Genomic DNA, 112,158 nt, shown 5'->3' on the forward strand with positions numbered 1-112,158 from the left:
CGGTCGGTCCCTCCCCCCGCCGCGGCCTCGGACGACGCCCGCCGGGCGGTTAGGGTGACGGGCATGGCGAAGAACAGGGAGACCCCGGTCGTACTGTCCCGGATCTATACCCGCACCGGCGACGATGGCACCACGGCGCTCGGCGACGCGTCCCGGACCAGCAAGACCGACCCCCGGCTGGCCGCGTACGCCGACGTCGAGGAGGCCAACGCCGCCATCGGCACCGCGATCGCCTTCGGGTCCCTGCCCGAGCCGCTCGTCCGGCTCCTGACCCGCGTGCAGAACGAGATGTTCGACGTCGGCGCCGACCTGTGCGCCCCGGTGGTGCCCGACCCCGAGTACCCGCCGCTGCGGGTCGACCCGGCCTACATCGACCGTCTGGAGGCCGAGTGCGACGAGCACAACGCCGACCTGGGGAAGCTGCGCAGCTTCATCCTGCCCGGCGGCTCGCCCGGCGCGGCGCTCCTGCACGTCGCCCGCACGGTGACCCGCCGCGCCGAGCGGTCCGCCTGGGCCGCGATCGAGGCCCACGGCGACGCGGTCAACGCGCTCACCGCCCGCTACCTCAACCGGCTGTCCGACCTGATGTTCATCCTCTGCCGGGTCGCCAACGCCGAGCACGGCGACACCCTCTGGAAGCCCGGCGGCGAGCGCTGAACGCGCCCTGACGGGACCCCGACGGGCGCCGCGCGGCACGGGGGTGGGGCTATCCCCACCCCCGTTGCACGGGGCCGCCTCCTGGCGCCCGCCCCGCCGCCACGGCCAGGCTGGGTTGCCTACGGGGATGCCGGCCGAGGGCGGGAGAGACGACGTGCGGAAGCTGAAGGGGACGGCTGTCCCGGCCGGGGCGGTGGCCGTCTCGGCGGTGGCCGCCGCGGCGCTGCTGGCCGGGTGCGGGCTGAACGTCGGAACGCGCCATGAGGACCGGTCCTACAACGCGCCCGCGGGCATCACCGCCCTCAAGGTCGGCTCCGGCACCGGACGGATCGAGATCGTGGCCTCCGACTCCCCCGCCATCAAGGTCCGCGAACGGCTGAGCTGGTCCAACGACGGCAACAAGCCCGTCCCGCAGCACGTCACCCGGGGCGACGCCCTGTCCCTGTCGGCCACGTGCGCCCGCACGGTGCTCGGCGACGCCCGCTGCGGGATCTCCTACCGCGTCCAGGTGCCGCGCGCCACGTCCGTCCAGGTCGAGGGCCATGACGGCCCGGTCTCGGTCGCCGGGCTCACCGGCACCGTGCGGATCTCCACCGACGACGGGCCGATCACCGCCGGCGACCTGCGCACCACGTCCCTGATCGCCAGCTCGGGCGATGGCGCGATCGAGATCAGCGGCCGGGCCGGCACCGCCGACGTGCGCACCGACGCCGGCCCGATCACCGCGACCGGCCTGACCGCCGACCGGCTCACCGCCCGGACGGGCGACGGGGCGATCCGGCTCACGGGCCGCGCGACCACCGCCGACCTGCACACCGACACCGGGCCGATCACCGCGAGCGGCCTCACCGCCGACCGGCTCACCGCCCGGACGGGCGACGGGGCCGTCCGGCTCGGCCTGGCCTCGGCACCGGGCACGGTCGACGTCAAGACCGACATCGGCAGGGTGCGGCTGTTCCTGCCCGGCGGGCAGGGCTACCTGATCGATCTGACCAGCGACACCGGGGCCAAGCGCGTCGACCCCGCCGTGCACCAGGACTCGCGGTCCCCGCGGCACGTCACGGTCACCACCGGCGACGGGGCGATCACCGTCTCCCCCGCGTAGCCGACCCCCTCACCAACCACACGGAGCAGAGCATGAAGAGGCTGGCAGGGACGATCGCGCTGACGATCGGGGCGGCGGTCGCGCTGAGCGGCTGCGAGCTGGGGTTCGGCGGCAGCACCCGCGACGTGGACCACTCCTACCAGGTCACCGGCCAGGTCAACCGGGTGAAGGTGGCCAGCCGCGGCGGTGACGTGGAGATCGTGGGCGCCGACGTCACGGCGGTCGAGGTGCGCGAACGGCTCAACTACAGCACGCACCGCCGCCCCGCCACCACGCACGCGCTGGCCCGCGGCGAACTGTCCCTCGGCTACACCTGCCCCGAGGCGCACGGCATCGGCACCAGCAACTGCAACGTGGGCTACCTGGTGCGGGTCCCGCGCGCCACCGCGGTCGAGCTGCGCGTCCACGCCGGCGACATCCGGCTCAAGGACCTGCGCTCATCGGTGAGCGCGCTGGCCGACCTCGGCGACGTGACCGGCACCGGCCTGCGCGGCACGCCGGACGGCTCGGTGTCGGCCACCGCCGACGCGGGCGACGTCCGGCTGACCTTCGCCTCCCCGCCCGGCTCGATCGTGACGCGCGCCGACAGCGGCGCCACCGAGATCAAAGTCCCGCGCGCCGGCCGCTACGCGGTCGACGCGAAGAGCACCTACGGGCACCGGACGGTCGGGACGTCCGGCGACCCCACCGCCAAGATCACGATCAATGCCCGGTCCGACAGCGGCGACATCAGCGTCGTCCCCTACTGACCGGCCGGCTACCGGACGAGCAGGCCGCCGCGCCACTCGGCCCCCGCACCCGCCCCCGCACCGGCGCGGACCCCCGCGCGCCGCGCCGCCTCGTTCGCCCCCGCGCCGTTCACCACCAGCGTGCTCCCGGCGAGCCGCTGGACGGCGTGCGCGACACCGTCGGCACCGGTGTCCAGCAGCCTGAAGTCGACGTTCTTCAAGGTGTCGCACCTGCTGTGGTAGCAGGGGTCGAACGCCTTGCCCGCGGTGCCGCCGAACCGCTTGGCCAGCGCGGCGGTCTTGATCCCGTCGGCACCGGTGTCCATCCCGCCGGCCGGGATCCCGTGCTCGATGAACGGCCCGTAGTCGGAGCGGCCGTTGAACTCGCTGTCGACGGTCGGCAGCCCGCGCCGGGCGTAGTAGTCGCGGAAGATCTTCTCGATCGCCCCCGACCCGGGCGGCGGCGTGCTGCCGCCCTTGACCGAGTGGTCGCCGTCGTACACGCCGCGGACCCCGTTCACCGAGCCGAGCATGTCGAAGTTGAGGTTCAGCGCGATCCTGGCGCGGTCCGCCGCGCTCAGCGCCCCGACGTAGTGGGACGAGCCGCGCAGCCCCTCCTCCTCGGCGCCCCACCAGGCGAACCGCACCTTGTTGCGCAGGCCGGCCCGACCCAGCGCGGCGATCTTCCCCGCGACGGCGAGCAGGGCCGCCGCGCCGGTGCCGTTGTCGTTGATCCCCGGCCCCGCGGGCACGCTGTCCAGGTGCGCGCCGGCCAGCACCACGTTGTCGGCCCGCCCCGCCCCGGTCTCGGCGATCACGTTGGCCGTGCGCTTGCGGGACGTCCTGGTGTCGGTCCTGACCCGCAGCCGCAGGCCGCCGCGCCGCGCCGCCGCGACCAGCGCGAGTCCGAGCCTGTGCGTGGGCGCGACCGCGGGCAGCTCGAACGGGGTGTTCAGCGTGCCCGCCACCGGGCCCTTCTCGCCCGGCCTGTTGTAGATCACCACGGCCCGCGCGCCGGCCGCCTTCGCCCGGTCGGCCTTGGCCTCGAACGTGCAGGTGCCGCGCTGCATCAGCGCGACGGCGCCCTTGGGGAAGCGGGCGAAGTCGGACGCCTCGCAGCCGCTGGTGCCCGCACCGCGCGCCGGGACGTCCACCGCGACCGCGCGGGCGGTCACGTCGCCCGCGGCGGAGAACGTCAGCGTGCTGAAGTCCTTGCTCGCCCGGTAGGCCCTCCGGCCGGGCGCCGTCCGCGCGAGGACGGGCTTGGACCGCTCCGTCCAGGCGTCGAACGCGAACCGCTGCACGCGCGGCGTGAACCCGGCGGCCTTGAGCCGCGCGACCACGTACTTCACCGTCACCGCGTCGCCCGGCTCCCCCGCGGCCCGGTCGCCGCCGTTGTAGCGGGCGATCTCCTCGAACGCGGCCAGGTGCGCGCGGATGTCCTTGAGCGTCACCAGCCGCGGCAGGTCGACCGGCGCCGGCCGGGACGGGCCGGGGACCGCGAACGCGGTCCCCGTGATCGGCCAGGCACTCACGGTGACGGCGGCGACGATGGCGAGGCTGCGCACATGCACTCCAGGGAAGGGGCCCTACTCCGGCTGATGCAGGTCTACCGGAAAACCGGGCGGCGCCGCCTCAAGCCACGCCAGGAACCCGGTGAGCGCGGACGCGCCCATCGCCAGCTCGACGGTGCGGTCGCCGTCGCGGACCTCGATGACGCCGACGCCGGGGAGCAGTCCTTCGGCCTCGTCCGGGCCGGGACGGCGGCGGTTGGACACGACGAGGCCCCGGCGGTGAATCACCTGCCGGGGCCTGCTGCGAAAACCGAACACGCGATGCCAGTGCAGCTCATCGCCTTTGTAGCGGCCGATGCCGAGGCGCCACGCCCCGGGAGAGCCGTTCCCGGCGATCAGGCGCAGGCTGCACTCCACCGTTCCGCCGCGCCGGACGAACAGCCAGCGGCGCGCGGACAGCAGCACGAAGACCAGCGCCACCAGCAGGACGAGGGCGGCGAGCAGCGCGCCCGCGTCCACTGCCAGCTGACCGCCCAAGTCCCCCGCCCGCCGTTCCGACTCCCGATCGCCGAGTCTAGGCGTCCACGCCCGCCGCGCGCAGCCGAGCGCGCGCACGCCGTTCCGCCGTCGCGATCTCCTCCGGGTTGTCGCCGCTCTCGGAGAGCGCGTCCTGGAGCCGCTGCCGGGCCTCGGACACGTCGATCTCGGTGCCCAGCTCGGCCTGCTCGGCCAGCACCGACACCTCGTCGGCCGCGATCGAGAAGAAGCCGCTGCCGACCATGGCCGAGATCGCCTCGCCGCCGTCGGCCGGCTCGATCTTCACCACGCTGCCGTCGAGGAGGACGCCCAGCACCGGGGCGTGCCCCGGCAGGATGCCGAGCTGGCCCTCGATGGTCTGCGCGACCACCATCTTGGCCTCGCCGGACCAGATCTCGCGCTCCGGCGAGACCAGCCCGACCTTCAGGGTTGCCACGTGTCTGTCCTCCGAATAGCAGAGCTGTCGCGGCGGGGCCGGGACCGGGACCGGTGAACGGGCCGGTCCCGGCCCCGCCGCGGCGGGCTACTTCTCCAGCTCCCTGGCCTTCTTCTCGACATCCTCGATGCCGCCGCACATGAAGAACGCCTGCTCGGGCAGGTGGTCGTACTTGCCCTGGGCGATGGCCTTGAACGAGGCGACCGTCTCGTCCTTGGGCACCGTGACACCGGGCTGGCCGGTGAACTGCTCGGCCACGTACATCGGGTGCGACAGGAAGCGCTCGATGCGCCGCGCCCGCTGGACGGTGACCTTGTCCTCCTCCGACAGCTCGTCGATGCCGAGGATGGCGATGATGTCCTGGAGCTCCTTGTACTTCTGGAGGATCCGCACCACCTCCTGCGCGACGTCGTAGTGCTCGCGCCCGAGCACCTGCGGGTCCATGATCCGCGAGCTGGAGTCGAGCGGGTCCACCGCCGGGAAGATGCCCTTCGCCGAGATGTCCCGGGAGAGGTTGGTGGTCGCGTCGAGGTGCGCGAACACCGTGTGCGGCGCCGGGTCGGTGATGTCGTCCGCGGGCACGTAGATCGCCTGCATCGAGGTGATCGAGTGGCCGCGGGTCGAGGTGATCCGCTCCTGGAGCACGCCCATCTCGTCGGCCAGGGTGGGCTGGTAGCCCACCGCGGACGGCATCCGGCCGAGCAGGGTGGAGACCTCCGAGCCGGCCTGGGTGAACCGGAAGATGTTGTCGATGAACAACATCACGTCCTGGCCCTGCTCGTCGCGGAAGTACTCCGCCATCGTCAGGCCCGACAGCGCGACCCGGAGCCGGGTGCCCGGGGGCTCGTCCATCTGGCCGAAGACCAGGGCGGTGTCCTTGAGGACGTCCGCCTCGTCCATCTCGACCCACAGGTCGTTGCCCTCACGGGTGCGCTCGCCGACGCCGGCGAACACCGAGGTGCCGCCGAAGTTGCGCGCGACACGCCGGATCATCTCCTGGATGAGCACGGTCTTGCCCACGCCCGCGCCGCCGAACAGGCCGATCTTGCCGCCCTTGACGTACGGGCTGAGCAGGTCGATGACCTTGATGCCGGTCTCCAGCATCTCGGTGCGCGACTCGAGCTGGTCGAACGCCGGAGCGGTGCGGTGGATGCCCCAGCGCTCGGTGATCTTGAGCGAGGCCTCCGGCACGTCCAGTGGCTTCCCGAGGGCGTTCCACACGTGGCCCTTGGTGACGTCGCCGACGGGCACCGAGATCTGCTCGCCCGTGTCGACCACCGGAGCGCCGCGCACCATGCCGTCGGTCGGCTGCATGGAGATCGCCCGGACCATGTTGTCACCGAGGTCCTGCGCGACCTCGAGCGTGAGCTCCTTGGTCTCGCCGGCCAGTTCCACGTCCACGTGCAGGGCGTTGTAGATGCCCGGGATCGCGTCGGCGGGGAACTCCACGTCGACGACCGGGCCGATGACCCGGACGACCCGCCCGGTGGCGGTCGCCGTTTCTACCTGAGCAGTCATTCTCACTCCCCGCCAGAATCGGCGAGCGCGTCAGCGCCACCGACGATCTCGCTGATTTCCTGGGTGATCGCGGCCTGCCGCGCCTGGTTCATCTGGCGCGTGTAGACCCCGAGCAGTTCGTTGGCATTGTCGGTGGCCGACTTCATGGCCCGCCGGACCGACGCCTGGAAGGACGCGGCCGACTGAAGCAGCATGTGGAAGATGCGGCTCTCGACATAGTTGGGCAAAAGCAGGTCGAGCGCGGCCTCCGCGGACGGCTCGAACTCGTACGCGGGCAGCGCCCGCGATCCGCCGTCCCCCTCGGTCCGCTCCTCGATCTCCAGCGGCATCAGCCGCCGGACCTGAACCTGCTGGGTCAGCATCGAGACGAACTCGGTGTAGACGACGTGGATCTCCCCGACCCCGCCCTCGGCGTCGGTCTTGAGGAAGTCCGCGGCCAGCCTGCGGCCGATCGTCTCGGCGTCGGCGAACGCGGGGCGGTCGCTGAACCCGTTCCAGGTCTGCTCGACCTCGCGGTCGCGGAACCGGTACCAGGTGATGCCCTTGTTGCCGACCACGTACGGGACGGGATCGCGGCCCTGCTCGCGCAGCGCCTTGATGAGGGACTCGGCCTCGCGGATCACGTTGGCGTTGTAGGCGCCGCAGAAGCCGCGGTCGCTGGTGATGATCAGCACCGCGCTGCGGGTGTCCGCCGGCTGCTCCTGGAGCAGCGGGTGGGCGATCCCGACGTGGTGGCTGACCAGCGCGCTCAGCGCCTGGGTGATCTGGTCGGCGTACGGCTTGGAGGCCGCCACCGCCTGCTGGGCCTTGACGATCCGGGAGGTGGCGATCATCTCCTGGGCGCGCGTGATCTTGGCGGTCGACTTGACCGACTTGATCTGCTGCCGGAGTTCACGTACCTGGGCCATCCCCGATCAGTCCTTCTTGACGCGGGTGATCGTCTCCTGCTCGACCGACTCCTCGTCGATCGCCTCGATCGACGCGTCCTCGCCGAGCAGCGCGCCGGCGCTGGTCTCGAAGCCCTGCTTGAACTCCGTGATGGCGTTCTTGAGGCTGGTGAGACCGTCGTCGGACAGCTGGCCGGTCTCGCGGATGCCGGTCAGCAGACCGGTCTCCTCGCGGCCGAGGTGGTCGAGGAACTCCCGCTCGAAGCGGCGGATGTCCTCGACCGGGACGTCGTCGAGCTCGCCGGAGGTGCCGGCCCACACCGACACGACCTCCTGCTCCACCGGGAACGGGCTGCCCTGCGGCTGCTTGAGCAGCTCGACCAGGCGGGCGCCGCGCTCGAGCTGGGCGCGCGAGGCGGCGTCGAGGTCGGACGCGAAGGCGGCGAACGCCTCCAGGTCGCGGAACTGCGACAGCGCCAGCCGCAGCGTGCCGGCGACCTTCCGCATCGCCTTGACCTGCGCCGAGCCGCCGACCCGGGAGACCGAGATACCGACGTTGATCGCCGGCCGGACGCCCTGGTTGAACAGGTCGGTCTCCAAGAAGCACTGGCCGTCGGTGATGGAGATGACGTTGGTCGGGATGTAGGCCGAGACGTCGTTGCCCTTGGTCTCGATGATCGGCAGGCCCGTCATCGAACCGGCGCCGAGGTCGTCGGACAGCTTCGCGCAGCGCTCCAGCAGCCGGGAGTGCAGGTAGAAGACGTCACCCGGGTAGGCCTCGCGGCCCGGCGGGCGGCGCAGCAGCAGCGACACCGCGCGGTAGGCCTCGGCCTGCTTGGACAGGTCGTCGAAGACGATCAGGACGTGCTTGCCCTGGTACATCCAGTGCTGGCCGATCGCCGACCCGGTGTAGGGGGCGATGTACTTGTAGCCCGCGGGCTCGGAGGCCGGCGCCGCCACGATCGTGGTGTACTCCAGCGCGCCCGACTCCTCGAGCTGCCGGCGCACGTTGGCGATCGTGGAGCCCTTCTGGCCCACCGCGACGTAGATGCAGCGGACCTGCCGCTTCTCGTCGCCGGAGTCCCAGGCCTCCTTCTGGTTGATGATCGTGTCGACCGCGACCGTGGTCTTACCGGTCTGCCGGTCGCCGATGATCAGCTGCCGCTGGCCGCGGCCGATCGGCGTCATCGCGTCGATCGCCTTGATGCCGGTCTGGAGCGGCTCGCTCACAGACTGGCGCTGCACGACCGTGGGGGCCTGCAACTCGAGCACGCGACGCTCGTCGGACTCGATGGCGCCCTTGCCGTCCAGCGGGTTGCCCAGCGAGTCGACGACGCGGCCGAGGAAGCCGTCACCGACCGGGACCGAGAGGACCTCGCCGGTCCGGCGGACCTTCTGACCCTCCTCGATCTTGCTGAAGTCACCCAGGACAACGGCGCCGATCTCACGCACGTCCAGGTTCAGAGCCAGGCCACGGGTGCCGTCCTCGAACTCCAGGAGTTCGTTCGCCATCGCGGAGGGCAGGCCCTCGACGTGGGCGATGCCGTCGCCGGAATCGACAACGGTGCCGACCTCTTCGCGCGCGGCGGCCTCAGGCTCGTACGACTGGACGAAGCGCTCCAGCGCGTTCCGGATCTCATCCGGACGGATCGTCAGCTCCGCCATGATTCCTCTCTTGCTCCCTATGGGGTCAGCTCAGCCAAACATCTGGGGGAGTCCCCCAGACCCCGCGGCGGCCGGCGGAGCTCCTCGCTCCGCCCCGCCCCGCCGCGGGTCCCGCCGGCCTCAGCCGGCGAGCCGCCGGCGGACCTCGTCCAGCCGCCCGGCGATCGTGCCGTCGATGATCTCGTCCCCGAGCTGGACGGACAGGCCGCCCACCGCACCCGGGTCGAGCTCGATGTTCAGGTGTACCTCGTGGCCGTAGGCCGCTGCCAGCACCGCGGCGAGCCGCGTGCGCTGGGCCTCGGACAGCTCGACCGGGGTGCGCACCAGCGCGACCAGCCGCTCCCGCCGCTGGGCGACGAGCTTGCCGTACTCGGCGAGACCGCCCTCCAGGCTACGTCCCCGGGGCCGCAGCACCAGTTCGGTGACCAGGACCAGGGTGGACGGCGTGACCTTGTCCTCCAGCAGCGCGTTCAGCACGCCCTGCTTGCGGTCGGCCGGCAGTCCCGCCCCGCCGAGCGCGCCGCGCAGCGCGGGCTCGCCCTCGACGACCCGGGAGAACCGGAACAGCTCGTCCTCCAGGTCGTCGATCCGGCCGTCGGCCTCGGCGCGGGCGGCCTCGGCGGTGACCGCGAGGGTCTCCACCCCGTCCGACAGCTCCGAGGGCTTGGACCAGCGCATCCGGACCACGTCGGCGACCAGCTCGAGAGCGGCCTGCGAGACCTTGCCCTCGAGCAGCCCCTGGAACAGGCGCGCCTTGTCGGCGCCGTCCCGCGCCGGGTCGGACACCGCCCGGCGCAGGCCGTGCTCGCGGTCGACCAGGTTGAGCACCGCGAACAGCTCGGTGCCCAGCGAGGCCAGGCCGGCGGGCTCGCCCGGACGGTCGAGCACCGCCTCCAGCCGCTCTTTCGACTCGGCCAGCGATGCCCTGCTGACCGCTCCCGTGATGGTCATGATGTGATCTGCTCCTGGCTACGCGCGCGGCCTTCGAGCTCCTCAAGGAAGCGGTCGACCACGCGGCTCTGCCGGGCGCTGTCCTCCAGGGACTCGCCCACCACGCGACCGGCCAGCTCGACCGACAGGGTGCCGATCTCGCTGCGCAGCGAGGCCAGGGCCTGCTGACGCTCCGCCTCGATCTGGGCCTGTGCGGCCTCGACGATGCGGCGCGCCTCGGCCTGGGCCTGCTCGCGCATCTCCGCGATGATCGCGGCGCCCTGGTCCTCGGCCTTCTTGCGAAGCTTGGACGCTTCGAGCTGGCCCGCCTTGAGCTGGGCCTGGTAGCGCTCGAGCGCCTCCTTGGCCTCTTCCTGTACCGTCTCGGCCCGCTTGAGCCCGCCCTCGATCGCGTCGGTGCGCTCGTTGAGGGTCTGCTGGATCCGCGGAACGAGGATCCGGCCGACCACCAGGAGCACGACCGCGAACGAGAAGATTCCGACGATCAGCTCATACGGGTGCGGAATGAGAGGGTTGTTCTCTTCCGCCGCCAGAACGGAAGCTGCTGTGATCATGATGCAGCCCTTCCTTCGGTCTACCCGTTACTTGAGGCTCTGGAAGAGGAACGGCGCGACAAGCCCGATCAGGGCGAGGGCCTCGGTGAGCACGAAGCCCAGCATCATGTTGGTACGGATCACACCGGTCAGCTCCGGCTGGCGGGCGATCGCGTTGACACCCTGGCCGAAGATGATGCCGACGCCGATGCCCGGACCGATCGCGGCAAGGCCGTAGCCGATCGCCGTCACGTTGCCGCTGACCGCAGCGAGGACTTCTCCCGTCATGGGTCTTTCCTTTTCTGTCGGCCGGTGGAGGTTTCCACCGGTCTGGCTTTATCGGGGTGGTCGGTAGTAGAGCCGCAGACCTGGGACGTCGCGCCTAGTGGTCCGCGTGCAGCCCGCTGTTGATGTACATGGCAGCGAGCATCGTGAACAGGAACGCCTGTAGGAACTGGATGAACATCTCGAAGGCGGTCATCAGGATGGTCATCACCACACCGATGATCCCCACCCCGAACCCGAGCGCGGTCGGCTTCTCGAAGAGGAACCAGAAGCCCACGAGGCTGAAGAACGCCAGGATCATGTGCCCCGCGAACATGTTCGCGAAGAGCCGCACCGCGTGCGTGAACGGGGCCAGGATGAAGGTGGAGAGATACTCGATCGGGACGAGCAGGATGTAGATCGGCTTGGGCAGGCCCTTGGGGATCAGGTTCGTGAAGTACTTGACCGGACCCTGGTTCTTGATGCCCAGGTAGACCTTGATGAAGTAGACGGCCACGGCCAGCACGATCGGGAAGGCGATGTGCGAGGCGATGGGGAACTGGATGACCGGGATCACCGCGAAGATGTTCCAGACCCAGATCAGGAAGAACAGCGACATCAGCAGCGGCATCCAGCGCTCGGTGTCGCGCCCGAGGAACGGCTTGCCGATCTGGTCGCGGACGAACACGTAGCCCATCTCGCCGATGTTCTGGATGCCGCGCGGTACCAGCTTCGGCTTGGCGAACGCGCTCCAGCAGAAGACGCACACGACCAGCGCGCCGAAGACCGCGAAGACGGTCGGCTTGGTCAGCCAGGCCGGACCGCCGTCGAAGAGGGGCCGAAAGTTGAAGAGTTCCGGCCCCGGGGCCTGGAACTCCTCTCCGCCGGAGGAGGCGAGGACCGTCAGCGCGTTCACGCGGCGTTCCCTTCTTCAATGTGGTGGTGGATCACGAAGGCTTCCTCGGCGGCGGGGCCGCTCAGAGGGGGTGGCGACCGTACTTCACGTAGATCAGGTAGATGGAGAGCACGACACCGATGATCAGGCCGATCGGGATAAACCCGCTCCAACCAGTCCATTTGGCGAGCAACCAGCCCGACCCGCCCCAGATCGCCATCCCGGACAGGAGATAGCTGGGGGCCGACCAAGCGGCGTCGGCGAACTCGCGCTGGCCGTCTTCCGGCCGACGTCCCTGCTCGCTCATCGCGCTCCGGACGATAGCAGGCCACCCCGCGGGTGGTCATATTGGAGTAGTCCAAACGTGCCAGAACTACTCCGGGCCGCGACATCAGGGACTCCGGTCCGCGGCGGTCTCGGGCTCGTCAATGTAGGGCCTTCCCGACTGAAGGGCGACGCGGAACTCGGCCGCGATCCAGGTCAGCGCCATGGCGACGACGCTCCAGCCGAACACCTTGGTGTTCCACAGGGAGACCCCGTCCATGGCGGTCACCAGCACCATCACCGCGAGGATCTTGACCGCGTAGCTGGCCAGCGCGGCGAGCATCATCGTCTGAGACGAGAACTTCGCCGCCCAGGCCACGGCCAGCGCGCTGACCGAGAAGAATGCGATCACCACGACCGCCGCCAGCGCGGCGGCGAGGCCGCCCTTGGGACCCGCGATCAGCAGGCCGATCACCACCGCGACCAGCCCCACCAGGGAGGTCGGTATCGCGGCACCCCGGACTGGATGGCCGTCGGAAGACTGCATGAGGGCTCCGGCTGGTCACGGTCAGTGGTCGTATCTGGTTCGTGAAAGGTATCACAAGCGTCCGATATGTCCACAATTACCCCGGTGGTAAAGACCGGGGGACGCCATCGGCACGCGCGACTTCCACGGACTTTAGCCCAGCTCAGCACCTTGGCCGCCGCAACGGCGCCGGTTTCGCCGATCTTCCGGGACGGGCCGGCGGCCGGGCGCCGCCGGGCACCGCACCACCTCCCGCAAGGCGAGACGGCGATCTCACTCTGTGGATGCACCGGCCGGCCCGCCGAGCACCCGACGAAGCGGCCGGACGGACTAGTCATTCCGCCGGGGCGATCGACCGGAAAGGTCCTCCCATTACTCGCGCGCGATCATCTTGTTCCGCCCGCCGGGAGGAATACGATTCCGGCGATCGTGACCCGCCGCCGCCGAATGGTCGCGCTTCGAGAACAGCGCGGCAGGCGGGCGCGGGAATCGCCCCGACCCGCCCGCCACATCGTCCGGGCGGGCGCGCGAGGGCGCGACCCGACGAACCGTGCCCAGGCCACGGCGCACCGGCGCAGCCGGGCGCACCCGTCCCGCGCGTCCCGCCGGGACCGTCTCGCCGAAGGAAGAGGCGGCGTTCACGCCGATCACCGAGAGCGACGCCCCGGGTGGAATGCGCACACTTCCCGGCCACCGGGAATAGCCGGACGGTGACGTCTCACCACGTTCCGGGAAGGTCTCCCTCACCCGGCGGCATTCCGCGAATTCGGGTCCCTATACGGGTTCGTGCGGGCGCGCGGCCGGCTGATCGTCGGGCCGGCCGCCGGCCAGGCCGGCCGCCTCCCGCCGGGCGTCGCGGCGGCGGCGGCGCCGCGGCCCGGCGATCATCAGCACCACGCCGGCGACCGCGATCAGTGCGGTCGCGCCGGCCACCATCAGCGTCGAGTCGCTCAGCGCGAGCCCCACCACGCCCGAGGCCATCAGCCCGACCCAGAAGTACATGATCAGCACCGCGCGGCGGGTCGAGTGACCGAGCTCCAGGAGCCGGTGGTGCAGGTGCTGCTTGTCCGGCGCGAACGGCGAACGGCCCTGGTTGGTGCGCCGCCAGACCGCCAGCAGCATGTCGATGAACGGCACCGCGGCCACCGCCGGGAGCAGCAGGATCGGCACATAGAAGGGGAACAGCCCGTAGGTGCCCAGGACCGCGGTGTCGAACTGCCCGGTCAGCATGATCGTGCCTGCGCTGAGCAGCAGCCCGATCAGCATCGAACCGGTGTCGCCCATGAAGATCCGGGCCGGGTTGAAGTTGTGCGGCAGGAAGCCCGCGCAGATCCCGACCAGCACCGCCGCGGTCAGCGTCGCCCCGCTCAGCGTGGTGACCCCGACCGACTTCGACAGCAGGTAGGCATAGGAGAACAGCGCCGTCGCGGCGATCCCGACCACTCCGGCCGCCAGCCCGTCGAGGCCGTCGATGAAGTTCACCGCGTTGATGGTGGCGACCACCATCAGCACGGTCAGCGGCACCCCGTAGGTGGGCGGCAGCGACAGCGTCTCGCCCGTGGGCAGCGGGATCACGTAGACCTGGATGCCCTGCATGATGAAGATGCCGGCCGCCGCGACCTGCCCGGCGAACTTGGTCAGCGCGTCGACGCCCCAGCGGTCGTCGGCGATCCCGACCAGCACGATCAGCCCGCCCGACAGCAGCAGCGCCCTGGCCACGCTGACGTCGCCGTTCTCCAGGACCTTGCGCATCTCGGGCAGCCCGGTCGCCACCACCAGCGCCGCGACCATGCCGCCGAACATCGCCAGACCGCCCAGCCGGGGCGTCGGGATGACGTGCACGTCGCGGTCGCGGGGCGCGGCCATGGCGCCGAACCAGACGGCGAACCGGCGCACGGCGGGAGTCACCAGGTACACGACGAGGGCGGCGACCAGAATGATGAGCAGGTACTCCCGCACTCGGCCGCGCCTCCCCTCGCTGATCGCCGCTGATCGCCCACTGATCATCCGGCGGCTGGACGGCACCCGCCGGGGAACGATGCGTTCGGCCGGGCGGCGTGCCCGGACAACTCTATTCCTCCCACCGCGCGCCCGCTCCGTCTTGGGGCGTCCGAAAGCTCCGGTCGTGGTCCGGCCCGTGGCGGTGCGCGGCGAGCACGCCCGCCCCCGCGATGATCAATGCGAGCCCGGCGAGCACGAGATCGCCGAGCGCGAAGTCCCACAGCCCCCGCGCCAGCACGTCATCGGCCGCGTCGGCCGCCAGCAGCAGCGTGCCCGCCCCGACCAGCCGGACTCCCGCGCTCCGCCGCGCCGGACGGCGCGCGGTCAGCGCCAGCGACCCGAGCGCCAGCGCGAGCACCGCCGTGCCCGGCCAGGTCCCCGCCCAGCGCGGCGGCGCGTAGCGGGGCCGCTGCACAGTGATCGCCCCCTTGGGCAGCCTGACCCGCACCGTCATGCCCTCGCGGGGACGCAGCCCCCGCTGGGTGAAATCGACGGCGTACGGCCCGTCCCGATCCCGCAGGCACGGGGTCGTCTCGTGCCGGCGCCCGGCGCGGCAGCTCACCTTCCGCAGCGGCACCGGCGCCTCGACCCGTACCGCGGCCTCGCCGATCGGCACCTCCCAGCCGGTGCCGACGGCGTCCCAGACCAGCTCGTCGCGCCCTTGCAGCGGGGTGAACGCGCCGCCCACGTCGTACTCGATCACATAGGCCTGCCGGCCGTGCACCGCCCGGTTCCGGTCGCCCACGCTGATCTGCACCTCGTGCAGCAGCTTCAACGTCCTCGCGCGCGCGGGCGCGCCCGTGGACGAACTCGTCCGGATGTCGCTGATCCCGTACAGCCGGTCCCCGTGCCGGTACCGCACCCGCCGGACGAGGCCGTGCCCGCCGCCGGGGGCGAAGTCGTAGGTGATCGTCTCGCGGACCCGCAGCGTCCCGTCCGGGCTGATCGTCAGCACCACGTCCAGGGCCGGGACGCGCTCCTCGGAGGCGGCGGCCGACGGGCCCGGCAGCCCGAGGACGGCGATCAGCGCGAGCGCTGCGACCATCCGCCCGCGGGCCCATGCATGCACGTCAGGCATGGTTTCACCGTTGATGCCCGTCTGTCGGCGTAACGAAGCGACTACCCTGTGGCGTTCCCTGTCTCTCCCGCTCAGGTTAGGTGCCGTGCCGGCGTGCGCCGGGTGCGGCCCGGCCCGGCGTGATCCGCCCTCGGCACTGCCGATCCCCCGGACCGGCCATACTGTCGTTCCGTGTGAGGGGATCGGGGGCGGAGCACGGAAATGAGCGGGGGCTCGCGGGCCGGGGGGCCTGACAGGACGCCGGGAACCGGTGCGGCGGCGGATCGGACGGGCGGGGCGCGCTGGCCGAGCGTGGCGGACTTCGCCGTGCCGGGAGCGCTGGCCTGCGCGCAGCTCTTCGGTACCTGGCTGCTGACCACGGGCGTGGACCGTCCGCTCGGGCACGGCCAGTGGACGGCGGTCGCGGTCTCGGTGATCGGGTCCTGCCTCGCGCTGATCTGGCGGCGGGTCGCGCCCGTGCCGGTGCTGGCGGCGGCGGTGCTGCTCAACGGCGCGGGCCTGCTCGCGGTGCAGAGCACCGAGACCCTGGTGGCCGGGCTGAGCGACGGCGTCGCGCTGTACTCCGTGGCAGTGCAGCGCGGACGGCGGGTCGCGATGGCCGGATGCCTGGCCACGTTCACGGTGGCGTTCGCGGTCGCGCTGCCGGTCGAGCAGACGGCGTCTGACCTGGCGTTGAACGAGGCGCTCAACGTCCTCTACTACATCGTGGTCACCGCGCTCGGCCAGCTCCGCCGCGAGCACCGGGAGCGGCGGGACCGGCTGGCGGAGCGGCTCGCCGGGGCCGATCGGGAGCGGAGCGCCGCGGCCGGCTCCGAACGCGAACGGCTCGCCCGCGACCTGCACGACGTCGCCGGCCACCATCTCAGCGCGGTCGTGGTGCACAGCGGCGCCGTCGCCCGCCGGTCCGACCCCGAGCTGACCGCGGCGGCGCTGTCGGCCGCGGCCGAGACCGGCCGTGACGTCCTCAAGGCGCTCAGCCGGCTGGTCGACGTCATGGGCACCGAGTCCGAGGACGGCGAGCTGGACGCCATGCTCCCCGCGCTGTGCCAGGGGCTGATCCGGGTGGGCGTCCCGGTGTCGCTCGTCGTCGAGGGCGCGCCCTCGGCCTCGCGAGGCCCGCTCCTCGCCACCCTGCGGCGGGCGCGCGCCCTGCGGGGCGCCGCCGAGGAGCCGCGCGCGAGCGGCCTGCGGCCGGAGGTCGGCACCGCCGCGTACCGGATCGTCCAGGAGTCGCTCACCAACGCCCTGCGGTACGCGCCGGGCGCGTCTGTGGCCGTCGAGGTCCGCCACCTGCCGGACGCGGTGGAGGTGGCGGTCGTCAACGAGGCTCCCAGCGAGGGCGGGTCCGTCCCCGCGCTCGGCACGGGACGCGGGATCGCCGGGATGCGCGGCCGGGCCAAGGCGCTCGGCGGCACGCTCGCCGCGGGCCCGGACGAGTCCGGCGGGTGGTCGGTGCGCGCCGTGCTCCCCACCTCGCCCGCCGCGCCCGCCGGGACGCGGCGCGGGCCCGGCTGGCCCGAGGTGCTGGACGCGGCCGTGGTGGTGTTCTGCGCGATCCTGCCGCCCCTCCTGGCGTTCCTGCCCCCGGACCCGGCCCTCGGCGGATGGTCCGCGGACGGGTCGGTGCTCGTGGTGATCGCGCTGGTGGCCCGTGCCGTGCCACTGTGGTGGCGGCGCCGCGCTCCGTACCTCACGCTGGGCGCGCTGATCCTGATCGATGTGGGGTGGGCGCTGACGGCGGGCGCGCGGTCGGTCGGCCTGCTCGGCGTGCTGGTGCTGGGCTGCACGGCGGAGATGATCGCGGTGTACTCGGTCGCCGGCCACGCGCGTCCGGGCCGTCCGACCTGGCCCGCGCCGTTCGCGGCCACGCTCCCCTGGGCCGTCGCCTGGACGGTCCTGCTGGTGACCGCGCCGGACGCGCGTCCCGGACCCTGGACGATCCCGTTCGGGCTGGCCGGCGGCGTGCTGTTCGGGGCGCTGGTGCTGCTCCCGTTCTGGGCCTGGGGCCGGACGGTCACCGGGCGCGGCCAGCGCTGGGAGACGACCGCGCGGGAGACCGTGGCGACCCGGACCGGCGAGGCCGTGCAGGCCGAACGGCACCGGGTCGCGCTCGGGCTGAGCGGCACCGTGCTGGAGCACACCGCCCGCCTGGTCCGCATCGCCGAGGCCGGGGCGGCCGGGACACCGCAGGACGCGCGCGAGGCGCTGGACGGGGTGGTCGAGCAGGCGCGCGCCGCACTGATCGACATGCGGGCACTGCTGGACGCTTTGGATGAGGAATGACCAGTTTGTGATCTTTGTCATACCATCACCCTGGACCCCGGTGCAGGCCCGGCGGGTTGCGGACGCCAACGCCGTGTATTTCGGTCCTTCAGTCTGCCCCTGTGACGTCGGGACAGCCGCCTCCCTGACCCTTGGACGGTGAAGGCACGGAAAAGGTTCGCCCCCCGCCCGACCTCGGCCGCACCAGGTCACGATCTAAGCTCGCCATAAAAACGATCTTGGGGACACTGCTAGGTTTGCGGAGCTATTTCGCGAAACCTGAATTGTGGAGGGACTTATGCGGCGTATCGCTGCCGTTGCCCTGGCCGCCGGAACCCTGATGGCCGGCATGGCCGCCGTGGGCGCTCCCGCCGAGGCCGCCGTCACCAAGAAGTGGGCCCCGTACAACAAGTACAGCAACCTGGCCTCGTGGGGGACCTACACCCGCTCGGGCGGCAGCGTCTACGTGAGCGGCTACCTCCAGGACAGCAAGAAGAACGGCTGGACCGCGTGCGTGCGCTTCAAGTTCACGGAAGGCGGCAAGGCGTACTGGTCGCGTCACAAGATCGTCACCAGCTCCGGCGCCAACTTCGACAACAAGGGCACCGTCTCGATCAAGGTCAGCTCGTCGTACAGCAGCCACCTGTACGTCCAGGAGTGCGGTCGCAGCAAGAAGAGCGGCCAGTACGTCTACGGCCCGGGCAAGACCCTTTTCTGAGCCGAACCGTGACCGGCTCTCTGAGCCGGTGACACCGAGGGCCCCGTCGCGCGCGCGGCGGGGCCTTTCGCATGCCTGACCCGGATCCTCGCGCGCCGCGAGGCGCACCGGCCGCCAAGGGCACCGGCGGGCCCCGGCGGGGCTCTGGCGAGCTCTGGCCGGACGGCTCAGCCGGCCGTGGGCTCGTCCTTGCTGAGGGACGGCTTGTCGGCCGACGCGGCCCCCTTCACCAGCGAGGGCTTCACGGCGTCCTGCCCCTCGCCCTCGCTCTCACCCTCCGCCTCGGCCTGCGGCTCCGCCTTGACGGGCTCAGCGGGCTCGACGGGGGGCGTGGCGGGCGTGGCCGCGAGCTCCCCGGCACCGTCCTCGTCCCCGGCCTTGTCCTCGGCCTCGATCTCGTCCTCGTCGGTGAGCAGCACCCCGACGACGGAGCGGATCTTGTCCTCCGGGATGGCGCCCGCGCGCAGCAGCCGCGGGACGGCGCCGGTCAGGTCGACGATCGTGGACGGGTCGCCGTGCGCCGACCGCCCGCCGTTCAGGTACACCGAGACCGAGTCGCCCAGCATCGACTCGGCGTCCGCCGCCGAGCGCGCGGCGGGCCGGCCGCTGAGGTTGGCGCTGCTGACCGCGAGGGGCCCGGTCTCCTTGAGCAGCTCGACCGTCAGCTCGTGCATCGGCATCCGGATCGCCACGGTGCCCTTGGTCTCGCCCAGGTCCCATAGCAGGCTCTGGTTGGCCCGGCACACCAGCGTCAGCGCGCCCGGCCAGAACTCGTCGATCAGGTCCTGCCCGTAGGTGCCGAGGTCCTCGACCAGCGCGGTCGCGGCCCGCACCGAGCCGACCAGCACCGGCGGAGGCATCTCGCGGCCCCGCCCCTTGGCGTCCAGCAGCGCGGTCACCGCGGGCGGGGTGAACGCGTCCGCGCCGACTCCGTACACCGTGTCGGTCGGCAGCACGATGAGCTCACCGCGCCTTACGGCGGAGACCGCGTCCGCGATCCCCCGGGTACGCTCCATCGGCTCGGAGCAGTCATAACGTCGGCTCACGGTCGCCCGTCTTCCCATCTGCGCGGAGCTGGTGCTCCCTGGCACGCCCCAGGATATCCACGCTCCGGCGGGGCCGAGGCGTCAGTCGGTGCCGTACCGCGCTGTGACGAAGCGGTCGCGGTTGGTCAGATCGCGGCGGTTGCGGACGTCGCGCCAGCCGTTCTCCTCGGCGAAGATCCAGTAGACCCCGTTGCCCTGGAGATCGCTGTGCTCGACCGCCACGTGGCCGCCCGGCCGCAGCAGCCGGCGCGCCGCCGACTCCACCCGGCGGATCGCGTCGAGCCCGTCGTCGCCCCCGCCCCACAGCGCGTCGGCGGGGTCGTGGTCGCGGACGTCGCGCGGCACGTACTCCCACTCGCTCATCGGGATGTACGGCGGGTTGCTGACGACCAGGTCGACGGTGCCGTTCAGCTCGGTGAGGGCGGTCGCGAAGTCGTCCAGGTGCAGCCGCACCCGGCCCCGCTCGTCCAGCTCCTCGACGTTGCGGGTGGCGTGCACGAACGCCGTGGGGTCCTTCTCGACCGCGTGGACCCGGGCGCGCGGCGCCTCCAGCGCGATGGACAGCGCGATCGCGCCGGAACCGGTGCCGAGGTCGACCACCAGGGGGTCGCGCACGTCCATGTCGCGCAGCGTCTCCAGCACCCAGCCGGCCATCACCTCGGTCTCGGGCCGGGGCACGAACACCCCCGGGCCGACCTTCAGCTCCAGGTAGCGGAAGTACGCGCGGCCGGTGATGTGCTGCAACGGCTCGCCCGCCTCGCGGCGCGCCACGTACTCCCAGAACAGGGCGTCGAACGCGTTGTCCGGCACGCTGTGCAGCTCGGAGCGGTTGACCCGGTGCACGGCCGCGGCGAGCTCCTCGGCGTCGGCACGGGGCGAGGCGGCCCCGGCGTCGGCCAGCCGCGCGGTCGCCCTGGCGATCTCGTCGAGCAGCAGGTTCATGATCCTTGGGCTTCGGCCAGGCGTCGTTCCATGTCGGCGTCGACCAGCGCCTGCGTCACATTGTGCAGATCGCCGTCGAGCACCTGGTCGAGGTTGTAGGCCTTGTAGCCGACGCGGTGGTCGGAGATCCGGTTCTCCGGATAGTTGTAGGTGCGCACCCGCTCGGACCGGTCGACGGTGCGGACCTGGCTCTTGCGCTCGGCCGAGGCCGCGGCGTCGGCCTGCTCCTGCGCGATCGCCAGCATCCGGGACCGCAGGATGCGCAGCGCCTGCTCCTTGTTCTGGAGCTGGCTCTTCTCGTTCTGGCAGGACACCACGACGCCCGTCGGGAGGTGCGTGATGCGGACCGCCGAGTCGGTGGTGTTGACGCTCTGCCCGCCCGGCCCGGACGACCGGTACACGTCGATCCGCAGGTCGTTGGCGTCGATCTGGACGTCGACGTCCTCGGCCTCGGGGCTGACCAGCACGCCCGCCGCGCTGGTGTGGATGCGGCCCTGCGACTCGGTGACCGGCACCCGCTGCACCCGGTGCACGCCGCCCTCGTACTTCAGCCGCGTCCAGGCGCCGCCGTCCTGCCCGCGCGCCTTCACCGCGACCGTGACGTCCTTGTAGCCGCCCAGGTCGGACGGGTGCGCGTCGAGGACCTCGGTCTTCCAGCCGACCCGCTCGGCGTACCGCAGGTACATCCGCAGCAGGTCGCCGGCGAACAGCGCCGACTCCTCGCCGCCCTCACCGGCCTTGACCTCCAGAATGACGTCCTTGTCGTCATTGGGGTCGCGGGGCACCAGCAGCCGGCGCAGCCGCTCCTCCAGCTCCTCGCGGCGCTTGTCGAGCTCGACGGCCTCGGCGGCGAACGTCTCGTCCTCGCCGGCCAGCTCGCGCGCGGCGGCCAGATCGTCCTCGGTGGCGGTCAGCTCGCGGTAGGTCTCGACGATCGGGCGCAGCTCCGCGTAGCGCTTGCCCAGCCGCCGTGCGAGGTTCTGCTCCGCGTGCACCGAGGGGTCGGCGAGCCGCCCCTCGATGTCGGTGTACTCGCTGATGAGATCGTCGAGATTCACGGTATGTCCTGGCCCGTTCCGGCCGCGTGGCCTCCGAGTGCCCACTTCGAACGGCCCGGGGACCTGGAGAGTCCCCGGGCCGCCCCTGGTCGCCGCCGTGCGGCGATGGTCGCTCTACTTGTCGGCCTTCTTGCCCTTGCCGAAGCGCTGCTCGAAGCGCGCCACCCGGCCGCCGGTGTCGAGGATCTTCTGCTTGCCCGTGTAGAACGGGTGGCAGTCGGAGCAGATGTCGGCGCGCATCTCACCGCTCGCGGCGGTGCTGCGGGTCTCGAAGGTGTTCCCGCACGTACACGTCACGGTCGTGACGACGTAGTTCGGGTGGATGTCGGGCTTCATGAGATCTCCTCGCCTGGAGCGGTCGCCGGGCGCCCCCGGCCCGCACGGCGATGCCGTGGGAGATGTGGGAAGCGTGAACCGGTACCGCAGCGGTTGCACTCCAAGTGTGCCAGATACCCGAACGTGCCGAGGTCATCGGGCATTCCCGATCTTGCCCGGACGCTCCCTTGGTGCGGCCCGGACGTCCTGGCGCGGCTCTGACCTCCTGGTTCGGCCTCCCGGCCCGGCCCCAGCCCGGCCCCCAGTCCGGCTCAGACCTCGGAGCGGCCCAGGTAGGCCAGCACCGCCATGACGCGGCGGTGCCCGCCCTGCGCGGGTTGCAGGTCCAGCTTCATGAAGATGTTGGAGATGTGCTTCTCCACCGCGCCCTCGGTGACGACCAGGTCCCGCGCGATCGCCCCGTTGGCCTTGCCCTGGGCCATCTGCCCGAGCACCTCCTGCTCGCGCGGGGTGAGCGTCTGGAGCGGGTCGCCGGTGCGCCGCCGGCCGAGGAGCTGGCCGATCACCTCCGGGTCGATCACGGTGCCCCCGGCGGCGATGCGGCGGACCGCGTCGATGAACTCGGCGATGTCGGAGACCCGCTCCTTGAGCAGGTAGCCGACGCCCTCGGCCCCGCCGCCGATCAGATCGGTGGCGTACCGCTCCTCCACGTACTGCGACAGCACCAGGATCGGCGTGCCCGGCCGCCGCGCCCGCACCTCCAGCGCGGCCCGCAGGCCCTCGTCGGTGAACGAGGGCGGCATCCGCACGTCCACGATGGCCAGGTCGGGCTCGTGCCGCTCGACGATGCCGAGCAGCCCCGGCCCGTCCCCGACCGTCGCCGCGGTCTCGATCCCGGCGTCGCCGAGCAGCCGGACGAGCCCTTCGCGCAACAGCACCGAGTCCTCGGCGATCACAACCCGCATCCCCCCATTATCGGGCCTGCCGGCCGCCCCCGGACCTCTCCCACCGCCCGGGCCGGGACGATCACCAGGTGCAGGGCAGGTCCGCGCGGACGACCGTGGGCCCCCCGGGCGGGCTGTCGACGGTCAGTATCCCGTCGATGGTCGCGGCCCGGTCGGCCAGGCCCGCGAGCCCGCCGCCGGCCCCGGCCACCGCGCCGCCGACCCCGTTGTCGGCGATCTCGACGACCACCCAGGAGTCCTCCCGGGCGACGCGGACCGTCGCCCGGGTCGCGCGGGCGTACTTGGCGATGTTGGTCAGCGCCTCGGCGACGACGAAGTACGCGATGCTCTCGACCGCCGCGGGGGGACGCTCGGGCAGGTCGACCGCCACCTCGACCGGCACCGGCGCCCGCCCGGCCAGCCCGGACAGCGCCGGGTCCAGGCCGCGGTCGGTGAGGATCGCCGGGTAGATCCCGCGGGCCAGGTCGCGCAGCTCGGTGATCGCCTCCCTGGTGCCCGCGTGGGCCTGCTCGATCAGCGCCCGCGCGCCCTCGGGGTCGTCGTCGAGCTTGGCGCGGGCCCGGCCGATGTCCATCGCCACCGCCAGCAGCCGCTGCTGCGCCCCGTCGTGCAGGTCGCGCTCGATGCGGCGCCGCTCGAACTCGGCGGCGTCCACCCCGCGGGCGCGGCTGGCCCGCAGGTGCGCGGTGCGCCGCCGCAGCTCCAGGTTCTCCCGCTGCGAGCCGCTCGGGCCGAGGAGCAGCCGGGCGTACAGGACGTGCCCGATCGCCATCACCCGCGTCGCGTACATCGCCACGAGCAGCACCGCCAGCCCCACCACCGACACGGGCAGGGCCTCCACCGGGTTGCCCGCCCAGTACGAGACGTCGGCGACGTTGACCTCCATGCCGCCGCCCAGCGCCACGGCCACCGGCAGGAACACCAGGGTCGCGGCCGACCCCCACAGGAGCACCGCCACGATGAGCTCGGCGCACGCGACCGGAAGGTGCAGCCCGAGGTAGACCAGGTCCTTCCAGGTGGCCGGGTCGGACGCCATGTGCTTCAGCCTCACCACCGGGTTGCGGCCCTGCTGCGGAGTCCGGTACGGATTGGGGATCCGGACACCGAACGCCGCCAGGATCAGCCGCCGCTCCAGCATCGCGCCGAGCCGCCACGCGATCATCAGCATGGCCAGCAGCAGCACCCCGACCCAGATGATCGCGGTGGCCAGCGAGAACAGCAGCCCGACGGCCAGGACCATGAACCAGGCCAGCGCGGGCGCCACGCTCACCGCGAAGTACAGGGCCGACCGCCAGGTCACCGAGGATCTGGCCATGGCCAGCGGGGTCCACGGCCCGTAGGCGAGCGAGCCCGCGCGCCCGGCCGCCCGCGCGGCGCTCGCGCCCCCGGCCGGCTCCGCCGCGGCCCCGTCCGCCCCTCTGCTCAGCTCGCCCACATCGTCCCTCCGTGCCCGTTCCAGCGTACGGTCCCAGCCTGCGGCCCGGACCACGCCCGGACCATGCGGCACCCCGCCGGATCCGTGGTGGGGCTAACCCCACCACCGGGCCCGGGGCACGCGGACGCGACGGCGCCCCCGTCCGGATCAGGGCGGGGGCGCCGTCGCGCTACGGGAACCGTGCGCCTCGGGCGCGCGGCCGGTCGTCAGCGGTCGTCGGAGACCGTGGTCTTCTGGACCTGGAGCAGGAATTCGGCGTTGGACTTGGTCTCCCGCATCTTCTCCAGGAGGAGTTCCAGCGCCTGCTGGGTGTCGAGCGCGTGCAGCACGCGGCGGAGCTGCCAGACGACCCGCAGCTCCTCCGGCGCCATGAGGATCTCCTCCTTGCGGGTGCTGGACGCGTCGACGTCCACCGCGGGGAAGATGCGCTTGTCGGCCAGGCTCCGGTTGAGCTTGAGCTCCATGTTGCCGGTGCCCTTGAACTCCTCGAAGATGACCTCGTCCATCCGGGACCCGGTCTCCACCAGCGCGGTGGCGAGGATGGTCAGCGAGCCGCCGTTCTCGATGTTGCGGGCCGCGCCGAAGAACCGCTTGGGCGGGTACAGCGCGGTCGAGTCGACACCACCGGACAGGATGCGCCCGGACGCCGGGGCGGCCAGGTTGTACGCGCGGCCGAGCCGGGTGATCGAGTCGAGCAGTACGACCACGTCGTGGCCCAGCTCGACCAGCCGCTTGGCGCGCTCGATGGCCAGCTCGGCGACCGTGGTGTGGTCCTCGGCCGGACGGTCGAAGGTCGAGTGGATGACCTCGCCCTTCACCGTCCGCTGCATGTCGGTGACCTCTTCGGGACGCTCGTCGACCAGGACGACCATCAGGTGGCACTCGGGGTTGTTCTTGGTGATCGCGTTGGCGATCGACTGGAGCACCATCGTCTTGCCGGCCTTGGGCGGCGACACGATCAACCCGCGCTGGCCCTTGCCGATCGGCGAGACCAGGTCGATGATCCGGGTGGTCAGGATCCCCGGGTCCGACTCCAGCCGCAGCCGGTCCTGCGGGTACAGCGGGGTCAGCTTGCTGAAGTCGACCCGGCCCTTGGCCTGGTCGGGCTCCATCCCGTTGACGGTGTCGAGGCGGACCAGCGCGTTGAACTTCTCGCGCCGCTCGCCGTCGCGCGCCTGCCGGACCGCGCCGGTGATGACGTCGCCCTTGCGCAGGCCGTTCTTGCGGACCTGGGCCAGCGACACGTACACGTCGTTCGGGCCGGGCAGGTAGCCGGTGGTCCGCACGAACGCGTAGTTGTCGAGGATGTCGAGGATCCCGGCGACCGGGATCAGGACGTCGTCGTCGCTGAGCACCGGCTCCTCGTAGCGCTCGCCGCGACCGCCGCGACCGCGGTTGCGCTCACGGAACCGGCGCCCGCGCCGGCCCCTGCCGCTGCCGTCGTCATCGTCGTGCTGGCCGCCGCCGGAGTTCTGGCCGCCGCGCTGACGGCCGCCCTGCTCGCCCCGCTCACCACGCTCACCGCGGTCGCCCCGCTCACCACGGTCACCGCGGTCGTTGCGGTCGCCCCGGTCTCCACGCTCGCCGCGGTCGCCCCGCTCGCCGCGTTCCCGGCCCTCACCGCGCTCACCGCGCTCGCGGCCCTCGCCACGCTCACGGCCACCGCGTCCGCGCTGCCGGCCGCCCTCGCGTCCGTCGCGGTTCTCACGTCCGTCACGGCCGCCGCCGTCCCGTCCGCCCTGCTGCTGCTCGCCGTCGTCGGAGCCGCTCTCGGAGCGGGTCCGCTCGCCGGACTCGCGGTTCTGCCGGCCCTCGGAGCCGCCCTTGTCGGACTGCTTCTCGGCGGACCGGCCGCCCTGCCGGCCGGCCTTCTCGGGCCGCTCGCTCCGCTCCGTCTTCTCCGTCTTCTCCGCCTTCTCGGCCTTCTCGGCCTTCTTCTCGGCCGGAGCCTGCTGCTCGTCGGCGACCGCGGGTGCCGCCTCGGCGATGGCGGTCTGCTCGGCCGGCGCCTCGCGCTTGGCGGCGGTACGGCTACGGCGCGGGCGCTCGGTCTTCTCCGTCGCAGCGGCTCCCTGCTCGCCTCCCGCCGAGCCCTGCCCCTGGCCGCCCTGCTTCTCCTGGATGGCGGCGATGAGCTGGCTCTTGCGCATCCCGGTGGTACCGGTGATGCCGAGGCTGGACGCGAGCGCCTTGAGTTCGGGCAGCACCATGGCCGACAGCCCGGTGCCGGTCCGGCGGCGCCGGGGGGTGGCACGCTCGGCGCCGGCCTCTTCGGCCGGGGCGGCGGGTGCCGTGCTCGATGCGTCCGTAAGGAGTTCGCTGGATTCGCTCACTAAGGGTCCTTCCCAGGGAGCGGGCGTTGGCCGGCGTTCGGCCAGTCAACCCGGTGGTGCGGCCCGGCGGGGGCGCCGAGTCGGGCTCCGCTGATCACGATGGGGCCGCGATCTGCGATTTCTGGGCACAGCCAGATGGTGGACGGGACGGATGGCTCGTGCGTGTCCCCTGTTCCGCGCCGTCCGAAGTTTCGCTGGAATGCCTGACAACGGGATGTCACGGTGTCGGGGAGCCTAGTACGCGCGACCGACACGGCCGAAAGGCCGGACAGCTGACGCGCGGCAGACGAGCACACGGGCCCGAACGGGGCATCTGGTGCGGCATTCAGCCTAACATCACCAGGGCGCACTGCTATTCCCCAGAGGTCGATGTCTCGCATTTTACCTGGCTGGATCACGGCACCTGGCTGGAGCGGATCCCGGCGCCTGGCCGGAGCGCTGCACCATCCCCGCCCCAGCGCGAACGTCAGGGCCGGATCGACGGACGACCGGCCCGGACGTGGGCACCGCGGGGGGCAACGTCCAACGGGCGTATGTGCCACCCATTACCCAGTTCTGAAGCTATCGAATCAACTTGTGATGCGGTGGTGAAGGCCAGGACAGTGGGACCCGCCCCGGAAATCACGGCGGGCACACCCGCCCCGCGCAGCCGCGCGACAAGCCCGGCCGATTCCGGCATGGCGGGGGCACGGAAATCCTGATGCAACCGGTCTTCGGTCGCGTCCAGCAGCACGCCCGGGTCGAGCCCGGCGGTGAGCGCCGCGACGAGCAGCGCGGCGCGCCCCGCGTTGGCCGCCGCGTCGCCGTGCGGGACGGTCTCGGGGAGCAGCCCGCGGGCCCGCTCGGTGGCCAGGCGCTGCTCCGGGACGAACGCGACGACCCGTTCGACCGCCGGATCGAGCCGGACCAGCCTGGGCCCGTCCGGCGTCGTCCAGGCGACCGTCAGGCCGCCGGCCAGGCACGGCGCGACGTTGTCGGGGTGCCCCTCGATCTCGGTGGCCAGGCGCAGCGCCGCCTCGTCGTCCAGCAGCCGCCCGCGCGGATGCAGGTGCCGCGCCGCGACGAGCCCGGCGACGGTCGCCGCCGACGACGAGCCGAGCCCGCGGCTGTGCGGGATCCGGTTCACGCAGCGCAGCCGCAGCCCGGCGGGCTGGCCGAGCGCGGTCGCGCCGCCCGCTTCCGCCAGCTCATCGATCAGGTCGAACGCGCGGCGCAGCACCCTGACGATGAGATGCCGCTCGCCGCGGCCCTCGACCTCGCCGCCCTCGCCGGCCACCTCGATGACCAGGCCGCCGCCGGTCACCTCGACCTCGACGTCGTCGTGCAGCTCCAGCGCCAGGCCCAGCGAGTCGAACCCCGGGCCGAGATTGGCGCTGGTCGCCGGCGTCCGGACCAGCACGGACTCGTTCGGCCAGCTCATCGCCCGCCCCCTCGGTACAGGTACATCGGTGGAAGTCGCAGGCCCGCCGGGCGCCGCGCGCGGCGCCCGGCGGGGCCGGTGGCGGGAGGTCAGGCGAGGCCGAGCGCGGACGCCGCGGCGTGCGCGTCCACCTTGACGGTCGTCGGCGCGGGCGCCCCGGAGATCGCCCAGTCGGGGTCCTTGAGGCCGTTGCCGGTCACCGTGCAGACGACCTTGGTGCCGGGCCGCACGACGCCCTGCTCGCACGCCTGGAGCAGCCCGGCGACGCTCGCCGCGGAGGCGGGCTCGACGAACACGCCCTCCTCGCTGGCCAGCAGCCGGTAGGCGGCCAGGATCTGCCGGTCGGTGACCGAGTCGATCGCGCCGCCGGAGTCGTCGCGGGCGGCGATGGCCAGATCCCAGGAGGCGGGGTTGCCGATCCGGATCGCGGTGGCGATGGTCTGCGGCTTGAGCACCGGCTCGCCCTTGACGAACGGCGCGGCGCCGCTGGCCTGGAAGCCGAGCATCCGGGGGGTGCGGGACGCGGGCCCGTCGGCCGCGTACTCCTGGTAGCCCATCCAGTAGGCGGAGATGTTCCCGGCGTTCCCGACCGGCAGGCAGTGCACCTCGGGGGCGTCGCCGAGCGCGTCGACGATCTCGAACGCGGCGGTCTTCTGCCCCTGGAGGCGGTACTTGTTGACCGAGTTGACCAGGGCCACCGGGTAGTCGACCGACAGCTTGCGGGCCAGCTCCAGGCAGTCGTCGAAATTGCCGTCGACCTGGAGCAGCCGGGCGCCGTGCACCAGCGCCTGCGCCAGCTTGCCCATCGCGATCTTGCCCTGCGGGACGAGCACCGCGCAGGTCATCCCGGCCCGCACCGCGTAGGCGGCGGCCGACGCCGAGGTGTTGCCGGTGGACGCGCAGATCACGGCCTTGGCGCCGTCCTCGGCCGCCTTGCTGATCGCCATCGTCATCCCGCGGTCCTTGAACGAACCGGTCGGGTTGGCGCCCTCGACCTTGAGATGGACCTCGCAGCCGGTGAGCTGGGAGACCCGGACCGCCGGGAGCAGCGGCGTACCGCCCTCCAGCAGCGTGACGACCGGCGTTCTCTCCGTCACCGGGAGCCGGTCTCGGTACTCCTGGATAAGGCCACGCCACACGCGAGCGGTCGCGTTCACGTCGATCTCCTCAGCTGACCAGTTCTCTGGGGAACGCCCCAGACCCCGCCGCGCGGCCGGGGCGATCACCGCCCTGACCGGCACTGTTGTGCGAATTGTAAGGCCCGGAACGGCGGTTTCGGGCTATTCCTCGCCCTCGACCCGCATGACGCTCGCCACCTCGCGGACGATGTCGAGCCGCTGCAGCCCCTGCACGGTCGCGCTCAGCGCCGCGTCCGGGGCCCGGTGCGTCACCACGACGAGCTGCGCGTCCTCGCTCAGCCCCTCCTGCCGCACCGCCTGGATCGACACCCCGTTCCGGGCGAACTCCTCGGCGACCGTGGCGAGCACGCCGGAGCGGTCGGCCACGTCGAGCTGGACGTAGTACCGCGTGATCGTCTCGCCCATCGGCAGCACCGGCAGCCTGGCGTAGGTGACCTCCACCGGTCCCGGCGTGCCGCGCGCGAGGTTGCGGGCCACCGCGACCAGGTCGCCGAGGACGGCCGACGCGGTCGGGGCGCCGCCCGCTCCGGCGCCGTAGAACATCAGCGACCCGGCCGACTCGGCCTCGACGAACACCGCGTTGTAGGCCTCGCGCACGCTGGCCAGCGGATGCGTCCTGGGGATCATCGCCGGGTAGACGCGGACCGAGACGCCGCGGCCGTTGCGCCCGCCGGCCTCCGGCACCCGCTCGCAGATGGCCAGCAGCTTGACGACGCAGTCCATCTCCTTGGCGCCGGCCACGTCGGCGGGGCTGACCTCGGTGATGCCCTCGCGGTGCACGTCCGCCGCGGTCACCGGCGTGTGGAACGCGAGCTGCGCGAGGATCGCGGCCTTGGCGGCGGCGTCGAAGCCCTCCACGTCCGCGGTCGGGTCGGCCTCGGCGTAGCCGAGGGCCTGCGCCCCCTCCAGCGCCTCGTTGAACCCGGCGCCGTGCGCGTCCATCTGGTCGAGGATGTAGTTGGTCGTGCCGTTGACGATGCCCAGCACGCGCTGCACGTGGTCGCCGACCAGCGACTCGCGCAACGGCCGCAGCAGCGGGATCGCGCCCGCCACCGACGCCTCGTAGTAGAGGTCGGTGCCGTACTCGCGGGCCGCCGCGAACAGCGTCGCGCCGTCCTCGGCCAGCAGCGCCTTGTTGGCGGAGATGACCGACTTCCCGGACTTCATCGCCTCCAGCATCAGCGTGCGGGCCGGCTCGATGCCGCCGATCACCTCGATGACGATGTCGACGTCATCGCGCGTGACCAGGGCCCGCGCGTCGGTGGTCAGCAGTGCGCGGTCGACGCCCGCGCGGACCCGGTCGGGACGCCGCACGGCGACCCCGGCCAGCTCCAGCGGGACACCGACGCGCGCGGCCAGGTCGTCGGCCTGCTCGCGCAGCAGCCGGACGACCTCGGTGCCGACGACGCCGCACCCCAGCAGCGCCACCCGCAAAGGTTTCACGCTTTGACCTCCGCATCGAGCCGCAGCAGGTCGTCGCCGGTCTCCCGGCGGACGATGACCCGCGACCTGCCGTCCCGGACCGCCACCACGGCGGGCTTGGGGACGAAGTTGTAGTTACTGGCCATTGATCGACAGTACGCACCGGTCGCAGCGACCGCCACCAGGTCACCCGCCGCAAGATCTGCGGGCAACCACACGTCACGGACGACGATATCCCCGCTCTCGCAGTGCTTGCCGACAAGCCTCCCGAGCATCGGCTCGGCGTCGGACCCGCGGCTGGCCAGCACGCACGTGTACTCGGCGCCGTACAGCGCGGTCCGCAGGTTGTCGCTCATGCCGCCGTCGACCGACACGTACGTGCGCAGCCCCTCGACGTCCTTGACGGTGCCGACCTCGTACAGCGTGACCCCGCCGGACCCGACGATCGCCCGGCCCGGCTCCACCGTCAGCCGCGGCATCTGCAGCTCGTACGACCGGCACTCGCGCCCGACGATGTCGCGCAGGCTGTCGGCCATCGCCTTGGGGTCGATCGGCTCGTCCCCCGACGTGTAGGCGATGCCGTAGCCGCCGCCGAGGTCGAGCTCGGGCAGCTCCAGCCCGTGCTCGTCCCGGATCGCGACCAGCAGCTCGGCCAGCCGGTGCGCCGCGACCTCGAACCCGTCCGCGTCGAAGATCTGCGACCCGATGTGCGAGTGCAGCCCGACCAGCTCCAACTGCTTGAGCTCCAGCACCCGCCGGACCGCCTCCAGCGCCGCCCCGGAGTTGCGCGAGAACCCGAACTTCTGGTCGTCGTGCGCGGTCGCGATGAACTCGTGCGTGTGCGCCTCGACCCCGGTCGTCACCCGCACCATGACCTTGGGCCGGACGCCCGCCCGGTCGGCCAGGTAGCCGAGCCGCGCGATCTCCTCGTACGAGTCGAGCACGATCCGCCCGACCCCGACCTCCAGGGCCCGCTCCAGCTCGGCGACCGACTTGTTGTTCCCGTGCAGGGTGATGCGCTCGGTGGGGAACCCCGCGGCCAGCGCCACGGCCAGCTCTCCCCCGCTGCACACGTCCAGCCCCAGGCCCTCCTCGTGCACCCACCGCGCCACGGCGACGCACAGGAACGCCTTGCCCGCGTAATGCACGTCCCCGTCATGGAACGCCGCCGCGTACTCCCGCGCGCGCGCCCGGACGTCGTCCTCGTCGTACACGTACAGCGGCGTGCCGTACTCCTCGGCCAGATCCCGCACGTCGACGCCGGCGATGCTCAACACGCCGTCGCGCCTGGCGCCCCGGGGCCACACCAGCGGTTCCAGGGCGTTCAGGTCCTCGGCCGGCGGCAGCGGGTGGTCTTCGGGCAGGACGTCGGCGTGCCGGGGTCCTGCCGGGTGAACGCGGCTCATACTCGCTCTCTAGGGGTCTCACCGATCATCTTCAGGCCGTTTCCCAAGGCGGTGCGCGCGGCCCCGGCCAGACCGACCCTCGCCGCGTGCACCGCCCCGGGTTTCTCATCGCCCTTGGGCAGCGCCGGACACCGCTCGTGCACGTCGTGATAGGCGCCCGCCAGCCGTTCCAGATGCCCCGCCAGCGGCCTGGCGTCGCACTCCCGCTCGGCCTGCGCCGCCCTGCCGGGCAGTTCGCCCAGCGCCTTCAGCAACTCCAGCTCCTCGCCCAGGTATCCCACCGGGGCCCCGGCCCGCACGCCCAGGCCCTCGGCCCACCGCCCGACCCATCCGGCCCGCGCATAGGCATAACGCACGGCGAATCCCGGATTGTCGAACGTCCGAGGCCATTCGGCCCAGCCGCCCGGGGGCACCGCGGCCATCCCGTACGCGTCATCGACGCGCCCGACCAGCGCCCCGGGCTCGACCCTCACCCGGACGAACCCGCGCGAGGTCACCTCACCGCCCACCCGCCCGGCGATCATCCGCGGATCGATCCCCAGCCGCAGCGCGACCGGACTCTCGTAGACCCCCGCGCCGGTACAGCTCACCGCCACGTCCGCGGGCACCGGCACGTCGGCCTCGCCGCGCGCCACGGCGTCCCGCACCGCGGCCACGAGAGCGGCGCCCACCTCGGCTGGAGTCACCCTCGCGAGACTAGCTGACCACTATCTGGACACCGTCGCGAGCTTGCGCACCGTCTGGATCAGCTGGTTCGGATCGAACGGCTTGGTCACATAGGCGTCGACGCCGATCTCATGCCCCCGCCGCACATCGTGCTCCTGGGCCCGCGCCGTGATCATGACCACCCGGATGTGCCGCGTCCCCGGATCCTCCCGGAGCCGGCTCGCGGTCACCCACCCGTCCAGCCGCGGCATCATCACGTCCAGCGTGATCACGTCCGGCCCCACCTCGCCCACCCGGTCCAGGCAGTCCCGCCCGTCCACCGCGGTGAACACCTCGAACCCCTCAAGCTGGAGGTTCACGGCGATGAGCTGCCGGATCACCTCGTCATCATCGACGACCAGCACGCGTCCCAGTGGCTCGGTCACGGCCACGAAGTTAGCCGACTCCCCCCACCCGCGCACGCGGAACGCCCAGGTGCACGCAACCCCCGCAACCCTGGTAACCTTCATCTCGCGCCGAAACACCGGCGCGGGCCCCCTTAGCTCAGGGGATAGAGCAACGGCCTCCGGAGCCGTGTGCGCAGGTTCGAATCCTGCAGGGGGCACCACACAGACCCGCGCATGATCCCCATCATGTGCGGGTTTTTCGTTTGTCAGGGTGCCCGCAGCCGCCTTTCGTTGCGCCGTTAGGACATCCGGCGTAATGGTCACCTGGCAATGGACCTTATTGGCCTCACGGTCGTAACGCATTTCCAGGCGGAACGCGTCGAACAACCGGCGGAGCGCGGCCTCGGGCACCTGCGCAAAGTCGATGCTCCCGGTGGGCAACCGGTCGAGAAGGTCAGGGCACTGCCGGGCCGGACGAGTCCGCTCCAACTCGACGAGGCGGGTCTTCTTCTCCTCGCGCTCGGCGCTGAGCTTGGCCGCTCGGATGTTGACGTCGCGGGTGAACTCTGGGTCCGGCGTTTCGAGATGCTCCAGGCTGCTGATCAAGCGCTCCCGCCGCGCGGCGATGTCGTCGATGGACTTGCGGACCGCTTCCACGGCCGCCCGATGCTCGATGACGGCGTGTTCGTCGGAGTCCGCGAGCAGGGTGGACAGACGGGAGCGGCGAGCCCGTCCGAACACCTCACTGTTGAAGAACTCCGACAACCCCTTGAGCAACAGGTCCTCGCGAACCCAGTAGCTGCGCGGATGGCCCTCGGGGACGTACCCCTTGGGCGGACGGCAGATGTAGTACTCGGTGCCCACCCGATTGTTGCGGCCGAAAAGGCGACGACCGCAGCCCACGCATACGAGGTAGGAGCGCAGAACGTACGAACGCCGAGTGCCCGGACACACGTTGCGCCCCGGCGCGCTTCGCGAGCGTTCGCGGCGGCGGGCGACCTGCTGTGCGGCGGTGAAGACCTCCACCGGCACCAGAGGCTCGTGGGTGGGCACCGGCGACCAGACCCACGCCTCGGGCGGATTGTGCTTGCCGCCGTCTCTCTTGGTAGCTCTGCGGTTCCACACCATGTAGCCGGTGTGCTTCGGATTGACCAGAATCTCGCGGACCGCAGAATGCGTCCACCGGCCGACCGCCCGTTCAGGGTCGACCGGCTGCGGCGGCGGGTAGCGGTCCAGGTCGGTGTTGAGACGGTCGGCGATCGCCTGATAGCCCAGGCACTCGCCGACCCGCCATCCGTAGATCGTCGTGACGACCGGCCCGCGCACCGGGTCAGGAGTCAGGGTGTGCTTGGACGCCCCCTCGGCCCGCCTGGCCGGAACCGGATGAGGGATCTTCTTGGCGAGATGGCCGTACGGCGGTTTTCCGATGTTGTAGCCCTGCTCGGTGTGGGTCTCGAACCCACCCCAGGACTTCTCCAGCAACTCCAGCACGTACCACTCGGCGACGCCCTGCTTGACCCGCCGCGTGAGGATCTGCGAGGCGCGCTTGCCATCCAGGACGATGGGCTCGTCCGCTGCCAGAAGCAGCACGCCCGCCTCTTCGAGTTTGTTCTCGATGAGAGTGCCGATGTAGGTACGGCGGGCGATGCGGTCGATCGATTCGCAGATCACCGCATCGAAGCGCCGGTCTGATCGCTCGGCCTCTTCCAGCAGGTCGGTGATGCCGCCCTCGCGGGGAACGGGAATCGCGAATCGCTCATGTCCCCGCCCTCGGCCGCGTGCGGCCAGGTCTTTGCGGCCGGACTCGATGTCGTAGAAATGCGCGACGATCACGGCCTGGTCCGGCAGGACCGCCCGGCAACTGCTGAGTTGCCGGGGAATGGACAACGTCGGGTCCTGCTGGTCCTCGGTGGAGGTTCGTCCCACGAACGCCAGCCGCAACGGCCCCGGCGCGCGACGACCGCCGCCCGGACCGGTCAGTCTTCCCCGGCGGGTTCCCCGAGATCCTGTCCCGAGGAGTTCGAGCGGTATGGGTGCTCCTGATCCGTGGCCCACAGCAGTACCTCCCTGATCGCGCGTGCCTGCGCACGTCGCAGATGTTCGGCCGACGCGTCGTCGGCGGTGATGACCGTCCACTCGAACCGTGGACCGGAACCGCTGACCGGACGCACGTCCGCCGCCCCCGTCCCTGGCACGGCGGGCGCGCAACATGCACGCTCGGCTCCGTCGCCGCAGTCAAGGTCCGTACTCGCGCTGGCACTCATGGCCCTTCTCTTGCAGGGCCGGCGGACGGCATGCCTGGTGGGGCCTTCACAGGCCGGTTCGTCCGCGGGCGCGTTCACCAGGCGTCCTCCATGCCAACCCTCGGCTCGTTGACCACCGGGGCGGGTGGATGGACGGCCGGAAGTTGCGCGAGCCGTAGTCGCTTGTTGTAGGCCCAGCCAGAGGACTCGCCTGCGGACAAGTGGGCGAAGGTCTCCAGGGGAAGCCACAGGGGACCGGCGGGGTCACCGTTCCTCTCCCTGTCTCCTGCCTCATCGCCGGGGAACACACCTGTGGCGATCGGAAGCTGGATCTGCCCGTAACGGGCGGAGACGCTCGCGGTCTCGTTCAGCGCGCGCCGTGCTCCTGGTTCACGGCCATGCCGTGTGAACACGAACACCAACCAGGGCAGCCTGTCGTCCTGATCGAGGGCGAACCATTCAGCGGCCTTCTGGTATCCGGTGAGCTTGGACGCAAGCTGGTTCAGGTTCTCGGTCCCGGTGTCGTACTCCACGAAGAAGTCGACCGCTCCGCCCGCGTGACTGCCCCAGACTTCTTGTGCCTGTTCGATCTGGGACTCGTCTTCGAGGCGCTCTTCGCGCCAGCGGCCGTAACCGTCCGGACGGACCAGGTCACCGATCTTCCTCGCGACCTGCTGCGCCGACCACCACCGTTCCAGATGGCCTTGCCACAGCGCTCCCCTCGTCCCCGCCGTGACCGCGCTCTGCGTCGTACGGGCGGACAGCGTCAGGGCGGTGAAGAAGCCGTTGCAGCCGACCAAGTGCGCCAGGCGAGGACTGGACGCGATCGCCAGCGATTTGTCTCGACGGACCCGTACGCGGTCCAGGTCGGTGTCGTCTTCAGCAGCCAGCACTGCCGCCCCCAACACGTCCAGGACGTAGTGCCACGGCGCCGAGCCCCGGTCCAGACGTGGACGGAACCTTGCCAGCACACCCAGACCGGCCAGCACCGCCAGCCGGTGCCGCGTGCTGACCTCACTGGTGAACGCCAGATCGCAGATCTGCCCGGTTGTCAGCACGCGATGATCGGCCACCGCGCGGATCACCTCCCGGTCCCGGTCAGTCAGCCGACCCGCAAGTTCCAGCAGGGCCAACTCCATCCGCCGAGAGCGCAGTGCCGAGTTTCCCCTCGTCTTCCCGTTCGCCGACTGTGCCCGACGAGACGGAGCCCGATCTCCATCCCAGATCACCTATAACGCCCCCCTTGAACGGTCGCTGCTCCATCACCCGGCTCCGCCTCCCCACGAGGCTCCGAGTTTCCCCCTCACCTCTAAAGGACCGCTCAGAGGCCCAAATTGGATTTCGAGCTTTCAGTTTTTGCCAACTTTTGGCGGCCCAGGACCCGGCCTGGCGAGCTCTGTTCGTGGCGGGGAAACATCGGTGGCGGCGGCGCGATCGCGGCTCAGCCTGAAGGTTCTGCCTGGTCACAGCGGATTCTGACACCGTGGACGCTGGCTATGTCCCAGCCTCCGAGGTCCTCTGGGCCTCATGAACGACAGGCGCCAGGACTGGCCGTCCATGACTTGGGGTCAGTACCGCCCATCCCGCCTCGGCGAGGACGGCCAGCTCGTCAACGGCAACCTTGCCGGGCAGCCCAGCCGCGTCCACGGTCACCACGACCCGGGATTGGCCGCTAACGCGCCCCACATGGCCACTGTCGCCGCGTTCGGGTGTTCCCCGCCCCGCAGCATCGTCCATGCGGACGGGGCCGTCAGCGAACGTGTCAGCGGCGAACGCCGTCGTTGAGACAGAGATGGATCGCAACTTCGAAACGACTATGCGAAATATTCATACTATGACGCCTTTTCGAGCAGCTTTCAGCCTCACCGCCTTCACTCCGGTATGCCCTCTAATGCGCCATCCGCTCGCACTCGCAGCCTCGTTCGTGGTCACCAGTCGATCTGGCGGAAAGCGAGCCCGTTCGTTCATGACTCTCGAATGGGTCATCAGAAGAATAGAGATGGAGCGACCTGAGCACTGACGTCTACACATCAACACACACGCATCATCTGTGTCCTCTCAAGGGCAACCTGGGCCATCAACACCCGACCCAAAAGGGCGCCTACCTGCGAGAACGGGGAGCTCAGGGGCGGCAACTCAAGTCGTCCGCCGCATTGGCCGCCCGATCTGCCGCCCGATCCGCACACCTGAAGATTCTCAGGAGGTCACCCGCTGACCGCCACACCCGCACCCGCTCCCGTCAAGCCGGAAGGCCCTGCCCGCCGCCCCGTGGGGGCTCGCGGGCAGGGCCGACGCGCCAGGCCTCATCTATCCTGGCCTCGGGACCAGCCTGCTAACTCCAGGCTGGTCCCTTCTACATTCCCAGGACTATCGCCAGGTCGGGCCGGGCCTCGGGTCGGGCCTTGAGGTCCAGATCGGCCCAGACCGTATGACCAACGTCGCGATTCCCGTGGGTGCCCACTGCGACAGCGAGTTCGGAGACCGTGAGCAAGCCCCGGCCGTGCTCGCACCGTTCGCCTCCGGGCTGCTCGACCACGACGGTGGGGAATCCTCGGCCGCCCTGGTCCGTGACCGCGAGATAGGCGAGATCCGCCAGTGTCAGTTCCAGGCCGAACCAACCGCCGTGCTCCCCAGACCGGGTGTGCCGGACGGCGTTACTCGTCAACTCGGTCACGATGAACGCGACCTCGTCCTCGTATCCGGTGCCCGCGAACAACGCCACAGCGAACTGCCGCGCCACCGGAATCTGGTCAAGCCTTCCGGCATAGGTGCGCCGCCAGGCCATCGGCTCCGAAAGCCGCAGCCAGTCGGCCGGGGAGCTGCAGCCCCATTTCCTCTTGGACATCTCTTCGATCACCTCTCTGCATCGCCGCCCACCGCCGCAATTGCAGCCGGAAATGACGTGGGCGGCCGGAATGCAATGAGGCAACAACTCGGCAGAGGTGGTCAAGCCTTTCACGCCGATACACGACTCCAGACCCAGACCTCTACCGCCTCAGGAAGCCCGACCTCGAAAGCGCGATTCCATCGATGCCCATAAGGATCACCCTCATCCGCCACCGGAATCTCGTCAGTACTTCGCCTCCGCCCGATACTTCTCTTTGATGAGCGCATCCCGTAGCTTCTCCGCGGTGGAGCGGATCACCGTGGGGTCCATACCGGCTGCGGGGTCGTGCAACGTCGCACACCAGTCCCCCAGCAAGCCGTTCCCCCTGACCGACCGCCAGATCCGATGCCCTGGGTAGTCGGCGCGGAGTCGTGCGAGCGCCTGATCGTCTTGGTGAACCGAGCCTTGAGCTTCCGGCACAGACGGAAAGCCCGAGATGTCCGCTGCACGGAACTGCTTGGACGCCACAACGCCTCCATTGGGTAGCGAGAAAACTGCGCCGAGTGACACAGTTGGAGCTTCAAGGAACACCGTCGGCACCCGTATCCGGAGGAGCCAGCACACGGCCAACCCGTGGGCCAGCAGATGGCCCACCCGCCCAACAGGGAACGGCTCTGACCATGAACCCCCATCGCCGCGAGCAGATCGGGCCGATGCTGCGTCGTCTTCGCCAGGCCGCCGGGTGGTCCCAGGCGAAGGCAGCCGATGAACTGTGCCGGGTCAGCGGCCGTGCGACCATCACCAAGCACGAATGGTCACGCTGGGAGACCGGTCGCCGTTCTCCGACCGAGTACCTGGCGGATCTCGCGGACCTGTTCGACACTCCGCTCGCCGGCCTCCGAGCGGCCATCGAAACCACCGAGATCGCCCGGCGGTTCCCCAACCTCGCAGCGGACGCACCCGATCACACCGAAGACCTCCGGCGACGGTTCACCGCGGCGTTCACCGCCGGGGTTGCCACGGCAGCCCTCGACGACTGGGAGGCCACCGTCCAACGCTACGGAAGGGCCACCCGCGACCGGCCCGCCGCTCTGCTCGCCGCGGACCTCACCGCCGACCTCTCCGACCTGCACGCGACCCTCGACATATGCCGCTCAGCGACCGCACTGCGCAGCCTGTCGAGGATCACCGCCCACATGTCCGGGCTGATGTGCCTCACATTGATCAAACTCGGCGACCGGCAGGCCTTCCGGGGATGGGCGCGCACCGCCCGCATCGCGGCAGCCGAATCCGGTGACTCCGCCACCCTGTCCTGGGTTCTGGCCGAAGAGGCGTACGGCCACTACTACGCCGGAGACATGGCAGAGGCCGTCCATGTGGCGACAGCCGCGCAGGACACAGCCGGTGTCGGCGCGGTACTCGCCGCAGCGCTCGCCGCGCGAGCACACGCCGCCATCGGCGACCAGGCCGCCACGACCGAAGCGATCGGAGCAGCCGAGTCCCTGCTGGAAAGGCTGGACGGCTCATCCGTCGCCGAGTCCGCCTTCGGCTACAACGAAGCACAACTCAGGTTCCACGAAGGCAACGCGTTCACCCACCTGGCAACCCACCACCTCGCCGACACCGCTCCCGCGCTCACCGCGCAAGACCGTGCACTGGAGCTATATCCCGCCGCCAACTTCCTCGACCGCGCGTTGGTACACCTCGACCGCGCCGCATGCCTCACAACTGCGGGCGACAGCGCGTCCGGAACCGAGTACGCCCTCTCCACGCTGCAAGACCTGACAGACCAACAACGGCAAGGGATCATCACGGCACGAGGTCACGAAATTCTGGACGCCCTCCCCACCCCACAGCAGGCACTACCGTCCGCCCGTGACCTGAGAGACCTGCTGATGACCACGACCAACGACCAGGAGAGTCCACAACCATGACCGTGACGATCCGCCCTGCCGCCGTCGAGGACACAGCAGCCATCACCGAACTCATAGCCGAACTCAACGCCTTCTACGGCGACGCCCCCCAAGACTCGTCCGCCGTGCAGTCACAGCAAGTTCGGCTAGCTCTCTTCGGCGAGTCGCCAGCCGCATCGGTACTCCTCGCCATCAGCGACGGCCGCCCCGTCGCCCTGGCCAGCTACTCGATCCTGTGGCCAGCCGTCGGATTCACCACCTCGCTGTACCTCAAGGAACTGTACGTAGCGGAGGCATACCGACGGCAAGGCATAGGCAAGGCCCTCATGACCGCCCTCCGCAAGGAAGCACTCCAACGCGGATGCAGCCGCGTCGAGTGGACCGCCGACGAAGACAACCCCGGCGCCATCAGGTTCTACGAGACTATCGGCACAAAATCGCGAACTGCGAAGATCTTTTACCGCGAGAATCTGGCACACCAAACTGATCAGGCAGGATAGCGGTGCGGGCGCTCCAACTACTTCTGGCAATCCGGGTCTCAGTTTCCCACGTCAACAGCAGCTTTGTCGACGTCCTCGACTCCAAAGAACTTGAGCACCGGATAGCGCATTATCGATACCGCAATCGGTGCGTAAGACTTCACACTAATGATCAAGCACGGTAGGGTCTTGCTTGCGTCTTGACAGGCAGTCACCCCGAAAGGCCACCATGCCCCCGAAGAGCTATGCCGCCGTCCCCTTGCTGGCCATCACCCTGTTCGCGGCCGCATGCACCGGCGCCCCTTCCACCCCGCAAGCCGCAGGGAAGGAAGGTAAGGCGGATCTGCCCTACGGTGGACCTGCTCTGCCCGGGCTGGGGAGCAAGCCCGTATGGGGTATCAGGAGCCCTGGAGTGTCAGCGGTCCTTGCCTACGGCAACGTGGTTGCGATGTTGACAGGGCGTCAGGGGTATCAGGTGAGCGTTCTGGACGCGGCCACCGGCAAGCCCCTTCAACGGCATCAACTCACGGTGGCCGGCAACTCTACAGCGCTAGGCAGCGAACCGGTGCGTCTCTTGCGGGACACCTTCCAAGGCCGCCCGGTAGCGGTGGTGCGTTTCAAAGAGCAGGTCCCGGCCTCCGGTACACAGGGGGAACACGATCAACTCACCGACTTGGTCCTCGACTCCGAGGGCAAGCAAGTCTGGCGCACTCCCACAACAGGCGGCCGGAGCACCGACACCAGGCGCAAAGAAGGAGGGTCGTTCAACAGCGGATACGCCATCTCGCACGCAACCACGCAAGGCACCCTGGACAAGAGCCCGGAGGGCATCACCAGCTTCCAGTCGATCACGGGAGGCGGCCCGGTTCGGGTTAACTCCAGCTACGGCAATGACGACGTACACGATGTCGTCACGGACAAGGCTGTGATGACCGATGACAAAGGGTTGCTTGACGAAGGTCTCAGAGGCGTCGACCTCTCTCAGGGCGGAAAGACGATCTGGCGCAAGCCGAAGGCCGAATACGTGGGTGCATTCGGCCCCAATCTGATGATTGAAAACGGTGATCGGATCCAGCAGATCGACCCCGCTACCGGACAACGCCGCAGCGACGTCGCAGCGTCCGAGATCAGTGGTGGCTCATCTGGACTCAGTCTCGATCAGGTCGAGTCGTGGACATACGACCCCGATACGCACGCCATTAGCGCAGGCGGCCAGCGCACCCTCATCATCGATGGCGACACCGGGAAACTTCGTTCGCGCCAGGATGGACCCAACCCTCGCGAACTGACCGCGACTGCCGCCGGCGGAGGCGTTACCTTTATGGCGATCGAGCCGAAACCGGCAATGCCCACCATCGACGGTCCGGCCGAAAAGCGACCCACCAGTTTCCTCGCGCTCGACAATCGAACCGGCAAGATACTGGCAGACAATCTGCCCTTGACGGCCATCTCCATCACCGATAACAAGTACGCCCTGGTCGAGAACGACGGAAACTTCTACAGCTTCCACCTCAAGACAGAAGAATAGCCGCTTGTCCGCGTAAGCACCGGTCAGCCCGTCTCGAAGGCGCTGGCGATCAGCGCCATGCACCCGGACGGGTGATCTTCGACGGTGCAGCCGTCTGTCTGGCTCTCATCAGGGGGCACCCCGAAACGATCAGCCGGTTTCCGCTATTGACCTGCGGAAACCGGCTGTTCTCGTTCATGCGCCATGTGACATCAGGTGCCACCACGAGACGCCTTATGCCACCGTGCGCGTTCCATTTGTGTTCCAGGCTCCAGCCGCCGAGAACGTCGTCAATGCGCCCTTCCCAAACGTGGTATTGGCCAGCGATGACCTTGGCGTAGATCTTGAGCAGCACCTCCACGCTGTGGCCGGACCACTCGGCGACCTGGGTCGGCGGGACGCGGCGTCGAGCCGCAGCGAGACACCGGCGTGCCGCAGGTCGTACGGGCGTCGGGCGAGGTCCGACGCTTCCTCGGCGGGACTGAGGGTCAGCGTGCGTGCCCTGTGCCAGGTGCGCCCGTAACCGGACGGGAGCAACACTCCCCCGCGCTCGGTACGGAACAGCCGGCCGTCCGGGGCGACGCCGTACCGGTCGATGTGATCACGCAGGATCCGGACGAGTTCCGGCGGGATCGCGAAGGAACCACCGCCGGGTCTACTTCCTCCCACACCTCATCGTCTTCGGTCGGCTTCCAATCAAGACCATCGATGGGGTTGACGGCGAGACGCTTCCGTTGAACGGCATACTTGAGCACGTTGTAGAGAACGCGACGCCGCCGCGTGTAGTAGCTCGACGCAGCGGGCGTGTCGTCCAGCTTTCGAGCGCACGCGCCGAGGGCCAGCGTGATGCCCTCGAATTCGGTGAGGTCGGCGAGCGGCACAGATGCCTTACGAACCCAATTGAGAGCGGCGGCCACCTCGGCGGGGCGGTCGACCTCCCACCGATTCTTGTTGTACTCCCATCGGCGAAGTGCGCTTGGTGGCGGTGGCGATCGCCGGGACCGTGGTATTGATGTTCGCGGCCATTTCATGGCTCCCATTCATGGTCACCGGCGGCCATTCACACCGCCGATTTGTTGTTGTGATGTCGCCACCATTTCTCGATAGGGGATGGATCTCAAGTCCATCACCACACATTTTCGGTTACCCAAACGACTGGAGAGGCTTGCCTCACAAGCCCCCGGAATGAATATTCCGCCATCACCCATCGAAATGGGCTTTGACTTTTGCCGAGCCGCACCAAATTCGCACACACCGAAACGGGAGGTGGTAAACGCCCACGCCACCTCGTGACGTGCCTCCTCATCGCGGGAACCTTCACGGCGATGAGATCCCGCCCACGCCTGACACCCTCACCGAACGTGTCACCCACGGGCTGGCATAAAGAATCCGAACTACTGGCGAACACAACACCCGGGGACAGCATCTCGAAGGCAACAGCGGAAGGGTGATCAGGTCCTCAAACGGGCCATCCATGCACTAGGTATCCTCCATATAGACGAGTCGGAGTCGCCACGACCGCAAGAAGTGCACTGACCTGCACACCCAATACCCGGGCAGGGGTATCACACTAAGCGTCGCCCCCAACACCGGGCCACCCATCGGCCATGAGCCGACCTATCCCCCGCATACCCTCGCCCACCCTGTCCGCCGAGCTGAACCAGTCCAGCTCCCCAGAGACTCACCAGGTATTTCACTTCACGAGTAATCCCCGAGCGGCCCCGACGCCGGCCAATTGGCCGGGGAGCGAGCTACTGTCAACGTTCACGTGGGAGTGCACCACCCGGTACACGCGAACGCGCACCAGATGCGGGACTCCACAGCGCCGAAGCCACCCGATAGCCAGCCAGCTCCTGCCTCGCACCCTGAGACCGCGAGTGGCCCCGGCCCCCTCAACCCGCGAGGCGCAGAGCTCCGTGGGTTCTGGCGCAATCACTGATCGCTGGGGACCGACAGCGCGCCGTGACGAAGGTGCCGGATCACGGGCGGCGCTGGCGGGCGGCGCCGACAGAAGGGGCGGTGCGGTGGGCCGAGACCCCACCGCACCGCACCGCACCGCCTCATGCCGTCGGCCGTCAGGCGGCCGGGGCCAGTTCGGCGGCGTGGTCGGCCGCCCACTGCGCGAGCGTACGGCCCTTTCTGCCGGTGACCTGCTCGAACGTGGGTGAGACCGCCGGTGGCTCCTCGGCGTACTCGGCCTGGTAGCCCAGAACGAACTCGGCGATCTCCATCGGGAGCCCGGCCTCGATGTAGGCCCGGCGGGCCTGCCCGTACGTCAGTCCCTCGAACGCGATCGGGCGGCCGAGCCCGGTGCCGATCGCCTCCGCCTGCTGCCGGTGGGTGAGCGCCTCCGGCCCGGTCAGGTCGTACGCCCGGCCCGCGTGGCCGTCCCCCAGCAGGGCGATCGTGGCGATCTCGGCGATGTCGGCCTCGTGGATCGGCACGCCGACGCCGTCGGGGTAGGCGTTGCGGACCACGCCCTCCGTCCGGATGGACTCGCCCCAGAAGTCGAGCTTGTTGACGGCGAACTCGCCGGGCCGCACGTGGGTCCAGGCCACCCCGGACTTCTCGACGACCTGTTCCACCGCGTGCAGCATCTCGTAGAAGCCGGCCCGCCGGGTCGTGACGCCAGAGCTGGTCAGGGACACGATCCGGGCGACCCCGGCCGCCACGGCGCGGCTGACGAAGGCTCCCCCGAGGCCGGTCGCGTGCTCTGGATCGAAGATGCCGGGGATGAGGAACACGCCCTGTACCCCGTCGAACGACAGGTCGCCCGGTCGGTTCAGGTCACCCTGCACGACGTCGACGCCGACGGGCAGCCCGGCGGTCTCCGGGTTGCGGGTGAGCGCCCGGACGGGCCGCCCAGCCGAGAGGAGCCGATCGACTACGTGCCTGCCCACGGTGCCGGTCGCTCCGGTCACGAGGATGGTCATGGAGAACCTCTTTGTGTGGAAACCAACGATGGGTGCGGGCCCGCTGCCGAAGACGGTAGGACAGGTCCGGCAGACCTCGCACATGGAACGTTCCCACCTGGGCGTTTTGCGGCCGTTTGATCAGAGGCTCAACCGATGAGAGACACCGCCTCGTTGTCGATGGGCAGGCCGGAGTCGACCGGCGGGCCGTCGGCGACCACGCCGTACGCAACAACAGCGGGCCGAGACTGACGCGCGGGACACCGAGCGCCGACCCGGCTGTGACGCGCGGGGCTATCTTGGGCCGGCGCACTTGATGGGGGCCACACAGCTCAGTCGCACGCCCCGTCGGTGTGAATTGCGCCGATCCGGTGCCTGACCTGCACGTCCGGCCAGCGGATACAGCAACGGATCCAGTCCCTGCGGGGCGGCATAGCTAGTGCTGTGACCGAACAGGTTCGTAGTTGGAGCGGTTGGATGGGCGGTGACGTCCGTTCCGATCGCTGGAGGTGTGGTGGCCGAGCCTGTGCGGTGCGCAGACTGACCGACCAAGAAGGGCAGAAGCTGCAGCAGATCATGCGCCGGGGCAGTACCAGCGCGGTGCGCTATCGCCGGACGATGATGCTGCTGGCGTCCGCCGGCGGAAACCGCGTACCGGTGATCGCCCAGCTGGTCCAGGCCGACGAGGGCACGGGGCGGGAGGTGATCCACCGGTTCGACGAGATCGGCCTGGCCTGCCTGGACCCTCAGTGCGCGGGAGGCCGTCCTCGCCTGCTCACCCCCTGACGACGAGGACTTCGTCATCCAGGCGGCCACCACCCGCCCGACCAAACTCGGCCAGCCCTTCACCCGCTGGTCGATCCGCAAACCCGCCGCCTACCTGCGGAAAGTACACGGACGCGTCATCCGCATCGGCCGTGAAGCCTTACGATGCCTGCTGCTGCGCCGCCGCATCACCTTCCAGCGCACCAAGACATGGAAGGAATCACCCGACCCTGAACGTGACGCCAAGGTCGACCGGATCGAGCAGGTGCTGGAACGCTTCCCGGACCGGGTCTTCGCCTTCGACGAGTTCGGGCCGCTGGAGATCCGGCCCACCGCGGGCTCCTGCTGGGCCAAGCAGGGCAACCCCGACCGCCTTCCGGCGACCTACCACCGCACCCATGGCGTCACCTACTTCCACGGCTGCTACTCCGTGGGCGACGACCGTCTGTGGGGCGTCAACCGGCGCCGCAAGGGCACCGCCATCAGCCTGGCCGCGCTGAAGTCGATCCGCGCCGCCCGGCCCGACGGCGGCCCCGATCTACATCGGCCTGGACAACCTCTCGCTCATACCGGCGCGGACATCCGCCGCTGGGCGAAGAAGAACAAGGTCGAGCTGTGCTTCACCCCGACCTACGCCTCCTGGGCCAACCCGATCGAGGCGCACTTCGGTCCGCTGCGGCAGTTCACCCTGGCCAACTCGCATCATCGCAGCCATCCCGCGCAGACCCGTGCCCTGTACCGCTACCTGCGCTGGCGCAACGCCAACGCCCGTCATCCCGACATTCTGGCCGCTCAACGCCGAGAACGGGCCCGTATCCGCAGCGAGAAGGGCATTCGCTGGGGGGCGGACGCCCGCTCGACAGCGCGGCCTGACAGCACTTTGTGCACATCGCCTCCTACTCATTGAAGGATCCAGAGGTCACACTCGTGAGCATCCGTACGACGCATCGCGCTCTGCTGAGCCGTCTGCTGCCCAACGACAAACCGGACGACCTTGCAGTACGTCAGGGGCAATTCCACATCGTGGTCATTGGCTCGGACCGCGTCGTGTGCCTGCCTCGCACCCGGGCAGCGGCCGTCCGGTTGCCCGAGCGGGTGGCCGCCCTACACGCACTCGCCGGCCTCGACCTCGGCTTCCGCACACCTGAGCCGCTGTTCCAGGGCAGCGCCCACGGCGCCGACGAGGTGCCGTTCCTGGTACTCAGTCGCATTCCCGGGGAACCGCTGAAGTCCGACACACTCAACGATGCCCAAGTGGTCGACACCGTGGCGGCCCAGTACGCCACACTGCTGTCCGCTCTGGCCCGCGCCGGCACCGACGAGACGGTACGAGCGGTTCTCCCTCAGGCAGCAGAAAGCCGGTGGCGGCGGTTCGCGGAGAACGTGCGCGCGGAGCTGTTCCAGCTCATGTCCGACAGCGGGCGTCTACGGGCCGAGCGGGAACTCGCAGCACTCGATAGCCTTCCCCATGTCACTCGAGCAGTGGTGCATGGCGACCTCGGTGCCGAAAACGTCCTGTGGGAGTGGACGCACGGCCTGCCGCACCTCTCCGGCGTACTCGACTGGGACGATGTCACACTCAGTGACCCGGCCGAGGACCTCGCAGCCATCGGTGCCAGCTACGGCCGTGAACTCCTGGAACGGGTGCTCGCTCTGGGCAGCTGGTCAAACCACGGGCTCCTCAGCCGCATCGCCGCGATCCGCGGCACGTTCGCTCTGCAGCAAGCCCTCTACGCCATCCGCGACGGCGACGAAGAAGAACTCGCGGACGGCCTGGCCGACTACCGCTGAAGCACACGAGCACATCCGCTTCATCGAGCACTTCACATCATCAGCAACCGGGCGAACCTATTCGGTCACAGCACAAGGGCGTGTTTCAGAAAAGCGTTTGGCCAGTTGCGGGGCTGCGCATACCTTTCGATCATGGATGAGCTAGACCTCCTCAAGCGCTCCGATGGTCCGGTCACCCGCAGCAGGCTCGTCCGCGATCTGGGCGAGTTGGGCCTGGCCGAGGGCGACATCGTGATGTTCCACACCCGGATGTCGGCGCTGGGGTACATCGCCGGTGGCCCCCAAACGATCATCAATGCGCTGCGGGACACAGTCGGCGCCGAGGGCACGTTGATGGTCACCTGCGGCTGGAACGACGCCCCGCCCTACGACTTCACCGACTGGCCCGAGGACTGGCAGGCCGTCCTGCGTGCCGAGCACCCCGCCTACGACCTGCGGTTCAGTGAGGCCGACCACAACAACGGCCGGTTGCCCGAGGCCCTGCGCCGCTGGCCGGGCGCGGTACGCAGTCGTCACCCCGACGCCAGCTTCGCCGCTCTCGGCCCCGCGGCCCACTTCCTGATGGATGATCACCCGTGGGATGACCCTCACGGTCCCGACAGTCCCCTGGCTCGTCTGGCCGCCACGGGCGGCCGGGTGCTGTTGCTGGGCGCACCGCTCGACACCCTGACGCTCCTGCACCACGCGGAGGCCCTCGCCAAGGCGCCGGGGAAGCGGTTCGTCGACTACCAACAGCCCATCACCGTGGACGGCGAGCGCGTCTGGCGGCGCTTCCACGACATCGACTCCGAGAACGGCGCCTTCGACTACACCACGGTCGTGCCGCAAGAGCAGGAACCCTTCGCGGTCATCGCCCGCGACATGCTCACTGCCCGGCACGGACGACAAGGACAGGTCGGCACCGGAACGAGCTACCTCTTCGAGGCGGCCGACGTCGTGAACTTCGGCGTCAACTGGATCGAGAGCAAACTCGCACGATCGGCCAGCCACAGCTAGCGCCTTGGGGCATCTGGTCATAGCCACTCGCTGATCACGGCGATATGCACGGTCGCCTCATAGCTGGTTCTACCGCCGCTCCCACCTCGGCGAAGGCCGGTCACCCGATCGTGACCACCAACCCCTGATCAGAACAACGAACAGGCCCCAACTTGGAGTATCCCGCTGGACACTCCGCCCCGCCCTTCAGGCTGATCCCCGGGAACCACTCACTCAATGATCAGCCCTGAGGGTCAGACGAAGATCGTTCTCATCGATAACGGCTGTTCCGCTGCTGCTCATGCCCGAGATCGCCGCCAGCCTCGACGGGAACTGCCGGCCGTGAGCCCGCTTGAACAGCGGCGGTGAATTCCGCCCAGGCCCCTACTCGGTGATCGAACTGTCGGCGCAGCCGATCTTAATGCCCTTTTTCCAGGCGCAGCCCGTTAGCCAGACCTTATAGCCATTCCCAATGTTGCCGACGTCGATCTTTTCCATTCTCCCGTAGCTGGCGCGCTTGGTTTTACAGGTGTGGCTATAGCATACCCGGAGCGTTACGGATGCGCCGTCGCCGGGGCTATCATAAACATAGAAGAGGTCGCGGTCTTTGTTGCCGACATAGTCGTCGAAGTAGACAATTCCGTACGACTTGCCTTTTATGTATATGTCCCCGCCATACTCCATCCCTGGCTCTCGGATAGTGCCGCCGAGCAGAATATTGGAAGGCGTGCTGCTTGTGTGGGTCGAGGTGAGCGTTGCGTCGGGTGTGATATTTGTCGGCGCGGCGGAGGCTGTAGCGGGGATGAGGGTAACGAGCCCCGTGACAACGGGTGCGGCGGCAATGAGGCTGCGGGTGCGCATACTAGGCACGCTCCTTGGGGTGTTCTAGTGTGAATGCTGACCACTGGGATCTTCGAGGGCGTCTTCGCTGGGCGCCCCCCTTTCACGCCTGACTTTTCCTTGATAAAGTCCTCACGCACTGGACGCTAAGGGCTGTCCCGTAACTGATCTTGGGCATTCGGTTACGCACCAGGGTTCGGCAGGGTTGGGCTCGACGGCATGGGGATCCACCTTGGGGAAATGGGCAGCAGAGCCCCCTTGGTAGGGTGCGCCGATGTCATCGATCAAGCACTTCCAAGTCACCTTCGACTGCGCGGAACCCGAGCGGCTGGCCCGCTTCTGGTGCGAGGTGCTGGGTTATGTCGTTCCGCCCCCGCCTGAGGGGTTTGCTACTTGGGACGAGTTCAAGGGTGCGCAGCCTCCTGAGGAGCAGGACGCGTGGTTCGCCTGCGTCGACCCTTCGGGCGTCGGCCCTCGGCTGTACTTCCAGCGCGTCCCCGAAGGGAAGGCCGCCAAGAACCGGGTGCATCTCGACGTGCGGGTCGGCACCGGACTCGTAGGGAAAGAGCGCCTCGCCGCGCTGGAGGCCGAGTGCGCACGGCTGGTCCCGCTCGGGGCGGTACACGTTCAAACGCTGTACGACGGCAATGACTCGTGCATCCCGATGCAGGACATCGAGGGCAACGAGTTCTGTATCGACTGAGCATCCTTCGAGCCGGCGAGCCCCCCCATTGGACCTCTCTGGTCCAGTGAGGGGCGGGAGTTACCCCGTGAGGGCGAGGTTGTGCAGCCGGGCGATGCCGAGCATGGCGGTGTGGACGCCATCGCCCTTCAGGCGGCAGTCACGAAGGATCTTCCAGGTCTTCATCCGGGCAAAGACGTGCTCGACGCGGGCGCGAACCTGCTTGTGGGACTTGTTGTGGGCCTGTTTCCAGTCGGGTAGATCCTCATCTTTGCGGCGGCGGTGCGGCATCACGAGCCCGGTACCCGGGTAGCCGCCGTCAGCGATGGTCATCGTGTTGCCGACGGCAGCTTTCGCACCGGACTCCGCCCAGGCCCGGCAGTCGTTGCGATTGCCCGGCAGCGGCTGTCCGACCACCACGACCTGGCGGGTGTCGGCGTCGATGACCACCTGATGGTTGGTGGAATAGCGATAGTTCTTCGACTGCTCGGCGACGTTGTGATCCCGGGTGGGCACCAGGGTGCCGTCCACAATCAGCACCGCATCCTTGGCGAACCGCTGGCGGGGATGCAGCGCAAGCCTCGGGCCGAAGTCGGCGATCACCCGGTCCGCGGCCGACTTCGACACCCCGAATAGTGGGGCCAGTTGCCGCATCGTCAAGTTCGTCCGCCAGTACGCGGCGACCAGCAGCACCCGGTCCTCCAACGACAGCTTCCACGGCCGCCCCCGGCCCGGGGAGTCGGCATCTTCACGGCGCAGCGCGGTCACCAACTTGCCGAAGGCGCGCGGGCTCAGCCCTGTAACGGGGCTATCCAGAACGGCTCGGACGCCGTGATCACACCTGACACGGGCAAGATCATTGCAGAGCAAGATCACTTACGGGACAGCCTTTAGGGCATCTGGTTATCGCTTCGTTAAACCTCGCCGACGCCCCCTCCGCGTACAACCTGAGAGGACCATCAGAGCTCAGCGTGATCACGCTTCCTGCGCCCGGAACCGAGCCCGGACAGCACCGCGGGCAGCGGTGCCGCGTCGGCCCCAATGCCACCGGCAAGTGGTTGACCGCCTCCTTGGAGCACTCCGGGGAACAGGTCATCGCCGCGGCGTTCGACCAAGCCGTCGCCCGCGATCCCGAGCACCGAAGATGCTGGATAGTCCTGGTCGACGGTGACCGCCACCAGCTCGACCTGGTTCACCGGCAGGCCGAGCGGCACAGGTGGACGTCCACATCGTGGTGGATTTCATCCACCTCGCCGAGTACGTCTGGAGGGCGGCGTGGTCGCTGCACACCCCGGCGACCCGGCCGCCGAACGGTGGGTCGCGGTCCAGCTGGCGCACCGCCGCGCACCTGCGCGACCTGCCGATGGACGCCCGCGTGCTCCCCAAAATCGACCGGCAGATCCTGCTGTTCGAGCGCTGGTCTCGCCACCGCCTCGCCCAGATCGACGACCCCGAGCATGCCCGGCTACTCCGCCAGTTCACGACCTGGCGTCTGCTCCCCGAGCTCCACGGTCAAGCGGCGCGCGGCCCGCTCACCAACGGATCACGCAACACCGCCGCCGGACGCTTCAACATCGCCGAGACCTTCCTGAACTGGCTCGGCGGCCGCGTCCGCCGACTCGACCAAGCGGCCCAGACCGACATCGACGCATGGCACGTCGAGCGTCCCGATCCCGGGCGGCTCCATGCCTTCCTGAAATAGGCGATAGCCGGTGGACACATGCCGCGCCTGCAACTCCCCACCGCCACCCGAAACGACCGGCCCCCGATGAGCCAGGACCGCCGCCTGGCCCTATTCCGCCAGTTCCTCACCGACACACAGATCCCGCTCCGCACCCGGGTCGCCGCCTGCCTCGTCCTGCTCTACGCCCAGCCGGTCAGCCGCCTGGTTCGGCTCGCCGTTCACGACGTCGTCCAGGACGACGGACAGGTATCCGTACGCCTCGGCGACCCGCCCACTCCGGTACCCGAACTGTTCGCCGCGATGCTCGTCGACCTGACGGCCAACCGCGCCAACATGAACACCGCCACCAACCCCGACAGCGACTGGCTGTTCCCCGGTGGCCGCGCCGGCCAACCCCTCTCGCCCGGCGCGCTCCTGCAGCAGCTGCGCGCGCTCGGAGTCCCGATCACACAAACCCGCACCGCGGCCTTCCGACAACTCGTCCTCCAAGCCCCGCGCCCGTCGTCGCCCAAGCCCTCGGCTTCCACCACAGCACCGCCACCAAGCACCTCGCCGCCGGCGGCGGAACCTGGCACCACTACCCGGCCACCCGCCCCTCACGCTGACTAGGGGTTGAGGAACCGGCGGACAGCCGTTGGCGCTGAGAACGATCTTGACCGGCGTTCCGGCCCAGCGTGGCTCACGCAAGTGGCGGACCGCCGCGCTCAGCAGGATGGGCCGTCGGACGTCTTTCCTTGTAGAGGCTTTCAACGGAGGGCGGCTTAGCGCGTGCTGAAAGTGGATTTCTTGTCTCCTCCCCTGAAAAGGGGCGGGGCGGATGGGGGCAGCCAGGCGGCCCTGTCCGCGTTGTTCCAGATGCATGGGGGCCAGCTGGTCCGTACGGCCGTCCTGCTCACCCGGGACGACGGTCTTGCCGAAGAGGTGGTGCAGGAGGCGTTCCTCGGTCTGCAACGCCGCTGGCTGCGCAAGGGCCCGCCGGAGAGCCCCGAGGCGTACCTGCGAACGTCGGTGGTCAACGGCTGCCGGTCCGCGCTGCGCCGCCGCACGGTTGCGGCGCGGGCCAAGGTCGTGCACCCCGTGCCCGAGGCGTCGGCGCTGCTGCGCGAGGAGCAGGCGCAGGTGCTCGGCGCGCTGGACGGGCTCCCCCGGCGGCAGCGCGAGGTCGTTGTGCTCCGCTTCTACCTGGGACTGGACGACCAGGAGATTGCCGCCGCCCTCGGTGTGAGCCGCGGCACCGTTTCCTCGACCATCTCCCGCGCACTGCGCAGCCTTGCCGAACTGCTGAGAGGACAGGAATGAACACCGATCTGGAGAACCGGCTGCGGGAGGCGTTCGATGCCCGTACTGCCGGGGTGCCACACCCGGCCGAACCCGCGTGGGCGGCCGCAGGGCGGCCGCGCCGCCGGTTGTGGACACTCGTCCCGGCCGCGGCGGTCACGCTCGTCCTACTGCTCACCGGCACGTTCGTACGGGTGACGCTGGACGACGTGGGCGAGGAGTTCGACCCCGCCATCGGCATGGGGCCCGTCAGGCCCGCCACATCGCCGCGGTTCGCGGCCTGGACCGACACCGAAGCGCACAAGGTCGAGATCGTGGACGTCCCGTCCGGGAAGGTTCGGGGGACGCTGACGCCACCTGCGGGCTACGACCGTTTCTGGACACCGATCACGGCGGCGGCCGACAACCGGACGTTCTTCTTCACGGTCGTGCAGGGCGAGCAGGGCCGGATGCGCGTCGCCCAGGTCCACCTCGACGACCAGGGCCGTCCCGGACGGCCCGTGCTGGTCGCGCAGGCCCCGTCGGCCGCCGACCTGCGGGTCGTCGCGACGCCGTCCGCCGCCCCGACGGGCCGGCCGTCGCCCTGGGCCGGCATCGACATGATCGCGGCCTCACCGGACGCCACCAGGCTGGCGATGGTGACCAGCAGCAAGGACGGCGAAGCGCTCGCGGTTTGGGACCTGCGGACCGGGAGCCATCGGCGGTGGAACGTCCCGACCCCCGTCCAGTCGATCGCATGGGACGCCGGCCGCCTGCGCTGGGCCGGCGCGTCCTCCGCCGGGATCCTGGACCCGGAAGATCCGGCGCGCACGGTGCGGGCGGATCGGACGTTCCCCGAACGCAACGACTCCGACATGCCCCTGCTACTGCCCAGTGGCGACCGGATCGTCCTCCTCACCGCGGGCGACGAGGCACGGCTCACGCTCCTGCCGGCCCGCTCAGGCAAGGCACCCGTCGTCCTCGACCGATGGCGGTCGGACAGCTATGACCAGCTAGTGGCCGACTCCACCGGACGGCACCTGCTCTACACGCGAGGCCACCGGATCGAACGAATGGACCTCAGGACCCGCAAGCACTCCCCGACTTCCAGCAAGGTCACCAAGATGGACCCGACGCTCAGCTGGTGACCCGCTGCAAGCCGGGGCGCACAAGAAGGCGCCCGTCCGCCCGACTCGTGACGATCACGAACCACCGAACGAAAAGTCACGCCAACGTCAGCCGCGACGCCCCCACTGGCCGTGGATTCTCGTTCCGATGCTCGTCCAACCCCGCATGCCCCGCAAGGAGGACCAACCCACCAGCGAAGACCCAAAGTGATCAATGCATTACGAAGCGAACGTTGCAACCGGTCATTAACTCAAGATCATTCTCAGCGCCGACCGCTGTCCGCCGGTCCCTCAACCCCGGAATACGACACGGTCGAATACGGCAGGGTGCCGGTCCAGCCCCGCGCGAGCGGGGGTGGACCGACCTGCAGCCACAGCGGGAGCCCTTGGCCTGGGTTCTCCCCGCGCGGAGACGGTCCGCCGCCGCGAACTTGTGGGCCGTCCCGGGCGATCTCAGGGAGAACCGTGTCCCCTGGAGGTTTGTGCATGAGGGTTCGTTGCGCGGCCGTCGCCGTTCTCGCCGGTGTCGTGGTCGCCGGGGCGGGGTGCTCCGGTTCCGGTGTTGAAGACTCGCCCGGGATCGAGCTGGATCGGACGACGAGCGCGTCCGGGACGAAGCCGATCGGGGACGTCGGGTTGCCCGCTGGGACGTTGCGCGAGCTTTGGCGGGCCGATGTGCCCAGGGTGCCGTCGCCGGATCCGGCGCGTACCGAGTTCGTCGCCGGGCAGGTCGTGGTCGTCTCCAACCGGGGGCTGGACGTCCTGGACGCCAACACCGGCGAACCGCGCTGGCATTACTACGAGAAGGCACGACTGGTCGCCGACTACGCGGTCACGGCCGGCGCCATGGTGGTCACCACGGTTGCCGCTGACCAGCGCGGTGAGGCGGACCTCGCGGATGATCAGAGCATGCGCACCACCGGCTTGGACGCCCTCAGCGGACGCACGCTGTGGAACAACGACGGCCTCCAGCCCGTGACGAACGGCCAGAAGAAGGGGTACGAGCCGCTCGCGTCCGCCAAGGCCGGTGTGGCCCTGTTCGTAGGCCGGGACGCGAAGAAACCGGGGCTTGTCGCGGTGGACGCACGTACGGGGAAGGATCGCTGGGCCTGGGCTACCGGGTCCGTCCGCTATTGCACGTTCCAGCCGCACGACACCGACGGGAGCCTGCTGCTGGTTGCAGCGTCCTGCGGAGGCGAGGAATCGCTGTATGCGCTGGACCCCTCCTCCGGTGCTGTCCGGTGGAAGAAGTCCACGGGTGGGAGCAGGTGGGCTGCGCTCACCCGGAATGGTGTCACGCTCGTCAACCGCCTGGGCAAGAACACGATGTCCACGCTTGTCACCGCGAATGGCAAGGAGATCTGGAAGCTGGCGGATGAGGACCTCGTGGCCACCGAGTTCGCCGTGGCCCAGGGTCGCGCTGTTCTGGCCGTGAGCCGTGACGCCTCGGGAATGGGCCAGCGGCTCGAATTCGTGAACGTACGCACCGGAAAGGTGGACAAGCACGTCAACGCCCGGGAACACGCCGGTCTTGTGACTGCGGGCGGCCACGTGTACGGGGTGCGTAAGTGGCCCGGCGAGCGCGATGGGGACGCGTCACCTCGCCACATGCCGGATGCACTCGACGTGATTGATCCCGCGAAAGGCAAGGTCACCACGGTCAGGCTGCCGTTCACCGCGAGCGGCCATCAGTTCAACCCCGGCCTGAAGCCTACGCTGATCCATGGCGACCGCCTCCTCCGTGCCGAGCAGGTCGGGGACGGTTTGCGGCTGAGCTTGTACGGACCCGGCGAATGACGCGGCGAAACAGTGGACCCGTCCTGGCGGTCGCCGTTCCGGGGCTCGGCCGATCACCATCGGCGACGGCGACGGCGACGGCGGGATTCAGATGATGGGCGGGCGGCCGAGGCGGGTCATCGTCCACACCGTCCGCCATTTCATCGGCGTACGCGGCCCGCAGCCCTTCCGGCATCCCTCGAAGAACCCGCCCCACCATGCCCGCGCCCCGGCCAGTGGAGGGCGCCTGACCATGGTGACCATGATCCACATCCCCAGGTAGACCGGGATCAGCACGGCGGGCAGGTGGCGGCGGGCCAGCCACACCCTGTTGCGGGCCGTGGTCCGGTAATACACCGCGTGCCGGGCCGGGGACGTCCGGGGATGCTGAAGAACCAGGTCGGGCCGGTAGTCGATCCGCCAGCCCGCGTCCAACGCGCGCCAGGCCACATCGGTCTCCTCGTGCGAGAAGAAGAACTCGTCAGGCCAGTCACCGGTCTGCTCCACCACCGTCATCCGCACGGCGTTGCCGCCGCCGAGGAACGTGGTCACCGGCCCGGCCGTCATCGGCCCGGTCGCCCGCAACCTGGGAACGTGCCGGCGCTGGGTCTCGCCGGTCTCGTCGGCGATGCGGAACCCGACGATCCCCAGCTCCGGATCGGTGAACGCCTCACGGACCCGTCCGGCGGTCTGCGGGTCGGGCAGCAATCCGTCATCGTCCAGGTACATCACCACGTCGATGTCGCCACGGGCCGCCAGCGCCTCCAGCGCCTTGTTCCGGCCGCCGGACACCCCGAGGTTGGTTTCGAGTTCGATCCCCTGCACCCCGTCGGGGAGAGGCGGCAGCGCGCACCCATTGCCCACCACGACCACCGGCACCGGCGGACCGTCCTGGACGCGGACCGACTCCAGCAGCGCAGCGAGCTCGACGGGCCGTGTCCCCATCGTCAGCACCGCCGCCCCCACCCGCACGGGCGACCCGCCGGACCGGACCGGCAGGGTGTCTGTAGATGGCATCGGTGACGTCTGCACGAGCGACTCCTGGCAGTACGCGAGATGGAGTGGCGGTGAACTCCGCGTCTCTGGATGGTAGCCAGCGCGGGGCCGGTGTGCAGGTGGTCAGGGGTTGGGCCGCGTGGTGGTGGGGGCGGGATCCTCAGAGGAGGGCGGTGTTCGGTCGGTGTCCGGGGTGAGTGCGGCGTGCAGGCGGGCAAGGCGTGTCGCCAGGTCCCGGTGACCGAGTCCGGCGGTTCTCCGGTCGAACTGGTCGGTGCAGTGCCGGTAGAGGGGCAGGAGTTCTCGCTGGAGCAGTTCGGCGGCTGCCGGGTCGTCGAGGCCGTTGGCCCGCCATCGCGCGGCTGAGGCCACCAGGGTGCTGGAGATGTTCGGTGTGGCGGTGTACCAGCGGGCGGCGTCGTTGTTGCGGGCGAGTCGGCCGGTGGCGACCTGTAGAGCAGGCGCACGGGGAACAGGACGGCCTTGGTGACGGCGCGGGCGCCTTGCCCGGCCAGTGCCGTGGGGGCGTTGAGCATGCGCAGGTAGGCGGGGTCGCCGAACTTGGTCGCCGCGAAGGTGGCGCTGTCCAGGACGAGGTCTGTTGTGGTGGGCCGGGCGCAGTGGGCACGCCGGTCGGTGCCGTGCAGCAGCACGCCGGAATCGAGCAGGTCGAGCCGGTCGGTTGCGGGGAAGCGGCCGGCCTCGGTGCCGTGGGCCAGGTGTTCCTAGTCGCTCCAGAAGACGGAGAGACGGTCGGCCAGGGCGTGGTGGGCCGAGCCCGCGTACTGCCGGACGGTGTCGCGGCGCACCATGTCGATGGTCGAGGCCACGGTCTCGTCGGCGCGGTCGACGACCAGAGCCAGGTCCACGTCGCTGACACTGGGGACGAAACCGCCGTGAGCCAGGCTGCCGATCGCGAACGCCGCGGCCAACCGGCCGTCCAGCCTCGATTCGGCCTGGCCGACCGCGGCCCGCAGGATGTCCTGCCCCACCGGATGGGACACGTGCTCATCGGATGAGCTGGGGATCACGCTCGACTCCTGTCTTCAGACCGGGATGTGTCAGTCTTTCTGCTGTGGCTCGGTGCCCTCCTCCCCCGTGCCGTGCCGTGCCGTGCCAGGGCATCGAACCGGCAAGCCTCCTCTGTGGTCACGATCGCGGGCGTCTCCATCGTTCCCCCCTTTCCGGTGCGGTCGTGGGTCGGGGCCGTCCCGATCCGGCCACATCGCGGTGCGATCACCGTGTCGCTGCGTGAGTCGTCCACCCCCGGCAGAATGTAGGCACAAAACCCTGTTGGCGGACCACGGCGGCCACTGCTAGCTTTTCGGAAGCCGTGCCAGAGAACGAGGAGGTGGTACCCGTGAACGTATCGACATGGGTGCTCCTCTCCGGGGTCACGGTCGGGCGATAGGTCGTCCGGGAGCGCCGTTCAAGAGCACTCCCGAAAGGCACGACCATGCGATTCACTTCTGAGCAGCGCCTCGACGACGGCGTCCTCGAACGCGAATTCACCCTCGGCGAGATCCCCGGCATCCTGTGGACGCCCGCATCCGCGTCCGCACCGGCCCCGCTGATCCTGATCGGCCACCCCGGCGGACTGCACAAGATGCGCCCCCGACTGGTGGCCCGGGCCCGGCACTCCGTGGCGGACGGCTTCGCCGCGGCCACCATCGAGCTCCCCGGAAGCGGTGACCGGCCCCGTTCCGCCGCCGCCGAGCAGGCCCGCGCCGACCTGCAGCGGGCGCTCGAGGCCGGCGGGCCGGTCGACGAGGAGATCGTCGACCGGCTCGTCCTCCCGCTGGTCGAAAAGGCGGTCCCGGAATGGCAGGCCGCCCTGGACGCCCTCCTTTCGCTGCCCGAGATCGGCGGCCCGGTCGGGTACTCAGGGGGAGTGATCGCCATCGGCATCCGGCTGGCGGTGGTCGAGCCGCGCATCTCGGCCGCCGTTCTGTTCGCCGGGAGTTTCGTGCCTCGCGTCCTGTTCGAGGAGGCCCGGCAGGTCACCATTCCACTGCACGTCCTGCTGCAGTGGGACGACGAAGGAAACGACCGGCAGATGGCCCTGGACCTGTTCGACGCCTTCGGCTCCAAGGAGAAGGCGCTGCATGCCAATCTGGGCGGGCACACCGGCGTCCCGCGGTTCGCGGGGGACGCCGCGGCCCAGTTCTTCACCCGGCATCTGAGCTAGCCGCCGACCACCCCCGCCGTCAGGCCAGCAGATGCACAACCGCCCCGATCGCGGCGGTACCAGCCATCGGCGGTACCGACCCGGTCGGGGCGGCACTCGGCCACCAGCTCCGTCAGTTGGGCCCACACCCCGTCACGATCCGTCCGGCCGCCTCGTCCGCCCCGAATCCCTCCGCGTGGGTCCAGCCCCACCCACCCGTGGGTCCAGACCGATACCGCGCCGACCAGGCGCTTTCTAGCGTTGGCGGCATGAAAGCCAACACGCCCACCGCGCTCGACGCCGCACTCCGCACCGACGCCCGCGCCGAAGGTGCCTTCGGCGCGGCGAAGAACAGCATCAGGATCTACGGGGCGCTCAGCGCCGCCGCCCTCCTGGCGGTCGTCGTGGTGTCGAGCAGCGGTCACATGGTGAACACGTTCATGTGGGTCCGCGCGGCCCTGCTGCCCGTGGCCGCCGTGCTGATCCACCGGTTGACCCTCTCGGCCGCCCTGGGATCCCGCCGGGCCTTCGATCGCGTGAGCGCCCTCGCCGTCATCATGCCGATCGCGATCATCGGCGTCGACCTGATCCCCGGCATCTGCCCGCTCTGGTACGCGGTGATGCAGGTCGTCTGCATGCTGCCCGTCATCCGCGTCGCGTTCATCATCCGCGGCTCTGCGCCGCGCGCCGTCTTCCCCAAGACGCGCTGATCCGGGACCGCCGTAGCGGGCCGGGAAGGTGTTCCCGATCAGCACGCCGCCCGGTAGCCCGGCCCGGCCGGGACGTGCTCGGACCACCAGCGGCGGGTGAAGGACGCCCCCACCTGGTCGCAGAGGTCGGCATGGACGTCGGGCAGGTGACCGGCATCGCGTACGGTCAACTCGTCGGTGAGCCCGGTCCACGTGAGCAGCGAGCGTCCGTCCGGGCTGAACGCGACCGATGTGATCCCTCCGTTGGACTTCTCCACGATGTCCGTGCCGATCTGCCGGCGGGTCGCCAGGTCCCACAGTCGCAGACGGCCGCCGCCGATGGTGGCCAGCACCCGTCCGTCCGGGTGGAAGGCCAGGCGCGACACGAGCTCACCGGTCGGGACGGTGATCCGGTTCCCGGCGCCGCCGGAAATCCCCCTCAGATCGACGACCACGTGCCCGTCCTGGACGGTGGCGAGGGAGCCGGTTCGCGCCGCGATCGCGGCCACGCTGGGACTGCCGGGAGTTCGGGCGAATCCTGGTGGCGGTCGGGTGGGCCGAAGCGTGTCGGAGCTCAGGAAACGCACAGTGGTGGGAACGCTGCCCCGACGTTCGTCGGAGTCATCGGACCGACGCGCGACGGCGATGATCGAGGTTCCGTCGGCGGTGAACGTCAGTCTTCCGAACCCGGCCCCTTTGCCGGACTCTTTGAGCAGTCTGTAGGTGCCGGGGTCCCACAGTCGCACCACGCCGTCCTCATCCGAGGTGGCCAGCGCACCGGTGCGGGGGTTGAAGGCCGATGCTGTCAGGGCGGTCTTGGCCGGCCACGCGGTGAGCAGGACCTCGTGGCTGATCGCCACGCTGTCCGCGCCGAGCGTGATGAGCCGTTCGCGGGCGAAGACCTCCAGTACGACTCCGAGGTCATCCGCGTCCACTCCCGAGCGGGCGAGCTCGCTCCGGGAGACCCGATCCGCCGTCGGGACGCCGTCGTCACCGATCGCGGTCAGGCGGAGGAAGACGCGACGGCTGAGCTCCTGCTGCGCCGGGCCCAGCCGGGCGTAGGCACGCTCCGCGCTGGTGGCGACCGCGTCCTCGATCCCTCCCGCGGCCTCGTAGTCCCGGAGCGTCAAGCCCTCATCGGCGGCGGAACGGTCCCGGGTGCGCCAGGCCTGGTCGAGTGCGTACGACAGCAGCGGGAGCATCCCGGCCCGCGTTCCCGGCTCGCCGGCCGTCCCGTCCGGCACCCGTCCCGGCACCGACGCGGCGGCGACGAGCCGGTCCACCAGCCGTCCCTCGACGCGCGCGCCCACCGCCCGCGCGGGCTCGGTGATCGCGATCTCCAGCTGGCGGGCCGTCATCGCCGGGAGCAGGTAGCGATCCTGAACCGCCGCCGCCAGTTCCTCGTACTCGACGCACCGTGCCTCGAAGTCCGAGCGCATCGCGATGACGACCATCGCCGCGGGCGTCCGATCCCGGCCGACCGGATGGGTGGCGGCCGCGTGCAGCGCACTGACGAACCTTCGCCGCTCGTCCTCGTCCGGGCAGAGCGTGAAGAGCTGCTCGAACTGATCGATGATCAGCAGCAGCCGCTGCCGCTGCCGGCGATCGGTCACCGTGATCGGCGGGCCACCGTTCCGGTGCGCGGTCGCCGCCTGCCGTGCCGCCTGCGCGAGACGCGGGGGCGAGCCGTGCAGTTCCTCGGCAAATGCGCCGGAGGAGCCACCGATGATCTGACTCAGCCCTGCGGCGAGTTCCTCGAAAGGGGCGGCACCGGGAGTGGTGATCAGACACGGCCATTGAGCGGTCTGGGGGTGCTCGGGAATACCGTTCTCGCGGAACTCGGAAAGCACTCCCGCGTACAGGAGCGAAGACTTTCCAACGCCGGACGTACCAGAGAGGATCGTTATCCCCGGCCGCTCCATCTGCTTCATCAGGAGCGAGCGGACCTTTCCGGTCTCCCGCGCCCGACCGAAGACAGGCCGGCGTCCTGCTCGGTGAAGGCGTCCAGTCCGCGATAGGGGGAGGCCACGGCGCCGGCCGCGTCGAACAGCGCCGGGCGGTCCCGCTGTTCCATCCAGGTGGACGCGCCCTGATAGACGACGGACACGTACTGGTCCCGCCCTGCCTGGAAGACCTGCCCGTGCCCCGAAGCGGCCCCTTCCTGCCGCACCGGCGGCATCGAGGCATCGTCCTCGGACGGTGGGGGCATGGCCGTTCCCTCGTCAGTCGGCCGGCTTCTCGCCGATCGTCATGTCGCGTCCTGCCTGGTAGACCCGTCCGTGCCCGCTGGCCTCACCGCGCTGGAGCGCCTGTGTCCGGGCCTGCTGCGAGTCGGGCAGCAGCGGCCTCCAGACCTGGTCGAGGACGCGGCTCACCTCGACCTCGATGCTCGGATCGTCAGCGAGCAGCCGGGCCAGCCGCAACCGCCACTCGGCCAGGAGTTCGGCCTCGGCGTCGCGGTCGTTCGCGCGACGGGCGAGCAGCAGCCGTTCATGGAGGTCGTCCAGTTCCTCCTCGATCGCCTGGGCCCGACCGGGGTGCACTCGCTGCCAGAGGGCCACGGCCCCGTTTCGGGCCTGCTCCCAGCCGTCGGTGGCGATGGCGGTCACCAGTGCCGTTCCCGCCGCAATGGCCAGCGGATCCATTGCCACACCTCCAGGTTCACCCGTGGTTAAAAGTTGATCACGCTCTCCTTGCGGCCGGCCAGTGAAATGGCGGGGAAAACCTGACCGGAGGCGGTCAGTGTCATCGTGCCCAATGGCGAAAAAGGGGGGCGCGGTCCGACGGACGCCGTCCGGTCTGATCGCTGTTGAGGGCATCGCGTGACGACCGGGGTGGTAGAAGATCAGCAGTCGTCCGGGGGCCTCGATGCGTTCAGCCCACGGCCACGCCGATCGCACAACCCCGTGACCTGCGCCGACCTCAGCAGAGATCGATGTGAAACAGCCGTGCCGGACGGGTGGTCGACCGTGCGCGGTAACGCTTCGCGGCCGTCGGTCCAAGAGCGGGTGAACTTCCGAAAGGAGACAGCGCATGGCTGAACCTGAGAACGGCCTCTCCCGCATCAGACACGATCCCGAAGCGTTCGAGGCGTTCTACCGGCGCCACGTCGAGACGGTGAACAGGTTCGTGGCCCGGAGAGTGGACGACCCGCACACCGCTGCGGACATGACCGCCGACGTCTTCATCGCCGTGATCGACTCCGCGCACACCTACAGGCCGAGCTGCGGCAATGAGATCGGCTGGCTCTTCGGTGTCGCGCGGAACGTCCTGGCCGCCAACCGGCGCCGGGCGGGCCGGGAACTGCGCGCGAACCAGCGGATCGCGGGGCGGCGGTTGCTCGACCCCGACGACATCGACCGGCTGGTGGAGCGCATCGACGCCGAGAGCACCGGCCGGCGTACCTACCAGGCCCTCGCCGACCTGCCCGCGGGGGTGCGGGCACTGCTGGAACTGATCGTCGTCGACGGGCTGACGGTCACCGAGGCGGCCGCCGCGCTCGACATCCGCCCGGTCACCGCCCGGGTCCGGTTGCACCGTGCCCGCAGAGTCCTGAGGGACGTCGTCTCCGCCCAAACCCCCGCGATGGCGTACGCAAAGGAGTGATCCCCATGCAGACCTTCGAAGACCGGCTCCTCGCGGAGCTCAAGCACGTCGTGGCGACCAACCGGCCGGCCGCAGAGTCCCGGCGCCGACCGCGGCGGTGGACGGGACGCATCGTCCTAACCGCCGGAGTCGTCGCGGCCGCGGTCGGAACGGTGATCGCGGTACCCGCCCTCACCCAGGACAAGAGCGCGCGGGCGAACGCCATCGAGCGTGCCCCGGACGGCTCCATCGCGGTCCATCTGGTGGAGTTCACCCATCCCGAACGGGTCGAACAGAAGCTGCGCGCCTTGGGAGTGCCGGCGAAAGTGGACTTCCTGCCGTTCGGCACACAGTGCAAGGGACGTGAGTACGACAGCGACTTCTGGATGTACGAGAAGCCGGACGCCGGGGTCTTCGGGGACGACCCCGGATCCGACCCGCAGGCCGACGAGGACATGAGGGGAGAGGTGGGCGCGCGCATCCATCCGGACAAGCTGAAGCCCGGGGAGATGGTGGTCCTCGACGTCTGGTTCGAGGACGCGGCGACCGTCCTCAGCCCCATGGTGAAGAGGGTCGGGACGGTACCCGCCTGTGTCCGGGTGCCGGGTGGCCCTCAGTCGGGCGCCGACGGCGTCGGGGGCTGATCTCGGAAACGGGATCGGGCGCACTTGCCGATCCCCCTCCAGGCGGAGGCCCGGCTCCCGAGCAGACCGGAGCCGGGCCTTGGTCTTTCGAAGATCGGCCGATCGGAACTGATGACATCGACGGGGAAGTCGAGTTCCTGCAACAGCTCACCGATCCTGTCCCAGGACTTGTCACACCCACGGGTGGACTTTGGCGCCCCTGGCCTGCCGGGGGCTCGATGGCGATGACCGGCCTGCGCGATGCCGGCCGTCGTGGCCGCATCGGTGGCCGGACGGCTCAGCGAAGCTCCTGGATGCGGATCAGGTTGCCCGCGGGATCGCGGAAGGCGCAGTCGCGGATGCCGTACGGCTGCTCGGTCGGCTCCTGGACGACCTCGGCGTCGGCGGCCCGCACCTTCTCGAAGGTGCCGTCGAGGTCCCGGGTGGCCAGCAGGATCCAGCCGTAGGTGCCCTTGGCCATCATCTCGGCGATGGTGCGGCGCTCGTCCTCGGTGACCCCGGGGTCTGCGGCCGGCGGCGCCAGGAGGATGGACGTGGAGGGCCGGCCGACCGGGCCGACCGTGATCCAGCGCATCCTGCCCTGTCCGACGTCGCTGCGGACCTCGAAGCCGAGGGCGTCGCGGTAGAAGGCCAGGGACGCGTCCGGATCGTCATGCGGGAGAAAGCTCGTGTGGATGGTGATGTCCATGACGATCAGGCTACGTTGACCTGCGCTTCTCGATTCCTGACCGACCTGGCCGGCCGGTCCGCCGCGTCCCGGAGGCCGCGCGCACCGGGCCCGGCCGTGTTCCCGGCGCGAGGCCCGGCGAGGGTAGTCGCCGATCTTGGTCTCGGGGCCCGCCGGGCGTCAATAGGATCCTCTGATGATCACCAGACGATGGTTGGCGGGCGGCTGTCTGCTCGGCGTGTCGGCCGCCCTGACCTTGTTCGGCACGCCGGCCGTCTCCGCCGATGACGGTGGTGCCGCGGAGCCGCCCAAGGTCGAGCTGGTGCTCGACGTCAGCGGCTCGATGCGCGCCCGGGACATCGACGGGCGCAGCCGGATGTCGGTCGCCCAGCAGTCCATGGGCGAAGTGGTGGACGCCCTGCCGGCGGAGACGCAGCTGGGCTTCCGGGTGCTCGGGTCGCGGTACCGGTTCCCTGGCAGTTCCAAGGCCGTCGGCTGCAAGGACACCCAGCAGATCGCCCCGGTCGGCCCGATGGACAAGGTGGAGACGAAGGCGGCGATCGCGACGCTGCGTCCGACCGGCTGGACCCCGATCGGGCTCGCGCTCCGCGCCGCCGCCAAGGACCTCGGCACCGGTGAGACGACGCGGCGGATCGTCCTCATCACCGACGGCGAGGACACCTGCTCGCCGCCCGACCCCTGCGACGTGGCCCGCGAGCTGGCCGCCCAGGGGACGCACCTGGTCGTGGACACCCTCGGGCTCACCCTGGACGACAAGGTCCGCCGGCAGCTCACCTGCATCGCCGACGCGACCGGGGGGACGTACACGGCCGTCCAGCACCAGCAGGAGCTGACCGGCCGCCTCAACCAGCTCGTCCAGCGGGCCAGGACGACCTACAAGCAGACCCCGCACAAGGTGGCCGGGGGCGCGCAGTGCGCCAACGCGCCGGTGCTCGCCCCCGGCGTGTACACCGACCGGGAGCGGTTCGGCGAGCACCGCTGGTACCGGGTGTCGGTGGCTCCGGGGCAGGAGCTGCGCACCTCCGTCAGCGTCGCGCTCGACCGGAAGCTGAACCCCGACTACGGGGTACTGCTGCGCGCGGTGTCCCAGGGCGGCCAGGAACTCGTCCGCGGCACCGGCGCGGGCAGCGGGCGCACCGACGTGCAGTCCACCGGCCTGCGCTGGTCGGACCAGCGGCCCGAGACGGACGTGTCCGCGTCGCCCACGCCGGGCGGCGGGTCCGGCGAAGGGACGGTCTGCCTGGTGGTCAGCAACTCCTTCTCCGCCCCCGCCTCCGTGCGGACGGCGCCCGGCATGCCGCTGGAGCTGACCGTCGACCTGGTGCGCTCCTCGGACGCGCCGGGCGGGCCCGACCTGGGCCGCGGCTGGCTGCTGCTGGCCGTGCTCGCCGGGACCGGCCTGGTCGCCGGTCTCATCACCGGATGGCTCGCCCGCTGGCGGGTCGCCATCTGGAAGGAGAACTGACCATGCGCGCCGCCCCCCTCCTCCTCCCCCCGGCCGCCGGCGCCGTCCTGCTGCTGGCCGCCGCCGGACCGGCCGCCGCGGACGGCTCCTCCCCGAGCCCCCGTCCGGCCATCGGCACCGCCGGGACGTCCTTCCTGACGGCGACCACCGTGGAACCGGGGCAGCCGGTCCGCGTGTCCGCCTCGACCGGCGACCATCTGTACTGGTCGTTCGCCGCCGCCGCCGGGCAGACCGACCGGATCACGGTGACCGTCGCGCTGCCCCCGGCGGCGAGCCGCCACGGCGCCGCGACGTACACGGCCGATGTCTTCGACGGGCTGCGCCGCCGCCAGGCGTGCACGGCCGGTCCGCAGAACGCGACAGCGGCGGCGAGCGCGACGAGCGTCAGGCTGCACTGCACGCTGCGTCAGGTCCGCGCCTGGGCCGAGCCGTGGTCGGACGACCCTCTGCCGGGCACCTACTACCTGCGGCTGTCGGCGAGCGACCTGCCCGAGCCGGACCTCGGCCTGCCGATCCGCGCGGACGTGCAGATCACCGCGAAGGACGGCGACGCGCAGCCGGCGGGCGCGAAGCTGGAGGCGCCGCTGTCCCCCGCCGTCAACCCGGGGACCACCCTGGCTCCGGACGCCGCGCCGGCGGCGTCGCCGTCCGCCGTCAGTTCGGCGCCGAAGCCGGCCGAGCGCGTCAAGGGCTGGTTCTCCTGGCCGTCCGGCCGGTGGTGGTGGACGCTCGGCGGCGGTGTCCTCGCCGCCATCGCGGCCGTGGCGGGGTTCAGCCTGACCCGCCATCCGCGCCGCTGGTTCTCCGCTCCCCGCTGAACCACCGCGCCCGCGGCCGGGCACCGCACCGGTGCCCGGCCGCCTCGCGAATCGCGCCGGAACCGGCCGCGGACCTGGAAAGGGACGAGCATGAGCTTTATGGCGCTGTACTCCAGGGCGCTCCTGGCCGCCCTGTTCGGCAGGCGGCCTCCGGCCGGACAAGGGCCGCCGCGCAAGCCGTCCGATGACCGCACAAGCCCGGAATGCGGCGAGGACGAAACAGCCGTCCCCCGCCGTCCCGAGGACCCCGGACAACACCGGCCGTGACCGGCCACAGATCGTCCGGCCGGAGTGCCCGTCCACGCCGCCGACGCTCGTGCCGTTCGCCAGCGATCGCCGAGGCGCTGGACGCCGCGGAACTGTCTGCGATCGATGATGAGAGCATCGCCGGGTCCGTCGAGGAGCTACGGAGGGGGAACACCGGCGAGCCCGGTGCCGCCCCTCGGAAGCGGCACCGGCGGCGAGCGTCGACTCGCCCGATCCGAACGCCCCGTTGATCCAGTTCACCTGACCGCCGAGTTCTCCACCCATGACGCTTCACCGTGGTCAGCGGTGTCGGCGTCGCAGTTGTGGGCATGGGAACAGATGGGGTGAATGTCTCATGCGTGTAGTTGCGGTACGAACCGTGCTTCCGGAACATCGCTATGAGCAGCATCAGATCACCAAGGCCGTCAAGCGGTGGACGGCGGGCGACCAGAGGCTGCTCGAGCGGTTCCACGCGGCCACCCAGGTGACAGGGCGGAACCTGGCGCTGCCGCTGGAGGAGTACGAGAATCTGACCGGGTTCACCGCGGCCAACGACCTCTATATCGAGACCGCCATCGACCTGGGGACGAAGGCGGTCCGGGAGGTGCTGGAGGCGGCCTCGATCGATCCGCGGCAGGTCGACCACCTGGTCTTCTGCTCCTCGACCGGAGTGGCGACGCCCTCTGTGGACGCCGCGTTGGCGCAGCGGGCGGGCCTGCGTGAGGACGTCAAGCGGCTGCCGGTCTTCGGGCTGGGCTGCGCGGGCGGGGCGGCGGGGCTGTCGCGGCTGCACGACTACCTGCGCGCCTGGCCGGACCAGGTCGCGGTACTGGTCTGCGTCGAGTTGTGCTCGCTGACCGTCCAGCACGACGACGCTTCGATGGCGAACCTGGTGGGCAGCGGCCTCTTCGGCGACGGCGCGGCGGCGGTCGCGGCGATCGGCGACCGGCGGGAGGCGGACGAGCCGCCGGCGGCCCTGGCGAACGGCTCCGGGCCGGAGCGGGGCCCCGTCGGGCCCCGTGTCGTCGCGACCCGCAGCAGGCTCTATCCCGACACGGCGCGGCTGATGGGCTGGAACGTGGGCGAGCACGGCTTCCGCATCGTCCTGGCCGCCGACCTGGTGGACATCGTCGAGTCCAGCCTGGGCGACGACGTCACCGCGTTCCTCGCCGACCACGGCCTGTCCCCCGGCGAGGTCTCCTCCTGGGTCTGCCATCCCGGCGGCCCCAAGGTGATCGACAAGATCGCCGAGGTCCTCGCGCTGGACGACGGGGAGCTCGACCTCACCTGGCACTCGCTCCAGCGGCTCGGCAACCTCTCGTCGGTTTCGGTGCTGAACGTACTGGAGGAGACGATCGCGCGGCGGCACCGGCCCGAGGACGAGCCCGGCCTGCTCATGGCCCTCGGACCCGGGTTCTCCGCCGAACTGCTGCTGCTGCGGTGGTGATCCCCTGCTCGCCTACACGCTGCTGATCCTGCTCGTCGCCGCCGAGCGGCTCGCCGAGCTCGTCGTGTCCCGCCGCAATCTGGCGTGGGCCAGGCGGCGCGGCGGCATCGAGTACGGCCGGCGGCACTACCCCGGATTCTTCGTCCTCCAGACGCTCCTGCTGGCCGGGGCGCCCCTGGAGGCATGGCTGCTCGACCGGCCCTTCATCCCCGCCCTGGGATGGCCGATGCTGGCGGTGTGCGTCCTCGCCCAGGGACTGCGCTGGTGGTGCATCACCACCCTGCGCGAGCAGTGGAACACCCGGGTGATCATCGTCCCCGGCCTCCGGCTCATCGACAAGGGCCCCTACCGCTACCTGCGCCATCCCAACTACCTGGCGGTGGTCGTCGAAGGCGTCGCGGTGCCGCTCGTCCACACCGCCTGGCTGACGGCCCTGATCTTCACGGTCGCCAATCTGGGCCTGCTGAGGATCCGGATCGGTGTCGAGGATGACGCACTCCACCAGGCCGCGGCCATGACGAGCGCTCCGCCCGGCTCCCCGCAGGCCCCGCCCGTGCTCTAGGTGTACTGCCCAGGGACGTTGGTCAATCTGGGCCGTGTTTCAAAGCCCGGCCCGGCGTCCTCGCCTGGCGGCTCGGACACCGACCTGGCTTGGGCGAACGCGACATCGCTCCGCGATCCGGCCGGTGGGGCTCGCCTCCGGCATCGCCCCACCGGCCAGATAACGCGCTCGCCGACGGCCGAGGCACTTTGAGACAGGCCCTAGGCCCGGTAGGGGGCGGCGATCAGGGCGGCGAGCAGGGCCGCGCGTTCGGGCAGGGCGGCCAGGACGATGTGCTCGTCGGGGGCGTGCGCGCCCCGGCCGCGGGGGCCCAGGCCGTCGAGGGTGGGCAGGCCGCGGGAGCCGGGCAGGTTGGTGTCGCCGGCGCCCGCCGCCGGGCGGCCCTCGATCGTCTGGCCGAGCGCGGCGCCCACCGCCGCCAGGTGGGCCAAGAGCGGATTCGCGGGGTCGTCCTGCCAGGTGGGACGGGACGTCAGCACCTCGGCCTCGACCGTCGCGCCGGCGCGGATCGGGCGGGCGTTCTCGAGGACGTCGAGCATCCGGCGCTCAGCGTCGGCGTCGGTGAAGCGGAGGCCGATCTCCGCCCAGGCGTCGGCGGCGATCACGTTGGCGCGGGTGCCGCCCTCGACGCGGCCGATGTTGCACAGCGTGGTGCCGTCGCCGGGGACCGCGGCGCGGACGGCGGCGAGCTGGTCGAGCAGCTCGTCGATCGCGGACACGCCGCGGTCGGGGTCGAGGGCGGCGTGCGCCTCCTTGCCGCGCACCCGCAGCGCGATCCGGGTGCTGCCGCGCCGGGCGCTCTTGCAGGCACCGTCGGGGTGCGGCGACTCCAGCCCGATCACCGCGGCGGCGCCGGGGAGGGCGGCCTCGACGACCGCGCGGCCGGTCGGGCTGCCGACCTCCTCGTCGGCCACCACGACCGCGCGGACCGGCGCGGGCACCGCGATCCCGGCGTCCGCCAGCGCGCGCAGGGCCATCTCGAGGGCGACCAGGCCGCTCTTCATGTCGAGCACGCCCGGCCCGGTGACGGTCGTCCCGTCGTCGGTGTAGGGCATCTCGGCGAGGCGGCCCACCGGCCAGACGGTGTCGTAGTGGCCGACGACCAGCAGGTGGCCGCCGCCGTCCGGGCCCCATGAGGTGACCAGGTGGTCGCCGTGCGGGGACGGGACCCGGCTCACCCGCCCGCCGCTGGCCGCCTGCCCCGCCGCGACCAGGTCCGCACAGCGGGCGAGGGCCTCGGCGTCGCCGCTGGGCGACTCGGCCAGCGCGTACTCGCGGAGGCGGGCGCGGCCGTAGTCGAGCTGCGCGGCGACGGCCGCGGTGATGGCGGCGGCGGTCTCGGGGGCGATCGCGGTCATGTCTCTCCTGTGCGGTCGGTGGACGAGCACTGATCTTCGTGCGCGAACATACGGATCGTAAGCCCGCACGATGCGGCCACCATTCTTGACGCTGACGTGGAGCGATGCTACAACCAGGACATAGATCCACAACATATCTAGGTCAGGACATGTGCTGACAGTAAGTGATGCGATGCCGTCGAACCCATCGGCCGTCCAGGTGCGGCCACTGTCCGAGCCCGCCGAGATGCGCGCCGCCGTCGAGCTGTACCGCGAGGTCTTCGGGCTCGGCGCCACCGACCCGGCGGTGAGCCCGCGCCTGCTGATTTCCCTGATCCACAACGGCGGCTCGGTCGTCGGGGCGTTCGACGGCGCCGAGATGGTGGGCTTCGCCTACGGTTTCGGGGGCGTGGACCCGTCCGGCGCCGTCTACCACTACTCGCAGATGGCGGCCGTCCGCGCCGACCAGCAGGGACGCGGCGTCGGCCGGGCGCTCAAGCTCGGCCAGCGCGCGCACGTGCTGACCACGGGGGTGACCGCCATGCGCTGGGCGTTCGACCCCGTCCGCACCCGCAACGCGCACTTCAACCTCGACGTGCTCGGCGCGGTGGCCCGGTGGTTCGAGCCCAACCTGATGGGCGTCGAGGAGGTCGGCCGCGACCGGGGCATGCGCACCGATCGGCTCATCGCCGAGTGGGACCTGACCGCCGAGATCCCCGCGCGGGCGGCGCGGCCGGCGCCGCCGCCGCGGGTCGGCTGGGGCGAGCGGGCGCGCGACGGCGAGGCCGAGCTGGTCGGCCTGCCGAGCGACTGGGAGGCATTCCTGGCCGCCGGCCGGGACGCCGCGGTCGCGCTGCGCGAACGGGTCGCGGACGCGATGGGCGCGCTGGTCGCCGACGGGTACGCGGCCGTCTCCTGCCAGGTCGTGGACCGCGACACCGCCGTCTACCGGTTCGTCCGGGACGCATGAACGACCGCCCCGGCCGACCCGGCCACCCCGGCCCGCACCGCACGCCGGCCGGCGCGCCCGCCCTCTACCTGGAGACCTGATGCCGACTGATCCCCGTCCGGGGGACGGCCCCCGGACCGCCGCCGCGCGGCCGGGCGGTCCCCGCCCCGCCGCGGCCCGTCCGACCGTGGCCGCCGTGGAGGCGTTCCGGCTGAGCCTGCCGCTCGTCCACTCCTTCCAGACCAGCTCGCACCGCAAGTCCCACCTGGAGCACATCGTGGTCCGGGTGGCCGGCGCGGACGGGACGGTCGGCTGGGGCGAGATCGCCTCGCCGAGCGACCCGTACTACTGCCCCGAGACCGTCGACACCTGCTGGATGATCCTCCAGCGGTACCTGGCGCCCGCGCTGGTGGGCTCCGAGTGGGACCATCCGGCGGACGCGGGCCGCGCGTGGGCGAAGATCCGCGGCCACCACTTCGCCAAGGCGGGCCTGGACATCGCCTGCTGGGACCTGTGGACGCGGGCGTCCGGGACGCGGCTGGCGGACGCGCTCGGCGGCACCCGGGACCGCGTCGCCGCCGGAGTCAGCCTGGGCATCGAGCCCACCGTCGAGGAGCTGCTCGCCCAGGTCGGACGGCACGTCGCGGACGGCTACCGGCGGATCAAGCTGAAGATCGCGCCGGGCTGGGACGTCGCGCCCGTGCGCGCCGTCCGCGCGGCGCATCCGGACCTGGCGGTGCAGGTGGACGCCAACGGCGTGTACCCCGAGACGGGCGAGGCGCTGGCCACCCTGCGCGAGCTGGACGCCCTCGGGCTGCTGCTGATCGAGCAGCCGTTCGCCCCCGGTGCGCTGGCCGCGCACGCCCGCCTGGCCGAGCGGATCGGCACCCCGGTCTGCCTGGACGAGTCCGTCGACGACCTCGACCAGCTCGACTCGGCGATCGCGCTCCGCGCCGGCACCGTGCTCAACATCAAGGTGTCGCGGATGGGCGGGCTGACCGCCGCGCGGGCGGCGCACGAGCGGGCGGTCGCGGCCGGCTGGCGGGTGTGGTGCGGCGGCATGCACGAGTTCGGCGTGGGACGCGCCGCCAACGTGGCCATCGCGTCGCTGTCCGGCTTCGACCTGCCCAGCGACGTGTCCGGCTCCGACAAGTACTACGCGCACGACATCGTGGCGCCGCCCATCCGCGCGGTGGACGGGATGGTCGAGGTCCCCTCCGGTCCCGGCCTCGGCCACGAGGTCGACGAGGAGTTCGTCCGGGCCCAGGCCGCCGACGCCTTCCGCGTCTGACCCGGACAGGAGTAGGCCCCCGAGCCTTCGCTCGGGGGCCTACTCCTGTCCGGGTCAGATGAGGCCGGTGGCGGTGTAGACGACGCGGCCGACCTCCGCGATGAGGTCGGCCGCGCGCTCCTCCACCTCGGCGGACGCCGGCCCGCCTGCCCCGGCGTCCGCGGCGGCCCCGGCCGGCCCGGCGGCCTCGGTCAGCGCGACGACGACGAGCGGCGCACGGCCTTCGGCCAGGACGATGCCCACGTCGTGGCGCACACCCACCAGCTCGCCGGTCTTGTGCGCCAGCCGGGCCCCCGCGGGCAGGTGCCGCGGGAGGCGGTCGTTGGTCTGCTGGCGGGCCAGCACGTCGAGGGCCAGGGCGGTGGACGGCCCGTCCAGCAGCTCGCCGCGCGCCAGCCCGGCCAGCAGCGCGGCGACGTCGTCCGGCGTGGTGAGGTTCTCCTCGCCGCGCGCCCGCGCCGCCGCGTCCAGCATCCGGCGGGCCGGGACGGTGCCGCGCAGCCCGTTGCGGGCGCACCACGCGGCCACCCCATCGAGGCCGACCAGGTCGATCAGCAGGTTGGTGGCCGTGTTGTCGCTGAGCACGATCATCAGCGTGAGCAGGTCCCGCACGCTGAGGTCGGGCACGTCCACCAGGTCCTTGACGATCCCGCTGCCGCCCACCGAGGCCTCCGGGCCGAGCGGCAGCCGGTCGTCCAGCGACCAGCGGCCCGCCTCGGCGCCGGAGAGCAGCGTCATCATGATCGGCAGCTTGATCACCGACGCGGCGGTGAAGGCGCGGCCGGCACCGACCGCGACCCGTTCGCCCGAGCCGAGGTCGTGCGCGACGACGCCGAGCGCGCCGCCCCACCCGGCCGCGCGCCGGGCCAGTTCGTCCAGTTCGTCGCGCATGAACCCCCCGATCGACGTTTAGAGCAGGACCGCGAACAGGACCATGAACCCGACCGTGTTGACCGCCATGATGGCCCAGCCGTTGAACAGCATCATCCGCAGGTCGCTGGACCGGGCCAGGCCCATCTGGCCCATCATGTCGGCGGTCGGGTACGGGCCGAGCTGGTCGATCTGCGCGGTGCCGAGCAGCGCCACCGACCACGCGGCCGGCGGGATGCCGAGCGAGGCGACCAGCGGGCTGAACAGCTTGTTGATCAGCACCACCTGGGCGACGGCGGCGCCGGGCACCGCGTGCACGTAGCCGATCCCCACCACCAGCAGCAGGAACACGAACGGCCCGACCTCCGGCATGACCGGCTTCAGCGCGTCGAAGATGGTCGCGAACGCGCCGGTCTTCTCCACCAGCGTCAGCAGCGGGTCGAGCAGCCAGAACAGCATGAACAGCCAGATCAGCCGGGACGCCCCGGCGTAGACGGCCTCGGTCGTCGCCTTCGGCCCGAGCCGTCCGGCCAGTCCCGTCGCGGCGGCCGTGACGACCATGACCACCAGCGCGTACGAGTACCCGGCCTTCATCCACACGCCGTACACCGCGAGCGCCACCAGCACGCCCACGAACGTCATGGCGGCGCGCCGTCCGGCGGCGCTCGGCGCGGCGTCGGCGGCGCCCTCGGCGGCGTCCGCCGCGGTGTACTCCTGGTCGGTGTGCTTCTGGATCCAGCGGGCCATGAAGAACCCGGTGATGATGGTGACCGCGCCGACCGGGAGCCCGGCCTTGAGGAAGTACTCCCCATAGGAGAGCTTGGCCGCGGCCGTGATCGTCACGACCGGCGGGGTGAACGGGCCCATCATCAGCCCGGCCGCGCCCGCGGCGTGGAACATCGCCGCCACGGCGGGCGGGCGCCAGCCCATCCGCGCCGCGATCGGGATGACGATCGGCGCGATGATCGCGTTGCCGCCCGCCAGCGTGCCGAGCGCGCCCACGATGACCAGCGAGGACGCCATCACCCCGAACTGGACCCGGGTCGGCGTGCTCAGCCCGATCCGGCCCATCACGGTGCGCACCAGCGCCTGCGCGGCGCCGGTCTGCTGGGCCACCTGGCCGAGCCCGGCGCCGAGCAGGATGATCAGGCCGATCACCGCGACCAGCGAGCCCATCGAGGTGGCGAGCTGTTGGCCGAGCGGCACCGGCGCGGTCCGCGTCATGATCGCCGCGACCAGCACGGCGCCGATGGTGGCCAGCACCACGTCGACGCCGAGCAGCGCGAGCACCGCGTACAGGACGATCGGGATCAGGCCCCACAGCCCGGCCTCGCCGCCGGCCACCGCGAGCACGACGCTCGCCAGGACGCAGACCGCGAAGCACACCACCGCGGTGATCTGCTTGCGCTCCCAACGTCCGCCGAGCGTAATAGCGCTACTCACAGGCGCTCCTCTTCAAGCAGGGATCCCGCGTACGGGATCCGGTCGAGATCGCTCATCCGGCACGGCGCAGGACGCGTCCGGGACGCGCCCCCGTGGCCGTGCCGTCGCGCAGGACGGGGACGCCGCGCACGAGCACATGCCGCACCCCCGTGGCGAGCCGCCACGGGTGCGCGAAGTCGGAGGTGTCCAGGACCGTGCCGGGGTCGAAGACGGCCAGGTCGGCCGTCAGCCCGGCGCGGACCTCGCCACGGTCGGTCAGGCCGAGCCGGGAGGCGGGCAGCGAGGTCATCTTCCGCACCGCCTCGGGCAGCGTGAGCAGCCCGTCCTCCCGGACGTACCGGCCGAGCACCCGCGCGAAGGTGCCGAAGCTGCGCGGGTGCGGACGGCCCGGCCCGGACGGCCGCAGCGTCCAGCCGTCGCTGGCCACGCTCACCAGCGGGTGCGCGAGCACGTCCGCGACGTCGCCGGGGTCCATCGCGTGGTTGACGATCGCGACGGTGGCTTGGTGCGCGGCCAGCAGCTCCATCGCCGCGTCCGCGGGGTCGGTGCCGAGCTCGGCGCCGATGTCGGTGAGGCTGCGTCCGGTGAACCGGGTGTAGGGGCCGTCCGGCAGCTCGGCGACGACCACGCCCTCGGGCGCGATGTCGCGGCCGAAGCGGGCGCGCAGCGCGGCGGCGATCCGGGCCCGGGTGGAACGATCCATCAGGCGCTCGAGCAGCCGCTCGGGGCCGCCGTCCATCGCCCAGGCGGGCAGCCGGGACGTCAGCGTGGTGGACGAGGCGGTGTAGGGGTAGACGTCGGCGGTGACGTCCACGCCCCCGGCCCGCGCGTCCTCGATCATGGCGAGCGCCGCGTGCACCGCGCCGTGGTTGGCCGGGCCCATCACCTTCAGGTGGGAGATCTCCAGCCGGGCCCCGGAGGCGCGGGCCGCGTCCAGCGCCTCGGCGACGGCCGCGAGGAGCCCGCCGGTCTCGTCCCGCATGTGGGTGGAGTACAGCAGCCCGTGCTCGGCGGCGGTGGTGGCGAGCGCGGCGACCTCATCGGAGGAGGCATAGGAGCCGGGCGCGTAGATGAGGCCGGTGGAGAACCCGAACGCGCCCTGCTCGGCGGACTCGGCCAGCAGCGCCCGCATCCGCGCCAGCTCCGCGCCGGTGGCGGCGCGCTCACCGGCGCCGACGACGGCCATCCGCAGCGCCTGGTGGCCCACCTGGGCGGCCATGTTGATCGCGGGCGGGTCGGCCTCGACGGCCGCCGCGTACCCGTCCAGGTCGGTCCAGCTCCAGTCGAGCTCGGAGCCGAGGAACCCGACCGCGCCGGCGAGCGCCGCGGCGTCGGCGACCGGGAACGGCGAGAACCCGCAGTTGCCGCCGAGCAGCGTGGTGACGCCCTGGTACACCGCGGTGTCGGCGGCCGGGTGCGCCTGCACGCTGAAGTCGGCGTGCGAGTGCAGGTCGATGAACCCGGGGGCGACCACCAGCCCGGACGCGTCCAGCACCTCGCCCGCCCCGGCGCGCGCGGCACCGGGCGGGACGATCTCGGCGATCTGCCCGCCGCGCACGACGACGTCGGCCCGGCGGGGCGCGGCGCCCGTGCCGTCCAGCACGTCGCCGCCGGTGATCACCACCTCGGGGTCGTTCATGCCGCCCCTCATTCGTCGGAGTAGATGGTCAGGGCGTGCGCGAGGTCCTCGCGCCGGGCGAGCCGCCGCCGGGCGCCCTTCGCGCTGGCGGCGGTGAGCGTGGCCAGCGCGTGCACGACGGCGGAGATGGCCGTCGGCGAGTCGCTGTAGGACGCGCTTCCGGTGCCGACCAGCACCGTGGTGTCGCCCGCCTCGGCCAGCGGGCTGCCCGCGTCGTCGGTGATGGCCACGACGTGCCCGCCCGCGGCGGCGAACTCGCGCGCGACCGTGATCGTCGGCCGGGCGTAGCGGCGGAAGGAGAACGCGACCAGCACGTCGGTCGGCCGCACGTCGCTGAGCACGTCGATGGCCCGCACCGCGGCCTCGTCGATCAGGGTGACGCCGGCGAGGCTGGCCGACAGCTCCAGGTGCAGCAGCGTGGCGTGCGCGCGGCTCTTGGCGCTGCCGAGGATGAACCGCCGCCGCGCCGCGACGATCCGGGCGGACGCCAGCTCCAGGGCGCCGTCGGCCTGGAGCCCGGCCATGGTGGTCTCCAGGTTCGCGCGCTCGGCCTCGATCACCGCGCTGAGCAGCGCCGACGCCGACGATGGCCGCCGCAGCCGGGCCCCGTACCGGGCGTCCGGGCTGCTCAGCCGCCGGTTCTCGGCCGCCGCCGCGTCCCGCCGGTCCTCGGCCGCCACCGGCCCGGACCGTCCGGGGGACTCATCGCTCAACGCTCGCTCCCGCTCGTGGATATGTACCTTATGTTGAAGCCCCCTTGTTGTAGCAACGCCGCCCGACATACGTCAATGACCTCATACGTTCCAATTTGAACCCATCCGCTCGCCCCGGCCGTCCCGCCCGCCAATGTTGCCGATATGTAACGTATCTTCGGCCCCGCTCCGCCCGGCCGCCCGCGCGGTCACATCACCCAGCGCCGGAAGCCGCCCTCGGAGTCGATGATCTGCCCCGTGATCCAGGCGCTGTCGTCACCGGCCAGCCAGCGGACGAGCCGGGCCACGTCGTCCGGACGGCCCCAGCGCCCGGCGGGAAGCGCCCGCCCCACCGGGGTCAGGGGCGGCGGCCCGGGAGCCTGGCGGCGACCGTCCGGCCCAGGGCGGTGATCTCGTCGATGCGCAGGAGGCGGGCGAGCAGGAGGAAGAGCGCGCCGCCCAGCAGGCCGCCGGTCGCCAGGCCGGTCAGCGCGGGGACGAGGCCCTGGCCGAACCGGCGGACGATGAACGCGTGGATCACCAGCGTGAGGACGAGCGCGGGGAGGCCCGCGAGCACGGCCTTGACGATGGGCGCGGCGATGGCGCGTCCGTGCAGGGTGCCGAGGCGGCGGTGCAGGAGGACGGCCATGACGGCGCAGCCGAGGGTCCAGGCCACGCCCTGCGCGAACGCGATGCCCATGACGATGCGGTCGGTCGGCAGGAGCCGGTACCCGGCGAGGGCGAGGGCGATGCTGACGACCGTGGTGAAGATGCCGACCAGCGCCGGGGTGCGGGTGTCGGTGATGGCGTAGAAGCCGCGCTGGAGCAGTTGCAGCGCGGCATAGGGGATCAGCGCGACGGCGAACACCCGCAGCACGTCGGCGATCACCAGCGCGTCGGCGATCCCGGTGGCGCCGTGCGCGAAGAACACCACGCAGATCTCGGCGCTGAGGCCGAAGAGCAGCAGTGCCGACGGGATGATGATGATCAGTGACAGCCGCAGCCCGCTGGACAGGTCGTCCGCGACCCGGTCGAGCCGTCCCTCGGCGGCGCTGCGGCTCATCCGGGGGAACAGCGCGGTGATGACGGAGACGGCCGCGATCGCGAACGGGAGCTGGAAGAACTGGTAGGCGTTCACCCACGGCGTGAGCCCGACGCCGTACCGGATGCCCTCCTCCACCCCGCGAGCCCCCGCGCTGTTGGCGATGTTGGTGTAGACGAACAGGCCGAGCTGCTGCGCGGCCACGAAGACCAGCGTCCAGCCGGCCATGGTGCCCATCGACCTCAGCTCGCCGGGCCGGAAGTCGACCCGCGGCCTCCAGCGGAACCCCATCCGGTAGAGCGAGGGGATCAGGCCGAGCGCTTGCAGGACGACGCCGACGGTCGTGCCGACCGCGATGAGGGTGACCTCGCCGCCGGTGATGGTGTCCGGGTCCACCGGCCCGCCGGCCACGAAGATGAACGTGAGGCCGACGGCGCAGACGACGACGTTGTTGAGGACGGGGCACCACATGGGCGCGGCGAACCGTCCCTGCGCGTTCAGCGACGCGCCGGCCACCGCGCTGAATCCGTAGAAGAAGATCTGCGGGAGGAAGAACAGCAGGAAGACGGTGGCCAGGTCGCGCTGGGCGGGCGGGAAGCCGCCCGTATACATCCGGATCAGCAGCGGCGCGAGGGCCATCGCGGCGGCCGTGAACAGCGCGAGGGTGCCGAGGAGCAGGGTGAACAGGCGCTGCTCGAACTCCTCGCCGTACTTGGCCGAACGCTGCCGCGCGCGGACCAGCAGCGGGACGTGCGCGGCCGTCAGCACCCCGCCGAGCAGGGTCTCGTAGATGATGTTCGGGATGGTGTTGGCGGTGTTGAAGGTGTCGCCCAGCGCCTGGGTCCCGAGGGCCGCGACGAGCACCATCGTGCGGACGACCCCGGTGATCCTGGACGCGAACGTGCCCGCGGCCATGATCGCGCTGGACCGGAACAGCCCGCCGCCCGATCCGGCCGGGGGCGCCTCCCCCTGGTCGAGCGCCTCCGATTCGGCGTCCGCGGGCACATAGGGGACGGGGTCCGGCTCCGCCGCCGGTTGCGAGTCATGCGTCACCGAATTCTCCCCCGAAGTGCCCGGACTCCCCTTCGACGCCGCCCAAGGTCCTGATCATGGAGCCGCCGAACATCAAATCACAGGGGTCGCGTCCCCTGGGACGAGGTCACCGCCGCACCCACGGCGTCCCCGTCGCCGCCGGCACTCTGCCAGGCGCACTGGGGATTTTTTACCGGAACTGTCGGAAAGTTCGCATGACGGCTTGACTCTCTTGAGAAATGTGCAAGAAAAGACCCGTGAATGTCTCGGCGGAAGGGTGGGAACGGCTCGCGACGGCGGGCGCGGCGCGGTCCTTCGACGCGGGGGACGTACTGCTGCGGCAGGGCGATCCGGCGGCGTACGTGCTGGTCCTGCTCGCGGGGCGGGTGAAGGTTCTACGCACGGCCCCGAACGGCGCGGTGCTGATCCTGGCGATCCGCGGGCCCGGCGAGATCCTCGGCGACATCTCGGTGCTGGGCGGCGGCGACCGGTCGGCGACCGTGGTGGCCATCGACTCCTGCGAGACGCGGGCCATTCCGGCCGACCGCTTCCTCCACCTGGCGCGGTCGGCCGGGTGGGAGACCCAGTTGCTGATTCGCGCGATGGGACGCATCCGCGAGGGTGAGGCGTGGCGGGCCGAGATCGCGGGCCTCCCCGCCGGTCCCCGCCTGATCCAGGCCCTGCTCCGCTTCGCCGCGTCCGACCCCGACGCGTCCGGCCCCGCCGCGTCCGGCCCCGCCGCGTCCGCCGTGGTCACGCTCGGGCAGGCGGAGCTGGGGCAGGCCACCGGTCTCGCGCGCAGCACCGTCGCGGCCGAGCTGGCCCGCCTGCGGCGCCTCGGGCTGGTCGCCACGTCCCACCACGGGATCGTCATCACCGACCTGCGCGGGCTGACCGCGATGGCCGGTCCGGGACACGAGGGTGTCTGAATTCAGACAGCGGGCCCGCGCGACCGCGTGAATCGTTGGTACCCCCCAGTCGAAAGGACCATGACCATGCCCCCGTTCCGGAGCCTGCTCGTCGTCGATGCCGAGAAGTTCAGCCACCACCCCGACGCTCATCTGCCCGACCTGCACTTGGAGATCCGCGAGGCCCTCGATCAGGCGTGCGGCCTCAGCGGGCTCGGCAGGGAATGGGCCGCGGCGCACTTCCAGCAGAGCACCGGCGACGGGGTCCTGGCCGTCCTGCCGCTCGACGCGATGGTCCCGCTGATCGGCGAGTTCGGCGACCGGCTCCAGGACGTCCTCGAAGCCGCGGCGCCGAAGCTGCGCGCCCGCGACCTGCGGCTGCGCCTGCGGGTGGCGCTGCACGTCGGGATGGTCGACGACCAGACCCCGGTGACGGCCGGCATCTCCACCGCCACCATCAACGTGTGCAGGCTGCTCGACTCGACCCCGCTCCGGGACGCGCTGAAGCAGAGCGATCCCGGCGTCACGTTCGCCGCGGTGGCCGTCTCGTCGGAGGCGTTCGAGATGTTCGTGAGCGGCGGCTACACCAGCCTGAAGCCGAGCCGGCTCACGCCGGTGCAGGTCACGGTGAAGCAGTACGACCGTCCCGCCTACCTGTACGTGCCCAAGCCGTCCCGCGCGCAGGCCCCCGAGGACGGACGGCCGTCCGGCGATCCCGAGCCGACGCCGCCCGCGCCCGCGCCCGGCGGGCAGACGTTCTCGAACATGCAGTTCAACGGCGACGGATCGCAGAACGTCATCGGGAACCAGATCGGCGGGAGCTTCCGGCAGGAGCGCTCGTGACCGCGCCGTGGCAGCAGTCGTTCAAGGACCTCGACTTCTCCGGGGACGACGCGCAGAACGTCGTCGGCAACGTGGTCGGCGGCGACGTCATCCAGCACGTGCAGAAGTTCATGCGCGGACGGCCCGCGCTGTTCCTCGGCCCGAGCGAGGTCGTCGACCGGGTGAACTGCCACGTCCCCGCGCCCAACCACGACCTGGTGGTCAAGGCACTGGAGGCGGACCGGGCCGCACTGCTGGGCGGCCCGCCCGGGAGCGGTCGCGAGACGGCCGCCATCGCCGCGATGAGCGAGCTGCGTCCCGACATCCCAATCCGCCGGTTCGCGAGCGACATGGAGGACAGCGAGGAGATCCGCGCCGCCGGCCCGTGCGGGTACCTCGTGCGCGCCGCCGACGAGAAGTCGGAGGGGCTGGTCCGGTGCCTGGACGCCGCGCACGCCGCGGGCGGCTACGTCGCGATCATCGGGGACGAGGACCAGCGGCTGCGGCTCAACCTGCCCGTCCCCTTCATCGAGGTCGAGCCGCCGGACGCGGTGGACGTCTACCGGCACCGGCTGACCGTCCGCGGCTACGCCGGGCCCGGGTGGGCGCGCTGGACGCAGGCCCGGGCGCTTCTGGAGCGGGCGCGTCCCGCCGGTGCCCGCAGGCTCGCCGACATCGTCGAGGACGTCACGTCCAGGGGCGGCGACCTCACCGCGATGCAGGCCGAGGTGGTGCAGGCGTACCGGGGATGGGGACAGGAGCTGCGGCAGTGGTTCCGCACCAATCCCGAACCGCAGGACCGCGCCCTGATGATCTCGGCGGCGACGCTTCAGCCCGCCACCGACATCGACGTCTACGCCGCCGCCCTCGCGCTGGCGCGGCAGCTCCGGACCGAGGTGAACGGCTCCGGGCTCGCCTGGTCCCCCGCCGCGGGCCTGCGCGACCTGCTGGAGGCCGACTCCGAGGACGGCCGGATCGTGTTCCGCCGGCACGGCTTCGCACGCTCGGTCCTGCGGCACGTCTGGGACGACTACCCGCTGACCCGTCCCGACCTGATGTCGTGGCTGTCGGACCTGGTCCTGGACGCCAACATGGCGCCCGCGCAGCGCACGTTGATCGCGGAGGTCTTCGCCGACCTGGCCGCCGCGGACGGCCTGCACGACCGGATCCTCACCTCGGCGCAGTCGTGGGCCGAGGCCGAGCTCTCCGGCCCGGCGTACATCCTGCTGTCCCAGACCTGCCTGCACAGCCGCGTCGGCGGCAAGATCAGGCGGGGCCTGTACGACTGGGCGTACAAGGCCCGGACGGATCAGACCCTGAAGCTGACCATCGCGCGGGTCTGCGAACCCCTCGGCCAGGCGTACCCGTCGATCGCGCTGACCCGGCTCAAGCACCTGGCGACGCACGGCAACGGGCAGGTGCGGCAGGAGGTGGTCGGCGCGGCGCGGAGCCTCGCCCAGGCCGGGCAGCGCCGTGCGGTGATCGACGCTGCGCTCGATTGGAGCGGCGAGCATGGCCGCGTGTCGGTCGCCGCGCGCCGCCGCCGGATGCGCACCGGCGCGATCATCTTCCTGGATCTTGCGGCGGACGTCACCCAGGCCGGCGTCCCGGAGATCCTGGTCCACCGGCCGGTCCACGAGTTCGCACCGGCATGGGGTGCGGCACTGTCGGCGGACCCCGTCCTGGACGTCGGGGGGGTCTTCGGCCTCTGGCTGGACACCGCCCTGCACCACGCCCACGTCCGGAGCGAGATCGTGCGGGTCCTCATCGACGCCGGACGTCCCGTCCCGGACCGGGTGATCGACCTCGCCCGCCACTGGGCCGCCGCCGACCCCGGCGACCGGACCAGGCGGCGGATCCGGGACGAGATCGTCGTCGCGCTCACCCAGACCTGGTGGCTCCGGCTGCTCCGGATCCTGATGATCTGGGCCCGCGACCGGGTCACCGCACCCCGCCGAGCCTCTTAGGCCGCGTTTGGCACGCCCGGCTGCCGACCGATGTCACACATCGGGTCACCGACTCGTCGTCCAGGAGAACGACATCACGCGACGGAGTGCGCAGCGACACCACTCCCCCCACAGAAACGGAGAATCATGTTCGCCGCCTACGTCACGGTCACCATCCTCGGCGCGGTCATCAACGGTGCCGCCGCCGTCTTCTACCTGATCGGCCACGAATACCCCAAGACCCAGGCGGACATGAAGGGCGTGCCCCGGACGTGGGTACCGGTGCTGGGAACGCTGCTGGCGGCGGGCGCCGTGGGGCTGCCGGCCGGACTCGCCATGCCGCTCCTGGGAACCCTCGCCGCCTCCGGCCTCGTGCTGTACTTCATCGGCGCGATCACCGCCCACCTGCGGGTGGGCTCCCGCGACATCGTGGGCGGGATCGTGTTCCTCTCCACCGCGGCGGCCTCCCTGGCCCTGGGCCTGCTCCACCACGGCCCCTGGTGACCCGCGGGAAGATGGGGAAGTCTCAGAGGCAGATCAATTCTCACTTGGAGTCGTCGATGGCCGTTCGCCGTGTCGTGCCCAACGTCCAGTCGGAGGCCGTGCCGGAGAGCCGGGAGTTCTACGGGCTGCTGGGCTTCGAGGAGGTCATGAACCTCGGCTGGATCATGACGCTCGCCTCCCCCTCCAGCCCGGCGGCGCAGGTCAGCTTCATGGCCGGCGACAGGACCGCACCGGTCACCGCCGACATGAGCGTCGAGGTGGACGATGTGGACGCGGTCTACGCGGCCGTGCGGGAGAGCGGCGCGGAGATCGTGCATCCCTTGCGGGACGAGGAGTGGGGCGTGCGCCGGTTCTTCGTCCGCGATCCCAACGGCCGAGTGGTCAACGTGCTGGGCCACCGCTGAAGGTGATCGCCACCGTGGCGGCCGAGGCCACGCCGGGCACGGTTGTCCGCCGTTCCGGTCCGGGGCTACCGTGCCGCAGTGGATCTCTTCTCACGCGCGTGGACGGCGCTCCGCACGGCGGTCGCCGACGTCCCGGACGAGCACTTCGAGCGGCCGTCCGGCTGCACCGGCTGGCTCGTCCGGGACCTGGCGTGCCACCTGGTCATCGACGCGCAGGACGTCCTGATCACCCTGGTCACGCCCGCCGAAACCGAACCGACCGCGGACGCGGCCACCTACTGGGACCTCGTCCAACCCCCGACCGGCGAGGACCCGCTCGACGCGCTGGTCCCCCGGCTGGCCGCCGCGTACGGCGAGCCGCGGTGGCTCAAGTTCCACCTCGACGACGTCGGTTCCGCGGCGGGCCGCGCCGCCGTTCTCGCCGATCCCGCCGCCCGCGTCAGCACCCGCGACAAGGTGCTGACCGTCGGCGACTACCTGTCGGTGTACGTGCTCGAATGGACGCTGCACCACCTCGACCTGATCGCGCACCTGCCGTCCGCCGCCGAACCGCCCGCCGAGACCCTCGCGGCGGCCCGCGCGTCGCTGGAGACGATCGCCGAAGCCCCGTTCCCCGCCTCGCTCTCCGACACGAACGCGCTGCTGATCGGCACCGGACGCCGCACACCGACCGGCGCGGAGGAGGCCGCGCTGGGCGAGCTCGCAGCACGACTCCCGCTCATCCTCGGTTAGGGCCTGTTCCTGGGACGCTCCCGCGCCAGCCGTGCTCAGGCCCTAACCGAGGTGCTCGCTGGAGGACTCCACCGTCTGCTTGAAGATGCTCAAGCCGTGGTCCATTGCGCCGCCCATCGGGATGGCGAGGTGGTCCGGTTGCACGTCGTGAATCCACACGAACCGGCTGCGGTCGTCCCCGTGGGGGAAGACCTGCATTGACGCGTTGTCGTGTGTCGGCTGCATGGTGTCGCCGATGATGGAGAAGACGAGTCGGCGTGTCTCGTCGTCGAGCGCGATGAGCCGCTCACGCGCCACGGTTCCGTCGGTGAACGTGACGACCCTGACGTCCGGCTCGTCGAGCCGGCTGTCGGTGACGAAGCCCGGTGCCATCCGGACGGGCCCGTTGGTGAAGTCGCCGATGATCGCCCACACGTCCGCGGGGTCGGCATCGATGATGATCTCTTTTTGCACGGAGGCCATGTCTGTTCTCTTCTGTAGTGGCTGGAAACCGATCGCGAGCCCTGGGCGCGTCCAGGTGGCGACGACGCGGAATCGGTTGATGCTGACGCTCGACCGCGAGCCTTCCTGATCTAACCGATGTATCCGTTACGCCGGTTAGGCACCTTACCATCGCCTATGGCTGGTTAGGCTGTGAGACATGGCTAATGAGCGTGCTGCCGAGCCTGGGCCGGACAACCTCACGGCCGGGACGGCGCCGATGCCGCTGCGCGTGATCGAGGAGTTCATCAACACTCGCCGCAGGGACGGCGACGAGATAGGAACTCCGCGACAGCTGGCGGAGTGGTTGCACGCCCGCGGCCTGATACCGGTCGACACGGTGCTGAACGCCGAGCAGCGCGACCGTGCCGAACGGATCCGCGAGGGACTGCGCGCGCTGATCGCCGAGAACAACACCGAGCCGGTCTCGAGCCCACGCCCGGACGGCCTCAACCCCACTGCCCGCGTCGAACTCGCCGAACTCACCCGCGACTTCCCGCTGATGCTCGACGTGACCGTTTCCCCGCCCCGACTGGTCGCCTGTGCCCGGGTGCCGGTGGAGGCGGCGCTGGCCAGGCTGCTCGCCGTCGTGGCCGAGGCCGTGGTGGAAGGCACGTGGACGCGACTGAAGGCCTGCCGGGAGCCGAGCTGCCGATGGGCCTACTACGACCACTCCCGCAATCGGCGCCGGACCTGGTGCTCCATGGACCTATGCGGGAACCGCGCCAAGGCCCGCGCCTCTCACCACCGCAAGTCCACCGCGCCCTGACGGGGTCCCCGTAGCCATCGCCAGCAGTAGGGAATCCACACCGGTCGCGACGTCATCCAGCCGTCCCCATTTCTACGCAATCCCGCCGCTGGACGGCCTCAGGCGAGCAGGCAGCGGAACAGCCGCCGCAGGCACCCGCCCCAAGGACGCCTCTTCGTGGACGCGGCGATGCGGGATCTCTGCGGGGAAGGAATCGACCGCATCGCCGCGCCGTTCTGCACACCGCGCTGAGGACGGGGTGTGAATCCGTGGGCGCCGAGCTCTTCGAGGCATCGTCCGAGGGCGACGGGGTTGGCGGCCTCCACCAGGCAGTCACGTCCCGACCGGGCCCGGGCGATCGCCCACCAGTGGCCGGTGACGCTGCCGCGCCACACCGACACTCCGGGGAACCGCCGCCGCAGCTCGGCCGCCGCCCGTCCCGTATCGAGATCCAGCGCGACGGTCACCGTCCCGACCCCGCCGTCCCGGGACGCCTGCTCAGGTAGCCGTGGATGAAGACGGCCGCGTTGATGATCTCGTCCGCCGGCGCGATCGGCTCCCGCCACGACGTGAAGAACCACAAACGCCCGCCGTCGCTGCCGCGCCGCGAACAAGTGATCATGTCGCCCGCCATCACCACCGATTCACAGCATCCGGGCTCCCGGGGATTGGTCACCTGAAGCCCGCGGGCGGTCAACTCCACCTCGAAGCGCCGCGCGGCCAAATGGGCGCCAAGCGCCGCGAGCCACGCTTCTCGCCCCGTACGATCGTCCATGGGTCCGAGTTCCCTTCGGGCCAAGGCCCCGGGTCCCGGTGTTCACCGCACCGGCCGGGGCCGCCTTTTTCTCAGCAACCAGACAAACCCGCTCATTGGGCTTGAGCTGCTGAATGACGCGCCCAGCTTCACCCAGCGGGGATACGCTCGGAAAGCGACCAGGCACGACCACGGCCGCACCGCAGGCAAGATCGACTGAACCTCTGACCAGGTTTGACGCCGGGAGCCCCCATGCCCGCACGTTCTGAGCCTTACGACACCCCCGCCATCGTCACGTTCGCCAAAGAGCTCGAAGCGTGGCGAAAAGAAGGCGGACTCAACAAGAAGCAACTCGCCGACGCACTCGGCTACACGGACTCCTACATAGGCCAGGTCGAACTCTGCAAGAACACCCCATCAGTGGACTTCGCCGACGTACTCGACACCTACTTCAAGACCAACGGGGTGTTCCACCGCCTCTGGGACCGCATCGAAGACACCAAGAACGCCGTCACACTGCCACCCGGCTTCGCCGAGTACACCGAGCGCGAGAAGGACGCCGCACATGCGAGGATCTTCTCCGTGCTGCTGGTGAACGGACTGTTCCAGACAGAGGAATACGCTCGCGCCGTCATGGATGACGTGGATACGAACATCGCCGAAGAGTTCCTCGCTAAGCGAATGGAACGGCAGTCGATCCTGACGTCCGATGCCCCACCGCACGTGTTCCTCACTTTGGACGAGACCGCCCTCCGATGCGTGATCGGGAGCAGGGAGATCCAGCGGAAGCAGATCGGCTCTCTGATCGAGGCAAGCGAGCGGCCGAACGTCACGGTGGATGTCGTCCCCCAGGGCCGGGGCTATTACCCAGGACTCACAGGGAACTTCACCATTCTCGGGTTCGACGACGGTTCACAGGCGGCCTACACCGAGTCCGCAGGCACGGGGATGTTCATCGAGCAGCCTGCCCGTGTCGCGAGTTACGTCGTACGGTATGACTTGATCCGAGGTCACGCTCATCACATCGAGGAGTCGCGGACCTTGCTCAAGACCGTGATGGAGGAACTATGAGCACGTTGGACCTGTCGGCCGCTCAGTGGCGTAAGAGCAGCCACAGCGGCCACGAAGGCGGCGACTGCGTGGAGGTCGCCGACCTCGCCACCGTGGTGGCGGTGCGAGACTCCAAGAACCCCGACGGCCCCACCCTCATCCTCAACCGCGCGGCCTTCACGGCGTTCACCGGAACCATCCGCAGCGGAGCACACGACCTGTAAAAGCCCCCTCACGCCTGATCCCTTCACGCGTGGGGATCCGGCCACCCTCGCTGCGATGCCCCGTCGGCCGCCACGGCCTGCGGGGCATCGCGCATCCTGCCACGCGGAGACCAATATTCCACTGACTCGCATCAAACCCCCTCCCCTGCGGTACGACTCGTTTCGGGACCGTGATGGAGGAACTATGAGCACCTTCGACCTGTCGACCGCTCACTGGCGCAAGAGCAGCCACAGCGGTCACGAGGGCGGCAACTGCGTGGAGGTCGCCGACCTCGCCACCGCGGTGGCGGTGCGAGACTCCAAGAACCCCGACGGCCCCACCCTCATCCTCAACCGCGCGGCATTCACTGCGCTCGCCGCCACCGTCCGAGCGGGAGCACACGACCTTTAGGCGCTCAGTGACGTTTTCTCAGGGAAACGGTCAGTAGTGGGGGCGGCAGGGACGACCTGCTTGTCGGACCGCGGATGCACCAAGACGTGAAGCCTCTGGTAGGACAGGTCACCACGAGATCATGTCCGTAGCTACCAGAGGCTTCACGTTGGTCACCTATGTTGCCACGCTCGACGTCCCGCGCCACATCGTGGAGTACCTTGCGCGACTGCTCGCCGCGCATCGCCGCCGGATCGGCACCCCGGCGCCGCAGCCGGGCGTTGGGGCCGTTCCGCCAGGCCGTGCTGGTGCTGCGCTGGAACAAACGTTGCCGCTTCTCGCGGTCGCTAAGGAGTGAGCGCGGTCTGCTGGTAGACCGCCAGCCGGGGCTGCCCGTCAACGCGGTAGTACACGCTCGACATGAGCGCGGTGAACGGCTCGGTTAGGTCGGGTCGAGACGACGACGCACGGTAGACCAACGCGGCAGCATCTTCGCCGACTTCCACGAGGCGCGCGTCGGTGATTTCGTAGGACTCCCACCCCAGAGCGCCGTCGAGCGATGCGGTGATCTCGTCGCGCGTCATCACTGCACCGTTGACCAGAACGAACACGGCATCTGGCGTCATCAGCTCACCGTAGAACGTGCCTCCCGTGGACTCACAGAGCGACTTCCAGCCCGCGTGTTCGAGGGCGAGTAGTTCATCGAGGGTGAAGGCGCTCATGGCTGCCACGATAACAACAGCTAGTCGATGGTGCTCTGTCTGGCGTTGAGCTTCCCCCCGTTTCACGGCCACGTGACCTGAGTTGGCCGTGGGCCAACGGGGAAGGAAGTGTCTCGTGCCGCCACCTCATCCGCCGGAGTTCCGGCGACGCGCTGTCGAGCTGGCCCGGGCCGGCGACAAACCGGTCACGGCGTTGGCCAAGAGCCTGGGCATCAGCCAGTCGTGTCTGAGTAGTTGGATACGGCAGGCAGAGGCCGACGAGGGCCGCACAGACGGCCTGACGAGCGCGGAGAAGAAGGAATTGGTCGAGCTGCGACGTAAGGCCAGGCAGCTGGAACCAGCGGCCAGTGCCATACATCCGGGTTGATGGCAGTCACCCGCAGTCGTATGCGGCGGCGCGGCGGATCGACCGCCAGCACCCGCACTGCGTAGAGATCAGTCATGGCGCCATTGTCCACGCTGACACTTCGCGTCTTCAACGGCCGCATTTACAGCCTCCGCCTCTGAGACGAGCACACCGCCGCGGAGCTCAAATCAAGCAATCCTGGCGAGCCCTGCAGCGCATCACCATCACCCCAGCCGCAGCCGCGAGTGCGCCCCGCCCCGCTCTGGACCTCAACGCAATCTGGAAATGATCAGCGTTGAGAAAACCTCAGTGACGTCTTCTCAATGCTGATCATCCAGGGGGACCGCGCTGGGGCAGGTGGTCGGCTCGGGCGGTCTACGCTCACGGCATGATGATCACGTACGAGTGGCGAGGCGACTTCGAGGACACGGCCGTCAATGCGCTGCACGCGGAGGGCTTCGGCCACCGGATCGTGGACATCGGCTGGCAGGCGCAGGTCCACCGCCACAGCCTCGGCTGGGTCTGTGCACGGCGCGACGGCGAACTCATCGGCTTCGTCAATGTCGCATGGGACGGCGGCGTCCATGCCTTCATCCTGGACACCATGGTCAGCGCCGAGCTTCGCCGCTCCGGGATCGGAGCCGAACTCGTCGCCGAGGCAGCCAGAGGAGCCCGCGCGGCGAAGTGCGAATGGCTGCACGTCGACTTCGAGGACGACCTGCGGGCGTTCTACTTCGACGCCTGCGGGTTCAAGCCGACGCAGGCAGGCCTGATCGCACTCTGAGCGTGATCGCGGCCTGCGCCGCGCGGCCTTCACCGCGCTCACCGAAACCATCCGACCAGGAGCACACGACCCCTGACTGTGCAGCCTCATGAGGTTGGTGCGGGCGACGAACTCGCGGCCCGCGTCGAGCGCAGGCGGAACGCGCGTCAATCAAGGGTTGACGATCGAGGGTCGTCAACCTACGGTTGACGCATGAGCCCACTCAACATCAGCCTGGCCGACCTGATCGCCCGTCTCGACGAGGAACTCCCCGACGCCGATGACCTGGCCCGTATCAGTGAGGCGCAGCTACGCAACCAGACCCTGGCCGATCTTGGTGACCAGCTCGTCGACCACTATGTCGGCAAGGCCAAGCGGGCCGGCGCGTCGTGGAGTGAGGTCGGCGAGGCCATCGGGGTCTCCAAGCAGGCCGCCCAGCAGCGCCACGCGCCCGGCCCGTTCGAGCGGTTCACCGATCTGAACCGGCACAGCATCGTGCTGGCGCAGGAGGCCGCCCGAACGCACAAGCACGACTTCATCGGCACCGAACACATCCTGCTCGGCCTGCTCGGCGAACCGCGGGGCCTGGCGTATGAGGTGCTGATGGCGAAGACCGAGTCAGAGCAGCGCATCCGCGACGCGATCGTGGAAGCGATGCCGCCGGCCGGGCAGAAGGCGCTGCGGGGTCACATCGCGTTCCGGCCGGAGAGCAAGGAGGCCCTCGATCAGGCATCCCGCGCGTCGGCCGACCTCGGCCACGACTGGGTCGGCACGGAACATTCGCTGCTGGGCCTGATCCGCATCGAGGAGAGCCCGGCCGCGCAGATCCTGCGCAACCTCGGCTTCACCTCGGACGAGCTGCACGAGACGGTCAGGACCGAGATCACCCGACGCTCCGCCGCGCGCGACACGTAGAAGCGAACGAGCCGCCGCTGCTCGACATCGCATGAACGACGCGGACGGGGGGACGCACGGGGCAGATCACTGGCCGCGTGGTCCTCCCGTCTTCGTCATGCCAGTGTCCTGCGCGGCGCCCGCCACGCCGACGGACCAGCACCTCAGGGCCGCGCTCGGGCCCGCGTCCGAAGTCGACGCCCCCGCCCCAGGCCGCGTGATCGAACCCGGCGGACGTCGATGGTCGGCGCACTGGGCAGACCGCTCGTCCCCCGTGCGAGCTACCCGCGAATGTCCTCCGCACGGTGATGATCGCGGCACCGTCGAGTACCTAGCGTTCTCCGTGTGAGCGCGGCGTTCGGGCGCGAGATCCCGAGCCGTGCGTTTCCGTACCACCGCCGGTTCTTTCGCTGGAGGACATGATGACTCGCAAGATCCGGAAGCTCGCCGTGACCGCGATGTGCTGCGCCGTCGCCGCTGCCGGCCTCTCCGGCTGCGAGGACGACGACATGAACTCGTTCCCGTTCGACGAGAAGCAGAAGGCCGCTGATTTTGTCGGGGCGAAGAAGTTCGACCTCGACGGAAAGTCGGTGAGCGTGTCCTGCTCGGGCAAGCTGGCAGCGGGCACGGTCGTCGTCCTGCTGCACGGCGGGGGTGACGGGCTGAGCAAGATGGCCGCCTTCCAGAAGACCCTCAGCGGAAAGAACCGGGTCTGCTCCTATGACCGGCTCGGTGCGGGCACGAGCGACAAGCCAGACGGTCCGCAGAGCTTCACCAGCACCGGGAAGGTCCTCACCGGGGTGCTCGACGAGATCGCCGGCGACGCCCCGGTCGTCCTGGCCGGGCACTCGATGGGCGGACTGATCGCCGCCAGGTACGCCCCCGACCACCAGAAGCGGGTCAAGGGGCTGGTCCTGATGGACGCGACGCCGTCGACCATGCTCGCCGACATGGAGCAGGCGATCCCCGCTTCGGCCAAGGGGCCGGCGGCCCAGGTGCGCGAGCAGAACCTCGCGATCTTCCAGGGCCAGAACCCGGAGAAGCTCGCCATGCCCGACGGGAAGGTCCGCTCCGCGGGGAACACCGCGGTGGAGGTGATCAAGCACGGGAAGCCGTACCTCGCGGCCATCCCGGAGTCCGGCCCGCGCCTGGAGCAGGCGTGGACCGCCGGGCAGCGCAAGTGGCTCGCGCTGTCCGGCCGCAGCAAGCTGACGACGGCGGAGAAGAGCGGCCACTACATCTACCTGGAGCAGCCCGATGTCGCCGTTCAGGCCGTTGCGCGCGTTTCCACGCAGGCCGCCGGCTGAAGGGCACGCGGAGCGGCTGATGGGTCGCGACGCGTCCGCACCAGGCATCCCCCGCCTGCCCACGACATGTGGAGCACGCGGGGGATGCTCCATTACAGCGGTCATTACGGGGGCGTGTTCGCGCCGAGAATGCGGCGCAGGCTGATGTGAAGCGCGTCCGTCGCTTCCTGGCCGGTCATGCGGTCGGCGTCGGTCTCGGCGGCGGCGGTGTGGCCGAGATCGATGACGACCGCCACCAGCCAGTCGGGGGAGAGCCGGTCGTCGAACTCTCCGGACCGCTGGCCGCGCCGGATCACGCGCTCGAGGCGGTCGGCGACCGGCGCGTGGCGTTCGTGGTCGGCCTGCGGGACCTCCGGCAGCGCGCGGATCCTCTGGAGGAGGACGGGGTATCGCGCGGTCGTCCGGGCGCTGGCGTCGATCAGCCGCAGGAGGGCGTCGACCGCCGGTCCGGTGTCGAGGTCGAGGGCGTCCATCGCGGCGACGGCCTCCTCGGTGACCTGGTCCAGGACCGCCGCCAGCAACTGCGGGCGCGAGGGAAAGTGGGCGTAGACCGTCTGGCGGGTCACGCCCGCGTCCGCGGCGATGGCCCCGACGCTGGCGTCCGGGGCGGAGTTCAGGAGCCGGGCCGCCGCTTCCAGGATGGACGCCCTGCTGCGGCGGGCGTCGGCGCGGCGCTGCGGAGCCCGAGAGGAGGTCATTTCTTACACCTTGCCAAAGTTGCCGGACGATGCATATCTTACAGTCTGTAAGAGATCGTATCTGAGGCCCACGGCGCGACGGGAGCACCATGACCCCTTTCCACGGCACCGACCCCAAGAAGTTCATCGCCGACTTCCACACGTCCTTCCACGACGAGCTGGTGGACGGCGATGAGGACACGGGGGTGATCGTCGACCGCTACCACACGCCGGACATCGTGCAGATCGCCGACGGGCACCGGATGGACCGGGAGAAACTCATCGCGCACGCCCGTCCGGTGCGCAAGAACCGGCCCAGCGGCGTATGGGAGGTGCACGAAGCCGTGGCGAACGGGGATCGAATCGCCGCCCGGAGCACCCTGCACGTGACCAACCGCAACAGAAAACTCACCCTGGAGGTGTACTTCTTCGGGCAGTTCACTCCCGACGGACGGATGCGCCGAGGGCACTCGCTCACCCGCACCGTCCCCCTCGACGCCGCACCGGAACAGGCACCCGGAACGCCCGGCCGGCAGGAGGCGTCGGCATGACCGAGAGCACCTACGCCGTGAGCGGCATGATCTGCGGACACTGCGCGGACTTCGTCACCGAGGAACTCCAACGCCTCGACGGCGTCACTGCCATATCCGTGGACGTCGACAACGGCACGGTCACGCTGACCAGCGAGAACGAACTCGACATCGCCCACGTGCGCGCCGCGGTCGACGAGGCCGGCTATGAACTGACCGCCGCGCGCGACTGACTTCCCGCCGGCCCGCGAGCCGACAACGCCACAGGCGCACACGCCGGGACCGAGAACCAGATCGAACTGAACCGGTAACACCGCTCCGTTCAGAACACACGAACCGGGGTGCCACGCTCCCTACGCCGCACCGCCATCCAGTAATGCAGCGTTCAGTACCGTCCGGACAGCCTCATCCTTGAATACGGACCCTTACGCCACGCCAACTGCTACTTTCGGTCACCCTGCTGCGGATACTTTCCGCCACAATCGAGTTTCTTCCCTGGAGTGTCTGTCCATGACCGAGGACTCTGCTCACTTCGAACTGCCGCCGCAGATCGACTATCTGGACTTTGTCAGCGCGGACGGGCAGACCGATTGGGATCGACTCGATCGGGTGTCCCCTGGCTTGGCGGGCGATGTGCCCGCCTGGTTGGAGCAGATGGGCGATGCCGATCCCACCGTCGCGGGCAAGGCTTCGGAGGAGCTGTGGAATCGGCTTCAGCACCAAGGTTCCATGAATGATCCCGCACCGGCCACGGTCCCGGCCCTGGTTCGACTGGCCGCCGACCCGAACGTCCATGACCGTCCCGGCCTGCTGTATCTTCTGGGACGCATTGGTCGATCTTATCCCTTTCAATGCCACAGCCGCAAAGAACTCATGGACGCCATGGTAAGTGACGAGGAGCGCTATACCGCATACGGCCAACTGGACAGTTCGCTATTGCGGGCGAATATCGAACTGATCACCCGGGCTGCGCATGTCCTGACCGGACTGCTCAGCGATCCTGATCCCAAGGTGCGGGTCAGCGCGGCGTACGCCGTTGCGGTGGCGACTCGGGACACGGCGCTGGTCACCGCCGCCCTGCGCGCCCAGTACGAGGTCGAGAACGATCCGCTGGTGCAGGCGTACCTGGTGTTGGCCGTCGCTCAACTGGCCATTGCCGATGGCGACACCATCCCGGCCCTGGCCTGGGCGGAGAACGTGATCAGAGATGACCGGGCGGCGGCCATTGTCCGACTCGGAGCCGCCATCGCCCTTCTGTGCCTGACGGACGATACGCCAGATGACAGGCTGCTGGCCGTGCTCGCTGAAACGATCACCCCGGAGACAACCCGACTGTTCCTCGAATCACCATGGGGTGACACCTTTAACCACGATGGCGGTCTGCCTCAATGGGTGATCTCCTTGTTGGACGCCGATGCGGCGGCCCAGGTCGATCTGGCCACGCGACTGTTCGACTCGCCACATGTCACCATCCGAATTGCAGCGTGCTATATGTGCGCAAACCGCTGTATGCGGTGCTGCGGGCACACCCTCACCCCGAGTCTCACTGAGCAGCTCACCGCATTGCTGACCGAACGCCTCCACGACGACGACCCCGCCGTACATGAGGCTGCGGCCGACGCATTGACTCGCCTGAGAGAACCCTGGGGCCTCGCCGGCCGGATGTAGTCGGTACTGGTTGTCGAAGATCTCGAACTCGCGGAGCACGTGCAGCAGGTGCCGCTGGTTCCAGATCAGCGTCGAGAGTCCACGACGACAGGTCTGCACCCACCACACTGGGCGTAATCCGGCCCACGGCCGTCCCGTCCTGGACGGTGAGCCTGAGCACACGCCCCGCGTCCGCCCAGCCTGGCATCCACGGGCGGACCACCACCCCGCCGAGATCACTTCATTTCTGTCTGGGTATTTTCTGGGCACTAGAGTGGGCATTTCTTGGGCGTCTTGTGTAAGACTACAGCCATGCCCACTTTCGGAACGCCCTTGAACGATCAGGCGGCCGACGCGCTCGCCGACGAGGTGCGGGCCATCGTGCGGTTCGGACTGCCGGTACGTGCCGACCGCGCCGGTGCCCGGCTGCTGGGACTGGCCGGGGTACGGGCGCGGGCCATTGACCTCGATGATCCGGCGAGCCGGGCCCATGCGCTGGACGCCGCGCTGCGCGAAGAGCTGGGCCGCCTAGAGAACGCCGGGCTCGCTGAGGCGGCGCGGCTGCTGTTCGGCTTCGAGTCCGAGACCTCGGGCGCGAAGCTGACCGCACGGCGGGCGGCGGCGGCCACGGCTGCCGGGTACGAAGTGCATCACTTCCGGAAGCGGATCGAGCCGAAGATCTGTGGCCTGGTCGCCTGGCAACTGCGCCGCGCCAGCGAGGCGTCCGTCGCCGAAGCGGACCCGTCCGCACCTGTCCTGCACGCCTCGGGGCAGCCGCTGGTGCTGCCAGCGGACGTGTTCGCGTGGGAAGCCATCGAGCACCAACACACCCTCGCCGCCCTGTGGGGCGCGGTCTACCTGCTGCGCGCCGAACTGCTGACCGTGGCCCGCCTGGTCAGCATGGACGCACCGGCCGTCGAGAGCAACGGCGCCGCCACCGCGGCGTTGTGGCGGCACGCCCAGGTCCTGGCCGCGACCGCCTCCTACCGCGCGTCCTACGGCGCGGTCCTGCTGCACACCGCGACTGAGCTGGCGCCTGAACAGATCGGCGCTTCCGCCGGCTGGACTCCTGCCCTGGCCCCGGCCCAGGAACTGCTCCTGGCCGAGCTCGGCGAGCCTGAGCAGGGCCTCGTCGACTTCACCGCCCGGCTGGATGAGGCGGCTGGTGGTCCTGAACTCGCTGCCACCTGGCGGCGTGCACTGACCGGCCTCTCCGGCCCCGACCAGGAAGAACGCAGATGAGTCTCGACCAGCTCCTCAATCCGCACACCCCACCGCGCCGGTATGTGATCACCGGCGGTCCGTCTGCCGGGAAGGAGGCCGTCTTCACCCGCCTGCTGGCGTTGGAGATCCCCTGCACCGAGGGCGAACCCGCCCGGGAGATCTACCGCAGGCACCGCAACCGGCTCGGCCGCCACCTACAGGTCGCCGACCGGCAGGAGTACTCCCGCGACGTGCTGGCGGCGTTCGTCTCCGAGTTCTGCGACCACAAGGCCGGTCTTCGCTTCTACAACCGGGGCATCCCGGACGGGTACGGGTGGGACGCCTTCTTCGGCCTCCGCGCCTACCCCGAACTGGAGGAAGCCACTCGCATCTACCGGTACGACGCGGTGTTCGTCCTTGACTCCCTCGACGACTTCGATTCCGAGGACGACCTGGTATGGGCCAAGGAACGCGAGATCCGCCGCGTCCACGAGCTGATCGTCCAGGGGTACTACGACGCCGGCTATAAGCCGATCTTCGTCCCGGCCGACGAGCCGGGCCGCCGGATCGACTTCATTCTCGCCCAGCTCCCCGTTCCCGCCGTCTGATCAGAAGGGCGCCGATCCCGTGAACGGACGTACCGACAGCGTGGAGATCATTAGCCCGAACAACGTCCTGGCCAACGCGATGCTGCGCAGCGTCGACATGGTCCGGCCCCGCCTTCAAGCCGCCAACCCCGACCGGGTCGCGTTCTGCGTCGGCACCCAGATCAACGGCGCACCGCACCTGGGAACCTGCCTGGTGCAGACGGCGGCGTTCCTCCTGGCCAAGCAGACCAAGCGGGCCTTCGGTGTCGACACCATCGTCCGGTTCGGGGCACTCGACAATGCCCCCTACGACATCCGGCTCGACCCCGAAACCCACCATGCCTACCAGACCACCTACGCCTACGCACTCGGCGTCGACGGTGTAGAGGACCTACTCGGCAGGTACTACCGGGCCATGTTCGACTCCCTGGCTGATGCCACCGGCGTCGACTACGAGATCGAGACCTACACCGCCCAGCAGGCCGACCCCGCATTCCGGCACGAGTTCCTCGCCACCCTCGGCCGGCTGGCCCAGATCCGCTGGCCGCTCGCCCCCTCACACGGCCAGGTCCATATCCGGCTGCCGTGCCGGCAGTGCGGATGGGCGGAGAAGCGCGCCGAGCGTACCCGTCTGCTGCGCACCGGGTCCGGGGGCGCCGACTTCGCCGCGGTCTGCACCGACCACGGTGACTACGAGGTCGCGGTCACCGCCGACACCGGCGCCTACCTCGATCTGGCGACGCTCTACCGGAACCTGGTCAAGGAGCGCCTGGCGGTCCGCGACCACGTCACCCTGTCGGTGATGGTCAAGGGCGGCGACTGGGCATACGGCTGCCAGCTTGTCGACGAAGCCTTCGCCCAACTCCCCGGCCTCGTCCCGCCGCCGCGCGTGTTCACACCGATGGTGCTCACCGACACCGGCGCCAAGCTGTCGAAATCCCTGATCCGCGAGAACCGTGTGGCACCGCCGTCCGGCGCCCGGCCCTGGATGCTCGACGTCACCGACTGGGACGGCGACACCGACTCTTTCATCGACGCCATGGTCTGGCTCGTCTCACGGATGCTCGCCGACCCCAAACACTTCTACCGCTCCTACACGACCGCCGAACTGGACAGGATCATGACCGCACGCCCCGCCCCCACCACCGCGCCGCGCGCCCGCGAGATGAACCTCTATCGCCGCTACTTCGATCTGGTCGCCGCGGGAAGCAAGACGATCGAGGTCCGGGTCCAGTACCCCAACCTCCGCAACCTGGCCGCCGGTGACCACGTTCGGTTCGTGTGCGGCGGTGACGACGCCCTCACCCGCGTCAAGCGCGTCGCCCACTACAGCTCGTTCGAGGAGATGCTCGACACCGAGGACCCCGAGCGGGTGAACCCGACCAGCCCCCGCGACCAGCAGCTCGCCAACATCCGCCGCATCTACGGCCCTGAGAAAGAGGCCCTGGGCGTACTAGCGATCGAGATCGAGCTCATCAGCGAACCGACCGCTTGACCGATCGTCGTCAGTCCACGACCGGTACTTCCGCGTGGTCCAGCCATAGGTGCGTGCCGTCGTGCGACACCGTTGCGCCGAACCGTCCCAGCGCCTGCGGCGCGGCCGGTATAACCGGTTCGTCCCGCCCGAGTCCAGCTCCTAGGATCGGCGGCATGGCGACGCGGCTTGTTCAGATTCATGTGAAGGCTCGGGATGACTCGGCGCTCGGCCGGTTCTGGGCGGAGGCGCTCGCCTGGGACGCTTCCAGCGAGGGACCCGGCGTGACCAACCTCGAGCCCGAGGGCCTCGTCTACCCCGACCCCGCCGCCGTCTGCATCGACATCGTCGCCGACCCGCAAACCAAAACAACGAAGAACCGCGTGCACATCGATCTCGCCACGACCTCCGCCGCCCATCAGGCGGACCTGGTGGCGCGCCTTCAGGAACTCGGCGCAACGCCCGCAGACGTGGGCCAGAACGACGTCCCGTGGACGGTCCTCGCCGACCCCGAGGGCAACGAGTTCTGCGTCCTCACTCCGGCCTGACGCGAGCCGTGCCCGCGGGCGGCTTCGTGGTCCGGGCGTGCACACCGTGAAGGCCGCGGACGGGCCCGGGTCGTGATCGGGTGGCGGCCTGGTCAGGGCCGCCACAGCAGCACCATCCCGTCCCGGCCGCCCGCGCCTCCCGTTCCATGCGCGCCACCATCTGATCGTGACCGGTTTGAGGCATCCGGGACCGGCGCGGCGGTGCCCTGGCGCCGTGGGAGAGTGGGCGTGTGACCTTGGAGGACCTCGTCCGGCTGCGTCGGGCCCGTGACCGGATGGACCGCGACTACGCCGAGCCGCTCGATGTTCCGGCGCTGGCGCGCGGCGCCCTCATGTCGCCGGGCCACTTCTCCCGCAGCTTTCGCGCCGCCTTCGGGGAGACGCCGTACAGCTACCTGATGACGCGCCGGATCGAGCGGGCCAAGGCGCTGCTGCGGCGGGGCGACCTGACGGTGACCGACGTCTGCTTCGCGGTCGGCTGCACCTCGCTGGGGTCGTTCAGCTCGCGGTTCACCGAGCTGGTCGGCGAGAGCCCGAGCTCGTACCGGACCCGCCGCCATGACGAGGGCTCCGCCGTCCCGGCCTGCGTCGCCAAGATCCACACGCGGCCGATCAGGAACGGAGAAGCGGGCCCGTCCCCCGGCCCCTAGCGTGAAGCGCATGGACATCGAGCTTTCGCAGTGCTTCATCGCCGTAGACGACCACGACGCGGCGCTCGTCTTCTACCGGGACGTCCTCGGCCTGGAGATGCGCAACGACGTCGGGTTCGAGGGGATGCGCTGGGTGACCGTCGGCTCGCCGTCGCAGCCCGGTGTGGAGATCGTCCTCGAACCGCCCGTCTGCGACCCGAACGCCTCACCCACCGACAGGCGGGCCATGGCGGAACTGCTGGCGAAGGGCCTGCTGCGTGGTGTGATCTTCAGGACCGACGACTGCGACGCCGTCTTCGAGCGCGTCAGCGGCGCGGGCGGTGAGGTGCTCCAGGAGCCGATGGACCAGCCGTACGGCGTCCGCGACTGCGCCTTCCGCGATCCCTCCGGCAACATGCTGCGCTTCACCCAGCCTCGCGGGCAGTAGGCGCTACCCGGAGGGACGACGGCCGGTCCCAGACGGTGTCGGACCGGCTGATGATCCGGCGGAGTTCGCGTGCGCTTCGAGGTGAAACGGCCCGCATCACGATGTCGAGGAGCGCGCGGGCTTCGAGCGGGTCGCCGCAGCAGTACCAGTGCACGTCGCCCCACTCGTAGTCGTCCCATAGCCGACGCTCGGAACGATGGACGTAGTCCTTCCACAGGCGCACGGCGGCGCTGACGTCTCCCGGCTCCAGATAATTTCGGGTGTGCTCAAGGTGTTGGATCTCGGACAGCGCGCGCGAGGACAGACCGTCGATGACCGGACCCGCGTCTCGTGCCCGGTGAAGCGGGGCGCCCACTCACGCCTCCTCGACCACGCGGATCCGGGGTGGCCGCAGACTCCTCGGGTCGGTGCGCAGCGCGGCGCGCCCGCCGTTCCGGACGTCGATGAGGTCCGCTTCCCATCCCCCTTCACACAGTTCGGCGTCCGTCATGACCAGGTCTTCGCCGTCCCGGCCGGTGGCGGCCAGGTGCCCGATGAACCCGAAGGGCAACCGTTCGACGACCCAGCCCGGCCAGCGGGCGGCCGACTTCGCCATGAGTTGGGGTGGGACGCTGTCCGCCGTCCAGTAGCGGAGCCGACGTGCCGCGAGATCGATGACCGCGCCGGAGTCGGCGGTCTCCTCGGCCGGCATGGGATAGGGCGCATGGGCCAGTAGTTTTGCCGGGAGAGGTTCGCCGTGCTGCGCCAGAAATGGCACGATGCCGTTAACGGCGAGCTGGTAATCCATGACAATACCGTCGGGTGCGATAATGCTCACCACCGCATTGGCCGGGGCGAACCAGTCTGCGATCGTCTCATGGTAGAGAACTGAAATCTCTCGGTGGACGGGATTCCAGCCGACGAACCAGCCGTCCCGAGAGGTCAGGGCCGCGTCCAGCGGGGTCGCCTCCGTATCGGCCGGCGCGACGACCACCGGTCTGACCTCTGGCGCCACCGCGGCGAGATCCTCGCGTCCGGCCCAGGCGTAGCCGACATCCCAGCCGGCCCATCCAGGCGCCGACGCCAGCCGCAGTGCCGCACTTTCGAGGTAGGCGGCGCCGGACTTCAACAGGCCGCAGCCGAAGTAGCGGTATCGGCGCGTGACGAGGTCGAGCGCGACCCCCCGGCAGAACCACGAGTCCACGAGATCGCGTGCACGCTCGTCGCCCACCGCCACGCCACCGCGCAAGACCGCCTCGACGGTCCGAGCACGATCGCCTTCCCTGGCGAGGTACCAGTCCCCCCATTTCTGGCCCATCGCCCAGCACGACCCGTCTTCGGCCCGCAGCACGTAGGCGGTCCAGCATCCCATTTCAGATCCTCCGGGGTGGCGGCGGCGTTGCCGAGGACGCCGGTGATCGCCACCGAGGTCGCAGGGCTCGAGTCTGCTGGACGGGCCGGTTCCTGTCGACGCACGTGCCGTGGAGGCGGGTCCGGGGTCTTGGGCCCGTCTCAGAGTGCCTCGGCCGTCGCGCGAGCGCGTTATCTGGCCGGTGGGGCGAAGCCGGAGGCGAGCCCCACCGGCCAGATCGCGAAGCGATGTCGCGCTCGCCCAAGCACGGTCGGCGTCCGAGCCCTAGGCGAGGATGCCGGGCCGGGCGTTGGAAACACGGTCTAGGTCCACCACTGCGGTGGAGATCGGTGCACACCTGCCGGGTGTGTGGGCCCATCGATGAAATTGCCCGGTCTCGCCAGAATATTAATTGTTCGAGTACGCGAATCGGGCACGCCGGACGGCGGCCTGACCCCACTTTCAGGAGTTGCGTCCAGATGGTTGATACCGCACGGAAGAAGCGTCGTCTCCGGCCGGCCTTCGTGGCCATTTCTCTGGCCACCGCACTGACCGGGATCACCGCCTGTACGGACGCGAATCCACCCGCCGCTGGGAAGCCCGCCGGTGCCGCTCGGCCGACTGCCTCCAGCCGGCCTTCGGCGCCGTCCGTCCACATGATCGCGAACGGTGACCACAACCTGGCCTTCAACGTCGTGCCCGGCCGTCTCCCGGCCGTCGTCCTGGACGCCGGCGGGGGCGAGGACTCGTCCTACTGGACGAAGCTGGCACCCGTCCTGGCCCAGAAGACCGGCTCCATGGTCGTCACCTATGACCGGGCCGGCCTGGGGAAGAGCGACGAGGTCCCCGGGCCGTGGAAGGTCGAGAACGCCGTGTCCGACCTGGAGGCCGGGCTCACGAAACTGGGCATCACCCGCGACGTGGTCCTGGTGTCGCACTCCCAGGCGGGCGAGGTCGCCACCTACTTCGCCAAGAAGAACCCCGAATGGGCGGCGGGCGCCGTCCTCGTGGACGCCAGCCTGCCGGATTTCTACACCGACGCCGAGACGGCGAGGATCGAAGCCGCGAACAAGGCCCAGATAGCGGCTCTCAAGGACCAGCCCTCGACAAAACAGACCCGCCAGCTTCAGGCCACCGCGGCCGAATACGGTCCGATGCACCGCGCTTACCACAAGGTCTCCTGGCCGCAGAGCATTCCGGCGACCGCCATCGTCTCGGCGAAGACCCCCTTCGAGACGCCCGAGGACGCGCGACTCTGGCGAGACGCCCAGCAGCGGTTCGTGAACGCCGCACCGAATCGCGATCTCGTCACCGCCGAAAGAAGTTCGCATGACATCGCGGGAGATCGTCCTGATGTCATCATCGAGGCGGTCGCCAAGATGCTCACGATGTCTCCCAGGGGGCAGGCCGGTTGAGGGAACGGGCTCTACGATGCCGGGCATGTCCGTCTCTGCCTCCATCCTGACCAGCTCGTGCCCCTTCGGGGACATCTGGGACTTCGACCTCGTCGTCCTCGACGGCCGGCCTCTTCTCGTCGGAACCCAGGACCGCCACCACCGCGCCTGTACCTGGGACCCGGCCCGCGACCTATGGACGGAGCACTCGCTCGACGACCCGTGGTTCGAGGAGAAGGGCGGCTACACCGAGATCACCGCACTCGGCGCCGCGGTCGTGGACGGCCGGATCCTGATCGGCGGCGGCGGTGACCACCAGGGCTTCGCGCAATGGGACCTGGAGACCGGCAAGGTCAGGTTGTTCGCCCAGGACGGCGGCGTGGCCTCGGCGACCGCTGCCGACTTCGGCGGACGCGCGCTGTTCGTCTTCGGCGGCACCTCTCAGACGGCCGTACACGTGTGGGAGCCGACGGTGGCCGGACCCGGGGAGCCGGACGACCCTGCCGATCAGCCCTTCCCCCGCATCTTCCGGGCCGAGATCTGGGAACTGTGCGCCCGGTCGCTCACCGGCAGCGCCGTCGCGGCGGGCATGGTGGAGGACCGGCGGGTCGTGGTGGCCGGCGACCGTCGCGGCGCGGTGCTCGTGTGGGACATCGACGACGCCCGCCCCCTCGCCCGCTTCGACCGTGCCGGCGAGGGGCCGAGCGACTTTGCCCTGGCCACCGTGGACGGCCGCCCGCGCGTGGTGGCCGCTGGAGGGAGCGGTCTCATGCTGGGCGATCCTGACACCGGCGAGTGGGACGAGCCCCTCGCCGTGCCCGGCGGCAGGATCACCTGCCTGGCCGCGGGCCGCGCGAACGGCCGTCCGGTCGCCGTGACGGGCGCTGAGGACGGCACCGTGTGCGTCTGGGATCTGGCGGAACGACGCCTGGTGGACCGGCCGATCAGCGGACATCCCTACGAGGTGAACGGCGTTGGAGTGACCGAGCTGGAAGGCCGTCCAGTGATCATCAGCAACTGCCGTGTGGATGCCGTACGCGTGTGGCCACTGGACCTCTAGCTGTGGGAGGCCAGGACGTTGCCGCTCGCGGCGGGCTCAGGGTCGGACGAGTCCGTCCGTTTGGGCAGCAGGAGCGGGGTGGCGAGCAGGAGGACGCCGGACATGGTGATCGCGGCGAGCGGGCTGGTGAGGGTGGCGAGGACGCCCCAGATCACCATCAGGGCGGCCTGGAGGAGTTTGCTGCTGACACTCCAGGCGGTGAGGACCCGGGCGGCATGGTCCGCGGGAGTCCGTTGCAGGCGTTCCGTCGCGTAGATCGGATTGAAGACGCCCATGCAGGTGATCAGCAGGCCCTCGACGAGGATCACAGTGAGCAGTCCGGGGATACCGGGCTGGACGAACGCGAGACCGAGCGGGAAGAGCGATCGCAGCCAGCCGGAGACGGTCATGACCCGGCGCCGGCCGTAGCGGGTCACCAGGCGGGCGGAGAGGCGGGCGCCCACGAAGCCGCCGAGTGCCGGGACGCCGAAGGCGAGACCGTACTGCCAGGCCGGGAAGTGGTACTGGCCCAGCAGGAGGACGGACAGGAGCGGGAGGGCGGCCATGATGAGGCCGCTGACCAGGATCGAGTTGAGGAACAGGCGCCGTAGTACGCGGTCGCGGAGGATGAACCGCCAGCCCGCGAGAAGGTCGGATCCGCGCAACCTGGTGGCCCGCTCGCGGGGTGCCGCGACGTCGCCTCCGCGGATGCGGAGGACTCCGAGCGCGGACAGCAGGTAGCTGAGGGCGTCGGCCATGACGGTGACGACCGGGCCGACCAACCCGATGAGCGCACCGCCGAGGGGCGGACCCACCGCGGTAGCCGCCCAGCTCGTGCCCTCGAACCTCCCGTTCGCCACAAGGAGGTGATCGCCACGGACGAGGTATTTCAGATACGCGCCCGATGCGGCGCCGAAGGCGATGTTCGCGGTCCCGGAGACGACCGAGACGACCAGCAACTGGCCGTAGGACAGCAGGTCGAGGACGTACGCGATCGGAACGCTCGCCATCGCGACGAACCGGATCAGGTCCATCGCGATCATCACCGGACGCTTGGCCCGGTGCTCGACCCACGGCCCGAGCGAGAGCGCGACGGCCGCCGCGACGGCGAGCCCGGCCGCCTCCAGAAGCGAAACGGCGAATGCCGACGAGTGCAGCACTCGAACCGCGATCAGCGGGAACGCTCCGAAGGCGATCCACGTGCCGTATGTACTGACGGCGTAGGCCGACCACAGCCAACCGAAGCTGCGTCCCAACTGCACGCGCATGCGACTCCCTTGTGACAACCGATGTTCGGGTCTCTGTATCGCATCAGCCGCACTGTCACGGGATCAAACAACCGGCGACCGGCGAGCCACAACGATCGGTTGGGCACCCATAGGCTGGGTCCATGGATACCGAAGCGGTGCGATCGTTCGTCCGCGCGGCCGAGCTCGGGCAGTTGCAACACGCGGCCGACGAACTCGGCGTGACACAGCAGGCCGTGTCGAAGCGGATCGCGACCCTCGAGCGCGAACTCGACGTCCGGTTGTTCACCCGCACCGCCCGCGGGGTCGAGCTGACACTCGACGGCCAGGCCTTCCTCCCGCACGCCCGGAACGCCGTCACGGGCATCGATCGCGCCATCACCGCGATCAGACCGGGCTCGCGGGCCCTCCGGATCGACGTTCTCGGCCTGCGGTCCGCGCAGGCCGTCGTCCTGCACGACTACTGGCGGTCGCATCCCGGCACCGACCTCGACGTGGTGGTCCTCAGGGTCAACGACCCGCGCGTGGCGGTCGCCGCCGTCCAGGCAGGCGATATCGACGCCTCGTTCCGCACGATCACCGACCCGGCCGCGCTGCCGCGCGACGTGCGAATGATCCGCGCGTTCGACTCCCCGTTGGAACTCCTCGTCGGCCCGAGACATCCGCTCGCCTCCGCACGCACGCTGACACCGCCCCAGTTGCGCCGGCACCGGATCTGGGTGCCGGGTATCGCGCCGCGAAGCGAATGGGCGGAGTTCTACGATCAGCTCACCACCGACTTCGACCTCCGCGTCGACGCGGCGGGCCCGAACTTCGGCAACGAGGTTCTCCTCGACACCCTCGCGGACTCCGCGGACGTGGCCACCCTCGTGGGCGCGCGCGACCGGTACATCTGGCCGACCAACCACGACCTGCGCCGCATCCCGATCGTGAATCCGACGCTCGCGTACCCGCTCTCACTCATCCTCCCCAGAACGAATCCGCACCCGGGACTCCGGGCGATCATCGACCACCTCGGAAGCCTGACACCGCTCCCCGGGACGGTCTGGCTCCCCTCCTGGGCACGCAACCACGCCGCGGCGACGGAGACACCGGACATGGAACGGTCGAGGGCGGCCAGGGCGGCAGAATTTCGTGGGTGACGAACCTGACCGACATGAGTGAGCGCGAGTACTTCAGGCTCGTGCGGATCCATCGTCGAGGAACGCCGGTGAGTTCGGATACAGCAAGGCTGCGGCGCACTGGTCGAAGAGCCATTGCTCGGCCTTGGAGAAGGACCATCCGGTGTCGTCGAGCAGCGTGAAGTATCCGCTGTAGCCGAAGTAGAACCACAGGACGTCGGCGGCGCGCCGCGCGTCGATGCCCGGGGCGAGGCCGCCGAGCTCGTCGAGGCGTCCCGCTACCGTGGCCAGCGTCCCGCGGTACCGGTGCGTGGAGAGCCTGAGCTTCTCCGCTGCCACGCTGTCGTGCGGGCCGGTCGCGAGCATCACCCGCATGATGTCGCCGTACTTCTCGCGTACCTGCCGGCTCGCGCTGGCGACCAGCCGCAGGATCTGCGCTGGGTCGTCGAGTCCGGCCAGCCGGTCGAGGCTGCTGCGCAGGATCGGGTCGGCGCCCCAGATATCGCTCAATATCACGATGAGCCCCTTTTTCCCTCCCGTCACCGCGTAGACGGTCGCGGGGGCGACGCGCGCCTGCTTCGCGATCTGTTCGACCGTGGTGGCGAAGTAGCCCTGCTGGGCGAACAGCGCGCGGGCGGCCTGGACGATCGCCGCGCACGTCGCCTCGGCGTACTCGGCCCGACGGCCCGTGGCCTGGCTGCCGTCCATCTCCGCCTCCGGACCCCTTGCTCTGACAGGTGAGGCGCAGAGTCTACCGACCGGCCCACGGCGGGAGCGGTCGCCGGGCTGTTGATCAGAGTGTTACTCTGATCAACAGAGGCACACTTTACCGAGTCGGTGGCATGCCGCGGCCGGGACGACGGGTGACGGCACCTCGCTCCAGGCAGGAGTTCGATATATGAGCGACAACAAGGTCGCGCTCGTCACGGGGACGTCCAGCGGGATCGGTCTGCACACCGCCGTGGGATTGGCGCGCACGGGAGCCCGAGTCGTCGCGACGATGCGGGACACCGGCCGGGCGGACCCGCTGCTGGCCGAGGCCGCCGACCAGGGGGTCGACCTGACGGTGCGGAGGCTCGACGTCACCGACCACGACGGTGCCCGTGCGTGCCTCGACGAGGTGGCGGCCGAGTTCGGGCCCGTCGAGATCCTCGTCAACAACGCCGGCCAGTCCGTCGCGGGGACCCTGGAGCAGCTCGATGACGCCGTCCTGCGCAGGCAGCTCGATGTCAATCTCCTGGGCGCCGCCGCGCTCACCCGGCATGTGCTGCCGTCGATGCGGGAATCCGGTGCCGGCCGAATCGTCAGCGTCACCAGCGACAGTGCGGTCGTCGGCCAGCCGTTCCTCGACGCCTACTGCGCATCGAAGTTCGCCCTTGAAGGGCTGATGCAGTCCCTGGCGCCGGTCGCGGCCCGTTTCGGTGTCGTGGTCAGCGTGGTCGAGCCCGCGCACGTCTCCACGAACATGGCCGAGAACGTCGACCTCCAAGCGCTGTCCGACCCCGACGACCCCTACCGCGGTCTGACCGAGAAGTTCCTCCGGAGTTCCTACGCGGCCATGGCACGGGCGCAGGCCGTTCAGGATGCGGCGGCGGTCGTGATCGAGGCGGCGACGACCGGCACGCCCCGCTTCCGCTGGCAGACGTCCGAGGCCGCCGTCGCTTCGGCCCGGCTCTCCCTCGCGGACCTGGACGGCGGTGCCGTCCTCAAGGCCATGTCCGGATGGCTGGACTGAGGCGGTCGCTCTCTGCGCCGAGAGCCGTACCCCGCGGGCTTCAGACAGCGTCTCCCCGTCGTGCCCGACCGGCGGAGCCTCCCCCAGAACCAGCGAAGGAGTAAAGATGTCCGACCAGCATCCGACCCCGACTCCCGTCCTCGAGCCCGCCGCCGCCGCGTTCGCCGAGGCCACCGCCAACCCGCCGTTCCTGTTCCAGTTGCCGGTGGACGAGGCGCGTGCCGCGGTGGACGAGGTCCAGTCCGGCGAGATCTCCGCGCCCGAGATCGACGAGGAATGGGTCACCGTCGAGGGCGGCCCGACCGGATCGGTCCAGGCGCGCGTCGTCCGGCCGAAGGGGGCCGCCGGCCCCCTGCCCGTCGTCATCTACATCCACGGCGCCGGATGGGTCTTCGGCAACGCCCGCACCCACGACCGCCTGGTCCGGGAGCTGGCCGTCGGCGCCGGCGCCGCCGTGGTCTTCCCCGAGTACGACCGCTCGCCCGAGCACCGGTACCCGGTCGCCATCGAGCAGAACTACGCGGTCGCCCGCTGGGTGGTCGCCAAAGGCGCCGGCAAGGGCCTGGACGCGTCCCGCATCGCCGTGGCCGGAGACTCCGTCGGCGGCAACATGGCCATCGCCCTCACCCTGATGGCCAAGGAGCACGGGGACGTGCCGCTGGTCCAGCAGGTGCTGTTCTACCCGGTCACCGACGCCGCCTTCGACACCGGCTCGTACCACCAGTTCGCCCAGGGCTACTTCCTGCGCCGCGACGGTATGCACTGGTTCTGGGACCAGTACACCACCGACGAGAACGAGCGCGCGCAGATCACCGCGTCGCCGCTGCGGGCCACCACCGAGCAGCTCGCCGGGCTGCCGCCGGCCCTGGTCATCACCGCCGAGGCCGACGTCCTGCGCGACGAGGGCGAGGCCTACGCCGCCAAGCTGCGCGCCGCGGGCGTCCCGGTCACCGCCATCCGCCAGCTCGGCGTCATCCACGACTTCGTGATGCTCAACGCCCTGCGCGAGACGCACGGCGCCCAGGCCGCCATCGACCAGGCCGTCCACACGCTGCACACCGTCCTGCACCGGGGCTGACCCGCACGGGTGCCTCTGGGGATCAGCGACCGCCGAGTCGCCACCGGGAAGGGCCGGTGGCGACTCGGCGGCGTTGTGACCGGCCGGGCAGGCCGGTCCGCGAGCCGGTCAGGATCGGTGCGCCCAGGGAATGCCCTCGAGCAGGCGCTCGAGCCGCAGCTCACCGTCACGCGTCTGCCCGCCATGCTCCATGACCACCCGAAGCCGGTCGACGACGTCGTCCGGGGACGGGTAGACCTTCGCGTGGGCGGTCGCCTCCTCGGTGAGGTTCGGGACGGGGCCGCTCGCCTCGGCCGCGTCCAGCGCCTCCTTCGCCGCGGCGGCGACGCCCTCGGGCAGGACCGCGACGCGCCGCGCGAGGGTGTCGACGAAGGCGTCGAGGTGCTCGTCCGGCACCGCGCGGTTGATCCATCCGTAGCGTTCGGCGAGCTCGGTCCCGAACGGCTCCGCGCCGAGCACGATCTCCAGGGCGCGGGCGCGGCCGACCAGCCGGTTGAGGTACTGGGTGCCGCCCCCGCCGGGGAAGATGCCCATCAGCGACTCCGGCTGCGACAGCCAGGTGCGGTCCGCGGCGGCGAACCGCATGTCCGCGGCCATCGCCAGTTCGACACCGCCCGCCCGCGCGTACCCGCGCAGCTTCGCGATCGTCACCTGCGGCAGGGTGCGCAGCAGCTCGTTGAGCTGCTGGAGAGGGTTGAGGGACGGGTCGGCGTCGGGATCGGCCAGCGCCATGAGCGTGCTGGGGTCGAAGGACCACTCGAAGTCCGCGTGGGCGGAGAAGAAGTCGGGGTTGGCGGACTGGAAGACGATCACGGCGATGCCGGGGTCGGAGCGCACCTCGGTCGCGAACGCCTTGAGGTCGCCGGCCAGCGTGGCGTCGAGGGTGTTGACCGGCGGGTTGTCGATCGTGACCCAGGCGACCCGGTCCTCGGCGCGGACCACGAGGGACTGGTAGCCGTTGTAGCTCATCACTGCGCTCCCTTCGGCCGGACCGCCTGGCGGCGCCCGGCCGAGCATTATTTAGTGGGCGTTACAGAAGTAACGTAGCAGATTCTTTAGCGTGCGGTAAAGTATTGGCATGGCTGGTAGACCGAGGACGTTCGACCGGGACGCGGTACTGCGGATGGCGATGCGCGCGTTCTGGGAGCGCGGGTACGACGGAGTGAGCGTCGCGCAGCTCTGCGCGGAGGCCGGGCTGGCCGCGCCGAGCCTCTACGCGGCCTTCGGCGACAAGCAGGCCCTGTTCGAGGAGGCGTCCGCGCTGTACACCGAGCATCTCGACGACGACCTGGAGCGGGACCTGTCGGCGGCCTCCGCGCGCGAGGCGATCGAGCGCCTGCTGCGGTCCTCGGCGGAGCACTTCACCGCGCCCGGGTCGCCGCCCGGCTGCCTCGTCATGGGCGAGCCGCGGCTCGCCGAGCGGCGCCGGAAGACGCGCTCGGCGATCCGCGCGCGGCTGCGCCGGGCCGCCGCGGAGGGAGAGCTCTCCTCGGACGACGAGGCCGACGAGATCGCGGTGTTCGTCGACACCGTGCTGACCGGCATGGCCGCCCAGGCCCGCGACGGCGTCGGCCGCGCGGAGCTGCTCGGCGCGGCGCGGAGCGCGGCGCGCGCCTGGCCTGCCGGGACGGATGCGTAGACCACGGTCCCACGGACGCGGGGCGACGGTTCAGCGACGCAAGCCGCCCCCGCCGCTGCCTGCTTCCGGCGCGGCGGGGGCGTGGTCCCGCGTGGTCAGACCTGCGTTGAGTCCATCGCGTGCGGCACCCTGGCCACCGAACCCGGCGCGGGCGCGGGGCCGCTTTCACTGAGCCCGAATCGTCCGTGGAACCTGCGCATCAACCCGGGCGCGTACCAGGCCGAGCGGCCGAGCAGCCGCATGGCGGCGGGCACGAGGATGCCGCGCACGGCGACCGCGTCGATGAGGATGGCCAGCGCGCTGCCGAGGCCGAACATCTGCATGAAGCTGACCTTGGCCGTCCCGAACGCGAAGAAGCTCACCGCCAGCAGGCAGGCCGCGGCGCTGACGATGCGTCCCGTGTGCCCGAGGCCGTTGACCACGGCGGACTCGGTCCCCTCGCCCTGGTCGTGGAGTTCCTTGATCCGGCTGAGGACGAACACCTCGTAGTCCATCGAGAGGCCGAAGGCGATGCAGAACATCAGCACGGTCATCGACGTGTCCATCGGCTGCGGGGTGAAGCCGAGCAGGGAGGCGAGGTGGCCGTCCTGGAAGATCCAGGTCATGACGCCGACGGCCGCTCCCAGGCTGACCATGTTGAGGACCAGCGCGCGCAGCGGCTGCACGACGCTGCCGGTGAACAGGAAGAGCAGGAGGAAGGTGGTGAGGGCGACCAGCCCCACGGCGAGCGGGAGCCGGCTGGCGATGGAGTCCTTGGAGTCCACCAGTTCGGCGTCGCGTCCGCCCACCAGGCGGTGCGACTCGGCGGCCGGCGCCGTGACCGACCGCACCTGCTCGACCAGCGCCTGGGCCTCGTCCGACTTCGGCGCCAGCGAGCTCACCACGTTGATCCGCTGAGCGTCGGGACGGCCGAGGGCGGCGTTGCCGGAACCTGCCGCCGCGGGCCGTCCGCCGACGTAGTCCCCGGTGGACGCGGCCACGCGGACGACGCCCTTGAGCCCGGACAGTTCGGACGCGTACGAGCCCAGCGGGCCCGCGGCCACGGGCCGGTCGATCACGATGTTGATGGCCGCGGCGTCGTTGCCGCCGAAGTTCTCCCGCAGCGCGGTCGCGACCTGGCGGCTCTCGGCGTCCTCGGGCAGCACCCGCTCGTCCGACGTGCCGAAGCTGACGCCCAGCAGCGGGCTCGCGGCCAGCAGCAGCACCAGGAGAACCGGCAGCGCGGTCAGCGCGGGACGTCGCATGGCGGTGCCGGCCAGCCGTCCCCACATGGACCCCCGGGCGTCCGGCCGCTCGGACTTGGCCCACGACAGCCGGCCGCTGTTGACCCGGTGACCGAGGACGCCGAGCAGCGCGGGCATCACGATCAGGGCGCTGACCGCGGCGACGACGAGCACACCGACCCCGGCGAACGCGAACGAGCGCAGGAAGAACTGCGGGAACAC

115 protein-coding genes, 1 tRNA gene and 3 pseudogenes (1 of these 119 running past the window's edge) are annotated in these 112,158 nt (G+C 70.3%); 59 read left to right on the forward strand and 60 right to left on the reverse strand.

The window, feature by feature from the left end; translation table 11 throughout:
- Positions 1-63: 63 nt before the first annotated feature.
- From QP090_RS26450 to QP090_RS26460, 3 genes are all read left to right on the forward strand, one after another.
- Complete coding sequence (locus QP090_RS26450) at positions 64-657, forward strand: cob(I)yrinic acid a,c-diamide adenosyltransferase (RefSeq protein ID WP_285942108.1); 594 nt, start codon at positions 64-66, stop codon at positions 655-657.
- Positions 658-811: 154 nt separating this feature from the next.
- Entirely contained in the window at positions 812-1,762 is a 951-nt protein-coding gene (locus QP090_RS26455; RefSeq protein ID WP_285942109.1) for a DUF4097 family beta strand repeat-containing protein, read from the forward strand.
- 32 nt (positions 1,763-1,794) lie between these two features.
- Positions 1,795-2,511: a DUF4097 family beta strand repeat-containing protein gene (locus tag QP090_RS26460; protein WP_285942110.1), complete on the forward strand. Its 717-nt coding sequence runs from the start codon at positions 1,795-1,797 to the stop codon at positions 2,509-2,511.
- An 8-nt stretch (positions 2,512-2,519) separates the two neighbouring features.
- Here the strand turns inward: QP090_RS26460 and QP090_RS26465 are convergent, their stop codons facing one another.
- From QP090_RS26465 to QP090_RS26530, 14 genes are all read right to left on the reverse strand, one after another.
- The gene (locus tag QP090_RS26465; RefSeq protein WP_285942111.1) at positions 2,520-4,058 is read right to left on the reverse strand and encodes a M28 family peptidase; all 1,539 of its coding nucleotides are present in this window, start codon (positions 4,056-4,058) and stop codon (positions 2,520-2,522) included.
- A gap of 21 nt (positions 4,059-4,079) precedes the next feature.
- Positions 4,080-4,541 (reverse strand): DUF2550 domain-containing protein, encoded by a 462-nt coding sequence (locus QP090_RS26470; RefSeq protein ID WP_285942112.1) that lies wholly within the window; start codon positions 4,539-4,541, stop codon positions 4,080-4,082.
- Between the two features lie 37 nt (positions 4,542-4,578).
- Complete coding sequence (locus tag QP090_RS26475; protein ID WP_285942113.1) at positions 4,579-4,977, reverse strand: F0F1 ATP synthase subunit epsilon; 399 nt, start codon at positions 4,975-4,977, stop codon at positions 4,579-4,581.
- 87 nt (positions 4,978-5,064) lie between these two features.
- The gene (gene atpD / locus QP090_RS26480; protein ID WP_285942114.1) at positions 5,065-6,495 is read right to left on the reverse strand and encodes a F0F1 ATP synthase subunit beta; all 1,431 of its coding nucleotides are present in this window, start codon (positions 6,493-6,495) and stop codon (positions 5,065-5,067) included.
- A gap of 2 nt (positions 6,496-6,497) precedes the next feature.
- A complete protein-coding gene (locus tag QP090_RS26485; protein ID WP_285942115.1) occupies positions 6,498-7,403 on the reverse strand; it encodes a F0F1 ATP synthase subunit gamma in 906 nt (301 codons plus the stop codon).
- Between the two features lie 6 nt (positions 7,404-7,409).
- Positions 7,410-9,047 (reverse strand): F0F1 ATP synthase subunit alpha, encoded by a 1,638-nt coding sequence (gene atpA, locus QP090_RS26490; RefSeq protein ID WP_285942116.1) that lies wholly within the window; start codon positions 9,045-9,047, stop codon positions 7,410-7,412.
- A 120-nt stretch (positions 9,048-9,167) separates the two neighbouring features.
- Positions 9,168-9,998, reverse strand: coding sequence for a F0F1 ATP synthase subunit delta (locus QP090_RS26495; RefSeq protein ID WP_285942117.1), 831 nt, complete (start codon positions 9,996-9,998; stop codon positions 9,168-9,170).
- A complete protein-coding gene (locus QP090_RS26500; RefSeq protein ID WP_285942118.1) occupies positions 9,995-10,552 on the reverse strand; it encodes a F0F1 ATP synthase subunit B in 558 nt (185 codons plus the stop codon). Before QP090_RS26500 ends, QP090_RS26495 begins: the two co-directional genes overlap by 4 nt.
- Before the next feature lie 27 nt (positions 10,553-10,579).
- Positions 10,580-10,819 (reverse strand): ATP synthase F0 subunit C, encoded by a 240-nt coding sequence (atpE, locus tag QP090_RS26505; protein ID WP_285942119.1) that lies wholly within the window; start codon positions 10,817-10,819, stop codon positions 10,580-10,582.
- Positions 10,820-10,913: 94 nt separating this feature from the next.
- Positions 10,914-11,711, reverse strand: a complete 798-nt coding sequence (atpB, locus tag QP090_RS26510) for a F0F1 ATP synthase subunit A (RefSeq protein WP_285942120.1) — start codon at positions 11,709-11,711, stop codon at positions 10,914-10,916.
- A gap of 61 nt (positions 11,712-11,772) precedes the next feature.
- Positions 11,773-11,997, reverse strand: a complete 225-nt coding sequence (locus QP090_RS26515) for a hypothetical protein (protein ID WP_285942121.1) — start codon at positions 11,995-11,997, stop codon at positions 11,773-11,775.
- Between the two features lie 84 nt (positions 11,998-12,081).
- Positions 12,082-12,501, reverse strand: coding sequence for a Cg1360 family ATP-synthase-associated protein (locus tag QP090_RS26520; protein WP_285942122.1), 420 nt, complete (start codon positions 12,499-12,501; stop codon positions 12,082-12,084).
- Positions 12,502-13,254: 753 nt separating this feature from the next.
- Positions 13,255-14,439 (reverse strand): MraY family glycosyltransferase, encoded by a 1,185-nt coding sequence (locus tag QP090_RS26525; protein ID WP_285942123.1) that lies wholly within the window; start codon positions 14,437-14,439, stop codon positions 13,255-13,257.
- A gap of 112 nt (positions 14,440-14,551) precedes the next feature.
- On the reverse strand, positions 14,552-15,559 hold the full coding sequence (locus tag QP090_RS26530) for a DUF2207 domain-containing protein (protein WP_285942124.1): 1,008 nt from the start codon (positions 15,557-15,559) through the stop codon (positions 14,552-14,554).
- 291 nt (positions 15,560-15,850) lie between these two features.
- Between QP090_RS26530 and QP090_RS26535 the strand changes: the two genes are divergently transcribed.
- Together QP090_RS26535 and QP090_RS26540 are read left to right on the forward strand one after the other, a co-directional pair.
- Positions 15,851-17,842 (forward strand): ATP-binding protein, encoded by a 1,992-nt coding sequence (locus QP090_RS26535; protein WP_285942125.1) that lies wholly within the window; start codon positions 15,851-15,853, stop codon positions 17,840-17,842.
- 277 nt (positions 17,843-18,119) lie between these two features.
- Positions 18,120-18,539 (forward strand): hypothetical protein, encoded by a 420-nt coding sequence (locus QP090_RS26540; protein ID WP_285942126.1) that lies wholly within the window; start codon positions 18,120-18,122, stop codon positions 18,537-18,539.
- Between the two features lie 167 nt (positions 18,540-18,706).
- On the opposite strand, the gene QP090_RS26545 is transcribed toward QP090_RS26540, so the two are convergent.
- The 13 genes from QP090_RS26545 to QP090_RS26605 form a co-directional block, all read right to left on the reverse strand.
- Positions 18,707-19,585: an L-threonylcarbamoyladenylate synthase gene (locus tag QP090_RS26545; RefSeq protein ID WP_285942127.1), complete on the reverse strand. Its 879-nt coding sequence runs from the start codon at positions 19,583-19,585 to the stop codon at positions 18,707-18,709.
- An 81-nt stretch (positions 19,586-19,666) separates the two neighbouring features.
- The gene (prmC, locus tag QP090_RS26550) at positions 19,667-20,527 is read right to left on the reverse strand and encodes a peptide chain release factor N(5)-glutamine methyltransferase (protein ID WP_285942128.1); all 861 of its coding nucleotides are present in this window, start codon (positions 20,525-20,527) and stop codon (positions 19,667-19,669) included.
- On the reverse strand, positions 20,524-21,585 hold the full coding sequence (gene prfA, locus QP090_RS26555) for a peptide chain release factor 1 (RefSeq protein ID WP_285942129.1): 1,062 nt from the start codon (positions 21,583-21,585) through the stop codon (positions 20,524-20,526). Before prfA ends, prmC begins: the two co-directional genes overlap by 4 nt.
- Before the next feature lie 114 nt (positions 21,586-21,699).
- Entirely contained in the window at positions 21,700-21,921 is a 222-nt protein-coding gene (gene rpmE, locus QP090_RS26560; RefSeq protein WP_285942130.1) for a 50S ribosomal protein L31, read from the reverse strand.
- 251 nt (positions 21,922-22,172) lie between these two features.
- Positions 22,173-22,826, reverse strand: coding sequence for a response regulator transcription factor (locus QP090_RS26565; protein ID WP_285942131.1), 654 nt, complete (start codon positions 22,824-22,826; stop codon positions 22,173-22,175).
- Between the two features lie 61 nt (positions 22,827-22,887).
- Positions 22,888-24,261, reverse strand: a complete 1,374-nt coding sequence (locus tag QP090_RS26570; RefSeq protein ID WP_285942132.1) for a sensor histidine kinase — start codon at positions 24,259-24,261, stop codon at positions 22,888-22,890.
- 206 nt (positions 24,262-24,467) lie between these two features.
- Positions 24,468-26,594 carry a transcription termination factor Rho gene (gene rho / locus QP090_RS26575; RefSeq protein WP_285942133.1) on the reverse strand — a complete coding sequence of 709 codons (2,127 nt, stop codon included), beginning with the start codon at positions 26,592-26,594 and terminating at the stop codon, positions 24,468-24,470.
- Between the two features lie 466 nt (positions 26,595-27,060).
- Positions 27,061-28,014, reverse strand: coding sequence for a homoserine kinase (gene thrB, locus QP090_RS26580; RefSeq protein ID WP_285942134.1), 954 nt, complete (start codon positions 28,012-28,014; stop codon positions 27,061-27,063).
- Positions 28,015-28,103: 89 nt separating this feature from the next.
- Positions 28,104-29,171 (reverse strand): threonine synthase, encoded by a 1,068-nt coding sequence (thrC, locus tag QP090_RS26585; protein WP_285942135.1) that lies wholly within the window; start codon positions 29,169-29,171, stop codon positions 28,104-28,106.
- Positions 29,172-29,294: 123 nt separating this feature from the next.
- Positions 29,295-30,596, reverse strand: a complete 1,302-nt coding sequence (locus QP090_RS26590; protein ID WP_285942136.1) for a homoserine dehydrogenase — start codon at positions 30,594-30,596, stop codon at positions 29,295-29,297.
- Positions 30,593-31,981: a diaminopimelate decarboxylase gene (gene lysA, locus QP090_RS26595; RefSeq protein ID WP_285942137.1), complete on the reverse strand. Its 1,389-nt coding sequence runs from the start codon at positions 31,979-31,981 to the stop codon at positions 30,593-30,595. Before lysA ends, QP090_RS26590 begins: the two co-directional genes overlap by 4 nt.
- Complete coding sequence (locus QP090_RS26600; protein ID WP_285942138.1) at positions 31,978-32,667, reverse strand: DALR anticodon-binding domain-containing protein; 690 nt, start codon at positions 32,665-32,667, stop codon at positions 31,978-31,980. The genes lysA and QP090_RS26600 overlap by 4 nt, the downstream gene beginning before the upstream one ends.
- A 21-nt stretch (positions 32,668-32,688) precedes the next feature.
- Positions 32,689-33,051, reverse strand: a complete 363-nt coding sequence (locus QP090_RS26605) for a response regulator transcription factor (RefSeq protein WP_285942800.1) — start codon at positions 33,049-33,051, stop codon at positions 32,689-32,691.
- 128 nt (positions 33,052-33,179) lie between these two features.
- On the opposite strand from QP090_RS26605, the gene QP090_RS26610 reads away from it, so the two are divergent.
- Positions 33,180-33,254: transfer RNA gene (locus QP090_RS26610), tRNA-Arg, on the forward strand.
- A gap of 826 nt (positions 33,255-34,080) precedes the next feature.
- On the opposite strand, the pseudogene QP090_RS37720 reads toward QP090_RS26610, so the two are convergent.
- From QP090_RS37720 to QP090_RS26630, 4 genes and pseudogenes are all read right to left on the reverse strand, one after another.
- A pseudogene (locus QP090_RS37720) lies at positions 34,081-35,244 on the reverse strand (recombinase family protein); the annotation flags it as partial.
- A 127-nt stretch (positions 35,245-35,371) separates the two neighbouring features.
- Positions 35,372-36,415: a replication-relaxation family protein gene (locus QP090_RS26620; protein WP_285942140.1), complete on the reverse strand. Its 1,044-nt coding sequence runs from the start codon at positions 36,413-36,415 to the stop codon at positions 35,372-35,374.
- Between the two features lie 1,214 nt (positions 36,416-37,629).
- A complete protein-coding gene (locus QP090_RS26625) occupies positions 37,630-38,235 on the reverse strand; it encodes an ATP-binding protein (protein WP_285942141.1) in 606 nt (201 codons plus the stop codon).
- Between the two features lie 111 nt (positions 38,236-38,346).
- On the reverse strand, positions 38,347-38,631 hold the full coding sequence (locus tag QP090_RS26630) for a hypothetical protein (protein WP_285942142.1): 285 nt from the start codon (positions 38,629-38,631) through the stop codon (positions 38,347-38,349).
- Positions 38,632-38,783: 152 nt separating this feature from the next.
- On the opposite strand from QP090_RS26630, the gene QP090_RS26635 reads away from it, so the two are divergent.
- From QP090_RS26635 to QP090_RS26645, 3 genes are all read left to right on the forward strand, one after another.
- Complete coding sequence (locus tag QP090_RS26635; RefSeq protein WP_285942143.1) at positions 38,784-40,037, forward strand: helix-turn-helix domain-containing protein; 1,254 nt, start codon at positions 38,784-38,786, stop codon at positions 40,035-40,037.
- On the forward strand, positions 40,034-40,516 hold the full coding sequence (locus QP090_RS26640) for a GNAT family N-acetyltransferase (RefSeq protein ID WP_285942144.1): 483 nt from the start codon (positions 40,034-40,036) through the stop codon (positions 40,514-40,516). The genes QP090_RS26635 and QP090_RS26640 overlap by 4 nt, the downstream gene beginning before the upstream one ends.
- 391 nt (positions 40,517-40,907) lie before the next feature.
- Positions 40,908-42,023 carry a hypothetical protein gene (locus tag QP090_RS26645; RefSeq protein WP_285942145.1) on the forward strand — a complete coding sequence of 372 codons (1,116 nt, stop codon included), beginning with the start codon at positions 40,908-40,910 and terminating at the stop codon, positions 42,021-42,023.
- Positions 42,024-42,072: 49 nt separating this feature from the next.
- Here QP090_RS26645 and QP090_RS26650 read toward each other — a convergent pair whose 3' ends face one another.
- Positions 42,073-42,357 carry a hypothetical protein gene (locus QP090_RS26650; protein WP_285942146.1) on the reverse strand — a complete coding sequence of 95 codons (285 nt, stop codon included), beginning with the start codon at positions 42,355-42,357 and terminating at the stop codon, positions 42,073-42,075.
- A gap of 1,720 nt (positions 42,358-44,077) precedes the next feature.
- A complete protein-coding gene (locus QP090_RS26655; protein WP_285942147.1) occupies positions 44,078-44,935 on the reverse strand; it encodes an NAD(P)H-binding protein in 858 nt (285 codons plus the stop codon).
- Positions 44,936-45,445: 510 nt separating this feature from the next.
- Here QP090_RS26655 and QP090_RS37725 point away from each other — a divergent pair.
- The 4 genes from QP090_RS37725 (at position 45,446) to aac(3) (ending at position 48,466) form a co-directional block, all read left to right on the forward strand.
- On the forward strand, positions 45,446-45,700 hold the full coding sequence (locus tag QP090_RS37725; protein ID WP_285942148.1) for a helix-turn-helix domain-containing protein: 255 nt from the start codon (positions 45,446-45,448) through the stop codon (positions 45,698-45,700).
- A 244-nt stretch (positions 45,701-45,944) separates the two neighbouring features.
- Positions 45,945-46,586 (forward strand): transposase, encoded by a 642-nt coding sequence (locus tag QP090_RS37730; RefSeq protein ID WP_285942149.1) that lies wholly within the window; start codon positions 45,945-45,947, stop codon positions 46,584-46,586.
- Between the two features lie 20 nt (positions 46,587-46,606).
- Positions 46,607-47,470 carry a viomycin phosphotransferase gene (gene vph / locus QP090_RS26670; RefSeq protein WP_285942150.1) on the forward strand — a complete coding sequence of 288 codons (864 nt, stop codon included), beginning with the start codon at positions 46,607-46,609 and terminating at the stop codon, positions 47,468-47,470.
- A 132-nt stretch (positions 47,471-47,602) separates the two neighbouring features.
- The gene (aac(3), locus tag QP090_RS26675) at positions 47,603-48,466 is read left to right on the forward strand and encodes an aminoglycoside 3-N-acetyltransferase (RefSeq protein WP_285942151.1); all 864 of its coding nucleotides are present in this window, start codon (positions 47,603-47,605) and stop codon (positions 48,464-48,466) included.
- 363 nt (positions 48,467-48,829) lie between these two features.
- Here the strand turns inward: aac(3) and QP090_RS26680 are convergent, their stop codons facing one another.
- The gene (locus QP090_RS26680; RefSeq protein ID WP_285942152.1) at positions 48,830-49,306 is read right to left on the reverse strand and encodes a hypothetical protein; all 477 of its coding nucleotides are present in this window, start codon (positions 49,304-49,306) and stop codon (positions 48,830-48,832) included.
- A gap of 253 nt (positions 49,307-49,559) precedes the next feature.
- Between QP090_RS26680 and QP090_RS26685 the strand changes: the two genes are divergently transcribed.
- Positions 49,560-49,988: a VOC family protein gene (locus QP090_RS26685; protein ID WP_285942153.1), complete on the forward strand. Its 429-nt coding sequence runs from the start codon at positions 49,560-49,562 to the stop codon at positions 49,986-49,988.
- Between the two features lie 60 nt (positions 49,989-50,048).
- On the opposite strand, the pseudogene QP090_RS26690 reads toward QP090_RS26685, so the two are convergent.
- Both QP090_RS26690 and QP090_RS26695 read right to left on the reverse strand, forming a co-directional pair.
- Positions 50,049-50,815, reverse strand: a pseudogene (locus QP090_RS26690) (transposase).
- Positions 50,816-50,926: 111 nt separating this feature from the next.
- The gene (locus tag QP090_RS26695; RefSeq protein WP_285942154.1) at positions 50,927-51,181 is read right to left on the reverse strand and encodes a hypothetical protein; all 255 of its coding nucleotides are present in this window, start codon (positions 51,179-51,181) and stop codon (positions 50,927-50,929) included.
- 17 nt (positions 51,182-51,198) lie between these two features.
- Here QP090_RS26695 and QP090_RS26700 point away from each other — a divergent pair, with 17 nt between their 5' ends.
- From QP090_RS26700 to QP090_RS26720, 5 genes are all read left to right on the forward strand, one after another.
- A complete protein-coding gene (locus QP090_RS26700; protein ID WP_285942155.1) occupies positions 51,199-51,669 on the forward strand; it encodes a hypothetical protein in 471 nt (156 codons plus the stop codon).
- A 66-nt stretch (positions 51,670-51,735) separates the two neighbouring features.
- Positions 51,736-52,260, forward strand: coding sequence for a hypothetical protein (locus QP090_RS26705; RefSeq protein WP_285942156.1), 525 nt, complete (start codon positions 51,736-51,738; stop codon positions 52,258-52,260).
- Positions 52,261-52,437: 177 nt separating this feature from the next.
- Entirely contained in the window at positions 52,438-52,950 is a 513-nt protein-coding gene (locus tag QP090_RS26710; protein ID WP_432763079.1) for an RNA polymerase sigma factor, read from the forward strand.
- Entirely contained in the window at positions 52,947-54,056 is a 1,110-nt protein-coding gene (locus tag QP090_RS26715; RefSeq protein ID WP_285942158.1) for a hypothetical protein, read from the forward strand. The genes QP090_RS26710 and QP090_RS26715 overlap by 4 nt, the downstream gene beginning before the upstream one ends.
- 465 nt (positions 54,057-54,521) lie before the next feature.
- Positions 54,522-55,832, forward strand: a complete 1,311-nt coding sequence (locus tag QP090_RS26720) for an outer membrane protein assembly factor BamB family protein (RefSeq protein WP_285942159.1) — start codon at positions 54,522-54,524, stop codon at positions 55,830-55,832.
- Positions 55,833-55,919: 87 nt separating this feature from the next.
- Here the strand turns inward: QP090_RS26720 and QP090_RS26725 are convergent, their stop codons facing one another.
- The gene (locus QP090_RS26725; RefSeq protein ID WP_285942160.1) at positions 55,920-56,828 is read right to left on the reverse strand and encodes a glycosyltransferase family 2 protein; all 909 of its coding nucleotides are present in this window, start codon (positions 56,826-56,828) and stop codon (positions 55,920-55,922) included.
- Positions 56,829-57,011: 183 nt separating this feature from the next.
- Between QP090_RS26725 and QP090_RS26730 the strand changes: the two genes are divergently transcribed.
- Positions 57,012-57,173, forward strand: a complete 162-nt coding sequence (locus tag QP090_RS26730) for a hypothetical protein (RefSeq protein WP_285942161.1) — start codon at positions 57,012-57,014, stop codon at positions 57,171-57,173.
- A 359-nt stretch (positions 57,174-57,532) separates the two neighbouring features.
- Here QP090_RS26730 and QP090_RS26735 read toward each other — a convergent pair whose 3' ends face one another.
- Complete coding sequence (locus QP090_RS26735; RefSeq protein ID WP_285942162.1) at positions 57,533-57,838, reverse strand: hypothetical protein; 306 nt, start codon at positions 57,836-57,838, stop codon at positions 57,533-57,535.
- Between the two features lie 425 nt (positions 57,839-58,263).
- On the opposite strand from QP090_RS26735, the gene QP090_RS26740 reads away from it, so the two are divergent.
- Together QP090_RS26740 and QP090_RS26745 are read left to right on the forward strand one after the other, a co-directional pair.
- Positions 58,264-58,995, forward strand: a complete 732-nt coding sequence (locus QP090_RS26740; protein ID WP_285942163.1) for a dienelactone hydrolase family protein — start codon at positions 58,264-58,266, stop codon at positions 58,993-58,995.
- Between the two features lie 248 nt (positions 58,996-59,243).
- The gene (locus tag QP090_RS26745) at positions 59,244-59,684 is read left to right on the forward strand and encodes a hypothetical protein (protein ID WP_285942164.1); all 441 of its coding nucleotides are present in this window, start codon (positions 59,244-59,246) and stop codon (positions 59,682-59,684) included.
- A gap of 38 nt (positions 59,685-59,722) precedes the next feature.
- Here the strand turns inward: QP090_RS26745 and QP090_RS26750 are convergent, their stop codons facing one another.
- The 3 genes from QP090_RS26750 to QP090_RS26760 are packed head-to-tail and all read right to left on the reverse strand — an operon-like array spanning position 59,723 to position 62,308.
- Positions 59,723-61,594, reverse strand: coding sequence for a WD40 repeat domain-containing protein (locus QP090_RS26750; RefSeq protein ID WP_349666510.1), 1,872 nt, complete (start codon positions 61,592-61,594; stop codon positions 59,723-59,725).
- Positions 61,594-61,872, reverse strand: coding sequence for a hypothetical protein (locus QP090_RS26755; protein WP_285942166.1), 279 nt, complete (start codon positions 61,870-61,872; stop codon positions 61,594-61,596). The genes QP090_RS26750 and QP090_RS26755 overlap by 1 nt, the downstream gene beginning before the upstream one ends.
- Before the next feature lie 13 nt (positions 61,873-61,885).
- Positions 61,886-62,308, reverse strand: a complete 423-nt coding sequence (locus QP090_RS26760) for a hypothetical protein (RefSeq protein ID WP_285942167.1) — start codon at positions 62,306-62,308, stop codon at positions 61,886-61,888.
- A gap of 388 nt (positions 62,309-62,696) precedes the next feature.
- Between QP090_RS26760 and QP090_RS26765 the strand changes: the two genes are divergently transcribed.
- Both QP090_RS26765 and QP090_RS26770 read left to right on the forward strand, forming a co-directional pair.
- A complete protein-coding gene (locus tag QP090_RS26765; protein ID WP_285942168.1) occupies positions 62,697-63,269 on the forward strand; it encodes an RNA polymerase sigma factor in 573 nt (190 codons plus the stop codon).
- 5 nt (positions 63,270-63,274) lie between these two features.
- Positions 63,275-63,892 (forward strand): hypothetical protein, encoded by a 618-nt coding sequence (locus tag QP090_RS26770; RefSeq protein WP_285942169.1) that lies wholly within the window; start codon positions 63,275-63,277, stop codon positions 63,890-63,892.
- 277 nt (positions 63,893-64,169) lie between these two features.
- On the opposite strand, the gene QP090_RS26775 is transcribed toward QP090_RS26770, so the two are convergent.
- The gene (locus QP090_RS26775) at positions 64,170-64,580 is read right to left on the reverse strand and encodes a VOC family protein (RefSeq protein WP_285942170.1); all 411 of its coding nucleotides are present in this window, start codon (positions 64,578-64,580) and stop codon (positions 64,170-64,172) included.
- Between the two features lie 175 nt (positions 64,581-64,755).
- Between QP090_RS26775 and QP090_RS26780 the strand changes: the two genes are divergently transcribed.
- From QP090_RS26780 to QP090_RS26795, 4 genes are all read left to right on the forward strand, one after another.
- Positions 64,756-66,045, forward strand: coding sequence for a VWA domain-containing protein (locus tag QP090_RS26780; RefSeq protein WP_285942171.1), 1,290 nt, complete (start codon positions 64,756-64,758; stop codon positions 66,043-66,045).
- Between the two features lie 2 nt (positions 66,046-66,047).
- On the forward strand, positions 66,048-66,863 hold the full coding sequence (locus tag QP090_RS26785; protein ID WP_285942172.1) for a hypothetical protein: 816 nt from the start codon (positions 66,048-66,050) through the stop codon (positions 66,861-66,863).
- 601 nt (positions 66,864-67,464) lie between these two features.
- Positions 67,465-68,556: a type III polyketide synthase gene (locus QP090_RS26790; protein ID WP_285942173.1), complete on the forward strand. Its 1,092-nt coding sequence runs from the start codon at positions 67,465-67,467 to the stop codon at positions 68,554-68,556.
- A gap of 64 nt (positions 68,557-68,620) precedes the next feature.
- On the forward strand, positions 68,621-69,118 hold the full coding sequence (locus QP090_RS26795) for an isoprenylcysteine carboxyl methyltransferase family protein (RefSeq protein WP_285942174.1): 498 nt from the start codon (positions 68,621-68,623) through the stop codon (positions 69,116-69,118).
- Positions 69,119-69,318: 200 nt separating this feature from the next.
- Here QP090_RS26795 and QP090_RS26800 read toward each other — a convergent pair whose 3' ends face one another.
- Positions 69,319-70,476 (reverse strand): M20/M25/M40 family metallo-hydrolase, encoded by a 1,158-nt coding sequence (locus tag QP090_RS26800; protein ID WP_285942175.1) that lies wholly within the window; start codon positions 70,474-70,476, stop codon positions 69,319-69,321.
- Positions 70,477-70,648: 172 nt separating this feature from the next.
- Here QP090_RS26800 and QP090_RS26805 point away from each other — a divergent pair, with 172 nt between their 5' ends.
- Positions 70,649-71,425, forward strand: a complete 777-nt coding sequence (locus QP090_RS26805) for a hypothetical protein (protein WP_285942176.1) — start codon at positions 70,649-70,651, stop codon at positions 71,423-71,425.
- A 79-nt stretch (positions 71,426-71,504) separates the two neighbouring features.
- Complete coding sequence (gene menC / locus QP090_RS26810; protein WP_285942177.1) at positions 71,505-72,695, forward strand: o-succinylbenzoate synthase; 1,191 nt, start codon at positions 71,505-71,507, stop codon at positions 72,693-72,695.
- Between the two features lie 54 nt (positions 72,696-72,749).
- Here menC and QP090_RS26815 read toward each other — a convergent pair whose 3' ends face one another.
- The 6 genes from QP090_RS26815 to murJ all read right to left on the reverse strand — a co-directional run bounded on the left by QP090_RS26815 (position 72,750) and on the right by murJ (position 79,434).
- Positions 72,750-73,586, reverse strand: a complete 837-nt coding sequence (locus tag QP090_RS26815; RefSeq protein ID WP_285942178.1) for a serine hydrolase — start codon at positions 73,584-73,586, stop codon at positions 72,750-72,752.
- 18 nt (positions 73,587-73,604) lie between these two features.
- Positions 73,605-75,008, reverse strand: coding sequence for a TRAP transporter large permease subunit (locus tag QP090_RS26820; protein ID WP_285942179.1), 1,404 nt, complete (start codon positions 75,006-75,008; stop codon positions 73,605-73,607).
- 52 nt (positions 75,009-75,060) lie between these two features.
- Complete coding sequence (locus QP090_RS26825) at positions 75,061-76,647, reverse strand: N-acyl-D-amino-acid deacylase family protein (RefSeq protein ID WP_285942180.1); 1,587 nt, start codon at positions 76,645-76,647, stop codon at positions 75,061-75,063.
- Between the two features lie 8 nt (positions 76,648-76,655).
- Entirely contained in the window at positions 76,656-77,360 is a 705-nt protein-coding gene (locus tag QP090_RS26830) for a MurR/RpiR family transcriptional regulator (protein WP_285942181.1), read from the reverse strand.
- Positions 77,361-77,548: 188 nt separating this feature from the next.
- Positions 77,549-77,692 carry an SDR family oxidoreductase gene (locus QP090_RS26835; RefSeq protein WP_285942182.1) on the reverse strand — a complete coding sequence of 48 codons (144 nt, stop codon included), beginning with the start codon at positions 77,690-77,692 and terminating at the stop codon, positions 77,549-77,551.
- Positions 77,693-77,697: 5 nt separating this feature from the next.
- Entirely contained in the window at positions 77,698-79,434 is a 1,737-nt protein-coding gene (murJ, locus tag QP090_RS26840) for a murein biosynthesis integral membrane protein MurJ (RefSeq protein WP_285942183.1), read from the reverse strand.
- Positions 79,435-79,670: 236 nt separating this feature from the next.
- Here murJ and QP090_RS26845 point away from each other — a divergent pair, with 236 nt between their 5' ends.
- The 6 genes from QP090_RS26845 to QP090_RS26870 all read left to right on the forward strand — a co-directional run bounded on the left by QP090_RS26845 (position 79,671) and on the right by QP090_RS26870 (position 84,729).
- A complete protein-coding gene (locus QP090_RS26845) occupies positions 79,671-80,342 on the forward strand; it encodes a Crp/Fnr family transcriptional regulator (RefSeq protein WP_285942184.1) in 672 nt (223 codons plus the stop codon).
- A 66-nt stretch (positions 80,343-80,408) separates the two neighbouring features.
- A complete protein-coding gene (locus tag QP090_RS26850) occupies positions 80,409-81,164 on the forward strand; it encodes a hypothetical protein (RefSeq protein ID WP_285942185.1) in 756 nt (251 codons plus the stop codon).
- The gene (locus QP090_RS26855) at positions 81,161-83,110 is read left to right on the forward strand and encodes a hypothetical protein (RefSeq protein ID WP_285942186.1); all 1,950 of its coding nucleotides are present in this window, start codon (positions 81,161-81,163) and stop codon (positions 83,108-83,110) included. Before QP090_RS26850 ends, QP090_RS26855 begins: the two co-directional genes overlap by 4 nt.
- A 126-nt stretch (positions 83,111-83,236) precedes the next feature.
- Positions 83,237-83,593, forward strand: coding sequence for a DoxX family protein (locus QP090_RS26860; RefSeq protein ID WP_285942187.1), 357 nt, complete (start codon positions 83,237-83,239; stop codon positions 83,591-83,593).
- Between the two features lie 56 nt (positions 83,594-83,649).
- On the forward strand, positions 83,650-83,997 hold the full coding sequence (locus QP090_RS26865) for a VOC family protein (RefSeq protein ID WP_285942188.1): 348 nt from the start codon (positions 83,650-83,652) through the stop codon (positions 83,995-83,997).
- A gap of 78 nt (positions 83,998-84,075) precedes the next feature.
- The gene (locus QP090_RS26870; protein WP_285942189.1) at positions 84,076-84,729 is read left to right on the forward strand and encodes a maleylpyruvate isomerase N-terminal domain-containing protein; all 654 of its coding nucleotides are present in this window, start codon (positions 84,076-84,078) and stop codon (positions 84,727-84,729) included.
- 42 nt (positions 84,730-84,771) lie between these two features.
- Here QP090_RS26870 and QP090_RS26875 read toward each other — a convergent pair whose 3' ends face one another.
- Entirely contained in the window at positions 84,772-85,191 is a 420-nt protein-coding gene (locus tag QP090_RS26875; protein ID WP_285942190.1) for an SRPBCC family protein, read from the reverse strand.
- A gap of 178 nt (positions 85,192-85,369) precedes the next feature.
- Between QP090_RS26875 and QP090_RS26880 the strand changes: the two genes are divergently transcribed.
- Positions 85,370-85,978, forward strand: coding sequence for a CGNR zinc finger domain-containing protein (locus tag QP090_RS26880; protein ID WP_285942191.1), 609 nt, complete (start codon positions 85,370-85,372; stop codon positions 85,976-85,978).
- 98 nt (positions 85,979-86,076) lie between these two features.
- Here QP090_RS26880 and QP090_RS26885 read toward each other — a convergent pair whose 3' ends face one another.
- Both QP090_RS26885 and QP090_RS26890 read right to left on the reverse strand, forming a co-directional pair.
- Positions 86,077-86,424 (reverse strand): hypothetical protein, encoded by a 348-nt coding sequence (locus QP090_RS26885; RefSeq protein WP_285942192.1) that lies wholly within the window; start codon positions 86,422-86,424, stop codon positions 86,077-86,079.
- Positions 86,421-86,732 (reverse strand): hypothetical protein, encoded by a 312-nt coding sequence (locus tag QP090_RS26890; RefSeq protein WP_285942193.1) that lies wholly within the window; start codon positions 86,730-86,732, stop codon positions 86,421-86,423. Before QP090_RS26890 ends, QP090_RS26885 begins: the two co-directional genes overlap by 4 nt.
- A 231-nt stretch (positions 86,733-86,963) precedes the next feature.
- Here QP090_RS26890 and QP090_RS26895 point away from each other — a divergent pair, with 231 nt between their 5' ends.
- From QP090_RS26895 to QP090_RS26905, 3 genes are all read left to right on the forward strand, one after another.
- Entirely contained in the window at positions 86,964-87,782 is an 819-nt protein-coding gene (locus tag QP090_RS26895; protein ID WP_285942194.1) for a helix-turn-helix domain-containing protein, read from the forward strand.
- Positions 87,779-87,985, forward strand: a complete 207-nt coding sequence (locus tag QP090_RS26900; RefSeq protein ID WP_285942195.1) for a DUF397 domain-containing protein — start codon at positions 87,779-87,781, stop codon at positions 87,983-87,985. The genes QP090_RS26895 and QP090_RS26900 overlap by 4 nt, the downstream gene beginning before the upstream one ends.
- A 184-nt stretch (positions 87,986-88,169) precedes the next feature.
- Entirely contained in the window at positions 88,170-88,376 is a 207-nt protein-coding gene (locus QP090_RS26905) for a DUF397 domain-containing protein (RefSeq protein ID WP_285942196.1), read from the forward strand.
- Between the two features lie 326 nt (positions 88,377-88,702).
- On the opposite strand, the gene QP090_RS26910 is transcribed toward QP090_RS26905, so the two are convergent.
- Entirely contained in the window at positions 88,703-89,077 is a 375-nt protein-coding gene (locus QP090_RS26910) for a nuclear transport factor 2 family protein (RefSeq protein WP_285942197.1), read from the reverse strand.
- A 115-nt stretch (positions 89,078-89,192) separates the two neighbouring features.
- Between QP090_RS26910 and QP090_RS37735 the strand changes: the two genes are divergently transcribed.
- From QP090_RS37735 to QP090_RS26925, 4 genes are all read left to right on the forward strand, one after another.
- Complete coding sequence (locus tag QP090_RS37735; protein WP_432763080.1) at positions 89,193-89,444, forward strand: transposase; 252 nt, start codon at positions 89,193-89,195, stop codon at positions 89,442-89,444.
- 367 nt (positions 89,445-89,811) lie between these two features.
- Complete coding sequence (locus tag QP090_RS26915; RefSeq protein ID WP_285942198.1) at positions 89,812-90,207, forward strand: GNAT family N-acetyltransferase; 396 nt, start codon at positions 89,812-89,814, stop codon at positions 90,205-90,207.
- 192 nt (positions 90,208-90,399) lie between these two features.
- Entirely contained in the window at positions 90,400-91,101 is a 702-nt protein-coding gene (locus QP090_RS26920) for a Clp protease N-terminal domain-containing protein (RefSeq protein WP_285942199.1), read from the forward strand.
- A 398-nt stretch (positions 91,102-91,499) separates the two neighbouring features.
- Positions 91,500-92,387, forward strand: a complete 888-nt coding sequence (locus QP090_RS26925; RefSeq protein WP_349666511.1) for an alpha/beta fold hydrolase — start codon at positions 91,500-91,502, stop codon at positions 92,385-92,387.
- Positions 92,388-92,491: 104 nt separating this feature from the next.
- Here QP090_RS26925 and QP090_RS26930 read toward each other — a convergent pair whose 3' ends face one another.
- Positions 92,492-93,085, reverse strand: a complete 594-nt coding sequence (locus QP090_RS26930) for a TetR/AcrR family transcriptional regulator (protein ID WP_285942200.1) — start codon at positions 93,083-93,085, stop codon at positions 92,492-92,494.
- A gap of 89 nt (positions 93,086-93,174) precedes the next feature.
- Here QP090_RS26930 and QP090_RS26935 point away from each other — a divergent pair, with 89 nt between their 5' ends.
- The 9 genes and pseudogenes from QP090_RS26935 to QP090_RS26975 all read left to right on the forward strand — a co-directional run bounded on the left by QP090_RS26935 (position 93,175) and on the right by QP090_RS26975 (position 100,130).
- Entirely contained in the window at positions 93,175-93,615 is a 441-nt protein-coding gene (locus tag QP090_RS26935) for a nuclear transport factor 2 family protein (protein ID WP_285942201.1), read from the forward strand.
- The gene (locus tag QP090_RS26940; protein ID WP_285942202.1) at positions 93,612-93,827 is read left to right on the forward strand and encodes a heavy-metal-associated domain-containing protein; all 216 of its coding nucleotides are present in this window, start codon (positions 93,612-93,614) and stop codon (positions 93,825-93,827) included. Before QP090_RS26935 ends, QP090_RS26940 begins: the two co-directional genes overlap by 4 nt.
- Positions 93,828-94,104: 277 nt before the next feature.
- Positions 94,105-95,262, forward strand: a complete 1,158-nt coding sequence (locus QP090_RS26945) for a hypothetical protein (RefSeq protein ID WP_285942203.1) — start codon at positions 94,105-94,107, stop codon at positions 95,260-95,262.
- A 291-nt stretch (positions 95,263-95,553) separates the two neighbouring features.
- Positions 95,554-96,483, forward strand: coding sequence for a hypothetical protein (locus QP090_RS26950; RefSeq protein WP_285942204.1), 930 nt, complete (start codon positions 95,554-95,556; stop codon positions 96,481-96,483).
- Positions 96,480-97,052 (forward strand): AAA family ATPase, encoded by a 573-nt coding sequence (locus QP090_RS26955; protein WP_285942205.1) that lies wholly within the window; start codon positions 96,480-96,482, stop codon positions 97,050-97,052. The genes QP090_RS26950 and QP090_RS26955 overlap by 4 nt, the downstream gene beginning before the upstream one ends.
- Positions 97,053-97,071: 19 nt before the next feature.
- Positions 97,072-98,526, forward strand: coding sequence for an ASCH domain-containing protein (locus QP090_RS26960; protein ID WP_285942206.1), 1,455 nt, complete (start codon positions 97,072-97,074; stop codon positions 98,524-98,526).
- A gap of 155 nt (positions 98,527-98,681) precedes the next feature.
- Positions 98,682-99,047: pseudogene (locus tag QP090_RS26965) on the forward strand (VOC family protein); the annotation flags it as partial.
- A gap of 281 nt (positions 99,048-99,328) precedes the next feature.
- Positions 99,329-99,703, forward strand: a complete 375-nt coding sequence (locus tag QP090_RS26970; protein ID WP_285942802.1) for a helix-turn-helix transcriptional regulator — start codon at positions 99,329-99,331, stop codon at positions 99,701-99,703.
- 10 nt (positions 99,704-99,713) lie between these two features.
- Entirely contained in the window at positions 99,714-100,130 is a 417-nt protein-coding gene (locus QP090_RS26975; protein WP_285942207.1) for a VOC family protein, read from the forward strand.
- Here QP090_RS26975 and QP090_RS26980 read toward each other — a convergent pair.
- Together QP090_RS26980 and QP090_RS26985 are read right to left on the reverse strand one after the other, a co-directional pair.
- On the reverse strand, positions 100,108-100,485 hold the full coding sequence (locus QP090_RS26980) for a hypothetical protein (protein ID WP_285942208.1): 378 nt from the start codon (positions 100,483-100,485) through the stop codon (positions 100,108-100,110). The genes QP090_RS26975 and QP090_RS26980 overlap by 23 nt on opposite strands.
- Positions 100,486-101,481, reverse strand: a complete 996-nt coding sequence (locus QP090_RS26985) for a hypothetical protein (RefSeq protein ID WP_285942209.1) — start codon at positions 101,479-101,481, stop codon at positions 100,486-100,488.
- A 458-nt stretch (positions 101,482-101,939) separates the two neighbouring features.
- Here QP090_RS26985 and QP090_RS26990 point away from each other — a divergent pair, with 458 nt between their 5' ends.
- Positions 101,940-102,875: an alpha/beta fold hydrolase gene (locus QP090_RS26990; protein WP_285942210.1), complete on the forward strand. Its 936-nt coding sequence runs from the start codon at positions 101,940-101,942 to the stop codon at positions 102,873-102,875.
- Positions 102,876-102,900: 25 nt separating this feature from the next.
- Positions 102,901-103,914 (forward strand): WD40 repeat domain-containing protein, encoded by a 1,014-nt coding sequence (locus QP090_RS26995; protein WP_285942211.1) that lies wholly within the window; start codon positions 102,901-102,903, stop codon positions 103,912-103,914.
- On the opposite strand, the gene QP090_RS27000 is transcribed toward QP090_RS26995, so the two are convergent.
- Entirely contained in the window at positions 103,911-105,161 is a 1,251-nt protein-coding gene (locus tag QP090_RS27000; protein WP_285942213.1) for an MFS transporter, read from the reverse strand. The two genes, QP090_RS26995 and QP090_RS27000, sit on opposite strands and share 4 nt — an antisense overlap.
- 122 nt (positions 105,162-105,283) lie before the next feature.
- On the opposite strand from QP090_RS27000, the gene QP090_RS27005 reads away from it, so the two are divergent.
- Positions 105,284-106,282, forward strand: a complete 999-nt coding sequence (locus tag QP090_RS27005) for a LysR family transcriptional regulator (protein WP_285942214.1) — start codon at positions 105,284-105,286, stop codon at positions 106,280-106,282.
- Positions 106,283-106,315: 33 nt separating this feature from the next.
- On the opposite strand, the gene QP090_RS27010 is transcribed toward QP090_RS27005, so the two are convergent.
- The gene (locus QP090_RS27010) at positions 106,316-106,969 is read right to left on the reverse strand and encodes a TetR/AcrR family transcriptional regulator (RefSeq protein ID WP_285942215.1); all 654 of its coding nucleotides are present in this window, start codon (positions 106,967-106,969) and stop codon (positions 106,316-106,318) included.
- A 190-nt stretch (positions 106,970-107,159) separates the two neighbouring features.
- Between QP090_RS27010 and QP090_RS27015 the strand changes: the two genes are divergently transcribed.
- Together QP090_RS27015 and QP090_RS27020 are read left to right on the forward strand one after the other, a co-directional pair.
- Entirely contained in the window at positions 107,160-107,996 is an 837-nt protein-coding gene (locus tag QP090_RS27015; RefSeq protein WP_285942216.1) for an SDR family NAD(P)-dependent oxidoreductase, read from the forward strand.
- A 106-nt stretch (positions 107,997-108,102) separates the two neighbouring features.
- Positions 108,103-109,074: an alpha/beta hydrolase gene (locus QP090_RS27020; RefSeq protein ID WP_285942217.1), complete on the forward strand. Its 972-nt coding sequence runs from the start codon at positions 108,103-108,105 to the stop codon at positions 109,072-109,074.
- A 108-nt stretch (positions 109,075-109,182) separates the two neighbouring features.
- Here QP090_RS27020 and QP090_RS27025 read toward each other — a convergent pair whose 3' ends face one another.
- Positions 109,183-110,043: an enoyl-CoA hydratase/isomerase family protein gene (locus tag QP090_RS27025; protein ID WP_285942218.1), complete on the reverse strand. Its 861-nt coding sequence runs from the start codon at positions 110,041-110,043 to the stop codon at positions 109,183-109,185.
- Positions 110,044-110,152: 109 nt separating this feature from the next.
- Between QP090_RS27025 and QP090_RS27030 the strand changes: the two genes are divergently transcribed.
- On the forward strand, positions 110,153-110,713 hold the full coding sequence (locus QP090_RS27030; protein WP_285942219.1) for a TetR/AcrR family transcriptional regulator: 561 nt from the start codon (positions 110,153-110,155) through the stop codon (positions 110,711-110,713).
- A 95-nt stretch (positions 110,714-110,808) separates the two neighbouring features.
- On the opposite strand, the gene QP090_RS27035 is transcribed toward QP090_RS27030, so the two are convergent.
- Positions 110,809-112,158 carry the 3' portion of an MMPL family transporter gene (locus QP090_RS27035; RefSeq protein ID WP_285942220.1) on the reverse strand. Its footprint extends 93 nt past the window's final position, so the window shows 1,350 of its 1,443 coding nt (coding positions 94-1,443); its start codon lies off the right edge, out of view; its stop codon occupies positions 110,809-110,811.

It is taken from the genome of Actinomadura xylanilytica (assembly GCF_030283145.1).
Taxonomy (GTDB): domain Bacteria; phylum Actinomycetota; class Actinomycetes; order Streptosporangiales; family Streptosporangiaceae; genus Spirillospora; species Spirillospora xylanilytica.

What these genes read in the sequence shown, in the direction of transcription:
- QP090_RS26485 (WP_285942115.1), bottom strand. Translation starts at nt 7,403, where the DNA reads ATGGCCCAGGTACGTGAACTCCGGCAGCAGATCAAGTCGGTCAAGTCG.
- QP090_RS26860 (WP_285942187.1), top strand. Translation starts at nt 83,237, where the DNA reads ATGTTCGCCGCCTACGTCACGGTCACCATCCTCGGCGCGGTCATCAAC.
- QP090_RS26925 (WP_349666511.1), top strand. Translation starts at nt 91,500, where the DNA reads ATGATGACTCGCAAGATCCGGAAGCTCGCCGTGACCGCGATGTGCTGC.
- QP090_RS26775 (WP_285942170.1), bottom strand. Translation starts at nt 64,580, where the DNA reads ATGGACATCACCATCCACACGAGCTTTCTCCCGCATGACGATCCGGAC.
- QP090_RS26975 (WP_285942207.1), top strand. Translation starts at nt 99,714, where the DNA reads ATGGACATCGAGCTTTCGCAGTGCTTCATCGCCGTAGACGACCACGAC.
- QP090_RS26935 (WP_285942201.1), top strand. Translation starts at nt 93,175, where the DNA reads ATGACCCCTTTCCACGGCACCGACCCCAAGAAGTTCATCGCCGACTTC.
- QP090_RS26950 (WP_285942204.1), top strand. Translation starts at nt 95,554, where the DNA reads ATGCCCACTTTCGGAACGCCCTTGAACGATCAGGCGGCCGACGCGCTC.
- QP090_RS26880 (WP_285942191.1), top strand. Translation starts at nt 85,370, where the DNA reads ATGGCTAATGAGCGTGCTGCCGAGCCTGGGCCGGACAACCTCACGGCC.
- QP090_RS26920 (WP_285942199.1), top strand. Translation starts at nt 90,400, where the DNA reads ATGAGCCCACTCAACATCAGCCTGGCCGACCTGATCGCCCGTCTCGAC.
- lysA (WP_285942137.1), bottom strand. Translation starts at nt 31,981, where the DNA reads ATGAGCCGCGTTCACCCGGCAGGACCCCGGCACGCCGACGTCCTGCCC.
- QP090_RS26680 (WP_285942152.1), bottom strand. Translation starts at nt 49,306, where the DNA reads ATGCGCACCCGCAGCCTCATTGCCGCCGCACCCGTTGTCACGGGGCTC.
- QP090_RS26745 (WP_285942164.1), top strand. Translation starts at nt 59,244, where the DNA reads ATGAAAGCCAACACGCCCACCGCGCTCGACGCCGCACTCCGCACCGAC.
- atpA (WP_285942116.1), bottom strand. Translation starts at nt 9,047, where the DNA reads ATGGCGGAGCTGACGATCCGTCCGGATGAGATCCGGAACGCGCTGGAG.
- QP090_RS26725 (WP_285942160.1), bottom strand. Translation starts at nt 56,828, where the DNA reads ATGCCATCTACAGACACCCTGCCGGTCCGGTCCGGCGGGTCGCCCGTG.
- QP090_RS26890 (WP_285942193.1), bottom strand. Translation starts at nt 86,732, where the DNA reads ATGGACGATCGTACGGGGCGAGAAGCGTGGCTCGCGGCGCTTGGCGCC.
- QP090_RS27015 (WP_285942216.1), top strand. Translation starts at nt 107,160, where the DNA reads ATGAGCGACAACAAGGTCGCGCTCGTCACGGGGACGTCCAGCGGGATC.
- QP090_RS26785 (WP_285942172.1), top strand. Translation starts at nt 66,048, where the DNA reads ATGCGCGCCGCCCCCCTCCTCCTCCCCCCGGCCGCCGGCGCCGTCCTG.
- QP090_RS26985 (WP_285942209.1), bottom strand. Translation starts at nt 101,481, where the DNA reads ATGGGATGCTGGACCGCCTACGTGCTGCGGGCCGAAGACGGGTCGTGC.
- QP090_RS27030 (WP_285942219.1), top strand. Translation starts at nt 110,153, where the DNA reads ATGGCTGGTAGACCGAGGACGTTCGACCGGGACGCGGTACTGCGGATG.
- QP090_RS26930 (WP_285942200.1), bottom strand. Translation starts at nt 93,085, where the DNA reads ATGACCTCCTCTCGGGCTCCGCAGCGCCGCGCCGACGCCCGCCGCAGC.
- QP090_RS26815 (WP_285942178.1), bottom strand. Translation starts at nt 73,586, where the DNA reads ATGCGCGACGAACTGGACGAACTGGCCCGGCGCGCGGCCGGGTGGGGC.
- QP090_RS26655 (WP_285942147.1), bottom strand. Translation starts at nt 44,935, where the DNA reads ATGACCATCCTCGTGACCGGAGCGACCGGCACCGTGGGCAGGCACGTA.
- QP090_RS26530 (WP_285942124.1), bottom strand. Translation starts at nt 15,559, where the DNA reads ATGCCTGACGTGCATGCATGGGCCCGCGGGCGGATGGTCGCAGCGCTC.
- QP090_RS26955 (WP_285942205.1), top strand. Translation starts at nt 96,480, where the DNA reads ATGAGTCTCGACCAGCTCCTCAATCCGCACACCCCACCGCGCCGGTAT.
- QP090_RS27005 (WP_285942214.1), top strand. Translation starts at nt 105,284, where the DNA reads ATGGATACCGAAGCGGTGCGATCGTTCGTCCGCGCGGCCGAGCTCGGG.
- QP090_RS26565 (WP_285942131.1), bottom strand. Translation starts at nt 22,826, where the DNA reads ATGCGGGTTGTGATCGCCGAGGACTCGGTGCTGTTGCGCGAAGGGCTC.
- QP090_RS26865 (WP_285942188.1), top strand. Translation starts at nt 83,650, where the DNA reads ATGGCCGTTCGCCGTGTCGTGCCCAACGTCCAGTCGGAGGCCGTGCCG.
- QP090_RS26495 (WP_285942117.1), bottom strand. Translation starts at nt 9,998, where the DNA reads ATGACCATCACGGGAGCGGTCAGCAGGGCATCGCTGGCCGAGTCGAAA.
- QP090_RS26540 (WP_285942126.1), top strand. Translation starts at nt 18,120, where the DNA reads ATGCGGCGTATCGCTGCCGTTGCCCTGGCCGCCGGAACCCTGATGGCC.
- QP090_RS26805 (WP_285942176.1), top strand. Translation starts at nt 70,649, where the DNA reads ATGCCGTCGAACCCATCGGCCGTCCAGGTGCGGCCACTGTCCGAGCCC.
- QP090_RS26755 (WP_285942166.1), bottom strand. Translation starts at nt 61,872, where the DNA reads ATGCCCCCACCGTCCGAGGACGATGCCTCGATGCCGCCGGTGCGGCAG.
- QP090_RS26635 (WP_285942143.1), top strand. Translation starts at nt 38,784, where the DNA reads ATGAACCCCCATCGCCGCGAGCAGATCGGGCCGATGCTGCGTCGTCTT.
- QP090_RS26790 (WP_285942173.1), top strand. Translation starts at nt 67,465, where the DNA reads ATGCGTGTAGTTGCGGTACGAACCGTGCTTCCGGAACATCGCTATGAG.
- prmC (WP_285942128.1), bottom strand. Translation starts at nt 20,527, where the DNA reads ATGAACCTGCTGCTCGACGAGATCGCCAGGGCGACCGCGCGGCTGGCC.
- QP090_RS26915 (WP_285942198.1), top strand. Translation starts at nt 89,812, where the DNA reads ATGATGATCACGTACGAGTGGCGAGGCGACTTCGAGGACACGGCCGTC.
- QP090_RS26910 (WP_285942197.1), bottom strand. Translation starts at nt 89,077, where the DNA reads ATGAGCGCCTTCACCCTCGATGAACTACTCGCCCTCGAACACGCGGGC.
- QP090_RS26450 (WP_285942108.1), top strand. Translation starts at nt 64, where the DNA reads ATGGCGAAGAACAGGGAGACCCCGGTCGTACTGTCCCGGATCTATACC.
- QP090_RS26995 (WP_285942211.1), top strand. Translation starts at nt 102,901, where the DNA reads ATGTCCGTCTCTGCCTCCATCCTGACCAGCTCGTGCCCCTTCGGGGAC.
- menC (WP_285942177.1), top strand. Translation starts at nt 71,505, where the DNA reads ATGCCGACTGATCCCCGTCCGGGGGACGGCCCCCGGACCGCCGCCGCG.
- QP090_RS26850 (WP_285942185.1), top strand. Translation starts at nt 80,409, where the DNA reads ATGCCCCCGTTCCGGAGCCTGCTCGTCGTCGATGCCGAGAAGTTCAGC.
- QP090_RS27020 (WP_285942217.1), top strand. Translation starts at nt 108,103, where the DNA reads ATGTCCGACCAGCATCCGACCCCGACTCCCGTCCTCGAGCCCGCCGCC.
- QP090_RS26825 (WP_285942180.1), bottom strand. Translation starts at nt 76,647, where the DNA reads ATGAACGACCCCGAGGTGGTGATCACCGGCGGCGACGTGCTGGACGGC.
- QP090_RS26720 (WP_285942159.1), top strand. Translation starts at nt 54,522, where the DNA reads ATGAGGGTTCGTTGCGCGGCCGTCGCCGTTCTCGCCGGTGTCGTGGTC.
- QP090_RS26765 (WP_285942168.1), top strand. Translation starts at nt 62,697, where the DNA reads ATGGCTGAACCTGAGAACGGCCTCTCCCGCATCAGACACGATCCCGAA.
- QP090_RS26770 (WP_285942169.1), top strand. Translation starts at nt 63,275, where the DNA reads ATGCAGACCTTCGAAGACCGGCTCCTCGCGGAGCTCAAGCACGTCGTG.
- QP090_RS26715 (WP_285942158.1), top strand. Translation starts at nt 52,947, where the DNA reads ATGAACACCGATCTGGAGAACCGGCTGCGGGAGGCGTTCGATGCCCGT.
- QP090_RS26780 (WP_285942171.1), top strand. Translation starts at nt 64,756, where the DNA reads ATGATCACCAGACGATGGTTGGCGGGCGGCTGTCTGCTCGGCGTGTCG.
- QP090_RS26620 (WP_285942140.1), bottom strand. Translation starts at nt 36,415, where the DNA reads ATGGAGTTGGCCCTGCTGGAACTTGCGGGTCGGCTGACTGACCGGGAC.
- QP090_RS26905 (WP_285942196.1), top strand. Translation starts at nt 88,170, where the DNA reads ATGAGCACCTTCGACCTGTCGACCGCTCACTGGCGCAAGAGCAGCCAC.
- QP090_RS26520 (WP_285942122.1), bottom strand. Translation starts at nt 12,501, where the DNA reads ATGCAGTCTTCCGACGGCCATCCAGTCCGGGGTGCCGCGATACCGACC.
- QP090_RS26800 (WP_285942175.1), bottom strand. Translation starts at nt 70,476, where the DNA reads ATGACCGCGATCGCCCCCGAGACCGCCGCCGCCATCACCGCGGCCGTC.
- QP090_RS26500 (WP_285942118.1), bottom strand. Translation starts at nt 10,552, where the DNA reads ATGATCACAGCAGCTTCCGTTCTGGCGGCGGAAGAGAACAACCCTCTC.
- QP090_RS26705 (WP_285942156.1), top strand. Translation starts at nt 51,736, where the DNA reads ATGAGCCAGGACCGCCGCCTGGCCCTATTCCGCCAGTTCCTCACCGAC.
- QP090_RS26750 (WP_349666510.1), bottom strand. Translation starts at nt 61,594, where the DNA reads ATGAAGCAGATGGAGCGGCCGGGGATAACGATCCTCTCTGGTACGTCC.
- QP090_RS26970 (WP_285942802.1), top strand. Translation starts at nt 99,329, where the DNA reads ATGGACCGCGACTACGCCGAGCCGCTCGATGTTCCGGCGCTGGCGCGC.
- atpD (WP_285942114.1), bottom strand. Translation starts at nt 6,495, where the DNA reads ATGACTGCTCAGGTAGAAACGGCGACCGCCACCGGGCGGGTCGTCCGG.
- rpmE (WP_285942130.1), bottom strand. Translation starts at nt 21,921, where the DNA reads ATGAAGCCCGACATCCACCCGAACTACGTCGTCACGACCGTGACGTGT.
- atpE (WP_285942119.1), bottom strand. Translation starts at nt 10,819, where the DNA reads ATGACGGGAGAAGTCCTCGCTGCGGTCAGCGGCAACGTGACGGCGATC.
- QP090_RS26990 (WP_285942210.1), top strand. Translation starts at nt 101,940, where the DNA reads ATGGTTGATACCGCACGGAAGAAGCGTCGTCTCCGGCCGGCCTTCGTG.
- QP090_RS26900 (WP_285942195.1), top strand. Translation starts at nt 87,779, where the DNA reads ATGAGCACGTTGGACCTGTCGGCCGCTCAGTGGCGTAAGAGCAGCCAC.
- QP090_RS27000 (WP_285942213.1), bottom strand. Translation starts at nt 105,161, where the DNA reads ATGCGCGTGCAGTTGGGACGCAGCTTCGGTTGGCTGTGGTCGGCCTAC.
- QP090_RS27010 (WP_285942215.1), bottom strand. Translation starts at nt 106,969, where the DNA reads ATGGACGGCAGCCAGGCCACGGGCCGTCGGGCCGAGTACGCCGAGGCG.
- QP090_RS26945 (WP_285942203.1), top strand. Translation starts at nt 94,105, where the DNA reads ATGACCGAGGACTCTGCTCACTTCGAACTGCCGCCGCAGATCGACTAT.
- QP090_RS26740 (WP_285942163.1), top strand. Translation starts at nt 58,264, where the DNA reads ATGCGATTCACTTCTGAGCAGCGCCTCGACGACGGCGTCCTCGAACGC.
- QP090_RS26685 (WP_285942153.1), top strand. Translation starts at nt 49,560, where the DNA reads ATGTCATCGATCAAGCACTTCCAAGTCACCTTCGACTGCGCGGAACCC.
- QP090_RS26895 (WP_285942194.1), top strand. Translation starts at nt 86,964, where the DNA reads ATGCCCGCACGTTCTGAGCCTTACGACACCCCCGCCATCGTCACGTTC.
- QP090_RS26640 (WP_285942144.1), top strand. Translation starts at nt 40,034, where the DNA reads ATGACCGTGACGATCCGCCCTGCCGCCGTCGAGGACACAGCAGCCATC.
- QP090_RS26460 (WP_285942110.1), top strand. Translation starts at nt 1,795, where the DNA reads ATGAAGAGGCTGGCAGGGACGATCGCGCTGACGATCGGGGCGGCGGTC.
- QP090_RS26940 (WP_285942202.1), top strand. Translation starts at nt 93,612, where the DNA reads ATGACCGAGAGCACCTACGCCGTGAGCGGCATGATCTGCGGACACTGC.
- QP090_RS26760 (WP_285942167.1), bottom strand. Translation starts at nt 62,308, where the DNA reads ATGGATCCGCTGGCCATTGCGGCGGGAACGGCACTGGTGACCGCCATC.
- thrB (WP_285942134.1), bottom strand. Translation starts at nt 28,014, where the DNA reads ATGAGCTGGCCGAACGAGTCCGTGCTGGTCCGGACGCCGGCGACCAGC.
- QP090_RS27025 (WP_285942218.1), bottom strand. Translation starts at nt 110,043, where the DNA reads ATGAGCTACAACGGCTACCAGTCCCTCGTGGTCCGCGCCGAGGACCGG.
- QP090_RS26875 (WP_285942190.1), bottom strand. Translation starts at nt 85,191, where the DNA reads ATGGCCTCCGTGCAAAAAGAGATCATCATCGATGCCGACCCCGCGGAC.
- QP090_RS26515 (WP_285942121.1), bottom strand. Translation starts at nt 11,997, where the DNA reads ATGAGCGAGCAGGGACGTCGGCCGGAAGACGGCCAGCGCGAGTTCGCC.